The sequence below is a fragment of the Phenylobacterium deserti genome (assembly GCF_003254705.1).
In the GTDB taxonomy this organism is placed as follows: Bacteria; Pseudomonadota; Alphaproteobacteria; order Caulobacterales; family Caulobacteraceae; genus Phenylobacterium; species Phenylobacterium deserti.
This window is the reverse complement of the sequence record NZ_QFYR01000004.1, coordinates 113,658-229,000: the sequence shown is the minus strand read 5'-3', so window position 1 is coordinate 229,000 and position 115,343 is coordinate 113,658. Positions and strand designations below refer to the sequence as shown.

93 protein-coding genes and 1 tRNA gene (2 of these 94 cut by a window edge) are annotated in these 115,343 nt (G+C 68.7%); 59 read left to right on the top strand and 35 right to left on the bottom strand.

Features of this window, described 5'->3' with window-relative positions; all coding sequences use genetic code 11:
- On the top strand, positions 1-225 hold the end of the coding sequence (gene pseI / locus DJ018_RS15845; protein WP_111515944.1) for a pseudaminic acid synthase. Its footprint begins 828 nt before the window's first position; only the last 225 of its 1,053 coding nucleotides appear in the window; its start codon lies off the left edge, out of view; the stop codon is at positions 223-225.
- On the opposite strand, the gene DJ018_RS15840 is transcribed toward pseI, so the two are convergent.
- From DJ018_RS15840 to carB, 8 genes are all read right to left on the bottom strand, one after another.
- The gene (locus DJ018_RS15840; RefSeq protein WP_111515943.1) at positions 222-647 is read right to left on the bottom strand and encodes a GNAT family N-acetyltransferase; all 426 of its coding nucleotides are present in this window, start codon (positions 645-647) and stop codon (positions 222-224) included. The two genes, pseI and DJ018_RS15840, sit on opposite strands and share 4 nt — an antisense overlap.
- The gene (locus DJ018_RS15835) at positions 644-1,360 is read right to left on the bottom strand and encodes a cytidylyltransferase domain-containing protein (RefSeq protein ID WP_111515942.1); all 717 of its coding nucleotides are present in this window, start codon (positions 1,358-1,360) and stop codon (positions 644-646) included. The genes DJ018_RS15840 and DJ018_RS15835 overlap by 4 nt, the downstream gene beginning before the upstream one ends.
- A complete protein-coding gene (gene pseG, locus DJ018_RS15830) occupies positions 1,357-2,406 on the bottom strand; it encodes a UDP-2,4-diacetamido-2,4,6-trideoxy-beta-L-altropyranose hydrolase (RefSeq protein WP_111515941.1) in 1,050 nt (349 codons plus the stop codon). The genes DJ018_RS15835 and pseG overlap by 4 nt, the downstream gene beginning before the upstream one ends.
- A 73-nt stretch (positions 2,407-2,479) precedes the next feature.
- Positions 2,480-3,457: a mitochondrial fission ELM1 family protein gene (locus tag DJ018_RS15825; RefSeq protein WP_111515940.1), complete on the bottom strand. Its 978-nt coding sequence runs from the start codon at positions 3,455-3,457 to the stop codon at positions 2,480-2,482.
- A gap of 10 nt (positions 3,458-3,467) precedes the next feature.
- The gene (gene greA, locus DJ018_RS15820; RefSeq protein WP_111515939.1) at positions 3,468-3,941 is read right to left on the bottom strand and encodes a transcription elongation factor GreA; all 474 of its coding nucleotides are present in this window, start codon (positions 3,939-3,941) and stop codon (positions 3,468-3,470) included.
- 161 nt (positions 3,942-4,102) lie between these two features.
- Positions 4,103-4,606 (bottom strand): P-loop nucleotide/nucleoside kinase family protein, encoded by a 504-nt coding sequence (locus tag DJ018_RS15815; protein WP_111515938.1) that lies wholly within the window; start codon positions 4,604-4,606, stop codon positions 4,103-4,105.
- A 234-nt stretch (positions 4,607-4,840) separates the two neighbouring features.
- Positions 4,841-5,014 carry a hypothetical protein gene (locus DJ018_RS19250; RefSeq protein WP_165842947.1) on the bottom strand — a complete coding sequence of 58 codons (174 nt, stop codon included), beginning with the start codon at positions 5,012-5,014 and terminating at the stop codon, positions 4,841-4,843.
- 202 nt (positions 5,015-5,216) lie between these two features.
- Complete coding sequence (gene carB / locus DJ018_RS15810; protein WP_111515937.1) at positions 5,217-8,504, bottom strand: carbamoyl-phosphate synthase large subunit; 3,288 nt, start codon at positions 8,502-8,504, stop codon at positions 5,217-5,219.
- Positions 8,505-8,805: 301 nt separating this feature from the next.
- On the opposite strand from carB, the gene DJ018_RS15805 reads away from it, so the two are divergent.
- The 5 genes from DJ018_RS15805 to DJ018_RS15785 all read left to right on the top strand — a co-directional run bounded on the left by DJ018_RS15805 (position 8,806) and on the right by DJ018_RS15785 (position 13,584).
- The gene (locus tag DJ018_RS15805; protein ID WP_111515936.1) at positions 8,806-9,030 is read left to right on the top strand and encodes a hypothetical protein; all 225 of its coding nucleotides are present in this window, start codon (positions 8,806-8,808) and stop codon (positions 9,028-9,030) included.
- 279 nt (positions 9,031-9,309) lie between these two features.
- Complete coding sequence (locus DJ018_RS15800) at positions 9,310-11,952, top strand: TonB-dependent receptor domain-containing protein (RefSeq protein ID WP_165842946.1); 2,643 nt, start codon at positions 9,310-9,312, stop codon at positions 11,950-11,952.
- A gap of 66 nt (positions 11,953-12,018) precedes the next feature.
- A complete protein-coding gene (locus DJ018_RS19620; protein ID WP_165842945.1) occupies positions 12,019-12,216 on the top strand; it encodes a TonB-dependent receptor in 198 nt (65 codons plus the stop codon).
- 139 nt (positions 12,217-12,355) lie between these two features.
- On the top strand, positions 12,356-12,871 hold the full coding sequence (locus DJ018_RS15790; RefSeq protein WP_111515933.1) for a sigma-70 family RNA polymerase sigma factor: 516 nt from the start codon (positions 12,356-12,358) through the stop codon (positions 12,869-12,871).
- The gene (locus DJ018_RS15785; protein ID WP_111515932.1) at positions 12,868-13,584 is read left to right on the top strand and encodes an anti-sigma factor; all 717 of its coding nucleotides are present in this window, start codon (positions 12,868-12,870) and stop codon (positions 13,582-13,584) included. Before DJ018_RS15790 ends, DJ018_RS15785 begins: the two co-directional genes overlap by 4 nt.
- Positions 13,585-13,645: 61 nt before the next feature.
- Here DJ018_RS15785 and carA read toward each other — a convergent pair whose 3' ends face one another.
- Positions 13,646-14,812, bottom strand: a complete 1,167-nt coding sequence (gene carA / locus DJ018_RS15780) for a glutamine-hydrolyzing carbamoyl-phosphate synthase small subunit (RefSeq protein ID WP_111515931.1) — start codon at positions 14,810-14,812, stop codon at positions 13,646-13,648.
- A 202-nt stretch (positions 14,813-15,014) separates the two neighbouring features.
- Here carA and DJ018_RS15775 point away from each other — a divergent pair, with 202 nt between their 5' ends.
- Complete coding sequence (locus DJ018_RS15775) at positions 15,015-15,260, top strand: DUF1272 domain-containing protein (RefSeq protein WP_111515930.1); 246 nt, start codon at positions 15,015-15,017, stop codon at positions 15,258-15,260.
- Here the strand turns inward: DJ018_RS15775 and DJ018_RS15770 are convergent.
- Complete coding sequence (locus tag DJ018_RS15770; RefSeq protein WP_205853786.1) at positions 15,257-16,378, bottom strand: response regulator; 1,122 nt, start codon at positions 16,376-16,378, stop codon at positions 15,257-15,259. The genes DJ018_RS15775 and DJ018_RS15770 overlap by 4 nt on opposite strands.
- A 164-nt stretch (positions 16,379-16,542) precedes the next feature.
- On the opposite strand from DJ018_RS15770, the gene DJ018_RS15765 reads away from it, so the two are divergent.
- Positions 16,543-17,235: an HAD family hydrolase gene (locus DJ018_RS15765; protein ID WP_111515928.1), complete on the top strand. Its 693-nt coding sequence runs from the start codon at positions 16,543-16,545 to the stop codon at positions 17,233-17,235.
- 16 nt (positions 17,236-17,251) lie between these two features.
- On the opposite strand, the gene DJ018_RS15760 is transcribed toward DJ018_RS15765, so the two are convergent.
- On the bottom strand, positions 17,252-18,391 hold the full coding sequence (locus DJ018_RS15760; RefSeq protein WP_111515927.1) for a PQQ-dependent sugar dehydrogenase: 1,140 nt from the start codon (positions 18,389-18,391) through the stop codon (positions 17,252-17,254).
- 145 nt (positions 18,392-18,536) lie between these two features.
- On the opposite strand from DJ018_RS15760, the gene dnaG reads away from it, so the two are divergent.
- From dnaG to DJ018_RS15740, 4 genes are all read left to right on the top strand, one after another.
- Entirely contained in the window at positions 18,537-20,447 is a 1,911-nt protein-coding gene (dnaG, locus tag DJ018_RS15755; protein ID WP_111515926.1) for a DNA primase, read from the top strand.
- A gap of 80 nt (positions 20,448-20,527) precedes the next feature.
- Entirely contained in the window at positions 20,528-21,421 is an 894-nt protein-coding gene (locus tag DJ018_RS15750; protein WP_111515925.1) for a DMT family transporter, read from the top strand.
- 393 nt (positions 21,422-21,814) lie between these two features.
- On the top strand, positions 21,815-23,746 hold the full coding sequence (gene rpoD / locus DJ018_RS15745; protein WP_111515924.1) for an RNA polymerase sigma factor RpoD: 1,932 nt from the start codon (positions 21,815-21,817) through the stop codon (positions 23,744-23,746).
- A 68-nt stretch (positions 23,747-23,814) separates the two neighbouring features.
- Positions 23,815-25,452: a M28 family peptidase gene (locus DJ018_RS15740; RefSeq protein ID WP_111515923.1), complete on the top strand. Its 1,638-nt coding sequence runs from the start codon at positions 23,815-23,817 to the stop codon at positions 25,450-25,452.
- A gap of 61 nt (positions 25,453-25,513) precedes the next feature.
- Here DJ018_RS15740 and DJ018_RS15735 read toward each other — a convergent pair whose 3' ends face one another.
- The 4 genes from DJ018_RS15735 to DJ018_RS15720 are packed head-to-tail and all read right to left on the bottom strand — an operon-like array spanning position 25,514 to position 30,326.
- The gene (locus tag DJ018_RS15735) at positions 25,514-26,134 is read right to left on the bottom strand and encodes a TIGR02466 family protein (protein ID WP_111515922.1); all 621 of its coding nucleotides are present in this window, start codon (positions 26,132-26,134) and stop codon (positions 25,514-25,516) included.
- A gap of 38 nt (positions 26,135-26,172) precedes the next feature.
- The gene (locus tag DJ018_RS15730) at positions 26,173-27,732 is read right to left on the bottom strand and encodes a DHA2 family efflux MFS transporter permease subunit (protein ID WP_240609583.1); all 1,560 of its coding nucleotides are present in this window, start codon (positions 27,730-27,732) and stop codon (positions 26,173-26,175) included.
- Between the two features lie 22 nt (positions 27,733-27,754).
- Positions 27,755-28,840, bottom strand: coding sequence for an HlyD family secretion protein (locus DJ018_RS15725; RefSeq protein WP_111515921.1), 1,086 nt, complete (start codon positions 28,838-28,840; stop codon positions 27,755-27,757).
- Positions 28,841-28,895: 55 nt separating this feature from the next.
- A complete protein-coding gene (locus tag DJ018_RS15720; protein ID WP_111515920.1) occupies positions 28,896-30,326 on the bottom strand; it encodes an efflux transporter outer membrane subunit in 1,431 nt (476 codons plus the stop codon).
- A gap of 110 nt (positions 30,327-30,436) precedes the next feature.
- On the opposite strand from DJ018_RS15720, the gene DJ018_RS15715 reads away from it, so the two are divergent.
- Positions 30,437-31,066 carry a TetR/AcrR family transcriptional regulator gene (locus tag DJ018_RS15715; protein WP_111515919.1) on the top strand — a complete coding sequence of 210 codons (630 nt, stop codon included), beginning with the start codon at positions 30,437-30,439 and terminating at the stop codon, positions 31,064-31,066.
- On the opposite strand, the gene DJ018_RS15710 is transcribed toward DJ018_RS15715, so the two are convergent.
- The 5 genes from DJ018_RS15710 to DJ018_RS15690 form a co-directional block, all read right to left on the bottom strand.
- On the bottom strand, positions 31,063-33,294 hold the full coding sequence (locus DJ018_RS15710) for a xanthine dehydrogenase family protein molybdopterin-binding subunit (RefSeq protein ID WP_111515918.1): 2,232 nt from the start codon (positions 33,292-33,294) through the stop codon (positions 31,063-31,065). The two genes, DJ018_RS15715 and DJ018_RS15710, sit on opposite strands and share 4 nt — an antisense overlap.
- Complete coding sequence (locus DJ018_RS15705; protein WP_111515917.1) at positions 33,291-34,283, bottom strand: FAD binding domain-containing protein; 993 nt, start codon at positions 34,281-34,283, stop codon at positions 33,291-33,293. The genes DJ018_RS15710 and DJ018_RS15705 overlap by 4 nt, the downstream gene beginning before the upstream one ends.
- 3 nt (positions 34,284-34,286) lie before the next feature.
- Positions 34,287-34,769, bottom strand: a complete 483-nt coding sequence (locus DJ018_RS15700) for a (2Fe-2S)-binding protein (RefSeq protein ID WP_111515916.1) — start codon at positions 34,767-34,769, stop codon at positions 34,287-34,289.
- A 69-nt stretch (positions 34,770-34,838) separates the two neighbouring features.
- On the bottom strand, positions 34,839-35,066 hold the full coding sequence (locus DJ018_RS15695; protein WP_111515915.1) for a flagellar basal body rod C-terminal domain-containing protein: 228 nt from the start codon (positions 35,064-35,066) through the stop codon (positions 34,839-34,841).
- Positions 35,067-35,138: 72 nt separating this feature from the next.
- Positions 35,139-35,855 (bottom strand): YbhB/YbcL family Raf kinase inhibitor-like protein, encoded by a 717-nt coding sequence (locus DJ018_RS15690; protein ID WP_111515914.1) that lies wholly within the window; start codon positions 35,853-35,855, stop codon positions 35,139-35,141.
- A gap of 302 nt (positions 35,856-36,157) precedes the next feature.
- On the opposite strand from DJ018_RS15690, the gene panD reads away from it, so the two are divergent.
- The gene (panD, locus tag DJ018_RS15685) at positions 36,158-36,514 is read left to right on the top strand and encodes an aspartate 1-decarboxylase (RefSeq protein WP_111515913.1); all 357 of its coding nucleotides are present in this window, start codon (positions 36,158-36,160) and stop codon (positions 36,512-36,514) included.
- On the top strand, positions 36,514-36,975 hold the full coding sequence (locus DJ018_RS15680; protein WP_111515912.1) for a hypothetical protein: 462 nt from the start codon (positions 36,514-36,516) through the stop codon (positions 36,973-36,975). Before panD ends, DJ018_RS15680 begins: the two co-directional genes overlap by 1 nt.
- On the opposite strand, the gene DJ018_RS15675 is transcribed toward DJ018_RS15680, so the two are convergent.
- Positions 36,972-37,712: an SIMPL domain-containing protein gene (locus DJ018_RS15675; RefSeq protein WP_111515911.1), complete on the bottom strand. Its 741-nt coding sequence runs from the start codon at positions 37,710-37,712 to the stop codon at positions 36,972-36,974. The genes DJ018_RS15680 and DJ018_RS15675 overlap by 4 nt on opposite strands.
- Positions 37,713-37,821: 109 nt before the next feature.
- Between DJ018_RS15675 and DJ018_RS15670 the strand changes: the two genes are divergently transcribed.
- Positions 37,822-37,897, top strand: a tRNA-Ile gene (locus DJ018_RS15670).
- Positions 37,898-37,998: 101 nt separating this feature from the next.
- Here DJ018_RS15670 and DJ018_RS19590 read toward each other — a convergent pair.
- A complete protein-coding gene (locus tag DJ018_RS19590; protein WP_276309839.1) occupies positions 37,999-38,415 on the bottom strand; it encodes an SDR family oxidoreductase in 417 nt (138 codons plus the stop codon).
- Positions 38,412-39,002 (bottom strand): SDR family NAD(P)-dependent oxidoreductase, encoded by a 591-nt coding sequence (locus DJ018_RS19585; protein ID WP_276309835.1) that lies wholly within the window; start codon positions 39,000-39,002, stop codon positions 38,412-38,414. Before DJ018_RS19585 ends, DJ018_RS19590 begins: the two co-directional genes overlap by 4 nt.
- A gap of 185 nt (positions 39,003-39,187) precedes the next feature.
- On the opposite strand from DJ018_RS19585, the gene DJ018_RS15660 reads away from it, so the two are divergent.
- From DJ018_RS15660 to DJ018_RS15640, 5 genes are all read left to right on the top strand, one after another.
- The gene (locus DJ018_RS15660; protein WP_111515910.1) at positions 39,188-39,577 is read left to right on the top strand and encodes a four-helix bundle copper-binding protein; all 390 of its coding nucleotides are present in this window, start codon (positions 39,188-39,190) and stop codon (positions 39,575-39,577) included.
- A gap of 279 nt (positions 39,578-39,856) precedes the next feature.
- Positions 39,857-42,082 carry a TonB-dependent receptor gene (locus DJ018_RS15655; protein ID WP_165842944.1) on the top strand — a complete coding sequence of 742 codons (2,226 nt, stop codon included), beginning with the start codon at positions 39,857-39,859 and terminating at the stop codon, positions 42,080-42,082.
- A 42-nt stretch (positions 42,083-42,124) separates the two neighbouring features.
- Complete coding sequence (locus DJ018_RS15650) at positions 42,125-44,287, top strand: S9 family peptidase (protein WP_111515908.1); 2,163 nt, start codon at positions 42,125-42,127, stop codon at positions 44,285-44,287.
- Entirely contained in the window at positions 44,284-45,687 is a 1,404-nt protein-coding gene (locus tag DJ018_RS15645) for an amidase family protein (protein ID WP_165842943.1), read from the top strand. Before DJ018_RS15650 ends, DJ018_RS15645 begins: the two co-directional genes overlap by 4 nt.
- The gene (locus DJ018_RS15640; protein WP_111515906.1) at positions 45,668-46,294 is read left to right on the top strand and encodes an FMN-binding negative transcriptional regulator; all 627 of its coding nucleotides are present in this window, start codon (positions 45,668-45,670) and stop codon (positions 46,292-46,294) included. The genes DJ018_RS15645 and DJ018_RS15640 overlap by 20 nt, the downstream gene beginning before the upstream one ends.
- On the opposite strand, the gene DJ018_RS15635 is transcribed toward DJ018_RS15640, so the two are convergent.
- Positions 46,284-47,072, bottom strand: coding sequence for an AraC family transcriptional regulator (locus DJ018_RS15635; protein ID WP_111515905.1), 789 nt, complete (start codon positions 47,070-47,072; stop codon positions 46,284-46,286). The two genes, DJ018_RS15640 and DJ018_RS15635, sit on opposite strands and share 11 nt — an antisense overlap.
- A gap of 139 nt (positions 47,073-47,211) precedes the next feature.
- On the opposite strand from DJ018_RS15635, the gene DJ018_RS15630 reads away from it, so the two are divergent.
- The 4 genes from DJ018_RS15630 to DJ018_RS15615 all read left to right on the top strand — a co-directional run bounded on the left by DJ018_RS15630 (position 47,212) and on the right by DJ018_RS15615 (position 50,669).
- Positions 47,212-48,198, top strand: coding sequence for an alpha/beta hydrolase (locus tag DJ018_RS15630; protein ID WP_205853785.1), 987 nt, complete (start codon positions 47,212-47,214; stop codon positions 48,196-48,198).
- Positions 48,195-48,995, top strand: coding sequence for a pyrroline-5-carboxylate reductase family protein (locus tag DJ018_RS15625; protein WP_111515904.1), 801 nt, complete (start codon positions 48,195-48,197; stop codon positions 48,993-48,995). The genes DJ018_RS15630 and DJ018_RS15625 overlap by 4 nt, the downstream gene beginning before the upstream one ends.
- Complete coding sequence (locus tag DJ018_RS15620; protein WP_111515903.1) at positions 48,992-50,263, top strand: dicarboxylate/amino acid:cation symporter; 1,272 nt, start codon at positions 48,992-48,994, stop codon at positions 50,261-50,263. The genes DJ018_RS15625 and DJ018_RS15620 overlap by 4 nt, the downstream gene beginning before the upstream one ends.
- A gap of 184 nt (positions 50,264-50,447) precedes the next feature.
- Positions 50,448-50,669 (top strand): hypothetical protein, encoded by a 222-nt coding sequence (locus tag DJ018_RS15615; protein WP_111515902.1) that lies wholly within the window; start codon positions 50,448-50,450, stop codon positions 50,667-50,669.
- Between the two features lie 93 nt (positions 50,670-50,762).
- On the opposite strand, the gene katG is transcribed toward DJ018_RS15615, so the two are convergent.
- The gene (katG, locus tag DJ018_RS15610) at positions 50,763-52,997 is read right to left on the bottom strand and encodes a catalase/peroxidase HPI (RefSeq protein ID WP_111516114.1); all 2,235 of its coding nucleotides are present in this window, start codon (positions 52,995-52,997) and stop codon (positions 50,763-50,765) included.
- A gap of 536 nt (positions 52,998-53,533) precedes the next feature.
- Between katG and DJ018_RS15605 the strand changes: the two genes are divergently transcribed.
- Together DJ018_RS15605 and DJ018_RS19705 are read left to right on the top strand one after the other, a co-directional pair.
- A complete protein-coding gene (locus tag DJ018_RS15605; protein WP_111515901.1) occupies positions 53,534-55,555 on the top strand; it encodes an autotransporter assembly complex protein TamA in 2,022 nt (673 codons plus the stop codon).
- Complete coding sequence (locus tag DJ018_RS19705; RefSeq protein WP_111515900.1) at positions 55,555-59,793, top strand: translocation/assembly module TamB domain-containing protein; 4,239 nt, start codon at positions 55,555-55,557, stop codon at positions 59,791-59,793. Before DJ018_RS15605 ends, DJ018_RS19705 begins: the two co-directional genes overlap by 1 nt.
- Before the next feature lie 80 nt (positions 59,794-59,873).
- Here the strand turns inward: DJ018_RS19705 and DJ018_RS15595 are convergent, their stop codons facing one another.
- Positions 59,874-62,828, bottom strand: coding sequence for a TonB-dependent receptor plug domain-containing protein (locus tag DJ018_RS15595; RefSeq protein ID WP_240609582.1), 2,955 nt, complete (start codon positions 62,826-62,828; stop codon positions 59,874-59,876).
- 378 nt (positions 62,829-63,206) lie between these two features.
- Entirely contained in the window at positions 63,207-63,722 is a 516-nt protein-coding gene (locus tag DJ018_RS15590) for a metallophosphoesterase family protein (protein ID WP_111515899.1), read from the bottom strand.
- Between the two features lie 77 nt (positions 63,723-63,799).
- Between DJ018_RS15590 and upp the strand changes: the two genes are divergently transcribed.
- From upp to DJ018_RS15505, 17 genes are all read left to right on the top strand, one after another.
- Positions 63,800-64,429, top strand: a complete 630-nt coding sequence (gene upp, locus DJ018_RS15585) for a uracil phosphoribosyltransferase (RefSeq protein WP_111515898.1) — start codon at positions 63,800-63,802, stop codon at positions 64,427-64,429.
- A gap of 102 nt (positions 64,430-64,531) precedes the next feature.
- Positions 64,532-66,340 carry a transglycosylase domain-containing protein gene (locus tag DJ018_RS15580; protein ID WP_111515897.1) on the top strand — a complete coding sequence of 603 codons (1,809 nt, stop codon included), beginning with the start codon at positions 64,532-64,534 and terminating at the stop codon, positions 66,338-66,340.
- A 69-nt stretch (positions 66,341-66,409) separates the two neighbouring features.
- Positions 66,410-66,943: a lactoylglutathione lyase gene (gloA, locus tag DJ018_RS15575; RefSeq protein ID WP_111515896.1), complete on the top strand. Its 534-nt coding sequence runs from the start codon at positions 66,410-66,412 to the stop codon at positions 66,941-66,943.
- A gap of 3 nt (positions 66,944-66,946) precedes the next feature.
- The gene (gene mobA, locus DJ018_RS15570) at positions 66,947-67,480 is read left to right on the top strand and encodes a molybdenum cofactor guanylyltransferase (RefSeq protein WP_111515895.1); all 534 of its coding nucleotides are present in this window, start codon (positions 66,947-66,949) and stop codon (positions 67,478-67,480) included.
- Between the two features lie 105 nt (positions 67,481-67,585).
- Positions 67,586-68,164: an ANTAR domain-containing response regulator gene (locus tag DJ018_RS15565; protein ID WP_111515894.1), complete on the top strand. Its 579-nt coding sequence runs from the start codon at positions 67,586-67,588 to the stop codon at positions 68,162-68,164.
- Complete coding sequence (locus DJ018_RS15560) at positions 68,161-69,135, top strand: CmpA/NrtA family ABC transporter substrate-binding protein (RefSeq protein WP_111515893.1); 975 nt, start codon at positions 68,161-68,163, stop codon at positions 69,133-69,135. Before DJ018_RS15565 ends, DJ018_RS15560 begins: the two co-directional genes overlap by 4 nt.
- Before the next feature lie 223 nt (positions 69,136-69,358).
- Complete coding sequence (locus DJ018_RS15555) at positions 69,359-70,642, top strand: alginate export family protein (RefSeq protein ID WP_111515892.1); 1,284 nt, start codon at positions 69,359-69,361, stop codon at positions 70,640-70,642.
- Positions 70,643-70,880: 238 nt separating this feature from the next.
- Complete coding sequence (locus tag DJ018_RS15550; protein WP_111515891.1) at positions 70,881-72,104, top strand: nitrate/nitrite transporter; 1,224 nt, start codon at positions 70,881-70,883, stop codon at positions 72,102-72,104.
- Positions 72,105-72,135: 31 nt separating this feature from the next.
- On the top strand, positions 72,136-74,592 hold the full coding sequence (nirB, locus tag DJ018_RS15545) for a nitrite reductase large subunit NirB (protein WP_111515890.1): 2,457 nt from the start codon (positions 72,136-72,138) through the stop codon (positions 74,590-74,592).
- Complete coding sequence (gene nirD / locus DJ018_RS15540) at positions 74,589-74,927, top strand: nitrite reductase small subunit NirD (RefSeq protein ID WP_111515889.1); 339 nt, start codon at positions 74,589-74,591, stop codon at positions 74,925-74,927. The genes nirB and nirD overlap by 4 nt, the downstream gene beginning before the upstream one ends.
- Before the next feature lie 135 nt (positions 74,928-75,062).
- A complete protein-coding gene (locus DJ018_RS15535) occupies positions 75,063-77,708 on the top strand; it encodes a nitrate reductase (protein WP_111515888.1) in 2,646 nt (881 codons plus the stop codon).
- Positions 77,698-78,477, top strand: a complete 780-nt coding sequence (gene cobA, locus DJ018_RS15530) for a uroporphyrinogen-III C-methyltransferase (RefSeq protein ID WP_111515887.1) — start codon at positions 77,698-77,700, stop codon at positions 78,475-78,477. Before DJ018_RS15535 ends, cobA begins: the two co-directional genes overlap by 11 nt.
- 69 nt (positions 78,478-78,546) lie before the next feature.
- Entirely contained in the window at positions 78,547-79,470 is a 924-nt protein-coding gene (locus DJ018_RS15525; protein WP_111515886.1) for a response regulator, read from the top strand.
- 31 nt (positions 79,471-79,501) lie between these two features.
- Entirely contained in the window at positions 79,502-79,996 is a 495-nt protein-coding gene (locus DJ018_RS15520; protein WP_111515885.1) for a GAF domain-containing protein, read from the top strand.
- An 83-nt stretch (positions 79,997-80,079) separates the two neighbouring features.
- Positions 80,080-81,252, top strand: coding sequence for an acetyl-CoA C-acetyltransferase (locus DJ018_RS15515; protein WP_111515884.1), 1,173 nt, complete (start codon positions 80,080-80,082; stop codon positions 81,250-81,252).
- A 12-nt stretch (positions 81,253-81,264) separates the two neighbouring features.
- The gene (locus DJ018_RS15510; protein ID WP_111515883.1) at positions 81,265-81,957 is read left to right on the top strand and encodes an SDR family NAD(P)-dependent oxidoreductase; all 693 of its coding nucleotides are present in this window, start codon (positions 81,265-81,267) and stop codon (positions 81,955-81,957) included.
- A gap of 1 nt (position 81,958) precedes the next feature.
- Positions 81,959-82,348, top strand: coding sequence for a VOC family protein (locus tag DJ018_RS15505; RefSeq protein WP_111515882.1), 390 nt, complete (start codon positions 81,959-81,961; stop codon positions 82,346-82,348).
- On the opposite strand, the gene DJ018_RS15500 is transcribed toward DJ018_RS15505, so the two are convergent.
- From DJ018_RS15500 to DJ018_RS15490, 3 genes are all read right to left on the bottom strand, one after another.
- Positions 82,345-83,433 carry an HlyD family secretion protein gene (locus tag DJ018_RS15500; protein WP_111515881.1) on the bottom strand — a complete coding sequence of 363 codons (1,089 nt, stop codon included), beginning with the start codon at positions 83,431-83,433 and terminating at the stop codon, positions 82,345-82,347. The two genes, DJ018_RS15505 and DJ018_RS15500, sit on opposite strands and share 4 nt — an antisense overlap.
- Entirely contained in the window at positions 83,434-85,038 is a 1,605-nt protein-coding gene (locus DJ018_RS15495) for an MFS transporter (protein WP_240609581.1), read from the bottom strand.
- A gap of 117 nt (positions 85,039-85,155) precedes the next feature.
- Positions 85,156-85,341 carry a DUF3008 family protein gene (locus DJ018_RS15490; protein ID WP_111515880.1) on the bottom strand — a complete coding sequence of 62 codons (186 nt, stop codon included), beginning with the start codon at positions 85,339-85,341 and terminating at the stop codon, positions 85,156-85,158.
- Between the two features lie 143 nt (positions 85,342-85,484).
- Between DJ018_RS15490 and DJ018_RS15485 the strand changes: the two genes are divergently transcribed.
- The 5 genes from DJ018_RS15485 to DJ018_RS15465 all read left to right on the top strand — a co-directional run bounded on the left by DJ018_RS15485 (position 85,485) and on the right by DJ018_RS15465 (position 94,265).
- Positions 85,485-86,855 carry an FAD/NAD(P)-binding protein gene (locus DJ018_RS15485; protein ID WP_111515879.1) on the top strand — a complete coding sequence of 457 codons (1,371 nt, stop codon included), beginning with the start codon at positions 85,485-85,487 and terminating at the stop codon, positions 86,853-86,855.
- Between the two features lie 154 nt (positions 86,856-87,009).
- A complete protein-coding gene (locus DJ018_RS15480) occupies positions 87,010-88,143 on the top strand; it encodes an endo-1,4-beta-xylanase (protein ID WP_111515878.1) in 1,134 nt (377 codons plus the stop codon).
- An 11-nt stretch (positions 88,144-88,154) separates the two neighbouring features.
- Positions 88,155-89,885, top strand: coding sequence for a glycoside hydrolase family 43 protein (locus tag DJ018_RS15475; RefSeq protein WP_111515877.1), 1,731 nt, complete (start codon positions 88,155-88,157; stop codon positions 89,883-89,885).
- Complete coding sequence (locus tag DJ018_RS15470) at positions 89,882-92,284, top strand: glycoside hydrolase family 3 N-terminal domain-containing protein (RefSeq protein ID WP_111515876.1); 2,403 nt, start codon at positions 89,882-89,884, stop codon at positions 92,282-92,284. The genes DJ018_RS15475 and DJ018_RS15470 overlap by 4 nt, the downstream gene beginning before the upstream one ends.
- Before the next feature lie 25 nt (positions 92,285-92,309).
- Complete coding sequence (locus DJ018_RS15465; protein WP_165842942.1) at positions 92,310-94,265, top strand: sialate O-acetylesterase; 1,956 nt, start codon at positions 92,310-92,312, stop codon at positions 94,263-94,265.
- A gap of 43 nt (positions 94,266-94,308) precedes the next feature.
- Here the strand turns inward: DJ018_RS15465 and DJ018_RS15460 are convergent, their stop codons facing one another.
- From DJ018_RS15460 to manD, 4 genes are all read right to left on the bottom strand, one after another.
- Positions 94,309-95,052 (bottom strand): FadR/GntR family transcriptional regulator, encoded by a 744-nt coding sequence (locus DJ018_RS15460; protein WP_111515874.1) that lies wholly within the window; start codon positions 95,050-95,052, stop codon positions 94,309-94,311.
- A gap of 59 nt (positions 95,053-95,111) precedes the next feature.
- Positions 95,112-96,617 carry a mannitol dehydrogenase family protein gene (locus tag DJ018_RS15455; protein ID WP_111515873.1) on the bottom strand — a complete coding sequence of 502 codons (1,506 nt, stop codon included), beginning with the start codon at positions 96,615-96,617 and terminating at the stop codon, positions 95,112-95,114.
- Complete coding sequence (gene uxaC, locus DJ018_RS15450; RefSeq protein ID WP_111515872.1) at positions 96,614-98,023, bottom strand: glucuronate isomerase; 1,410 nt, start codon at positions 98,021-98,023, stop codon at positions 96,614-96,616. Before uxaC ends, DJ018_RS15455 begins: the two co-directional genes overlap by 4 nt.
- A gap of 189 nt (positions 98,024-98,212) precedes the next feature.
- Entirely contained in the window at positions 98,213-99,424 is a 1,212-nt protein-coding gene (gene manD / locus DJ018_RS15445) for a D-mannonate dehydratase ManD (RefSeq protein WP_111515871.1), read from the bottom strand.
- Positions 99,425-99,561: 137 nt separating this feature from the next.
- On the opposite strand from manD, the gene DJ018_RS15440 reads away from it, so the two are divergent.
- Complete coding sequence (locus tag DJ018_RS15440) at positions 99,562-101,715, top strand: alpha-glucuronidase family glycosyl hydrolase (RefSeq protein ID WP_111515870.1); 2,154 nt, start codon at positions 99,562-99,564, stop codon at positions 101,713-101,715.
- 24 nt (positions 101,716-101,739) lie between these two features.
- Here DJ018_RS15440 and DJ018_RS15435 read toward each other — a convergent pair whose 3' ends face one another.
- The gene (locus tag DJ018_RS15435) at positions 101,740-102,969 is read right to left on the bottom strand and encodes an SGNH/GDSL hydrolase family protein (protein WP_111515869.1); all 1,230 of its coding nucleotides are present in this window, start codon (positions 102,967-102,969) and stop codon (positions 101,740-101,742) included.
- Between the two features lie 258 nt (positions 102,970-103,227).
- Between DJ018_RS15435 and DJ018_RS15430 the strand changes: the two genes are divergently transcribed.
- The 9 genes from DJ018_RS15430 to DJ018_RS15390 form a co-directional block, all read left to right on the top strand.
- Complete coding sequence (locus DJ018_RS15430) at positions 103,228-106,335, top strand: TonB-dependent receptor (protein WP_111515868.1); 3,108 nt, start codon at positions 103,228-103,230, stop codon at positions 106,333-106,335.
- A 122-nt stretch (positions 106,336-106,457) separates the two neighbouring features.
- On the top strand, positions 106,458-107,516 hold the full coding sequence (locus tag DJ018_RS15425) for a LacI family DNA-binding transcriptional regulator (protein ID WP_111515867.1): 1,059 nt from the start codon (positions 106,458-106,460) through the stop codon (positions 107,514-107,516).
- A gap of 78 nt (positions 107,517-107,594) precedes the next feature.
- On the top strand, positions 107,595-108,737 hold the full coding sequence (locus DJ018_RS15420) for a fumarylacetoacetate hydrolase family protein (protein ID WP_111515866.1): 1,143 nt from the start codon (positions 107,595-107,597) through the stop codon (positions 108,735-108,737).
- Positions 108,734-110,182 (top strand): aldehyde dehydrogenase family protein, encoded by a 1,449-nt coding sequence (locus tag DJ018_RS15415; RefSeq protein WP_111515865.1) that lies wholly within the window; start codon positions 108,734-108,736, stop codon positions 110,180-110,182. The genes DJ018_RS15420 and DJ018_RS15415 overlap by 4 nt, the downstream gene beginning before the upstream one ends.
- On the top strand, positions 110,173-110,925 hold the full coding sequence (xylB, locus tag DJ018_RS15410; protein WP_111515864.1) for a D-xylose 1-dehydrogenase: 753 nt from the start codon (positions 110,173-110,175) through the stop codon (positions 110,923-110,925). Before DJ018_RS15415 ends, xylB begins: the two co-directional genes overlap by 10 nt.
- On the top strand, positions 110,922-111,800 hold the full coding sequence (locus DJ018_RS15405; RefSeq protein WP_111515863.1) for an SMP-30/gluconolactonase/LRE family protein: 879 nt from the start codon (positions 110,922-110,924) through the stop codon (positions 111,798-111,800). The genes xylB and DJ018_RS15405 overlap by 4 nt, the downstream gene beginning before the upstream one ends.
- Positions 111,793-113,574 carry an IlvD/Edd family dehydratase gene (locus DJ018_RS15400; protein ID WP_165842941.1) on the top strand — a complete coding sequence of 594 codons (1,782 nt, stop codon included), beginning with the start codon at positions 111,793-111,795 and terminating at the stop codon, positions 113,572-113,574. Before DJ018_RS15405 ends, DJ018_RS15400 begins: the two co-directional genes overlap by 8 nt.
- Before the next feature lie 128 nt (positions 113,575-113,702).
- Positions 113,703-115,145 carry a sugar porter family MFS transporter gene (locus DJ018_RS15395; RefSeq protein WP_111515861.1) on the top strand — a complete coding sequence of 481 codons (1,443 nt, stop codon included), beginning with the start codon at positions 113,703-113,705 and terminating at the stop codon, positions 115,143-115,145.
- 104 nt (positions 115,146-115,249) lie between these two features.
- Positions 115,250-115,343, top strand: partial view of a carboxylesterase/lipase family protein gene (locus tag DJ018_RS15390; protein ID WP_165842940.1) — the 5' portion only. The gene runs 1,460 nt beyond the window's last position; only the first 94 of its 1,554 coding nucleotides appear in the window; its start codon is at positions 115,250-115,252; its stop codon lies off the right edge, out of view.

Genomic DNA, 115,343 nt, shown 5'->3' with positions numbered 1-115,343 from the left:
CACTACGACCTGCTGGGCTCCGAGCGCGGCAATCTCGCCTTCCGCCGTTCGCTTTACGTCAGCGCCGACGTCAGGGCCGGCGAGATCCTCGGGCGCGGCAACATCCGCTCGATCCGCCCGGGCAACGGCCTGCCGGCCGCGGAGCTGGATGCGGTGATCGGCCGGCCCGCGGCGCGCGATCTCAAGCGCGGCGAGCCCCTGGCCTGGGACATGGTCGGCGGCTAGTCCCGCCGCAGCTGCACGAAGTCGCCGTCGCGGCCGGTCTCGACGAAGCCGCAGGCCTGAAAGATCCGCAACGACGCGGGATTGTCCGCTCGGATCTCCGCGCGCAGCGGGCCCGCGTGGGCGCACACCGCCTCCAGCACTCGCCGGCCCAGCCCCTTGCCCCGCTGCTCGGGCGCAAGGTTGAGGCTGACCGTGCAGCCCTCAGGGCCGTCGTCCAGCCGCGCCATCCCCACCGCCTCGCCGTCGATCTCCGCGATCAGCATGCGGGTGCGCGCCAGCGCCCCAGGAAACCAGGCGGCGTGGGCGTCCCAGTCGATCTCGCCGGTGTTGCGGGACGCCGCGCGAGCGGTCGCATCGTTGCGCCACAGCCAGACGCGGCGGGCGTCCTCCAGCTCGGCCGGCCGCAGGACCAGCCCGCTCACAGTCGCGGGTCCCCGCCGAAGTTCTGCAGGTCGGGCCGGCTGCGGACGAAAGCCCGCACGTCCGCTGAGCTGAACGCCGGATTGTCCGGGTAGAGCGCCTCGTACACCTCCCGCACGAAGGCAAAGTCCTCCGGCGTGTCCACGGTCCAGCGGACCTGTCCCTGGTCGGTTTCGGGCGCCAGGTGCGCCAGCCGGTAGCGGTCCGGCGCGTGGCGCGGGCCCCAGGTCACGTGCTCGCGCTCCTCAGGGCTCGTCGCCTCGGCGGCGGCGCGACGCAGGGCGGCGGCGGTGATCACCTCCACGTCCTGGCCCTTGGGATAGGCCCGCGCGTCGTCGCGGTTGTTGGTGTAGTCGGCCCCCGTCCGCAGATGATGGGCGATGGTGGCGTCGATCACCTCGGGATCGGCCAACGGACAGTCGGCGGTCAGCCGCACCACATGCTCCGCCGGATAGGCCTGCAGCGCTCCGATGAAGCGCGCGAGCACGTCGTCCAGCGGGCCGCGGAACACCTCCACGCCGGCGCCGGCCAGGGTCACCGCCAGCCGGTCGTCGCTGGCTTCCACGCTGGTGGCGACCAGCAACTGGTCGATCCGCCGCGCCCGGCGGATCCGCTCGATCTGCCGGAGCACCATGGGCGCGCCCGCCAGGGGCATCAGCACCTTACCCGGCAGCCGGGTGGAGCTGAGCCGCGCCTGGAGGACGGCGAGGATCACTCGGGGCTCTCCGCCCGTCCGGCCGCCATGCGCTCGAGGAAGGCTCCGGCGACGCGATCGGCGCCCCGGCCGTCGCAGATCTCCGCACCCCGCAGGGCCAGCTTCTTGCGCAGCGGATCGTCCACCAGCAGGCGGGTGACGGCGCGGTCGAGCTGGGCGTCGAAGTCGGCAGCCCCGACCTCCACCACCAGCGCCGCGTCCCGCTCGGCCAGGGCCGCCGCGGCCGGCTTCTGGTTGTCGGCCAGCACCAGCAGCACGGAGGGCAGCCCGAGCACGCAGCGCTCCCACACCGACGATCCGGCAGCCCCGATGGCGATGTCCGCCTCAGCCGTGAGCCGCGCCATGTGCGGGGTGTCCACGTGCAGCGCCAGGCGCGGGTCGCGTCGCGCGATCTTGGTCAGGCCGGGCAGGCTTGGCGCCTGGCCGCCCAGCACCACGTCCAGCCCCGTATCGCCCGGCAGGCGCAGGCGCAGCCGCTCCACCACCTTGGCGGTGATGCCGTTGAGATCGGTCAGGCCCAGGGAGATCAGCACCCGGTGCACCGGCTCGCCCCGCCAGGCCAGCGCCGTCTGGCGCAAGGCCGCGAACTCCGGCCGCACCGGCGCGAACTCGGGCCCGAGCAGCAGCCGGGCGTCCTCCGGAACCAGACCCGCGTAGTCCTCGGCCCTGCGCGCCGGGCCCGGATCGAGGACGAGGTCCGCCCCCAGCGCGCGATCGGTCAGGTCGTCGATCACCAGCACCGGCCGGCCCTGGCCCATGGCGCGGTGGTCGCGCTCGCTCAGGCCGTAGTGGTCGAACACCACGGCGTCGAACTGCTCGGTTCCGATGGCGGCCACCAGGTCCACCGGCTCGGTGGAGGCCGCCTCCAGCCGCGTCGCGCCCGGCGCGAAGGTGTCGAGGATCGCGCTCACCGCCGGCGGGCCCATGAAGGTGCAGGCCGCGCCTTCCGCGCCAAGCGCGCCGGCCAGGGTCAGCGAGCGCATGACATGGCCCCCGCCCACGCGTGGGCCGGCGTCCACCACGAAGAGGATGCGCGGGCCGCTCATCGAATCTGCCCGGCGGGGAAACGAGTCATCGCCCGGAGAAAAGGCCATCGGGCCGCAAAAGCAAAGGACGGCGTCAGCGCGCGGCGTCGAACCGGCGCAGCAATTCGGCCGCAGCCCGCTCGGTTTCGGCCAGGGGAGGGTAGGTCCACGTCTCGAACACGCCTCCGAACGGGCGGCTCACGCCCCGCGCCGCAAGGTCGGCATGAAATCGGGCGAGCTTGGGGCTGTGGCCGCTCATCGGCAGCACGTAGAGCGGCTTGCCGCTCGCCGCTGCGTCGGTGGCCAGGTTGGTGGAGTCCTCCGTGACCAGGATCTGGTCGGCGGCGGCCAGGAACGCGAAGTAGGGGTTGTCCCCCGTCCCGTCCCAAATCCAGCCGGGCAGGTTCTCGAACTCGGCGCGCATGGCCGCCTGCGCCGCGGCCGGCGTGCGGCGCGTGAAGCTGACCAGCAGGGCCCCGCCGGCCGCGCGCACCGCCTCGGCGATCTGCCGGGCCAGGTTTCGGGCGTGGGCCTCGCTCAGGTCATGCGCCTTGGACTTGCCGCCGACGATCAGGGCGATGCACGGGCGGGGCAGGGGCGCCAGTCGATCGGCGAAACGCGCCAGCTCCGACGAGAGCTTGTCGGGGGCCAGCCGGTTGGGCGAGCCCAGGATCGGAAAGACGTTGGGCCCCGTCAGCTCGTCATGGATCGGCGGGATCACCAGGTCGAAGGCGTCCAGCGCCATGCGCGGGTCCTGCACCTGGACCACGAAGCTGCGCCCGCCCGAGCGGCGCCGTTGCCTGCGCGACAGGGGCAGGGTGGCGCGGCCGGCGGCGATCCAGATGTCCGGCCACGGCGGCGCGATCTCGCCTTTGGCCAGCAAGGTCGGAGCGCCGGGATTGAGTGATGTCGGAAGCCGGCCGAGGCCGAAGCGCCAGGCGATGCGCTTCAGCACCACCTCGGCGGGTCGCTGACGGGCGACCGCGCGGGCGAGACCCTCCACCTGGGCTTCGATTCCGGCGCGGCCATCGCTGACCGCCCAGATCGTCAGGGGACGAGTGTCGCCCGCCATGGGGAGCGGATCAGATCCACTCCACCTTGAGGATTTCGTAGGCCTTCACGCCGCCCGGGGTGTTCACCTCGACGACATCGCCCGTTTCCTTGCCGATCATCGCGCGGGCGATGGGCGAGGTGATGGACACGCGGCCGCGCTTCACGTCGGCTTCGTGCTCGCCGACGATCTGGTACCGGGCCTCTTCCTCGGTGTCCTCGTCGACCACGGAGACCGTGGCGCCGAACTTCACCTGCTTGCCCGAGAGCTTGGAGACGTCGATCACCTGAGCGCGGGCCATCTTGTCCTCGATCTCGGCGATCTGGCCTTCGATCCAGCCCTGGCGCTCCTTGGCCGCGTGGTACTCGGCGTTTTCCGACAGGTCGCCGTGCGAGCGCGCTTCCGCGATCGCGGCGATAACCGCCGGACGTTCCACCGTCTTCAGACGCTTCAGCTCTTCGTCGAGAGCTTGATAGCCCTCGACGGTCATCGGGACTTTTTCCATAGAGGTGATGACTCGGGTTCGCCCTGTTAAGTTTCTTCCGGCCGCGGGCGCTGGCGTCCGGGGCAAAAAGGATAGAGTTGTGCGCTGCAAAACTCAAGTATGGCGCAGAGCGCCGATACGCAAGCCGCCGGCGAAGGTTCCGCCGGCTGTCAATTAACCGTCTAGCGCTCGAGCGGCGCGATGACCGCGCCTTCGAGCTCTTCGGGTGTCGGAGCTTCCCACACCCCTTCGACAAAGTCGAACATCTCCGGCGTCACGTCGATGGCGAAGGTCTCGCCGCGGATCACGTTCCGTTCGGACACCCGGGCCCGGCGCACCTCCTGCGGGGCGTCCACATAGTGGAACTGCAAGGGCAGCTCGACCGCCGCGGCGATCTGCCGGACGCGGTCGCGGTCCGCCTTGCGCAACAATCCGATGTCGAGAATCACCGAGGTGCCGGTGGCGATCACGCCCGCCGCCACGGACCAAATCTGCGCTTCGCAGCGGCCGACCCGGTCGACCATCCAGTCGTATTCGATCTTCTCCGGCATGTCGGGGCCGAACAGCCGCGCCATCCATTCATCCAGATTGAAGATCACCGCCCGTTCGCGCTTGGCGAGGGTCTGGGCGTAGGAGGTCTTGCCGGCGCCGGAAGGGCCGAAGGTCACGTGCAGGACAGCGGTCATGGCGCGCCCGTTAATGCACGGCGGGCCTCGTGGCTACCGAAAGCGGCATGCGGCGCGCGCATGACCGGGCGGCGCCGTCGGAGCCTCGGGGAAAGCGCCGTCGGACCGCCCGGTCCGCCCCTCCCCGACGCGCGAGGACGATGAACGCGGACGCGTGATTCGGAAGCGAAGCGGAGGGGCGGCCCGTCACTCGGACCGCCCGTGGGCTCGCGAGACTAAGGCGTCTTCAGGTCGTCAGGGCATCCAGCTCGGGGTCGAGCCGGTGTTCATCAGGCCATAGATCAGGCCGACGGCCAGGAGGACCACGGCGATCACCATCACCACGCTCAGCAGGTGCTCGAAGCGTTCCGCCAAGTGGCGATTCTTATGGTGATGATGGTGGTGGACGTCGTGCGGTTCGGTGGACATCGTTTCCTCGCAATACTTTTTCTTACAGGGGGCTCCCTGATGGGAGCCCTCCGCCAAGCTTGCGAGGCGCCGCTGGGACGCCGTTCCGGCCGTTCAGTTACGGGCGGCCGGAGCGCGCCCTATCGCCGCCCGCGTCAGCCGGGCGATGCAAGGACGATGCGCCTCCGGCGAACAGCGGTCAATGAGCTAAATACCTAAAAAATCAGGCGTAGCTCTGGAGCGGCCGCACCTCGAGAGGCGCCTCGGCCGTAGCCACGATGGCCTGGGCGGCGGCCAGAGCCCCCGCCGCGGTGGTGAAGTAGGGGATCTTCGTCATCAGCGCCGAGCGGCGGATTTCGAAGCTGTCCACCAGCGACTGCTTGCCTTCGGTGGTGTTGAAGACGAGCTGCACTTCGCCGTTCTTCATGGCGTCGACGATGTGGGGGCGACCCTCCAGCACCTTCTTCACCAACTCGACGGGCATGCCCTGTTCGGACAGGAACGCGGCCGTGCCGCTGGTCGCCAGGATGCGGAAGCCCTGGCCCACCAGCAGGCGGACCGGCTCCAGAATCCACGGCTTGTCGCTGTCCTTCACGGAAACGAAGACGCAGCCTTCCTTGGGCAACACCGTGCCGCCGCCGAGCTGGCTCTTGGCGAAGGCGCGCGCAAAGGCGGGGCCGCGGCCCTCACCGGGACGCACCCAATCCAGGCCCATGACCTCGCCCGTGGAGCGCATTTCCGGGCCCAGGATCGTGTCCACGCCGGCGAAGCGGGCGAACGGGAACACGGCTTCCTTGACCGCGATATGGTCGTAGGGACGCTCCACCAGCCCGAACGAGGCCAGCGGCTCGCCCGCCATCACCTTGGCGGCGATGGAGGCCAGCGGGCGGCCGATGGTCTTGGCGACGAACGGCACCGTGCGGCTGGCGCGCGGGTTTACTTCGAGCACGTAGATGCGCGGCGCGTCGGAGTGCGGCTCCTCGATCGCGAACTGGACGTTCATCAGGCCGCGCACGTTCAGCGCCCGGGCCATGGCCTCGGTCTGGCGCTTGAGCTCCTCGATGGTCTCGTCCTTCAGCGAGAAGGGCGGCAGCGAGCAGGCGCTGTCGCCCGAGTGCACGCCGGCTTCCTCGATGTGCTCCATGACGCCGCAGACGAAGACGTCCTTGCCATCGCAGATCGCGTCCACGTCCACTTCGGTGGCGCGCGACAGGTATTGGTCGATCAGCACCGGGCTGTCGCCCGAAACCTGTACGGCGGTGCGGATGTAGCGGTCCAGCTGCTCGTCGTCGCGGACGATCTCCATGGCCCGGCCCCCCAGCACGTAGGAGGGACGGATCACCACCGGGTAGCCGACCTTGTGCGCGCCGGCGAAAGCTTCTTCGGCCGAACGGGCGATGGCGTTCTCGGGCTGGGCGATGTTCAGCTGGTGCAGCAGCTGCTGGAAGCGCTCGCGGTCTTCCGCCAGGTCGATGGCGTCCGGCGAGGTGCCGAGGATCGGGATACCCGCATCCTCCAGCGGCTGGGCGAGCTTCAGCGGGGTCTGCCCCCCGAACTGGACGATCACGCCCAGCAGCTCGCCCCGCGAACGCTCGACCTCGATCAGCTCCAGCACGTCCTCGGCGGTCAGCGGCTCGAAGTACAGCCGGTCCGAGGTGTCGTAGTCGGTGGAGACCGTCTCGGGGTTGCAGTTGACCATGATGGACTCGACGCCGATGTCGTCGAGCGCAAAGGCCGCGTGGCAGCAGCAGTAGTCGAACTCGATGCCCTGGCCGATCCGGTTCGGACCCATGCCCAGGATGATCGCCTTCTTGCGGTCGGACGGCTCGCTCTCGTCGTCCGGAATCTGGCCCAGCGCGCCCACTTCATAGGTCGAGTACATATAGGGCGTCTCGGCCCGGAACTCGCCGGCGCAGGTGTCGATGCGCTTGAACACCGGTCGCACGCCCAGGGCGCGGCGCTGTTCACGCACTTCCTTCTCGGTGGTCTGGGTCAGCTTGGCCAGGCGCGCGTCCGAGAAGCCCAGCGCCTTCAGGCGGCGGAAGTCGGTGGCGGTGGTCGGCAGGCCTTCGGCGCGGATCCGCGCTTCTTCCCGCACCAGGGTCTCGATCTGGCTGAGGAACCACGGCTCGTAGGAGCAGGCGGCGTGGATCTCGTCGGCGGTCAGGCCGTGGCGGAAGGCCTGGGCGATGACGCGCAGGCGATCGGGCGTCGGCTGGCCGAGCGCGCGGACGATCGCCGCGTGCTTCATCTCCGGATCATCGGCGTTCTCGATGACCACCTCGTCCAGGCCGGTGAGGCCGGTCTCGAGGCCGCGCAGCGCCTTCTGCAGGCTCTCGGCGAAGGTGCGGCCGATGGCCATGACTTCACCCACGCTCTTCATGGACGTGGAGAGCAGGGGCTCCGAGCCCGGGTACTTCTCAAAGGCGAAGCGCGGGATCTTGGTGACGACGTAGTCGATGGATGGCTCGAACGAAGCGGGCGTCGCGCCCGTGATGTCGTTCATCAGCTCGTCGAGCGTGTAGCCCACGGCCAGGCGCGCGGCGACCTTGGCGATCGGGAAGCCGGTGGCCTTGGACGCCAGGGCTGAGGAGCGCGACACCCGCGGGTTCATCTCGATGACGACCATGCGGCCGTCCTTCGGGTTGACCGCGAACTGGACGTTTGAGCCGCCCGTTTCGACGCCGATCTCCCGCAGCACCGCGATCGAGGCGCGGCGCATGATCTGGTATTCCTTGTCGGTCAGCGTCAGGGCCGGCGCGACGGTGATGGAGTCGCCGGTGTGCACGCCCATCGGGTCGATGTTCTCGATGGAGCAGACGATGATGCAGTTGTCCGCCTTGTCGCGGACGACCTCCATCTCATACTCCTTCCAGCCGAGGACGCTCTCTTCGATGAGCACCTCGGTGGTCGGCGACAGGTCCAGGCCGCGCTCGACGATCTCTTTGAATTCCTCGACGTTGTAGGCGATGCCGCCGCCGGTGCCGGCCAGGGTGAAGGACGGCCGGATAATCGCCGGCAGGCCCACCATCTCCAGGCCCTTCATCGCCTCGTCCAGCGTATGCGCGACCTGGGACCGCGGGCTTTCGAGCCCGATCTTGTCCATGGCGTCGCGGAATTTCTGGCGGTCTTCGGCCTTGTCGATGACCTCGGCGCGCGCGCCGATCATCTCGACCCCGTACTTCTCGAGCACGCCGCGGCTTTCCAGCGCCAGCGCGGTGTTCAGCGCCGTCTGGCCGCCCATGGTGGGCAGCAGGGCGTCGGGGCGCTCCTTGGCGATGATCTTTTCGACCATCTCCGGCGTGATCGGCTCGATGTAGGTAGCGTCGGCCACCTCCGGATCGGTCATGATCGTGGCCGGGTTCGAGTTGACCAGCACGATGCGATAGCCCTCGGCGCGCAGCGCCTTGCAGGCCTGAACCCCCGAGTAATCGAACTCACAGGCCTGACCGATGACGATCGGGCCCGCGCCGATGATGAGGATCGAGGAAATATCAGTGCGTTTGGGCATTACGTCTCGCGCGCAAAGGCGGCCGCGCGTGGTGGCGCGCCCGACAAAGGTCAGAACTGCAGGTTAAGCGGCGGATTTAGAGACCATGTCCCTCGCGCGCAAGCACGCAGAACGGGGATCGCGCGGTTATTTCGCGCCGCGGCGCCGAAGCCTCACCGCGCCTCATCGACCTCGGCCGCTAGGCTGCGGATTCTACGGGGAAAGTCAAAAAAAGTCGGGTTCCACAGCAACCAACTCGCGCCTGAGCCATATTGAAACACAGGGGCTGTCCAAGACCGCATGTGAGACCTGGGAGGCGTATATGAGCCTGATCGAAAAAATCCCGACCATGAGCGACGAGCAGGTGATCAACCTCCTGACCAACGCCAAGCGCCTGCAGACCCAAGGCGATGAGAAGCAGCAAGCCGCCGCCGCTGAACTGATCCCGACCCTCGAGCAGGTCGCCGCTGAACGCCGCACCGCTCGCCTTCAGGCCGCCCAAGCCAAGCGCGCTGCGCGCCGTCCCGCCAAGAAGAAGGCAGCCTAACGCCGCTCGAAGAGCAGTAGTATCGCGCCCTATTGCCGCCGTGTTCTAACAGCGTTCGGGCGCATACCGGTTGGTGCTGTATCGAAAAACAGCAAAAGAGCGCCATGGTAGAACAGCGGTCGAATAACGCCGCGTCTATTTGCATGTCGCGCACTTGACGCATCTATGACAAAAATACGAAGGGGCGCGCCCATTTCGCGGCGCGGCCCTTCGTTACCTGCATGGCAGGAGCCTCACCTGCATGGCAGGAGCCTCGCCGCCGCAAGGACCGAGGCTTTGATGACATCCGCCAAGAGCCGGCTGTTGGCCGGCGCGCTGTTCTCCGGCCTGGTGGCGTTCGCCGCGCCGGCCCTCGCTCAGTCGACTGCGCCGGACGACGTGGCGGTCGACGAGGTGGTGGTCACCGGCTCGCGCATTCCGCGCCCGAACCTGGAGCAGCCGACCCCCGTCACCACCCTGAATTCAGTGGCGGTGCAGAACGCCGGGACCAGCAGCCTGGGCGACATCCTGGCCCAGTTGCCCGCCCTGTCGGCCACCGGCACGGCCCGCGCCAATTCCGACTCGGGCGCCAACCTGGGCGGCCTCAGCCTTCCTGACCTGCGGGGCCTCGGCGCCGGGCGCACCCTCACCCTGGTCAACGGCAAGCGCCATGTGGCGGGCGACGCCGGCGATATGGCGGTGGACCTCAACTCCGTCCCCACCGCCCTGGTGGACCGCGTCGAAGTGGTCACCGGCGGCGCCTCGGCCATCTACGGCTCGGACGCCGTCTCCGGCGTCATCAACATCATCCTGAAGGACCGCTTCGAGGGCGTGGAGATCGGCGGCAACGCCGGCGGCCCCCTGAACGGCAGCTACGGCCGCAACTACTCGCTTTACGGCACCGTCGGTAAGAACTTCGCCGGCGACCGCGGCAACGTCACCCTGACCCTCTTCGGCGACCGTCAGGAGCGCGTGAAGGGCTCCAGCATCCGCGGCCTCGACAACTGGGCCACCGTCGTCAACCCGGCTGACACCGGGCCTAACGACGGCATTCCGGACCGCCTCTACCGCCCGAACATCCAGAGTGAATTCTTCGGCCCGAACGGCGCCGTGGCGGCGGTCAATCCGCTCACCGGCGACATTGTCCCGGTCACCTTGTTCGACCGCGCCGGCATTCCGGTGGGCGTGCCGACCCGCGTGGGCTCAAACAGCTTCTACTTCGGTCAGTTCGCCGAGCCCTGCCAGTACTGTGACGACAGCGATGCGACGGCCGTCCTGGTGCCGCGCCTGAACCGCAAGGGCGCGGCCAGCACCGTCCGCTACGAGATCACGCCGAACCTGACCTTGCGGGGCGACGTGAAGTACGTGGAAACCCACGTCATGGACACCTTCAGCCCGTCCTTCACGGAGCTGGAATTCATGCTCCCGTCGGACAACGCCTTCATCACCCCGGCCATCGCGGCGGCGCTGGCGCCCTACGCCGGCCAGGAGCTCTACGTCAGCCGCTACAACTACGACATCGGCGGCCGCAACGACGACACCTGGCGCAAGACCTTCCGCGCGGTGGCCGAACTGGACGGCAAGGTGGATGCCGGCTTCGCCGACGTCAGCTGGCAGGCGAGCTACAACTTCGGCCGCACCCGCAACAGCTTCCACGGCGTGAACGGGGTGATCCCGGGCAACTTCTACGCGGCCGTCGACGCAGTGCGCGACCCGGCCAGCGGCCAGATCCGCTGCCGCATGGACGTGCCGGCGACCTGGAACGGCGACTACACCCCGCCCGACGCCAGCACCCTGCGCGCCGGCGCCTGCGTGCCGTTCAACCTGTTCGGCGCCCAGAACAACCAGGCCGCCTTCGACTACGTCACCTATGAAGGCGATCGGAAGCACGTGATCGGCCAGCAGGTCGGCACGCTCAGCTTCAACTTCGACACCGAGCGCTTCTTGCGCTTGCCGGGCGGCGCGCTGGCCTTCGCCGGCGGCCTGGAATGGCGGCGCGAGACCAGCCGCAACATCAACGACGAGCTGGTCCAGTCGGGCATCACCGAGACGGCGCCGCAGCCGAACGCTTCGGGCGGCTTCGAAGTGCGCGAAGCCTTCGTCGAGTTCGACGCGCCGATCCTGAAGGACGCGCCCTTCGCCTACCGCCTCTCCCTGAACGGCGCTGTGCGGGCGGCGGACTACAGCCACGCCGGCGACGCCACCTCCTACAAGGTGGGCGGCATCTGGGCCCCCGTGCCCGACGTCACCCTGCGCGGCAGCTACTCGAAGGCGGTGCGGGCCCCGAACATCACGGAGGCTTTCCTGCCGGCCACCGCCGGGTTCAACGTCATCATGGACCCGTGCGACATCCAAAACCGCAACGCCAAGCCGAACCGCGCGGCCAACTGCCAAGCCCTGGGCGTCGCTTTCGACAACGCGACGGACACCAGCCTGCCGGGCGTGACCAGCGGCAACGCCGACCTCAAGCCGGAAACCGCCAAGACCTGGACCGCGGGCCTTGTGTTCCAGCCGCGCTGGACGCCGGGCCTGTCGCTGACGGTCGACTACTATGACATCCAGATCGAGGACGCGATCAGCTTCCTGGATCCGCAGGATGCCGCCGAGAAGTGCGTGGACGGCCCGGAGCTGGCGCAGGAGTACTGCGACCTGATCACCCGCGATCCGTTGAGCCGGCAGATCACCGCCTACCGTTCGAGCTATCTGAACCAGGCGGCGCTGAAGACGGCGGGCTACGACATCCAGCTCGCCTACACCCGCGACGTGGGCCCGGGCCGGGTGACCGCCTCGCTGAACGCCAACTACATCGAGAAGCTGCGCCAGTACGCCTTCCAGGACTACCCGGAAACGGTGGACCGCCAGGAAGCCGAGCTGGGCAACCCGCGCTGGTCCTACATCAGCTCGCTGAGCTACGCCCAAGGCCCGGTGACCCTGACCTGGTAGACCCAGTTCACCGACGAGGTCCGGCGCAACAAGGAGCTCTCCCTGGAGCGCTACGACCGTCCGTACGTGGAAGCCGTCTGGTACCACGACCTGATCGCCCGCTACCGCTTCGACGACGTGGGGCAGGGCGCGGAGGTCTACCTCGGCGTCAACAACATCTTCGACGAGACCATCCCCAACGGCCTGGTGGGCAACACCTCGACCAGCGCGGGATACGACATCTTCGGCCGGTATTTGTTCGCCGGTTTCCGGACCCGCTTCTAAGGCAGGTCCCACGAAGGCGTAGGGAAGGGCCGGGGCGCAAGCTCCGGCCTTTTCTGTTGGGCGTGACGCGGCGCGCCGGCTTTGCCATGGTGCCGCGGTGACCAGCCCGGGCCGAGACGCCGCCGATCTTCCTGCCCTGATGAGGCGCATCGCCGGCGGCGAGCGCGAAGCCCTGCGTCAGTTGTACCAGGCCACCTCCGCGAAGCTTTTTGGCGTCTGCCTCCGTATCCTTGTGGACCGTGACGAAGCCGAGGACGTGTTGCAGGACGTCTACCTCACCATCTGGCGCAGAGCCGACCGCTACGACGCGGGCCGGGCGAGCGTCATCGCCTGGACGTCGGCCATCGCCCGCAATCGCGCCATCGACCGGCTCCGGGCCCGTGGGCCCCTGGCCATGGCCGAGCCGGTCGAGGATCTGGAGCTTGCCGACGACGCGCCCGGCGCCGAGGCCCTGCTGGAGCAAGCGGGCGAGCACGGGCGCCTGCTCGCCTGCCTCGACACTCTGGACGCCCGGACCCGGCAGGTGATCCGGACGGCCTTCTTCGAGGGCGTCACCTATGAAGCGCTGGCCCAGCGCACGGCGACCCCGCTCGGCACGGTGAAGAGCTGGATCCGCCGGGGCCTGGCCCGCCTGAAAGGGTGCCTGGAAGCATGAGCCAAGGTCACGAGCTTTCCCCGATCGAGGCCCTGGCCGCCGAACACGCCCTGGGCGTGCTGACCGGCCCTGAACGGGCGCAGGCCGAGGCCCGCATGGCTTCCGATCCGGCGTTCGCGGTCCTGGTGGAGGACTGGCGCGCGCGGCTGGCGCCCCTGGCCGCCGAGGTCGCGTCGGTCGAGCCGCCCGCCCGCCTGTGGCCGTCGATCGAGCGCAGCCTGCCCGCCAACGACAACGGGGCGGTCCTGCGCCGCCTCCGGTTCTGGCGAAGCGCCACGGTGGGCTCGCTGGGCGTCGCCGCCGCAAGCCTCGCCGCCGTCGTGTTCCTGGCCGCCCAGCCGCCCCGGATCGTCGAGCGCGCCGCCCCCGCCGCGCCCATGCTCAACGCCAGCCTGATGGGCGGCGCGGCCCAGCCGATGTTCGTCGCCGCGTACGATCCCATGCGCAAGATGCTGCTGGTCACCTCGCTGGTGCCGCCGGGCGCTGACCCGGGCCACGCCCACCAGCTCTGGGTGGTGACCGCCGACGGCAGATCCCATTCCCTGGGCATGGTGCAGCCGGGCGCCTCAAAGGTCATGCCCATGCCCGAACCCATGGCTCCGATGATGGCCGAGGGCTCCGCCCTCATGGTCTCGGTCGAGCCGCCCTCCGGCTCGCCCATGCCCCATCCGACAGGCCCCGTGGCCGCCAAGGGCATGCTGACCCGCATCTAGCGCAAAGCAAAAGGGCCGGCGTGAGCCGGCCCTTCGCTGTTCTCGAAAATCGCGTCGCCGCTTACTTCGCCGCGTCCATGTTCGCCGCGAAACGCTCGAACAGATAAAGGCTGTCCGTCGGGCCCGGGGAAGCTTCCGGGTGGTGCTGGACGGAGAACACCGGGCGGTCCTTCAGGGCGATGCCGGCGTTGGTGCCGTCGAACAGGGAGACGTGCGTCTCCACCACCGGTTCGGGAAGGCTTTCGCGGTCCACCGTGAAGCCATGGTTCATGGACACGATCTCCACCTTGCCGGTGGTCAGGTCCTTCACCGGATGGTTCGCGCCGTGGTGCCCCTGGTCCATCTTCACCGTCTTGGCGCCCAGCGCCAGCGACAGCATCTGGTGGCCCAGGCAGATGCCGAACACCGGCTTGCCGCTGTCGACGATCTTCTTGATCTCGGGCACCGCGTACTCGCCCGTCGCCGCCGGATCGCCTGGGCCGTTGGACAGCAGCACGCCATCCGGATTGCGCGCCAGGATGCTCTCGGCCGAGGTGTTGGCCGGCACCACCGTGACGCGCGCGCCCACCGAGTTCAGGGCGCGCAGGATGTTGCGCTTCACGCCGAAGTCCACGACCACCACGTCGTACTTGGGCGCGTCCAGCTTGGCGTAGCCGTTCGGCCAGGCCCACAGGCCCTCGTCATAGTCGAACGGCTGCAGGCACGAGGCGTCCTTGGCCAGGTCCAGGCCCACCAAGCCGTTCCACTCGCGGGCCTTCTGCACCAGGGCGTCGAGGTCGAACTCGCCGTCCGGATTGTGGGCGATCACCCCGTGCGGCATGCCCTGCTCACGGATGCGGCGGGTCAGGGCGCGGGTGTCGACGCCCGCCAGCCCCACGACGCCCCGGCGGCTCATCCAGGTCTCGAGGTCCGAGTCGGCGCGCCAGTTGGCGGGCTTGGTCGGCACGTCGCGGAAGATCGCGCCGCGGGCGGCGGTCTCGGCCGCGCCGCTCATCTGCTCGATGTCTTCGACGTTGGTGCCGACGTTGCCCACGTGCGGGAAGGTGAAGGCCACGATCTGGGCCATGTAGGAGGGGTCTGTCAGGATCTCCTGATAGCCAGTCATGGCGGTGTTGAAGCACACCTCGCCGACCGCATCGCCCACCGCGCCTACGCCGATCCCCTGGAGGATGGTTCCGTCGGCCAGAGCCAGCACGCCGGTGACGCCAGGCAGCAGATCACGGCTCATGAGACAGGCTCCTTCAAGGATGGGTATCGAGACAGGGGAGGTCAGGCGGCAAGGCGCCTGGGCAAACGGCCGCGTAGGTAGTGACTCGCGCCCTTCGGGTCAATGCGGCGGCGTTAACTTGCGGCCTTGGCTGGAAATAAGGCCTCTTTGTCCTGTCGCCGCCGACGCCGTCCGGGCACACCGGATCAGAGGAGGCGACGCCATGCTCGCTCTGCGCCCCAATTGCGAATGCTGTGACGCGGACCTGCCGCCAGGCAGCCGTGCGGCCATGATCTGCACCTTCGAATGCACCTACTGCGCCGACTGCGCCGAGAGCCGCTTCGACAGCCAGTGCCCCAACTGCGGCGGTGAGCTGGTGCGCCGGCCGGTGCGCCCGCCCGCCGCTCTCCTGCGGCATCCGGCTCAGGTGGAGCGCTATCTCGGCCACCACCCAGCCTGCGCCGCCTAGCCGGCCGCCGCCATGGCCGATCCGATCGCCGCCAGCAGCTCCTCCACCTGGATGGGCTTGCCGATGTGACCGTCGGCGCCCGCCCGGGCGCTGGCCTCGCGATCCTCGGCCGAGGTGTTGGCCGACAGCACCACCACGCCAGTTCGCGCGCGCCCCGCGGCCTGCTCTTCGGCCCGGATCGTGCGGATCGCGGACAGACCGTCCATCACCGGCATCCGCAGGTCCATCAGGACCAGGTCGAAGCGATCGCGCCGCCAGGCCTCCACCGCTTGGGCTCCGTCCTCGACGCTGGTCACCTGGGCTTCGGCGGCGCCCAGCATCAGCTCGATGACCTTGCGGTTTGTCGCATTGTCGTCGGCCAGCAGGATCCGCACCGGGTCGCCCGCCGACGCCGCGATGGTCGGTGGCGTCGGCTCCTCCTCCGGGCTGGCGTCGCCGTGGTCCAGCAGATGCCGCGCCACGCCCTCCAGCTCCCGGATGGAGCCGCGCAACTCGGCCACCAGTTCGCTCTGGTTGGCGTCGAGCTCCGTGGCCTCAAGGATGCGCGACAGCCCCGACACCCCGTTCAGCGGCGTGCGGATCTCGTGGCTCATGTCGGCCAGGAACTCGGCCTTGGCGCGGTTCGCCGCCTCCGCGTGGGCCAAGGCCTCCGCCAGAGCGGCCGCCTGCTGCTTGAAGTCGGTGATGTCGACCCGCAGGCCGATGACGCCGCCGTCGGTGGTGCGCCGCTCCTCCACCAGCAGCCAACGGCCGTCGGACAGGCGCTGCTCGCTGCGCTCGCCGGTGGCGGCCATCAGCTTGCCGATCCGCTCGGCGATCCAGGCGTCTTCCCGGCCGGCGGCGTCCGGATAGTCGCCGCGCGCCACGCCGACCCGCAGCGTTTCTTCCAAGGAGGCGCCCGGTCGGAAAAGGTCGGCCGAGCGGTGGTAGATGTCCGCATAGGCCTGGTTCCACAGGACGTAGCGGCCGCCCGCGTCCAGGATCACCACGCCTTCGGAAATGGAGTCCAGCAGATCGCGCAGGCGGGCGTTGGCGCGTCGGGTCTCGTCCCGTGCGGCCTGCAGCTCGCGGCCGCCCAGCCGTTCGTTCACCCACGCCCGCAGCCGCCGCAAAGCCATTCGCTGTCCTACTGATGTTCGCGAGATCGCTGCGCCCGCCAGGGCTTGCAACCAAAGGTGAAGCTCGCCTGCCTGCTGCATTCCGATCGCCGGTTTCGCAGGCGAAGGCGCCCGGATCTTGAGCAGGCTCGACGACGCAAGGGGCGGGCGCTTAAAGACGCGCCATGCGCATCACCACGGTCGGCCTCGATGCCGACGACACGCTTTGGCACAACGAGACCCTGTTCCGCCTGACGCAGGACCGCTTCCGCGCCTTGATGGCGGACCACGCGCCCAGCGAGGTGCTGGACGTCCGCCTGGCCGAAATCGAGAAGCGGAACCTGCGGCTCTACGGCTACGGCGTGAAGGGCTTCACCCTTTCCATGATCGAAACCGCCATGGAGCTCACCGGCAACGAGGCGCCGGGCCGGCTGATCGCCGACATTCTAGCCGCGGGCCGCGAGATGCTGAGCGAGCCGGTGGAGCCGCTGCCGGGAGTCGACAAGGCGCTGGACGAGTTGTCCCAGAAGTATCGCCTGGTGCTGATCACCAAGGGCGACCTCCTGCACCAGGAGCAGAAACTGGCCGCCTCGGGCCTTGGCGACCTCTTCGCGGCCGTGGAGATCGTCAGCGAAAAGGACGCGTCCACCTATGAGCGGGTGTTCGCCCGCCACGGCACGGGGGCGGGCGAGGCGGTGATGTGCGGCAACTCCGTCCGCTCCGACATCCTGCCGGCCTTGGAGGCCGGCGCCTACGCCGCCTACGTCCCGTACCCGCTGATCTGGGCCCACGAAGTCGCCGACGTGCCGACCGGCCATCCCCGCTTTGCGGAGCTGGCTTCGATCTCGGAACTCCCCGCTTGGGTGTCGGGCCTCTAGACGCCGACGCGCCCCGTCACGTGGAAGGCGTGAGCTTCAGCAGCTTACCCTCAGCGCCCCGCTGGCCGTCTTCTAGCAGCCAGATCGAGCCGTCAGGGCCTTCCTCCACTTCGCGGATGCGGGTCCCCATCGGCCACTGATCGCCCTTGCGCGCGCCTGTGCCGTCCACGTCCACGCGGACCAAAGCCTTGCTCGACAGGCCGCCGATGAAGATGTCGCCGCGCCACTGCGGCCAGCGCTTGCCGGAATAGATCATCAGCCCCGCGGGCGAGATCGCCGGGTTCCAGGACACCTTGGGCGCCTCGAACCCGTCGCCTGGCCGGTGGTCCGGGATGTCGCGGCCGTCATAGTGCGAACCGTTGGAAGCGGCCGGATAGCCGTAGTTGCGGCCGGCGACGATCAGGTTGACCTCGTCCCCGCCCTTGGGGCCCATCTCCTGCTCCCAAAGGTTGCCGCTGGCGTCGAAGGCGATGCCCAGCAGGTTGCGGTGGCCGTAAGACCAGACGGCCGGGTGGAAGCCCTGGGCGGCCAGGGGATTGCCGGCCGCCGGCGTGCCATCGTCGTTCAGGCGCAGAACCTTGCCCAGGGTGGCCTTGGGGTCCTGCGCGGGGGTGAACTTCTGGCGCTCGCCGTTGGTGAAGAACAGCTTGCCATCGGGTGCGAAGGCGATGCGGCCGGAGAAGTGGCCATCGCCGTCGACGTACGGCGTGGCGCGGAACAGGGTCTGCACGTCGCGCAGCGCCGGGGCGGCGCCGTCGCTCAGCACGCCGCGCGCCAGCACCACGCCTTTGCCGCCGCCGCGGGCCTCGGAATAGCTGAAGTAGACCCAGCGGTTCTGGGCGAAGCCGGGGTGCAGCACCACGTCCATCAGCCCGCCCTGGCCCTCGCTCATAACCGGCGGGATGCCGCCAAGCGGCTGGCGCTGGCGACCGTCGGCGGACACGAGCAGCATCTGCCCGGCCTTCTCCGTCACCAGCATGCGGCCGTCGGGAAGGAAGGTCATCGCCCAGGGCGAGACGAAGTCGGCCACCGTCTCCACTTGGAAGGGGCGGGCGCCTGCTGTGCTCTGGACGCTGGCGTCCGTGGCGTTCGACTGGGCCTCGCCACATCCGGCGAAGAGGGTGGTGCAGAACGCAAGCAGCAGCGCACGACGCATGGGGGTCTCCGGTTTGCCGACCAACAACTTCGGAAGAGGACGAAGGCTCCGCAAGGCTTGTCGGGCGCGCCTCGCTCCAGCGCTCGCGCCGCCGTGTGCTGAACCGCTCATGGCGCGCCACCCATAGCTCTGGCTATATGGCGCCGTGCGCTTCGACGAACGCTTCCTGGACGAGATCAAGACGCGGCTTCGCCCTTCCGACGTGATCGGCAAGAGCGTGAAGCTGCGCAAGCAGGGGCGCGAGTTCGTCGGCCTGTCGCCCTTCACCAAGGAAAAGACCCCCTCGTTCTACGTGAACGACGACAAGGGGCAGTTCTTCGACTTCTCGTCGGGCAAGAGCGGCGACATCATCACCTTCCTGCAGGAGACCGAGCGGCTCACCTTCTCGGAAGCCGTGGAGCGTCTGGCGGCCGAGGCGGGCATCGCCCTGCCGGCCGTGGATCCCCGCGCGGCCGAGACCGAGAAGAAGCGTCAGGGCCTGTCCGATTGGCTGGAGCTCGCCGCTCAATGGTTCGAGGCGGAGCTTCGCCGGCCGGTGGCCAGGGACGCCCGGGCCTACCTTGAGCGTCGCGGCCTGCCGGAAAGCGAGTGGTCGCGGTTCCGCCTGGGCTTCTCGCCGTCGGGCCGCACGGCGCTCAAGGACTACCTGATCGCCAAGGGCGCCCGGCCGGCCGAGCTGGTCGACGCCGGCCTGCTGATTGCGCCGGAGGATGGCGGCCAGCCCTACGACCGCTTCCGCGACCGGATCATCTTCCCGATCACCGACCCACGCGGCCGGATCGTCTCGTTCGGTGGACGGGCGATGGATCCGCAGGCCCGCGCCAAGTACCTGAATGGTCCCGAGACCTCCGTCTTCCACAAGGGGCACAACCTTTACGGCCTCGCCGAGGCGCGGAAGATCCTCGCGGCGGCGCCGGCCGGCGAGGAGGTCCCCCTGGTCGTGGTCGAAGGCTACATGGACGTCATCGCCTGCCAGCGCGCCGGGATCGCGGGTGTCGCGGCCATGGGCACCGCCCTGGGCGAGGATCAGATGGAGATGCTCTGGCGTCACCATCCGGAGCCTACCCTCTGCTTCGACGGGGACCGGGCAGGGCGTCAGGCGGCGGCCCGCGCCATGGATCGCGCGCTGCCGCTGCTGAAACCCGGCAAGAGCTTCAAGTTCGCCCTGGTGGAGGGCGGCAAGGATCCGGACGAGGTTCTGCGCGAGCAAGGGCCGGCGGCGCTGAAGCAGCAGCTGGCGCAGACCACGCCCTTCGTCGAGGCGCTGTTCATCCGCGAGCGGGACGCCGAGCCCACCGACACGCCCGAGCGGAAGGCTGGCCTGAAGGTGCGCCTGCGCAAGCTGGCCGCCTCCATCGCCGATCCGGATCTCGCCCAGGCCTACAAGGAAGACCTGCTCGGCCGCTTCGAGCAGCTCTCGCCCACCAGCCAGCCCGTCTACACCGTTGGGGCCGCCGCTCGTGAGATGTCGCGCCAGCGTTGGAAGGGGGGGCGCAGCGAGGTCCGCGCCGGAGCCACGCAGGAGGTCAAGGACGCCACCGAGCGGATGCGTCGTTCGCCCAAGTCCCTGGCCGCCGCGCTAGCCTTGACCGCGGTGCGCGACCCCCACGTCCTGGACGAGACTATCGAGCTGGTCGATCGCTTCGGCTTTGGCGACGAGAAGCTGAACCAGCTGGCCCAGGAGTTGGTGCAGCTGCGCTACGAGGCCGATCACCTGGAGGGGGAGGTCGCCATCCGCCGGCTGCAGGCCAAGGGCTTCGATCGGACCTTCCTCGCCGGGCTGGAGCGGGAGGCCAAGCGGGCGGGTGTCAGCGCGCCCTTCATGGCCGAGGCCGGAGACCGTGCCCGCCGCCTGTGGCGCGAGGCCTTCGACCTGCTTGTGCAGCTCGAGGCGCTTGAGCGCGCCGTGGACGAAGCTGTGCGCGACCTGCCGCGCGACAAGGACTCCACCACCCTGATCAACCTCAAGGTCGAGCGCGACCAGCTGCGCCGGCTCATCAACAGCGACTGGGCGAACGAGGGCAAGCCGGCCGCAAGGCCCGTTCTGCCGCACTAGCCGACCGAGCACCGGCGCAATCCGGACTTGGCCTGAAAGGCCTGCTTCGCCTGAACGGCGATTTCCGGCAAAGAGCCTTCATGCTGCGTCTGCCGTTCCTTGCTCTCGCCCTGTCCGGGATCTGCTGGGCCCTCGGTTTCCCGCTGGGCAAGATCGCCCTGGAAGAAATGGGCGCGGCGCACCTGATCCTCCTGCGCTTCGCCGTGGCGGCGGTGATCGCCGCGCCGTTCGCCCTGAACACGCCGCAGGCCCGCCGGCTCTTCCGCTCGCCGGCGGTGCTTGTGGCGGGCGTGCTCTATGGCCTGGCCTTCCTGGTTCAGTTCGAGGGCTTGGCGCGAACCAGCGTCGCCCTGTCGGCGCTGCTGGTTGGCCTGATGCCGGCCCTGATCGCCTTCTGCGCCTTTGTCATGCGCGAGCCGGTCAGCCGGATGTCCTGGGCGGGCGTAGCTGCGGCGACGCTTGGCGCGACGCTGATCGCGGGAAAGCCCGGCGCGGCGGGTACGCCGCTGGGCGTGGCGCTTTGCTTGGCCGCCCTGCTGATCTTCCTCGCCTGGCTCCTGGTGCTCCGACGCGCGCCCAAAGACGCCCCGCCGCTGGGCGTTACGGCGGTCAGCATCATCGTGGCGACGGTGGCGATCGCCCCTTTCGCCTGGATCATGCACGGCCCGCCTCGCCTGGACCTCAGCCCGACAGCCTGGGCGGGGATCGTCGGGCAGGGGGTGCTGGCGACCTGCGTGGCCACCGCCGCTTGGCAGTGGGGCTCGGCCCGGGTGAGCAGCGCCAGCGCCGGGGTGTTCATCAACATCGAGCCCTTGCTGGGCGCCGTGCTGGGTGTTGCGCTGTTCGGCGATCCGCTGACGATGGCCATCGGCCTTGGCGGCCTGTTGATCATCGGCGGCAGCCTGGTGGTGGTGCTGGGCGAAAAGAACACGGCCGCGCCCGATCTTGCCGAGCCTCCGCCGACGCCAGCCTGAGCCATTGCGGCGTTCTGCCGCAGCTTTTTGCGCAGGTGCGCTCTTGGGCGGAATGTCCGTGGACGCCGCTGTGTCTTGACTCGCGGGCCTGTCAACGCCATCTGGCCCCGTGCGGATTTAGCGCGCTGTTGACAGACATCGATCGGGCCGTTGCGAACACGGACGCGCCCACCTTTGAAACTGATGTCTCCCTCGATGTGCGGAAGTCCAGGACGGTCGCGTGACCGGCGTTCTTGTGGGCGCCTGTGGGATGCGGCGCGTTCGAACGCACGATCAGAACGGAACAATTGGACGCTGGCCGGGTCGTAACGTCGCGGCCCCTTAGCCTTCGTCCGCCAGTCACCACTTTCGGCCCGCTGCTTGCATGTGGCGCGGACGAACTCGGAGATTTCGATGAGCACCAATACGGCCGAAGCGGAAACGCCTGAGACCACCGGCGCCGATGGTCCGCTGCTCGACCTAACGGATGCGGCGGTCAAGAAGTTCATCAAGCAGGCCAAGGCCCGCGGCTACGTCACGATGGACGAGCTGAACAAGGTGCTCCCCTCGGAGGAAGTGACCTCCGAAGCGATCGAAGACACCCTGGCCATGCTCAGCGAGATGGGCGTCAACGTCGTGGAGTCCGAAGAGGACGCCGACGGCGGCGAAGTGGCCGTCCGCGAAGAAAGCGCGGTGGTCGAGACGACCAAGGAGCCGGCCTACGACCGCACGGACGACCCGGTGCGCATGTACCTGCGCGAAATGGGTTCGGTGGAGCTTCTGAGCCGCGAGGGCGAAATCGCCATCGCCAAGCGCATCGAAGCCGGCCGCGACACCATGATCCGCGGGCTGTGCGAAAGCGCGCTGACCTTCGAGGCCATCATGGTGTGGCGCGAGGAGCTGGGCTCCGGCCGCATCCTGCTGCGCGAAGTGATCGACCTCGAGCAGACCTACGGCGGCCAGAACGCTGGCGGCGAACTGCCGGCCGGCGACGGCGTGGCGGCGGAAGCCGAGGAGTCCGAGGAAGCCGAAGGTGAAGGCGGCGAGGGCGGCGGCGACGATGACTTCGACGATGGCGCCGGTCCCACCATCAGCGCCATGGAAGCCGAGCTGCGCGAAGGCGTGATGGCCACCCTGGACGCCATCGCCACCGAGTTCGAAAGCTTCCGCGGCCTGCAGGAAAAGCTGGTCAACGCCAAGCTCAAGGGCGAGGACCTCTCCGACGCCGACCGCAAGGCCTACGCCAACGCCACCAGCGCGATTGTACAGCACCTTAAGACGCTGAAACTTAACAACAATCGTATCGAAGCGCTGGTCGAACAACTGTATGCCATCAACAAGCGCCTGATGGGCCTCGAAGGCCGTCTGCTGCGCCTGGCCGACAGCTACGGCATCAGCCGCCCTGAGTTCCTGAAGGCCTACCTCGGCTCCGAAATGCGTCCGGACTGGCGCGACCAGGTCAAAACCCTGGGCGTCCGCTGGACCAAGTTCGCCGACAACGACGCCACCCAGATCGGCGACATCCGCTCCGAAATCGCCGCCCTGGCGATGGAGACCGGCGTGCCGATCGACGACTACCGCCGCATCGTCCAGACGGTGCAGAAGGGTGAGCGCGAGGCCCGGCAGGCGAAAAAGGAAATGGTCGAGGCCAACCTGCGCCTCGTGATCTCCATCGCCAAGAAGTACACCAACCGCGGCCTGCAGTTCCTGGACCTGATCCAGGAGGGCAACATCGGCCTGATGAAGGCGGTCGATAAGTTCGAGTACCGCCGCGGCTACAAGTTCTCGACCTACGCCACCTGGTGGATCCGGCAGGCCATCACCCGCTCGATCGCCGACCAGGCCCGGACCATCCGGATCCCGGTGCACATGATCGAGACGATCAACAAGATCGTCCGCACCAGCCGCCAGATGCTGCACGAGATCGGCCGCGAGCCGACCCCGGAAGAGTTGGCCGAAAAGCTGGCCATGCCGCTGGAGAAGGTCCGCAAGGTCCTGAAGATCGCCAAGGAGCCGATCTCGCTCGAAACCCCCATCGGGGACGAAGAGGACAGCCACCTCGGCGACTTCATCGAGGACAAGAACGCGGTCCTTCCTATCGATGCGGCCATCCAGTCGAACCTGCGCGAGACCACCACCCGCGTGCTGGCCTCGCTGACCCCGCGGGAAGAGCGCGTGCTGCGCATGCGCTTCGGCATCGGCATGAACACCGACCACACCCTTGAAGAGGTCGGCCAGCAGTTCAGTGTGACCCGCGAGCGGATCCGCCAGATCGAGGCCAAGGCTCTGCGCAAGCTGAAGCACCCGTCCCGCTCGCGTAAGCTCCGGAGCTTCCTCGACAGCTAAGGGCTTTCGCCGTCGCGAAACGGTCGTTAATGACTCCCCGGGCGTCACGTCCGGGGAGTTTTTGTTACATGCGCATTTCCAAGTGGATGGCGGGCGCAGCGCTCGCCGCCTTCGCCGCCACCACCGCGATCGGCCAGACCGCCTCGAGCCCGCTGGACCCCGTCCAGTCCGCCGCCAACGTCAAGGCGCACATGGGCTTCCTGGCCAGCGACCTGCTGCAGGGGCGTGACTCCGACTCCGACGGCTATCGCATCGCCGCCAACTACGTCGCCTCGCAATTCCAGCAACTGGGCGTGAAGCCGGGCGGCACCAACGGCTCGTTCTTCCAGCCGGTGCCTATGGTCTCTTACCGCGCCGTGGATCAGGGCAGCTACGTCCTGCGCGGCAAGAACGGCCAGACCGTCACCCTGACGCCCGGCGAAGACGTCAACGTCGGCCGCGTCCCCGGCCAGCCCGAGACCAAGCTCAGCGCGCCGCTGGTGTTCGTCGGCTACGGCCTCGTGGCGCCCGAACACGGCCGCGACGACTACAAGGGCGTGAACGTCAAAGGTAAGATCGTTGTCGTTCTGTCCGGCGCCCCTGAGGGCATCCAGACCGAAGAGCGCGCTTACTACCAGAACGTCCGCAACAAGCGCGCCGTCGCCGCCGCCCGCGGCGCCGTGGGCATGATCACCGTCGACAAGCCCTCCGACGAGAAGCGCCGGCCGTTCAAGAACACCGCCCGCAACTGGCAGAACTGGGCCATGACCTGGCGCCAGCCCGACGGCAAGGCCTTCGACGTGGCGCCGAGCGTGCCGCTGCTAGGCTCGATCAGCACCGTGGGCGCCGAGAAGCTGTTCGCCGGCGCGCCGACCACCTATGCGGCTCTGGCCGCGGCGGCTGAATCCAAGGCCGCGAACCCGCAGCGCTTCGCCCTGCCGTGGACGCTGGACGTCACCCTGCGCACCGAGAGCAAGAACTCGGAGAGCATGAACGTCGTCGGGCTGATCGAAGGCTCCGACCCGAAGCTGAAGAACGAATACGTCGTCCTGTCGGCTCACCTCGATCACATCGGCGTATCCACCAGCGGCGAGGGCGACCGGATCAACAATGGCGCGCTGGACAACGCTTCGGGCGTGGCCACGACGCTGGAAGTCGGCCGCGCGTTCCGCGAGAGCGGCAAGGCTCCGCGTCGCTCCATCCTGCTGCTGGCGGTCACCGCCGAGGAGAAGGGGCTGGTCGGCTCGGAATACTTCGCCCGCAATCCGACGGTGCCGCTGTCGTCCATCGCGGCGGACGTCAACCTCGACATGCCGATCCTGTTCTATGACTTCCAGGACGTGATCGCGTTCGGCGCAGACCGGTCGACCATCGGCTCGGCCGTGCGCCGGGCTGGCGAGCGCGTGGGCGTGGCGCTGAGCCCCGACCCGCTGCCCGAAGAGGGTCTGTTCACCCGCTCGGACCACTACCGCTTCGTGGAAGTGGGCGTGCCGTCGGTCTTCCTGATGACCGGCTTCCAGAACGGCGGCGAGAAGGCGTTCCGCGGCTTCCTCGCCGGCTGCTACCACCATCCGTGCGACGACCTGAACCAGCCGATCGACTATGCGGCCGGCGCCAAGTTCGCTCGCATGAACTACGAGATCGCCCGAGAACTGGCCGACGCCGACGCCCGGCCGCAGTGGACCAAGGGCGACTTCTTCGCCGGCAAGTTCGCGAACAAGAAGTAGGCTCTAGAGCCGCAGGAAGACGGATGAGGGGTCGCCTTGGCGGCCCCTTTTTCGTGGGCGCTTATCGCCAGCCGTAGTTGAAGCTGATGGAGATGCGCTCCGCCTTGGCCTTGTTGGCGGGCACCTCGTGGCGGAGCCAGCTTTCCCACATCAGAACCGTGCCGGGCTCCGGCTGCAGATAGACGAACGCCTTGGAAGCTTCGGCCGCCTCGGTGCGCCTGGGCGGAGCCGCCATCATCATCGGCAGCCGGGGATCCTCGAGCTTGAGAGCCGAGGCGCCGGGCGGAGTCACCACATAGATGGTGCCGGACAGTACGCTGTGGGGATGGATGTGGCTGGTGTGCGCTGAGCCCGGCTTGAGGACGTTCACCCAAAGGCTGTCGAGGCGCAGCTTGCCGCCGCCCAGATCAAATTCCAGCAGGTCGGCATAGGCCGCCGCATGCTTGTCGAGCTTGCGCTTGAGCTGGTCGAAGACGCTGAACCGCTGGGGCAAGTCGTTCAAGGAGGCATAGGAGGTGTAGCCGCCGTAGCCGTGCTCGCGGCACCAGGCCCGGCCCGCTCGGTCCTCTTCCGCTAGCATGCGGCAGGCGTCTTCCAGCTCCGCGTTGAACTGCGCGAAGTTGCGCTCGCTGGCGAGAGAGGCCTCGTAGACCTGGGTGACAAAGAGGGGGCGCGTGGGCATGGGCCCGCGGCTAATCCCGCGGGCCCCGCTTGGCAAGGTCAGTCCGCCGCCGCGTGCGACGGGCCGTTGCTGAGAGCCTTCTTGCAGAGCCACACCAGCGGGATCATCGCCACGACGACCCAGGCCGAAACCCGGAAGAAGTCGAGGGCGGCGGTGATGTAAGCCTGGTTCACCACCTGAGCCGTGACGGCCGACAGGGCCTGCTGGGCGGTGAGGCCGGCCGCCTGCATGCGTTCCATGGTCTGCACGAAGATCGGATTGCCCGACGACATGCCCTCGGCCAGGCGCGTCTGGTGGACGGCCGCGTCGTTGTCCCAGACCGTTGTGGCCAAGGACGCGGCGATGGAGCCCACCATCAGGCGGCTGAAGTTGGTCAGGCCGCTGGCGGACGGGATTTGCGGAGCCGGCACTCCGTTCAGCGACAGGGTGATCATCGAGACGAAGAAGGTGCTCATCGCCAAGCCCTGCACCAGCATGGGCATGACCAGCGCGCCGAAGCTGGCGTCCGGCGTGTACTCCGAGCGCATGAAGAAGCTGAGGCCGAAGGCGGCGAGGGCGACGGTGGCGGTGATCCGCGCGTCGATCCGACCCATGATCCTGGCCGCGAAGGGCGTCAGGAAGACGGCCACCACCCCGGACGGCGCGGCCACCAGGCCAGCCCAAGTGGCGATGTAGCCCATCCGCGTCTGCAGCAGCAGCGGCAGCAGCAGGTTGTTGGCGAAGAACACCCCGAACGCCAGGCACATGGCGATGGTCGCCAGGGTGAAGTCCCGACGCTTGAACAGGCTGAGGTCGACGATCGGGTGCTTCTCGTTCAGCTCCCAGATCAGCCAGGCCACGAACCCGATGGCGGCGATCAGGGCCTCGACGACGATTGCGGGCGAGGAGAACCAGTCCACCTCCTTGCCGGTGTCGAGCATCAGCTGCAGCGATCCGACCCACAGCACCAACAGTGCGAAGCCGACCTTGTCGACGGGGATCCGACGGGTCGGCGTCTCGCGGCTGGCCATGTTGCGCCAGCACAGGACCGTGCAGGCGATGCCGACCGGGACGTTGATCAGAAAGATCCAGGGCCAGGTGTAGTTGTCCGAGATGTAGCCGCCGAGGATCGGGCCGCAGATGGGCGCGACCAGGGTGGTCATCGACCAGATGGCCAGCGCCGTCCCGCGCTTGTTGGGCGGGAAGATCATGATCAGCAGAGCCTGCGAGCCTGGGATCATCGGCCCGGACACCGCGCCCTGCAGGATGCGGAAAAGGATCAGGGATTCCAGGTTCCAGGCGATGCCGCACAGGAACGAGGCGACGGTGAAGAGCGCGGTCGCGCCGACGAATGTCTTCACCACTCCGTAGCGGCCCATCAACCAGCCAGTGAGCGGGAGCGAGATCGCATTGGACACCGCAAACGACGTGATCACCCAGGTGCCCTGATTGGCGCTGACGCCCAGGTTGCCCGCGATGGTCGGGATCGAAACGTTGGCGATGGTGCTGTCCAGCACCTGCATGAAGGTGCCCAGCGCCAGGGCGATGGAGGTGATGGCCAGGGTGAGCCCGGTCATCGGGGCGGGCATGCCGCCCCCGGGCGGGGAAGCGTTGGCCATGGCTGGCTCCTTGTCCCTGGCCTCAGCGGGCGCCGGAAACGTCGATCTCGGCCTTCATGGAAAGCCCGACGCGCAAGGGGTGCTGGGCGAGCTCACGCGGGTCGAGGGCGATGCGGACGGGCACGCGTTGGACGATCTTGATCCAGTTGCCCGTGGCGTTCTGGGCCGGGATCAGGCTGAAGGCCGAGCCCGTGCCGCCGGAAAAGCCGACGACGCGGCCGTGGTAGACCACGCCCTTGCCGTAGAGGTCGGAGACCAGCTCCACCGGTTGGCCGGGACGCACCTTCTCGAGCTGCACTTCCTTGAAGTTGGCGTCCACATAGGCGGCCTGGACCGGCACCACCGCCATCAGCGGCGCGCCGGCCTGGACCTGCTGGCCGACCTGCACCTGCTTTCGGGAGATCACGCCGGCCATGGGCGCGCGGATCACGGTCCTCTGGAGTGCGAGCTGAGCCGATTCCAGAAGGGCGCGGGCGGCTGCGACCTCGGGGTTCTGAGCGAGAGGCGTTCCGTTGATCAGGACCGCGTTGGCTTCGCGAGACCCCTGGGCGGCCCTCAGGTTGGCCTGCGCCTGGGCCATCGCCGCTTGCGCCGAGGCGAAGGCGTTGCGAGCCGCCGTCAGCTCCTCACCCGAGACAGCCCCGGAGCCGGCGAGGTTCTGCCGGCGCGACAGGTCCGTGCGGGCGCGCTCCAGATCGGCGCGAGCGCGCGCCACATCGGCTTGCCGCGCGGCCACTTGACCGCCAAGCGCCTGGTCGTTGGCTTCATAGCCGCGCACGCGGCGTTCCGCCTGGCCAAGCGCCGCTTCCGCCTGAGCGACGGCGATGCGGGCGTCCGAGTTGTCGAGCACGACCAGCGGCTGGCCGGCCTGGACCGTCTGGGTTTCCTTGATCAGGACCTGGGCCACGGGCCCTGAGACCAGCGGGGTCACCTGCGCCACTTCGGCACCGACGTAGGCGTTGTCGGTCTCCACGATCTTGCCGGCGAACAGCAGGGTGTAGACGCCGTAGATGACGGCCGCGGCGACGACCACGACGCCGAGGATGAGGAGCAGGCGCTTGCGGCGGCGATCGGCGGCGGCAGGCGCGGTGGAGGCGGTTTCGGACATTTGGCAGAGCCTCGGGGAGGAGAGCTGATTTCGGTGCGAGAAAGCGGCGCAGGCGTCAGGCGGCGTGGAAGCCGCCGCCAAGGGCGCGAACAAGGGCGACGTCGAGGGCGAAGGCTCTCGCCTCCAGGTCGGCGACAGCGCGCCGTCGTCGGAGCACGGCCTGCTCGGACTGCAGCAGCACGGAGTAGGTGGACAGGCCGCCCTGGTAGCGAAGGCGCGCGATGCGGTAGGCGTCTTCGCTGGCCGCGAGGGCGGCGCGGCTGTCGGCGAGCTGCGCCTCCAGCGCCCTTTCGGACGCCACGACGTCAGCCACCTGGCGGAAAGCTTCGGCGACTGCTGCATCGTAGCCGGCCACAGCCGAGTCACGATCGGCTTCCGCCCCGCGCAGCCCGGCTCGCAGACGCCCGCCCTCGAAGATGGGCAGGCTGACCGCCGGGCCAACCGATCCGATGTCCGAACCGCTGTCGAACAGCTTGTCGAGGTGCAGCGCCTGGGCCCCGACGTAGGCGGCCAGGTTGATGTCGGGGTAGAAGGCCGCACGCGCCTCGCGCACCCGGCTCGACGCGGCTTCGGCCCGCCAGCGGGCGGCGATGACGTCGGGGCGGCGGCCCACCAGGTTGGCCGAAAGTTCAGGCGGCAGCCCGAACGGTTTTAGGGCGCTGATCTGCGGCCGTGCGATCGCCAGGCCGCGGTCAGGGCCGGCGCCGAGCAGGGCGGAGATGCGGTTGCGGGTGAGTGCGATCTGCTCGTCCAAGGCGGCGAGGTCGGCGCGGGACTGCAGGGGCTCGGCTTCCGCCAGGCGCTGCTCTCCACGGGTGTCGAGGCCGTTCGCCACGCGGTTGGCCACCAGACTGGTGGTCTCCTGCTGCAAGGCGACCGTACGCTCAGCGACATCGCGCTCGGCGAACAAGCGAGCGAGGTCGGCGTAAGCGGCGGCGACGTTGGTCGACAGCATCAGGCGCGCCTGGGCCGCCTCTGCCTGAGCGGCGCGCGCTTCAGAGGTGGCGGCGGCGACGGCCGCGCGGTTGCGACCCCAGAAGTCCAGCTCCCAGCCGAAGTCCAGGGTGACGCGGCCGTAGTCGTTGTAGCCCTGAGGGACGAAGGCGGCGGGGATGCCGTTGTTGTAGCTCTGCTTCGTCTCCTGGGCGGAGCCGTTGAGAGTGACCGAGGGCAGGTCGCGGGAGCGGGCCTGGGCCGCCACGGCCTCGGCGCGGCGCACTCGAGCCTCGGCTTGCGCCAGGCTGGGAGAGCCGGCGAGGGCTTCGTCCACAAGCGTCGCGAGCTGGGCGTCTCCGTAAGCCGCCCACCAACGATCCGTCGGCCAGTCCGCGGCAGGCGCGTTCAGCGTCTGGCTCGTGGCGTAGGTCTCGGCGGCCTTGGCTTGGCGGGACGGCGTCTCCGCCGGAAGCGTCGCGCAGGCGGCGAGAGCAGCGGCGCTGAGCGAGGCTAGAAGTGCGAGCTTAAGGGGTGCGTGGGCGGTGGGCATCGGAGAGCGCCTTGCAATACCGTACGGTACGGTCATATTGCGGACATATATACGGTGCGCTTAGCCGGTCAAGCTGACCGTACCGTACGGTTCTAAAAAGTTTTGCGGTGATGCAACAAACCACACGCCCCCGGCTGGACAGAGATGCTCGGCGCGAAGCCATCCTCGACGTCGCTCAAGACGTGTTCCTGGACGAAGGCTTCGCGGCGGCTTCCATGTCGACCATTGCGGCGCGTCTCGGCGGGTCGAAGGGCACGCTCTACAACTACTTCAAGAGCAAGGACGAGCTGTTCGAGGCGTTCGTGCAGCGCCGGTGCGTCTGGCACCAGGAGGCGATTTTCGGAGACGTGAGCGACGGCGCCTCGATGCGCGAAGCGCTGACCGTCTTCGCTCATCGCTACATCCTGACCACCCTCAGCGATGCGAGTCTGCGCAGCCTGCGCCTGATCATCGCGGAAGCGGAGCGGTCACCTGAGATCGGCCAGCTGTTCTACGAGAACGGCCCCCGGCGCGGGATCGCCCGTCTGGCCGGCTACATGACGCGCTGGGCCGAGCAGGGGCTGCTGAACATCGAAGATCCGGAAGCGGCGGCCCAGTTCTTCATGGGATTGACCAAGGGGCGCTTCCACATGGCCCGCCTCTGCAACGTGATCCCTGAACTGACAGAGGACCAAGCGGCGGAAGAGGGTGAACGGGCGGTCCGCACCTTCCTGCGCACCTATGGGACGGAGAAAGCCTAGAGCAGCAGGCGCTCGGGCAAGATCGGCAGGTCCCGCACTCTCTTGCCCGTGGCGTGGAAGACGGCGTTGGCGATGGCCGGAGCCACGCCGCTGATGGCGATCTCGGCGAGCCCCTTCACGCCCAGGGGGTTGAAGATCTTGTCGTCCGACGGGACGAACGAGGCCTCAAGTTGGACGATGTCGGCGCAAACGGGCACGAGGTACTCGGCCAGATTGGCGTTCATCACTCGTCCGTAACGGTCGTCCCACTCGACCATCTCGAGCAGCGCCATGCCGATACCGCCGACCATGCCGCCGATGCACTGGCTGTGCGCGATCTTGGGATTGATCACCCGCCCAACGTCATATGCGCCGACCAGGCGCGGGACCCGCACGGTTCCGAGATCCGGGTCGACACGCACCTCGGCGAACACAGCTCCGAACGCCGAGCTGGTGTGGGTTTCAGACTCCGCGCCGGGTTCTGACTTGCCTTCCGCGTCCAGCCACTCGAGTCCGTGCTGGGCCAGGAACTCGCCGTAGGGCGTGAAGCCCCCGCCGTTCTTGAGCGCCAACCCGCCGCCCTGGAAGAGGAGGGTGTCGGAAGCGGCGCCTTTGAATGGTCCGCCGGACGATGCGGCGGCGAGTTCGCCGACCTTCTTCTGGAGCGCCTGGCAAGCCGCCATCACGGCCGTGCCGACGCTCGCCATGGTGATCGAGCCGCCGTGCACCGGGGCCATGGCGAAGTCCGTGTCGCCCAGCTCGAACCGCACCTTCTCGACAGGGAGATCCAAGGTGTCGGCCGCCACCTGGGTCATGGAAGTGTAGGTGCCCGGGCCCATGTCGGAGGCGGCGGTGCGCAGCAGCACGTGCCCGTCCCGGTGGAGCCGCACGGTGGCTTGAGCCGGAGAGCGGTGGGAGGGGTAGATGGCCGTCGCCATGCCCCAGCCCACCAGCTGCCCATTGTCCTGCATGGAGCGGGGCTCGGGGCTGCGGCGCGACCAACCGAAGTCATCTGCGGCCTTGGCATAACAGGCGCGCAGCTCCTTCGACGACCAGGGCTTGGACTTGTATTCGTCCGTCTCAGCGTAGTTCTTCAGCCGCAGCTCGACCGGGTCCATGCCCAGCGCCACGGCGAGCTCGTCCATGGCGATCTCCTGGGCGAAGACCCCCGTCGCTACGCCCGGCGCCCGCATGGACGTGGGCGTGTTCACGTTCATGTGGACCAGACGGTAGCGGGTGGCGTTGTTGGCCACCGAATAGGTCTGACGCGGCGGGTCCAGCGTGGTCTCGGCATACTCCTCGTAGGTGGAGGTCTGGCCCCAAGCCTCCTGGATGAGGGCGGCGAGCCGTCCATCCTCCAGCGCGCCCAGCGCGACGTGCTGTTCGGTGTGTGGGCGAGAGCCGGTGTTGGTGAACTGTTCCCGACGCGTAAGCTCCAGGCGCACAGCCCGGCCGGTCATCTTGGCGGCCATGGCTGCGATGTGGACGTGGTGCCAGGTGCGAAGGGCCGAGCCGAAAGCGCCGCCTACGAAGGGCGAGATCACCCGTATCTTGTCCTGCGGGATGTCGAAGACGTGCGCGATCTCGGCCCGGTCGTTGTCCACCCACTGGGTCTTGTCCCAGAGCGTCAGGTGGTCGCCGTCCCATTTGGCGATGGTGGCGTGCAGCTCGATTGGGTTGTGCTGCTCGCGGGGCTGAAGGTACCAGCCCTCCACCTTGACGGGGCTGCTGTCGAAGGCGCTGGCGGCGTCGCCGCGCTGGGTCTCGCCCGGACGGCCGTCGGCCTCAGCTTCCGGCGCAGGCTTCAAGCCGAGCGCTCGATCGAACTTCGTCTGAGCCTGCGCGTCGGGGGAGTAGGTGACCCGGATCAGGTCGGCGGCGGTTTCAGCCTGTTCGATGCTGTCGGCGACGACGCAGGCGATCGGCTGGCCGCTCCAGAGCACCTTGTCGTCCTGGAAGACCCGCAGCTGGCCGCCCGCCTTCGGGTCGACCTGCGGCCGCTTTTTCATCTCCTTGTAGGGCAGGCGAGGGGCGTTCTCATGGGTGATCACGCTGACCACGCCCGGTACGGTCATGGCGAGGCTGACGTCGATCGACTTGATGCGCCCCGACGGGATCCGGCTCAGCACCAGGGCGGCGTAGGCCAAGCCCTCAGGCTTGAACTCGGCGGCGTAGGTGGCGCGGCCGTGGACCTTGTCCGGGCCGTCGACGCGCGAGACGGGGCTGCCGATCACGGCGTTCGAGCTCATGGCTGCACCGCCTCCATCTGCGCGAACTCCCGCAGCGCCTTGCGCACCGTGCCGACCAGCAGCGGAACCTTGAAGGCGTTGTGCTGGCGCGGCTCGGCGCCTTCGGCGGCCCGTTCGGCCGCGCTGGTGATGACTTGCTCCGTCAGCGCCTGACCGACGATCGCCGGCTCCACGTTCGGCAGCCGCCAGGGCTTGGTCCCAACCCCGCCGACCGCCACGCGAGCCTCGCTCACCGCGCCGCCCTCCATGCGGATGGACAAGGCGCAGGAGGTCACCGCCCACTCGAAGCTCGCCCGGTCTCGAACCTTCAGGTAGCGGGAGCGCCGCTGCGCCGCCCGGTCCGGCAGCTCGATGGCCGTGATCAACTCGCCTGGCTCCATGACCGTCTCGATTTCGGGGGCTTCGATGGGCAGGCGATGGAAGTCGGCCATAGGCACGCGCCGCTCGCCGCCTGGGCTGGCCAGCACGATCTCCGCGTCGCAGGCGAGCAGGGCGACCGCGAAGTCGGAGGGCTGGACGGCGATGCAGGTCGGGCTGCCGCCGAAGATGGCGTTCTGGCGGTTCTGCCCATCCCAGGCCGAGCAGCCGGAGCCCGGCTGGCGCTTGTTGCAAGGGGTGGCCACGTCTCGGAAGTAGAGACAGCGCGTTCTTTGCAGCAGGTTGCCGCCAGCGGTGGCCATGTTGCGCACCTGCGGGGAGGCGCTCCCCATTAGGGCTTCCGCGACAACCGGATAACGTTCCCGCACCAGCGGGTGGGCCGCCATGGCGTTCAGCTTGGCCCCGGCGCCGATCCGCACGCCACCTTCGGAGGTCTCGATCTCGGGCGGTGCAAGACGGTTGACGTCGATGACCTCGGCCGGCTGGGTGACCCGCTCCTGCACCAGTTGCAGCAGGTCGGTGCCGCCGGCGATGTACATGGCGCCCGGCGTGACCGCGCGAGCGTGGGCTTCGGACAGGTCGCCGGGCCGATGGTAGCGGAACAGCGCCATGGGTCAGGCCATCTTCGCGGCGGCGTCGCGCACGGCGGCGACGATGTTGGTGTAGGCTCCGCAGCGGCAGAGATTGCCGCTCATGTGTTCGCGGATCTCCTCGTCCGAAGTGGCGCGGCCTTCCTGGATCAGCGCCACCGCCGACATGATCTGGCCGGGCGTGCAGTAACCGCACTGGAAGGCGTCGTGCTCGATGAACGCCGCCTGGACCGGGTGAAGTTGGCCCTCGGGCGCAATGCCTTCGATGGTGATGACGTCCCGACCATCGGCCTGTGCGGCCAGGGTCAGACAGGAGACCACCCGCTGCCCGTCCAGCAGCACCGTGCAGGCGCCGCACTGGCCAAGGTCGCAGCCCTTTTTGGTTCCGGTCAGGTGGAGGCGGTCGCGCAGCGCGTCCAGCAAGGTGGTCGAGCCCTCCACGCCGAGGCGACGCGATTGCCCGTTTACCCGCAGCTCGATCTCGAGCGCGCGCCCATCCTCCGGCATAGTGGAAGTCTCCCTGGTCCCACGGCTCTAACTGGCCGGGGGCAGGGCGGTTCCTGGGCTCTGGCGGCCTCAGTCCTTCTGGAGCTGAAGCAAGCTGTCCCACATCTCGTCGGCGAACTTCACGACGCTGACGTTGGCTTTGAAGGCGGTCTTCGCCTCGATCATCCGGACCATTTCCTGGGTGACGTCAAAGCTGTCGCCCTTCTCCAGGCCCATCTGCGCGACGTTGTCGGCCGCTTGCTGCAGCTGGCGGGTGGCGAACATCATGCCCAGGCGGGCGGTGCTCAGCGGATCCATGGTCGGGCCTCCTTTCCCAAGGATCGCCCGACCACGGTTAAGTCATCGCGTGGAAGCGTGGTGAACGCGTTCCTACGTCTGGTCGGAGCTTGAGATCTCGCCCCGCTTGCGGTCGCCCGGAGAAGCCTTCTCGCCACGGATGACGGTGCTGCCCGCCGGATCCTCCTCCAGGGCGCCGCCAGCCTGGCTCTTGCCGCCGCCCTTGCCTTCGGAGCGGTAGTGGAAGTCAGACTCGGCGCTTTCCGGAGCCTCATAGGTCGCCATCAACTCGCCCTTGGCCAGCGTCAGGCCCTTCAAGGCGTTGACCAGGTCGGGCAGCGGGGTGTCGGGCCCCATGTCGATGGTGTCGGCCAGGGCGAAGACCTGGAAGTAGTAGCGGTGCACGCCGTGACCCGCCGGCGGGCGCGGGCCGAAATAGCCATAGCCGCCCATCCCGTTGCGGCCCTGGATCCCACCCTGCGGCGTCGCCAGGAACTCCTGGTTCGGCAGCCCTTCCGGCAGGCTCGTCACCTCGCCGTGAATGTTCCAGACCATCCAGTGGACGAAGGGGTGCGTCTGGGGAGCGTCCGGATCCTCGACGATGACGGCCCAGGCGCGCACGTCCGGCACGCTGTTCCAGTGGAGGGGCGGGGAGATGTTGTCGAAGTAACCGGTGTAGCGGTCGGGCAGCCGGCCGTCGGTCTCCTGAACCTCGGAGGTGACGATGACGCCCGTCTCGTACGCGGGCTGGATCTTCATGATGGTGATGGCCTCGCCCGAATGTTCGGGGTGATGCTCCTGGTCGCTCATGGCGCTCTCCGTTCCGCTTCGCCCCCACAACCGGCGCACGGGCCGATAGTTGCGCCCCCGACGTGCGGTCGTGCGCTGCGCCGCAGCGACGCCTGGCGAGGGTTTGCTGACGCAAGGGAAAGCTCGGCTGTTTGAACGGCTTACCGCGCAAAGGTTTGCTGGCTTGGCCGCGCTTCTCAGGCAAAGCTGCTGCGGCGTGGCATTGAACCTGCGCCCTTTCGTGCGTATATGCCGCTCGCTTGAGCGGTGGTGTTCCGCGCCCCGCCAGGTTCGCAAAGTGCGGTGGAGGACGCTCGTCGCCCATGCTCCTGACCATGATGAAGTCGAAGCTTCACCGCGCGACGGTGACCCAGGCCGACATGGACTATGAGGGCTCGATCGCCATTGATCGCGACCTGCTGGATGCGTCCGAGATCCTGCCGCACGAGCAGGTGGACGTGCTGAACATCACCACGGGCGCCCGCTTCACCACCTACGCCATCGAGGCGCCCCGCGGCTCCAAGGTAATCGGCGTGAACGGCGCGGCCGCACGCCTGGTGCAAAAGGGCGACAAGGTGATCATCGTCACCTACGGCCAACTGCCGGCTGAAGAGGCCCGCAACTACAATCCGACCGTCGTCCTGCTGGGCGACGGCAACGAGATCAAGAAGGCGGCCTGATGCGCCTGGCGCTCGCCGGCCTGGCCATTTGCGCTGCAGGCCTGGCGGCCTGCTCGCCCGGCCTGCCCGAGGGCGTCGACGAGGCCAAGGTCCACAACGAGATTTCCAGCGCTATCGGCGATCCCAACACCTGCGTGCTGATCGGCCAGCAGGGGACGGGCAAGGTCGTTTATCGCTACAACAGCCACACCACCTGTGGGCGGAGCCTGCCGGCTTGCCAGGGCGCGGCTGCTCAGACGGTCGACGACCTGCTGAAAGCCACCGCGCAGGATCGCCAGCCCCGCGCCACCAGCTGCAACAGCACCGCTGACGGATCGCGCGGCGTCGGCTGGGCGTCGGGCGTGCTCACTGGCAAAGGCCAGGGCCTCGTTTACGCGGCTGTCATGGAGGGCGAGCGGTCCTTCCCAGGCCGGATGATGTCCGACCGGCTGTCGCGCGCCCTCCAGGACGCCGGCCTCTAGCGCGCCAGCTCGTAGAGGCCGGTCACGTCGATCCGGACCTTCAGCTCACCCGCCGACACCGGCGTGTCCGCCATCTCGCGCTTGGCGAAGCTCGCCGCCATGGCCATCGGCATGGGCGGCGGAGCGGAATAGGTCGCCCCTTCCGAGATCGTCACCAGCCGCTGAACCCGGTGCCCCGTGGCGCGGGCGTAGAGATCGGCCTTGGCCTGCAGCGCCCGCACCGCCTGTTCGCGCGCCGCGTTCTCGGCGGCGGTCGGATCGTTCAGCCCGAAGCTTACGCCGTTCACCTGGTTGGCCCCGGCGTTGACCGTGGCGTCCACCGCGGCGCCCAGGCGGGCGAGGTCGTGCACGGTGACTGTCACCTGGTTGGACGCCTGATAGCCGGTCAGCTTGGGCGGCTGGTTCTGCTCGTAGGCGTACTGCGGGTTCAGATTCAGGTTGGAGGTCTGGATGTCCTTGGCCGCGATGCCCGCCTTGCGCAGGGCCGCGGTGACCTGGGTCATGCGCTGGGCGTTCAGGCGCATGGCGTCCTGGGCGGTGGCCGCCTCGGTCATCACACCCAGGGTGATGGTCGCCATGTCCGGCGCAACCTTCGTTTCGCCGTAGGCGGCGAGGTTCAAAGTGGTGGCCTGGAACATGGATTCGGCGGCCGGCGGAGCGGCCTGGGCCAAGGCGGCGGGCGCGGCGGCGGAGGCCAGGAGGGCGCTCAGGGCGGCCGCGCGGATCAGGGTCTTCATTTCGTTCTCCCGTCTGGGGACTTGTGTTGGGGGAGAACGTGACAAGGCCAAGCTGAACGCAAGCTTTAAGCGGCGTGCAGGCCATGGTAACCGCGGATCACCGCTGCTGGGGCCTGTAGCTCAATGGTTAGAGCCGGCCGCTCATAACGGCTTGGTTGCAGGTTCGAGTCCTGCCGGGCCCACCAGCGTGTTGTTTCCGTCGGTGGCACCGATGCCGAGCGGATCGCAGCCCCGTCTTTAGATTTTGGGTTCGTGTAGCTGACGGGACCGCGCCGCTGCGTGCGGTCTATGGGCCGCCGCGGCCGCCGGTCGCCCCGAATATCGCGCCAGTCGTGTAGCTGTCCTCATTCGAGGCCAGCAGGACGTAGAGCGAGGCGAGTTCCGCCGGCTGGCCCGGTCGCCCGAGCGGCGTGTCAGCCCCGAACTGCGGCAGCTTGCCCGGCAGCTGACCGCCGCTTGGCTGCAGCGGCGTCCAGATCGGCCCTGGCGCCACGCCGTTCACCCGGACGCCCTGAGGCGCCATCTGCTTGGCGAGAGACTTGGTGAAGTTCTCGATCGCAGCCTTGGTCATGGCGTAGTCGATGATGTTCTCAGGCGGACCATAGGCGACCACCGACGTCGTGTTGATGATCGCCGCGCCTGGCTTGAGGTGCGGCATGGCCGCCTTGGTGATCCAGAAAGTGGCGTAGAGGTTGGTCTTCAGCGTAGCGTCGAAGTCATCGGTGGAGATGTCCGTGAACTTCTCCCGTCCTGCTGGCGCGCCGCGTTGTTGACCAGGATGTCGAGCCCGCCGAGCTCGCGCACGGCCCGATCGACAAGCTGGCGGCAGAACGCCTCCTCGCGGATATCGCCGGGGATGGCCACCGCCTTGCGGCCCTCGGCGCGGATCAGCTGGACCACCTCGCGGGCGTCGGGCTCCTCGACCGGGAGGTAGTTGATGGCCACGTCAGCGCCCTCACGGGCGTAGGCGATCGCCGCGGCCCGGCCCATCCCGGAGTCGCCGCCCGTGATCAGAGCCTTGCGCCCGGCAAGCCGTCCGGAGCCTCGGTAGCTGCTCTCGCCGTGGTCGGGTCTTGGGTTCATCCGGCTGGCCAAGCCGGGCCAGGGCTGCTGCTGGGCCGGGAAGGGCGGCTTCGGGTGCTTGGTCGCCGGGTTCTGCAGCGAGGCGCCGCCGCTGCTCGGCTGCCCGGCGCCTTGGGCGAGCGCTGGGGCCGTAGCTGCAGCTGCGAGACCTGTGGTCATGCCGCCAAGCAGCAGCCGCCGGGCATTGTCGGGCTCGTCTTTGGCCATGAGGCGCCTCCTGAATGCCCGCCAAACCCCGGCCGTCGCGTGCTGTTCCGCGGCGCGTCAAAGGTCAGTCCGGTTGCTCCTCGGCGCTCCGGGAGCAGGCGTTGGCGGTCGCCCGCCGTGCTTGCCCGGGGCGGAACGACGACGAACGGCCAGCGGTTGTGGGCGGGCGCAAACAGGAGCCGCCGATGTCGCTGGTCAAAATGGTCTCCCTGCACCCGGATGTGCGGGGCGAGGTGAACGAGACCCTGGTCACCGCCGCCCGCCACGCCATGCTCTGTTCGCTGTTCTGCACCTCGTGCGCAGATGCCTGCATCGCCGAGGACATGGACATGTTGCAGTGCATCCGGACCTGTCTCGACTGCGCTGATATCTGCGCCGCCACGGCAAGGCTGGCAGTACGCCGAACCGCTCAGGACGTCGCCCTGCTGCGGGCCCAGCTGGAGCTCTGCATCAAGAGTTGCGAAGCGTGCGCCGCCGAATGCGACCGGCACGAACACGAGCACTGCAAGCTCTGCGCAACGATGTGCCGGGAGTGCGCGGAGGACTGTCGAAGCGCGTTGCCGACCGTGAATTAAGCGCTTTCAGGCATCGCTCCCCTGAGGCGAGTGAGCGACAACGAGCCGGCCACTCCAGCTCCACCGGTGGCGGCGGCCCCCGTCATATCGGGACAAGTTCGAGAAAACAGGCCGCGACGGGCTCTTCTGAGGCGGCGTCACCAGCCGGGAGAGTCAGGCGGCGCAAGCTGGCCCATTTGCGTTAGCGAATGACCCCGGGCGGCGGGACCGGGTCACATGCCTGTCATACGGTTCGCAGGCAGCGCAGGTCCGAGGACCGCCAAGCCGAAGGGGGATCACATGCTGAAGTCCGCATCGTTCAAGATGGCCATGCTGGGCGGCGGCGCGGCCGTGGCGCTTGCCGGGCCGGCGTTCGCCCAGGTCGCGGGGCCGGACCGCGGCGGGCTGCTGGACGAGGTCATCGTCACCGCCAGCAAGCGCGAGGAAAGCGTCCGCGAGGTGTCCGGCTCGGTGTCGGCGGTGTCCGGCGAGCAGCTCGAGGCGCTGGGCGCCCAGGGCCTTGCGGACTACGTCCAGCGCGTGCCGGGGGTGGTGTTCAACCAATTTCAGCCCGGCACCTCCCACGTGGTGATCCGCGGCGTCGCAACCAGCGCCGGCAACGTGCAGGGGCAGGGCACCACCGGCTACTACATCAACGAAGTCCCGCTCACGGAGCCCGGCTGGACCATCGTGATCCCGGACGTGGACGCCTTTGACGTCGACCGGGTGGAGGTGCTGCGGGGGCCGCAGGGCAGCTTGTTCGGCTCGGCCTCCATGGGCGGAGTGGTCAACTACATCGCCAACCAGGCGGATGCATCGGGCTTCGATGCGGCGGCCGAGGGCACCCTGAGCCAAACGCGCAACGCGGACCTGGGCGGCTCGGCCAAGGCGATGCTGAACGTGCCGATCATCGCCGACAAGCTGGCGGTGCGCGGGGTGTTCGCCCATCGGACCGAGCCCGGCTACCTCGACAACATCGGCGTCGGCCGCAATGGATCGAGCGACATCTCGGTCACCGGCGGGCGGGTCTCAGTGCTCTTCACCCCGGCTGAAGGCTCCCGGCTCTCCTGGCTGAGCCTCTACCAGAAGACCGAGGCCGACGACGCGCCGTACCGCAACCCGGAGCTCGGTCAGTTCAAGCGCAGCACCGCGCTGCTGGAGCCGAACGAGACCGACTTCCAGGTGCACAGCCTGCGGGTGGACCAGGACCTCGGCCCTGCCACCTTCACGGCCTTGGCCGCCTACCAGAAGAAGAGCCAGGACTTCCTGTTCGACTACACGCCCTGGCGCTCGGCCTACAACGCCGACCTCGGCCTCAACCTGACATCGCCGCTGTACATCGAGAGCGGCGGCGAGAGCGAAGGCAAGAGCCTGGAGATGCGCGTCGCGTCCAACGGCGAAGGGCCGTTCCGCTGGCTGTTCGGCGCCATGTACTTCGAGACCGACAAGTTCCTCTACGAGCAGCTCGGGGCGCAGGGCGCCGCGGCGCAGTTCGACGCCTCGCCGTTGTTCGGGCCGGGCTCTGGCGCGGTGATCGCGCCGGGCGGAGCGATCTTCAACGCCTTCTTCACCGACCTGAAGAGCAAGGAGACCGCGCTGTTCGGGGAGGCGACCTACGCCTTCGTTCCGCAATTGGAGCTCACTGTCGGCGGCCGGCTGTTCAAGACCAAGATCGACAGCGTCAGCCGCCAGCAGGGTTTCTCGACCTATCCGGGCGGGCCGACGGCGTCGCCCACGGAGGACGAGCAGGACGGCTTCTCGCCCAAGGTCTCGCTGACCTGGATTCCCAACGACGACCTGCGGGTCTACGGCCTCTATTCCGAAGGCTTCCGCTTCGGCACGCCCAACACGCAGGGGCTCAGCACCTATCCGGTGCCGGCGGGCTCGGGCAGCGACGAGCTGAAGAACTACGAGCTGGGCGTGCGCTCGGACTGGCTGGACGGGCGTCTGCGGGTGGACGCCACCGCCTTCTACATCGACTGGCAGGACATCCAGCTGCGCCTGCTGACGCCGGACAACTTCAACTACGCGGCCAACGGCGGGGCGGCCTCGATCAAGGGGCTGGAGCTGTCGACCTCCTGGCGGGTGACCGACCGCTTCGACTTGCAGTCGAACGTCACCTGGATGGAGGCGCGTCTGGACGAGCCGCTGTTCATCCTGTGGTACGGCACCGCGCCAAAGGGCGCGCAGCTGCCTGGCTCAGCCGACTGGTCGGTGAGCACCACGGCGGTCTACCGCTTCGACGCACCGTATGAGCCGACCCTGCTGCTGTCGCACCGCTACCTTTCGGAGGGGATCAGCGATCTCAACTCGGCGGTTCCCGGCGTGGCGGTTAACGAGCAGGGGGATTACAGCCTTCTCGATCTGCGGCTCAGCGCCCGGTTCGGCTCGACGACCCTGACCGTGTTCGGGGACAACCTGACAGACGATCGCGGAGTGACCCGCACCGTGCCGGAGGCCAACGGCCTGAGCCAGGGCCTCGTGCGGCCGCGCACCTTCGGGGTGACGGCGCACTGGGAACTGTGATCTGGCCTCTGCGCGGGACGGAGGTTGATGGGGGAGGGGCGGATGGACCGGCGTCGATTCCTGGCGGGCGCAAGCGCGCTCGCCGCCACGCCCGCGCTGGCCGGCGCAGAACCCGCTTGGGGGCCTGGGCCCGCGCCGCCGCGGCCGGAGCGCCGGCCGCTCCGCATCACCCAGCTGGGACGGGTGCGCGTGGATCCCTATGCCTGGCTCCGGGATCCCAACTGGGCTCAGGTGTCACGCAATCCGCAGCTGCTGCAGCCCGAAATCCGCGCGCACCTGGAGGCGGAGAACCGCTACGCGCAGGCGCTGATGGCGCCTGCCGAGGCGGCGGCTGAGGCCTACGCCAAGGCCATGGACGCGCTCACGGCGGACGCGGTCGCCGAGCCGCCGGCCGAGGACGGGCCTTGGGCCTACTACAGCTATGTCCGGCCCGGAGAGGACCACCGGGTGCACGCCCGGCGCCCGCGCGGCGGCGGAACCGAGGAGATCCTGCTGGACGAGGCGGCGCGCGCCCGTGGGCACGCCTACTACCGGGTGCTGGAGGCCCAGCACAGTCCGGACCACCGGCTGTTCGCCTGGGCCGAGGACCTGGAAGGCGGCGACCGGCACCTGATCTGCGTGCGCGAGCTGGACACGGGCAAGCTGCACGTCTCGAAGCGGGCGGACGGCTACGGCTGGCAGGGGCTGGTGATCTCGCCCTGTTCGCAGTGGGTGTTCTGGATCTGGCGCGACCCGCTGAGCCGGCCGGCGCGGGTCTACCGCCGTCCCGCGCGCGGCGGCGAGGACGTGCTGGTCTACGAGGAGAAGGATCCGGCGCTGTTCATGTCCCTGGGGCGGACCGCATCGGCGAGCCACGTGACCCTACGGGTGCAGGGGCCTGACCTGGACGAATGGCGCCTGATCCCGGCGGCCGACCCGACGGGCGCGCCCCTGCTGGTGGAGCCGCGCACGCCGGGCCTGCACTATCAGGTGGAGGAGTGGGGCGGCGAGCTGGTCATCCTGACCGACGCAGACGGGGCCCTCGACGGCAAGCTGATGCGCACCCCGCTCGACGCGCCCGGGCGCGGCAACTGGCGGGACTGGATGGGGCACGAGCCTGGCCGCCACCTGCTGGAGATGCGGCCCTTCCGCGACGCCTTCGTGCGCCTGCAGCGGCGGGATGGGCGGCTGGAGGTGGTGGTGACGCCGCGCAGCGGGCGCGAGCACACCCTGGCCTTCGACGAGGCCGCCTACGCCGTGCGGCTGGAGCCGCAGCAGGAGCACGCGGGCTCGGTCCTGCGGCTGGTCTACCAGTCGCCGCGCACGCCGCCGCAATGGCTGGCCTGCGACCTGGCCTCCGGCGCGCGCCGGGTGGTCAAGGCCGCCGGCGCAGGGCCGCGGTTCCGCCGCGAGGATTTCGAGGTGCGCCGCCTGTTCGCGCCGGCGCCGGACGGCCAGCAGGTGCCGGTGACGGTGCTCATGCGGGTTGGGACCGCTCTGGACGGCCGCGCGCCGCTGCTGCTCTACGGCTACGGAGCCTATGGCGTCTCCTCCGAGGCGGAGTTCTCGGTGCCCGCCCTGGCCCTGGTGCAGCAAGGCTGGATTTACGCCATCGCACATGTCCGAGGCGGGTCAGAGAAGGGGCGGGGCTGGTTCCTGGACGGACGACGGTTCCACAAGCGCAACAGCTTCACCGACTTCATCGCTTGCGGGGAGCATCTGGCCCGGCAGGGTTATACGGCGCCCCGTCGGATGGTGGGCTATGGCCTGTCGGCCGGCGGGCTGCTGATGGGCGGGGTGGCCAACCTGCGGCCGGACCTGTGGGCCGGTCTGATCGCCCAGGTGCCGTTCGTCGACATGCTGAACACCATGAGCGACGCAAACCATCCGCTGGTGCCGGCCTTCCGCCCCGACTGGGGCGATCCCCTGTCGGACCCGCAGGCCTATGACTACATCGCCTCGATCTCGCCCTACGAGAACGTGCGGCCCCAGGCCTATCCTCCGATCCTGGCCACCGCAGGCATCCGCGATGATCGGGTGAGTTACTGGGAACCGGCCAAGTGGGTGGCCGAGCTGCGGCACACCGGGACGGGGCGCGCCCCCGTGCTGTTCGAGACCAACATGGCCGCCGGCCACCAGGCGAGTTCGGGGCTGTCCGACCAGCACCGGCAGATGGGCCGGTTCTGGGCCTTCGCGGACCTGTGCGTTGGACGGAGCCTGGCGTGAAGCTTGATCAGGCTATCGAGATCGGCCGGCTGGACGCGCACGACCAGGCGGCTCTGGTGCGGCGGGGTGAGCTGAGCGGCGCCGAGCTGGTGGAGACGGCGATCCAGCGCATAGAGGCGCTGGACGGCGCCCTGGCCTCGGTCAGCTGGCGCGCGTTCGATCAGGCGCGGGCGCGGGCCGCGGCGCTGCCGAAGGACGCGCCCATGGCCGGCGTGCCGTGGCTGGTGAAGGACTCGCTCGACTACCCGGAGCAGCCCTCTCGGGCGGGGTCGCGCAGCCGGGACCTTAGGCCGGCGACCGGGGCTTACCCCTTCGCGCAAACCTGGGATGCGGCGGGCCTGGTGGCGGTGGGCAAGAGCGCCATGCCGGAGTTCGGCCTGCTGCCGACCACCGAGCCGTTGTCAGCCGCGGCCACGCGCAATCCGTGGTCTCTGGGCTATTCCCCGGGCGGCTCCAGTGGAGGCGCCGGCGCGGCCCTGGCGGCGGGCCTCGTCCCGCTGGCGCACGGCAGCGACGGCGCGGGCTCCATCCGCATTCCGGCCTCCTGCTGCGGCGTTGTGGGGCTGAAGCCCGGTCGCGGCGCCACGGTGCGGGCGCGGGCGCGCAGCTTGGTGGAAGACCTACTGGTGGGCGACAGTCTGATGTCACGCAGCGTGCGCGACGTGTCCTGGGCGTTCGCCGCGTCGCATGTGGACCCGGCGCACCTCGCGCCGCCGCCCGGCCGCCGGTTGCGCATCGCCCTCAGCGTGGAAGGCCTGCATCCGGGCCCCGTGCACCCGGAAGCGCGGGCCGCCGCCGAAGCCGCCGCCGAGCTCTGCGCGAGCCTCGGACACGAGGTGGAGGCGGCCGCGCCGGTGTTCGACCGGCCGGCGGCCCTGGAGGCCATGCACGTGCTTTGGGCGCTGGACGCGGCGGAAGCCGCGGCCGCCGTGCGCGCCAGCGGGCAGGATCCGTCCGCCGTGCTGGAGCCCTGGACCTGCGCGCTTGAGGCGCGGGCGGAGCATGTATCTCCACTGCAGCTGGAGGCGGCGCTTCGCGTCGCCGCTGAGCTGCCCCACCCCCTGGCCGCCTTCCATGCGCGCTATGACGTCATGCTGACGCCGACGCTGACGGCCCCGCCGCCGCGCCTGGGGGAGATCACCGGCGCGAAACCGGCGGACGAGTTGTTCGAGCGGATGTTCGGATGGCTTAGCTTCACCATCCTGCAGAACCTGGCTGGCACGCCGGCGATCTCGCTGCCGCTGGCCTGGAGCCCTCAGGGCCTGCCAGTGGGGGTGATGTTCGCGGCCGCACGGGGCGGGGAGCTTCTGCTGCTGGACCTGGCCCGCGAATTGGAAGCCGCCGCGCCCTGGGCCGGGCGCTGGCCGCAAGGAGCCTCCCATGCTGCCGCCGCCGGCTAAGTACGCGCCCCGCTCCGACGCCGACCTCCTGCGGCTGGTCACCGAGCATCCGCTGGCCTGGGTGGTGGCGACCGCGGACCTGTCCGCAACCGTCCTGCCGCTGCGGCCGGTGGTGTCGGCCGCAGGCGCCCTGGCGGGCTTCCTCGGACATTTCGCTCGCAGCAACCCGCAGCTTGAGGTGTTGCGCGCCGCACCGCGCGCCCGCCTGCTGTTCCTGGGCCCCCACGGCTATGTGTCGCCCAGCTGGCTGCAGGACCGCACTCAGGCGCCCTCCTGGAACTACGCCAGTGCCACCTTCGACGTGACCTTGAGCTTCATCGACTCCGACGCCGACCTGCAGGCGCTGATGGAGGATGTGGTGGGCGCAATGGAAGCCGGCCGGCCGGACGCCTGGTCGTTGGCGGAGATGGGCGAGCGCTATCGGCGGCTGTCGCGCGGCGTGGTCGGCTTCCGGGCGGACCTGGTCGCAGCGCGCGGGGTCTTCAAGTTGGGACAGGACGAGCGTGACGATGTGTTCGCCGAACTGCTCGCCGGCTTGCGCCGCGAGCGGCACGACCTGCTGGCTGCCTGGATGGAGGACTTCGCCGCCGACCGCCTCAGGCGCTGAAGTACTGGCTCGGCGGCACTCCGAAGGCGCGCTGGAACATGGCGGTGAAGGCGCTCGGGCTGTTGTAACCCACGTCGAACGCGACGCTGGTCACCGGCCGGCCCATGGCCAGCAGCGACAGCGCTTCTCCCAAACGGGCCTGCTGGCGCCAGACGCTGAACGACAGGCCGGTTTCCCGGCGAAAGGCGCGCGTGAGGGTGCGCCGGCCCATGCCGGCCACGGCCGCCCACCGGTCGAGGTCCTCTTCCTGGGAGGGGTCCTGCATCAGGGTGCGGCAGACCCGCACCAGCCGGGGGTCCTGGGGCATGGGCACGTGCAGGGCGGTGAGAGGGCAGGCGATCGAGCGGACGACCTCGTCCAGGATGAGCTGCATCAGACGCCCGTCGCGGCCGTCGAGCTCGTACTCGACCGGCAGTTCGGAGGCCTCCAGGATCAGTTCTCGCAGCAGGCTGGAGACCTTGAGCACCCGGCAGGTGGTGGGCAGCCGCGCATCGGCGCTCGGATCGACATAGAGGGTGCGGAGCGACACTGCGCCCCGGCAGTAGGCCTCGTGCCGCACGCCGGCCGGCATCCAGACCCCGCGCTGCGGCGGGATGGTGAAGCTGGCGCCGTCGGTGACCACCGACATAACCCCGGCGCTGGCGTAGACCAGCTGCGCCCGCTGGTGCGCGTGCGGCGGGTCATAGAAGGCGGGCGGGTATTCGTCGGAAAGCACCGCCAGCGGGCGGGCGACTTGCTGGTAGTCGGCGCTGCTCGTGCTGCGTTGCGCGTGGCCCATTCTAGATGATCCTCGATCCGTCAGCGCCAGCGTGCCACGAACCGTCGGCTAGTCTAGCGCCGAGTGCGGTGGGATCTCACGGAGCCCGAAGCTTAGGCGCCGCAGCCGCTTTCGCGGGCCGTGCCGCTGAAAAACCGGGATGCAGATGACGGCCGAGGACGCGCGCAGGGACGGGGCGGATCTGGATCCCGATATTCGCCGGTTCATGGACATAACCGCGGCTGCCTATGCCGAACACCCCGCGCTGGATGGTCTGCCTCTGCCTGAGGCCCGGCAGGTATTCGAGGCGGTGCGGACCCGCTGGCGCACAGGCGGGCCGGTGATGGCCGCCACCCTCGACGATAGGTGGCCGACCCGCCACGGCCAGGTGCGCGTGCGGGTCCATCGACCGACGGAAGCCGGTCCCGGTCCGGCGCCCGCGCTGGTCTACCTGCACGGCGGCGGCTGGACGATCTTCAGCATCGACACCCATGACCGCCTGATGCGCGAGTACGCCGCCCGCGCGGGGGTGGTGGTGGTCGGGGTGGACTACGCCCTTTCGCCGGAGGCGAGGTTCCCGGTGGCCCTCGAGCAGGTCCTCGACGTGGTCGACGCGTTGAGGCGCGACGGCGCGAGCGTCGGCGTCGATCCCGAACGGCTCGCCATCGGCGGGGACTCGGCTGGCGGCAATCTCTCGCTCGCCGCAGCGCTGGCTCTGCGCGACGGCGGAGCGGGCGAGGTCCTGTCAGGCCTGCTGCTCAACTATCCGGTGCTCGACCGGCATGTCGCCGCGGCGGACGGGGATCGATTTGGCGGGCCGGCCTACATGCTCAGCGTCGACGAGATGGAGACCTTCTGGGCCAACTACCTGTCCCGCCCGCAGGACGCCGACGATCCGCTGGCCAATCCGGCGCGGGCCGAGCTGGCGGGCCTGCCGCCCGTGTTCCTGACCATCGCCGAATGCGATGTGTTGGCGGGGCAGGGCCATGCCGCGGCCGCTCGGTTGGTGGCCGCCGGCGTTCCGGTGGAGGCCCGCGTTTATGCTGGGGCGAGCCACAGCTTCCTGGAAGCGGTCTCGATCGCTCCCCTGGCCGAACGGGCGCTGGCGGAGGGCGCCGCCTGGTTGCGGGCGCGGCTGGCGCCATGACCGCCCGGCTGCTGATCGGCGCGGGGGCGATGGGCGGCGCCATGCTGGACGGCTGGGCCGCCGAAGGCCGTAGCGACCTGCACCTGTGGGACCGGCGCGCGGCAGATCGCGCCGGCGTCGCCCGCCTGACCGCCATCGCCGACGCGGCCGCGCTCCCGCGGCCGCTGGCGGTGGTGCTCGCGGTCAAGCCGCAGGCCGCCCCGGAAGTGCTCGCCGCCCTTCGGTCGCAGCTCCGTCCCGGCGACCTCGTGGTGTCGGTCATGGCCGGCGTCGGGCTCGCCGCCCTGCGCCGAGGCCTCGGCGAAGGGCCGGACCTGGTGCGCGCCATGCCGAACCTCGCCGCCGCGCTGGGTCGGGCGGTGGTCGCCCTGAGCGCCAGCCCCGCGTTGCCGCTCGCCCGCCGGGCGGAAGCCATGGCGCTGCTCCGCGCGCTGGGCGCCCTGGTCTGGGTTGAGGAGTCCGAGATGGACGCCGCCACCGCCCTGTGCGGCAGCGGGCCGGCCTACTTTTTCCGCCTGGCGGAGCTGATGGCTCAGGCCGGCGAGGCGGCGGGCCTGCCTGCCACGGCGGCGCGCCAACTGGCGGCCGGGGCTCTGATCAGCGCGGGCGCCCTGGCTCAGACCGCGGATGTCGCGGATGCTCGCCGCGCCGTGACCAGTCCGGGCGGCGCCACGGCGGCGGCGCTGGCCCGCTTCGATCACGAGGGCCGCTTGGCGGCCCTCACGGCGGAGGCGGTTGCGGCCGCAGCCGAGCGCGCGGCGGAGCTCGCGCGGGAGCTGGAGACCCTGACCCCATGACCCTCACCCTGCGCATCCTCGCCGCCCTGGTGGCCGGTCTGCTCAGCGGCGCCGCGCTGGCGGCGGCGGATGTCGGCTGGCTGCCGGCCGCAGCGGGCTTCGCGCGTGCGGCCGGCGGGCTCTGGCTCGACGCCCTGCGCATGACCATCGTGCCGCTGGTGTTCGCTCTGCTGGTTTCGGGAGTGGCCTCGGCCGCGGGCGCGGCGCGGGCCGGGCGCATGGCGGCGCGGACCTTCGGCTTCTTCGCCGTCCTGCTGCTTGCGGCGAGCGCCTTCGCCGCGATCGTCGTGCCCATGGTGCTCTCGGTGGCGCCGATCCCCGTCCAGGCCGTAGCGCCGCTGAGGGAGGCTCTTGGCGCGCCGTCCGCCAACGTTCCTGGCCTGCCGCCCTTCGGCGAGTGGCTGCGCAGCTTCATACCCGTCAACCCGGTGGGCGCGGCGGCGGAAGGGGCCATGGTGCCACTGGTCATCTTTGGGCTGGTCTTCGGCTTGGCCGCCACCCGCATCGAGCCGGAGCTGCGCGATCGCATCGTCGGCCTGTTCGAGGCGGTGGTGCGCACCATGTTAGTGATCGTCGGCTGGGTGCTGTGGGCGGCGCCGGCCGGGGTTCTGGCTCTGTCCTTTGTCGTCGGCGCGAGCGCCGGCCTCGGCGCGGCCGGCGGGCTGCTGCACTATGTCCTGACGGTCTGCGGGGTCTGCTTGGCGGTGACGCTCGCTATGTATCCGTTCGCCCGAGTAGCGGGCGGCGTTCCGCTCATGCGCTTCGCCCGGGCGGTCGGCCCGGCGCAGCTGGTCGCCTTCAGCACCCAGTCGTCCATCGCTTCGCTCCCAGCCATGACTCTGGCCGTCCAGCAACTGGCGGTTCCAGTGGAGGCCGGCCGGCTGGTGCTGCCGCTGGCGGTGTCGCTGTTTCGGATCACCAGCGCAGTCGCCAACATGACGGTGGCGATCTATGCCGCCGCCCTGTTCGGCGCAGTTCCGGGGCCAGCGCAACTCGCCACCGGGGCGGTGGTGGCCGCGATCGTCAGCCTTGCGGCGGTGGGCCTGCCGAGCCAGGTCTCCTTTTTCACCGCCATCAGCCCGGTCTGCCTGGCCATGGGCGTACCGCTCCAGGCGCTGCCCTTGCTGCTGGCGGTGGAGAGCATCCCCGACATCTTTCGCACGGTCGGCAATGTGACGGCCGACGTGGCGGTGACCGCCGCGGTCGGACGCAAAGCCTCCGCGAGGGACGGCGAAGGCGGCGCCCGGACGGAAAGGCCGCTTTCGTGAACTTCTCCCGGATCGCGCGGGCGGCTTGAACACGGCCCGCTGGATTGGCCCACCTCCGATTGATGTTCTCTATGGAGGGTCATAGATCGATGTTCTTTGAAGCGGCGCCGCCCCGGTGCTAGTCTCCGAGACATAGGGAGGCGGGCTCGCCATCCCGGCGTCCGCCCGGTGAAGGAACACGCCGGTGAAACCGGTCCATATCGCGGAGGCCCTGCTGGTCTCCGAAGGCGCGTGCGTGCTGGTCGAGCTCTGCTGCTCTGGCCACAAGGGCGATGCGGCGCAGGTGCGCTGCGCGATGCTCAAGATGTTTCCAGGCGCCAGCCACGATGAGCTCGAGGCCGGTCTCCAGCTCGCCGTCAGCATCGCCCAGCTCGACCAAGCCGAAGCGGAGGCTGCCCGCCACTAGCGGCGCGACGGCCTGGAGCGATCGCGCCAGGCCTTCCGGAGCGACGAACGCCCCGCAGCCGGGAGGCTGCGAGGCGTCCGCCCGTCTCAGCGGTTACGCCGGCTCGGCGATGCCGATCGGCTCGACGCTGTCCGGGTTCTGCGGCACGTCAAAGCGGTCGGCGTTCATCACCTTGGTCCAGGCCTTGATGAAGTCGCGGACGAACTTCTCTTCGTTGCCGCGCTCGGCATAGACCTCCGCCGTGGCCCGCAGCTGGCTGTTGGAGCCGAAGATCAGGTCGGTGCGCGTCGCTCGCCACTTCTCGTGGTTGCCGCCGCGGTCGTAGCCGATGAACTCCTCGTCGGCGCTGGTGTCGATCACCTTCCAGAAGGTGTTGTTGTCCAGCAGGTTGACGAAGAAGTCGTTGGTCAGCTGGCCCTTGCGATCGGTGAAGACGCCCTCGGGCGCGTCCCTGTAGTTGGCGCCCAGGACCCGCAGGCCGCCCACGAGCACCGTCATCTCCGGGACCGACAGACCGAGCAGCGAGGCGCGGTCCAGCAGCAACTCCTCCGTGCGGACCGAGTGCTTGGTCTTCAGGTAATTGCGGAAGCCGTCGGCCACCGGCTCAAGCACGGCGAAGCTCTCGGCGTCGGTCCACTCCTGGGTAGCGTCGCCGCGACCGCCGACGAAAGGCACCTCGACGTTGAAGCCGGCGTCGCGCGCCGCCTTCTCGACGGCGGCCGTGCCGGCGAGCACGATGGCGTCCGCCATGGATAGCGAGCCGCGGAGCTCATCGATGCGGGCCAGGATGCGGTCCAGCTCCTCCGGCTCGTTCACCTTCCAGGTCTTCTGCGGCTCGAGCCGGATCCGGGCCCCATTGGCGCCGCCGCGATGGTCGGAGCGCCGGTAGGTCGATGCGGACGCCCAGGCGGTCTTCACCAGCTGGCCGACGCTGAAGCCTGCCGCGAGGATCTTCGACTTGAAGGCCGCGACATCGGCGTCGGTGGGCTTGGAGCCGGCGGGCACCGGGTCCTGCCAGATCAGGTCCTCGTCGGGAACCTCGGGGCCGAGGTAACGGACCTTGGGTCCCATGTCCCGGTGGGTGAGCTTGAACCAGGCCCGGGCGAAGGCGTCCTTGAAGGCCTCGTGGTCGTTGCGGAACTTCTCGGAAATCGCGCGGAATTCCGGATCCACCTTCAGCGCCATGTCGGCGGTGGTCATCATGGTGGGCACGCGCTGCGACGGGTCGTGGGCGGCCGGCGCCATATCTTCCGGCTTCTGGTTGATCGGCTGCCACTGCTTGGCGCCGGCCGGGCTGCGGACGAGCTCGTACTCGTAGTCGAGCAGCAGGCGGAAGTAGTTCTCCGACCATTCGGTCGGCGTGTTCACCCAGGCGCCTTCGATCCCGCTGGTGATGGTGTGGGCGCCGAACCCGCTCTCGTGCGCGCTGGCCCAGCCGAGCCCCTGCAGGGCGATGTCGGCGGCTTCAGGCGCAGCGTCGACCAGGCTGGGATCACCGGCGCCGTGCGCCTTGCCGAAGGTGTGGCCGCCGGCGGTGAGCGCGACCGTCTCCTCGGGGTTCATGGCCATGCGCTCGAAGGTGATCTTGATGTCCCGCGCCGACTGCATGGGGTCCGGCACGCCGCCCGGGCCCTCGGGATTGACGTAGATCAGCCCCATCTGGATGGCGGCGAGCGGGTGCTCGAGCTCCAGCTGCTCCTCGGGAAGGATGCGGGTCTTGTTGTCCGGGTGGCCGACGAACTGCTCCTCGGAGCCCCAATAGATGTCGCGCTCGGGCTCGAAGACGTCCTTGCGTCCCCCGCCGAAGCCGAAAACCGGGCCGCCCATGGACTCGATCGCGACGTTGCCGGCCAGGATGAAGAGGTCCGCCCAGCTGATGTTCTTCCCGTACTTGCGCTTGATCGGCCACAGCAGGCGCCGCGCTTTGTCGAGGTTGCCGTTGTCCGGCCAGCTGTTCAGAGGCGCAAACCGTTGTTGGCCGCTGTTGGCGCCGCCGCGGCCGTCTGCGGTGCGGTAGGTGCCGGCGGCATGCCAAGCCATGCGGATCATGAACGGGCCGTAGTGGCCGTAGTCCGCCGGCCACCATGGCTGGCTGTCGGTCATGAGCGCCTTCAGGTCGGCCTTCAGGGCCTGGTAGTCGAGGGCGTTGAAGGCTTCGGCGTAGTCGAAGTCATCGCCCATAGGGTCAGGGGAGAGGCCGCCCTGATTGAGGATGTCGAGGGGGAGCGACTCGGGCCACCAGTCCCGGTTGGTGCGCCCCAGAAGCGAACGCACGGTCGTGGGCTTGGCCGCGGGGCAGCCCTGCGGGTGTTCGACCTTCTGATCCATCTCTTCCTCCATCCATGTTCCCAGGCGAGCGCCGCCCCGCTTGGTTTGAAGCTGGAGGGTGCGCCCCGGCGATCATGGGGTAAAATCGATTTTTGAGATGCCTGCGATAGACGCCATCTATGGCCGGTCGGGGCGCGTGCGCCTTGTGTCACAACGCGAAGGACGCGGCCCATGACACTGGCGCTTCGCCCTCGTCGCCAACGGCGTGTCCTCCCGCCGTTCTGGGAGCGCGCGCAGTAAAACAGAGCAAAGCTTAGCTATAGGGTGGTGAACTAAGATTTCGGGCTGAGGTTCCGAGTGGTTTGACGCGCCGCCGAGCCTGTGCCGCCCGGTACGCGCCAAGTCTCGGAATTCATTAGGCGCACGCTGCGCCGCGGCAGGAGGCGATGCCCGATCCGCACATTCAATGGATACTTTTTGACATTTGTTTATACCGGACGATTGTGCCGCGTCCGTGTGGCCTTACTTGCTCGTCTGCTGTACCACGGCGGCAAGCGGCGGCGCGTTTGGCCCTCGCGCCATGACGCAGGAGCCTGATGACCCTAACGGCGGCCATGCCCAAGCTCGTCAGCCTCGCTGTGCTGATGCTTCTTTGCGGAGCGACCGGCGCCGCCGCGCAGCAGCCGCCGACAGACGACCTCGACGATCCAGCATTCGACGCCGCCTTGCCGCCTTTGGAGGAAACCGCGCCGCCGCCTAGCGCGCCTCAGGTCGAACCTGCCGAGCCGGCGCTGGATCCGGAGCTCGACGCTCCTCTACCGCCTTTGGGGACCTTCGAGACCACGCCGCCGGCGACGCTCGCCGACGTGGTGGACGCGCAGGCGCCTGCGCAGGTCCGCTACACCGTCTCCGCCACGGGTCTCGAGAGCGTCGGGCTGCAGGATGAATTCCGCGATCTGTCGGCGCTGATCGACGGCGAGCGCCGCCCTGCGCCCGCCGCACAGGTCCGCCTGCGGGCCGAGGCCGACCTTGAGCTGATGGAACGGCTGCTACGCTCGCAAGGCTACTACGATGGCCGCGCCACTCTGGTCTTCGATCCCGCCTCCGGAGCCACCGACCGACTGGCGGTGAGCCTCACGGCGACGCCGGGGCCACGCTATCTGCTCGGCCAGATCGCTGTCACCGGCGCGGAGCCGGAGCCGACAGCGCTGGCGCTCGAGGCGCTGGACCTGGAGAGCGGCGCGCCCATCGTCGCGGCCGTGATCCAGACGGCCGAAGCTCGCGTCACCCTGCGCCTGCCTCAGGAAGGCTACCCCTTCGCCGAGCTGGGCTCGCGCGACATCGTTCTGGACGAGAGCGACCACCGCGGAGACTACAACCTGCCGCTGACCGCCGGTCCGAAGGCTACGTTCCGCAATATCGCGGTGCGGGGCCGACCGGTGTTCGACGCCCGCCACGTGGGGGTGCTGGCGCGTTTCAACCCGGGCGAGCTCTACGACAGCCGCAAAGTCGACGACCTGCGCCAGGCGCTCGTCGCGACGGGACTGCTGTCCACCGCGGCTATCGAGCCGGTCCGCACAGGCGTGGTGGGACCAGGCGGCACGGAAGCGGTGGACGTCGCGGTGCGCCAGTCCCCCGCGCCGCCCCGCAGCCTGGCCGCGACCGCCGGTTATGGCACCGGTGAAGGTTTCCGCCTTTCGGGCTCCTGGCGCCATCGCAACCTGTTCCCGCCGGAAGGCGCGCTGGCGCTGGACGCAGTGGCAGGGACCGAGGAGCAGCGCCTCGGCGTCACATTCCGCAGGTCCAACGCCGGCCTGCGCGACAGAACCTTCCAGGCCATCGCCGAGATCTCTCGCGAGCGGCGCGAAGCCTATGAAGCGCAGTCCTTCAACCTTGGCGCCAGGGTGTCGCGCGACAGCACGCCGATTTGGCAGAAGCGGTGGACCTGGGGCTACGGCGCCGAGCTCATCGCCACCAACGAAGAGCGCTACGACTTCACCCTGGGCGACCGAACCCGCGACACCTTCTTCATTGCGGCGACGCCGGCGCACTTGGGCTTCGACGCCTCCGACGATCTGCTGAACCCGACGCGCGGCGTGCGCGTGACCGGACGCGTCAGTCCGGAGCTGTCGATCCAGGACGGCAACGCGCCGTACGTGCGCAGCTTGGTGGAAACCACCGGCTACTTCCCGGTGGGCTCCAGCACCGTACTGGCTGGCCGTTTGCGCCTGGGATCCATCGCCGGGGTGGAACGCGACCGCATCGCGCCGTCCCGCCGGCTTTACTCCGGCGGCGGCGGTTCCGTGCGCGGCTTCGGCTATCAGGACCTGGGACCCCGGGACCCGCAAAACGATCCGCTGGGCGGCCGCTCGCAAGTCGAAATGGCGCTCGAGGCGCGCTACCGGTTCGGCAACTTCGGGATCGTCCCGTTCGTCGACGCGGGGCAGGTCTACGAAGACTCTGTGCCGAACTTCAGCGACCTGCGTGTCGGGGTGGGCGTCGGCGCCCGCTACTACACGAACTTCGGTCCGATCCGCTTCGATGTCGCTACGCCTCTGGATCGCCGCCGCGGCGAGCCCAAGGTCGCCATCTACGTCTCCATCGGCCAGGCCTTCTGATGTCCGAAGACCTGCCCGTCGAGCCCCCTGCAGAAGCCCGTGAGACGGAGACGTCGCCGGCTCGCTCGCGACGAGCCCGGATCCGCCGCGTAGCAGCGTGGGGCGGAGCGGTGCTGGCCGGCTTGATCCTGGTGCTCACCGCCGCTCTGGTGTTCGTCAACACCGGGCCTGGCCGGAACTTCCTTGTGGACCGGGTGGCCGGCCTGCATCTCAAGAACGGCCTGAACATCAGGATCGGCCGGATCGACGGGTCGCTGTACGGCCGCATGGTCATCCATGACCTCGAGTTGCGTGACCCGAAGGGACCGTTTCTGACGGCGCCCACAGTGGTCGTAGATTGGCGGCCCCGCGCCTACCTGCGGCGCCATCTGGTGGTGCGCGAACTGACGGCGCCCAGCATCCGCCTGCTGCGAAAGCCAGCGCTGAAGAAGACGCCCGATCCGGACAAGAAACTGCTGCCCAACATCAATCTCGAGGTGGGGCGTCTGCAGGTCGACGCCTTGCTGATCGAGCCGGCCGTTACCGGTCAGCGACACCTGGTCAGCCTGCGCGGCTCGGGGACGTTGTCCGATGGACGTCTGCAGGTCACCGCCGATGCGGCGGCTGGCCAACAGCCCGGGATGGCCGGAGGGGACCGGCTGACAATTCGCCTCGACGCACGTCCAGACGCCAACCGCCTGCTGGTTGACGCCGGCCTGACCGCCCCGGCGGGCGGCCTTGTCGACAGCTACGCCAAGCTCGGCCGGCCGCTGGAGATGCGCATCAATGGGCGCGGCGACTGGAAGCGGTGGGATGGATCGCTCGTCGGGCGGCTCGGCGGTGCGCCTTTGGCGGACCTGCGGCTCGCTGCACGCGACGGCCGTTTCCAGCTGACGGGTCCGTTGCGGCCCGACCTGCTCATCAAGGGCGAGGGGGCGCGCGTCCTGCAGCCCGCAGTGGGTGTGGACGTCGCGGCCACGGTCGGAAAGAAGCGGCAGGTTCAGACCCGTTTCACGCTGCGCTCCGACGCGCTGGAGGTGAGCGGTGAGGGTGGCCTGGATCTGGCCGGCAGCCGTTACAAGAACCTGCGGCTTACGGGGCGGCTGCTGAAGCCGGGCGCGGTGGCGCCAAACCTCGGCGGCCGAGACGTGCAGGCGGCGTTGGTGCTGGAAGGCCGCTTCGGCCAGCCGCGGCTCGACTACGACCTGTCCGCTGCCGCGGTGAGCTTTGGCGAGACCACGGTGCAAGACATTCGGGCGGCCGGGCGCACAGTGGTGAACCCCACCCGCACGGTGATCCCGATCCACGCCACGGCCCGTCGCGTGACCGGCCTTAATGCTGCAGTGGGCGGGCTGCTGACCAACGTACGCATCGACGGCGACCTGGCCATCGCCGACCGGCGGATCCTGTCCGACAATCTGCGCCTGAGATCCGACAAGATCGACTCCACCGTGATCCTGGTCGCGGACCTGGCGGCAGGACGCTACACGGCGGCGCTCAAGGGGCGGGTGAACGACTATGAGGTGGCCAGCTTCGGCCGCCTGGACGTCGTCACCGACGCGCGTCTGGTGCGCGGGGCCGAAGGCGGCTTCGGCATGACGGGCCGCGTGGAGGTGCGCACCCGCCGGCTCTACAACAAGGCCGTCCAGGACTTCCTCGGCGGCAATGCCACCGTCACCGCCAATCTCGCACTCAACGAAGCGGGGGTGGTCTCGGTAAGCGCCTTGCGGCTGACCGCGCCGCAGTTCCGCATCACCGACGGCGGCGGCAGCCTTTCGCCTGGCGGGCGGATCGCCTTCCGCGCTGCGGCAACCTCCCAGAAGTACGGCCCCCTCACGCTCGCGGCGTCCGGCACAACAGCCCGTCCTGTGATCCGCCTGGTCGCCGCACGCCCGAACGTCGGGGTGCAACTGCGTGACGTCCAGGTGGACGTGGTCGGCGTCGGCGGCGCCTACAGGATCAACGCGCGCGGCGGCTCTCCCTACGGCGGCTTCGCCGGGGAGCTGACGGTCACACCCGGCCGGCCGCTGGCGATCGACATCGCCTCCTTCCGGTTGGCCGAAATCGGGGTGCGCGGTCGCCTTGTGCAATCGGCGGCGGGCCCGTTCACCGGCGTGCTGGACGTGTCCGGTTCGGGGCTGAGCGGCGCTGTGCGTCTAAGCGCGGCCGGAACCGTGCAGCGGGCCGATGCAGAGATCCGGGCCCAGAACGCGCGCTTGCCGCTGGAGCCCGCCACCACCGTCGGCAGCGGCCTCCTGCGGGCCACCGCCATCCTTTATCCGAACGCCCCTTCGGTTACGGCCGACGTGCGGCTGGCCAGGCTTCAGCAGGGCGTGCTGGAGATCGCCAATGCGCAGGGGCGTGTCCGCTACCAGAACGGCCGGGGCGAGGTGGGCCTCACGGCGCAGGGCGAGCGGGGCGCGCCCTTCAACATCGCAGCCCAGGCGTCGCTGACGCCGGACCTGATCCGCGCGAACTTGCGTGGAGCCGTGGGCTCGGTGCCGGTGCGGCTGGCGGCGCCGGCTCAGGTTCGCAAGACCCGCGACGGCTGGAGCCTCGCGCCGGTGACCGTGGTGCTCCCGCAGGGGCAGGTGCTGGTCTCCGGCGAGACCGGTTCGACCACCCGGCTGAACGCACGGCTGAGGAACCTCGACCTCAGCCTCGTGCAGGCCTTTGCCCCTGAGCTCGGCCTGACCGGGTCGGCGAGCGGCGTGGTCGACTTCAGCCTTCCTCGCGGCGCAGCCATGCCGACGGCGAACGCCCAGCTGCAGATCGCCCGCTTCTCGCGGGTGGGTCTGGCCACGGAGTCGCCGCCGGTGGACATCGCACTTCGCGCCGGCTTGTCGGCGAGCGGCGGCGACGTGCGCGCGGTGGTGCGCCGGGGCGGCGTCATCGGGCGCCTGCAGGCCCGCATGGCGCCTCTGCCGGGCGGCGGGGCCTGGACGGACAGGTTGATGCAGGCCCCGCTAAGCGGCGGCGTCCGCTACAGCGGCCCCGCGGACGTCCTTTGGGCCATGACGGGCATCTCCGGGCAGGAGATCTCCGGCCCGCTGGCCGTGGCGGCCGACTTCGGCGGGCGGCTTCGGGAGCCCTCGCTCAACGGGGTGATCCGCGCGGACGCCCTGCGCTACGAAAACCCGACCTATGGCACCGTGGTCCGCAACATCGCCGTCCGCGGGCGCTTCACCCAGACGCGCCTGGAGATCACCAGCCTGACTGGGCGCGCGGGCGATGGCTCGCTCAGTGCATCCGGGACGGTCGGCCTGGACGCCGCCAGCGGCTTCCCGATGGATCTGCGCGCGACGCTCAACCGCGCCGAGCTGGCGGGTAGCGATCAGGTGGCCGCCACCGTCTCTGGAACGCTGACGGTCACCAACAGCCGCGAGCGTGGCGCGGTAATCGCCGGCGACCTCGTCATCCCCGAGGCCCGCTACCAGATCGTGCGGCAAGGCGGCGCCGAGGTTCCCGAACTCACCGGCGTGCGCCGTCGCAACCAGCCGCCGCCGTCCGCCGCAAAGGCGCCGGCCTCTGGCGGGCTGCCCAGCAACTGGCGCCTCAACATCCGGGTGCGCGCGCCCAACCGTCTGTTCGTCAACGGCATGGGTCTGGACTCCGAGTGGCGCTCCGACCTGCGGGTGCGCGGCACGGCCAACGCGCCCGTGGTGCTGGGGGAACTGGAGGTGGTGCGAGGGACCTACACCTTCGCTGGCCGACGCCTGGAGATCACCGATGCGGACGTGCAGTTCGACGGCGCGACCCTCACCAACCCGGCGCTGAACATCACCGCCTCGACCACCGTTCAGGGCGTCACGGCGGCTGTGAACGTCACCGGGCGCGCGCAGGACCCTCAGATCAGCTTCTCCTCCACGCCCGCCCTGCCGCAGGACGAGATCCTGGCGCGGCTGCTGTTCGGCAATACGGTGGGCCAGCTGTCTCCGGTGCAGGCGATCCAGCTGGGCGCGGCGCTGAACTCGTTCCGAACGGGCGGGGGCGGGGCGAACCCGCTGGGCAAGCTGCGGTCCGCGACGGGCCTGAGCCGCCTGCGGGTGGTCTCCGCCGACCAGGCGGCGGGCGGCGGCGCGGCCCTGGCGGCCGGTCAGTACATCACCAGCAACATCTATCTGGAGGTGGTGACGGACGCCCGCGGCTTCACCGCCACCCAGCTGGAGATCGCCCTGTCGCGGACCCTCAGCATTCTGTCGCAGACGGGCTCGTTCGGCGGCTCCAACATCAGCCTGCGCTACTCGCGCGACTACTGACAGTTCGGCCTAGGCATACGGGCAAAAGAAAAGGGCCGGTTCCTTGCGGAACCGGCCCCAATCCTTAGCGGCGCTTCAGCTTAGAAGTTGAAGCGGGCGCCGAGCCGGAACGTCCGGCCGATCAGGCCGGCGTAGTGGAAGGTGGTCAGGAAGTTCGGCGCGCTGGAGTAGGCGGCCGGAGCCACCGGAGCCGGCGCGTTGAACATGTTGCCGACGTTGGCATAGACCTCGAGGCCTTCAGCCAGCTGAGCCGACGCGGTCAGGTCGGTCGTGACGAAGGCGTCGATGTAGCAGAAGCGTTCGCCGATCGTCGGGTTGCCCGGAGCGTAGATGTTGTTCTGAGCGCAGTCGGTGCCGTTACGCTGGTCGGCCGCGACCGACTTGATCTTGTCCACGAAGTAGGTGGTCGTGGAGATCTGGTAACGGTCCCACTCCAGCGTGTTCTGCCAGTTGCCGCGCAGGTCCGGCGTACCGTTGCCCGAGGACAGCTGGTACGGGCCGAGGGTGCCGGCGTACTTCTGGACCTGACCGTCGTCGGTGATCAGGTTCGCCTTGAGGGTCTTGGTGAACTCCAGGCGGCTGGTGAAGGTCCCGTCGATCCACGGCACCGGAGCGGTGACGGTGGCCGAGAAGTCGAAGCCTTCGGTCTCGTAGGAGCTGGCGTTCACGAACGGCGCGTTGATGATCAGCACGCGCGGCAGCGCGTCCGGATACAGCGGGTCGATCGCGTCGATCAGGTTACAGGAGTAGCCCGGACCCACGGCCGCGACGCGGGCGCAGGCGTCGGTGACGTTGGCGCCTTGGAAGTAGGCGGCGCGGGCGTCGGCGATCTTCGGACCGGCGACGATCAGGCCATCCTTCTTCACGTTGAAGTAGTCGACCGTGAAGCTCAGCCAGTTGAACGGCTGGGCGATCATGCCCGCCGTATAGCTCTTGGAGATTTCCGGCTCGAGTTCCGGGTTGCCGACGTAGCCGCCGCCCAGCGAGTAGGCGAGGCCGTAGCCGTTGCTGCTGCCGCCGTGCGCCGCCACGAACGACGCCGGGGGCGTGTAGGTGGAGAAGCCGGCGTACTGGCTGAGCGGGCCCGATTCCGCGAAGGTCGGGGCGCGGAAGCCTTCCGAAGCGGTGGCGCGGAACGCCAGCTCGCGGAACGGGGTCCACTTCACGCCGACCTTCGGAGAGAAGTGGCTGAAGCCTTCCGAGTAGTGGTCGTAGCGGCCCGACAGGTTGACTTCGAGCTGTTCCAGAACCGGAGCCAGCAGTTCGAAGTAGCCGGCCGACACCGTGTGCTGACCGAACGCCGAGGACGTCGTCAGGGTGTAGGTGTCCAGGCGCTGGTTCTGGTTGCGGTTGACCAGCTTCTCGCGGCGGATCTGGGCGCCGAGAGCCAGCTGCATGTCGCCGCCCGGCAGGGTCCACAGGGTCTTGGTGACCGAGGCGTCCAGCGAGAACAGCTGCGAGTAGGACGGCGTCACAACGCGCGGAGAGACGAAGTTCCGCACGGCGGAGCTGTTCGCTTCCGGGTTCACGAAGTTGTACGCGCCCGTGTTGATCGCGTTCAGCAGGTTCGCGATGTTCAGGAAGCCGTACTGCTCGATCTCCAGGTTGTCGCGCGCGGCGACCGCCTCGATGCGCCAGTTCCAGTCGCCGTCGACGCTGCCGAACAGACCGGCGGTGCCGCGGATGACGTCGTTGCTGCGGTCCGAACCGGCCGGGATGTCGCCGAACAGGTAGTAGATCCGGGCCGCGCCGTTGGCCGGGTCATTGGCGTAGGCGGCGGCGTACGGGTTGTTCGGGTTCAGGCGACGGTCGCTGGCCGTGGCGCAGTTCACGCCCGTCGAGCAGATGTAGACCGGCAGCACGATGCCCGGGTTGTTCGAGGCTTGCGAGGGCGAGCCGCCGAACGGCTGGGTCGCACGCAGGGCGCGCGGCGCGTTCTTGATGCTCACCAGGTCGTGGCTGAACATCCCGGTGATGTAGCCTTCGACGTAGTCGTTGAACTTGATGCTCAGGCGACCGCTGAAGGAGTAGCGCTCCTGCAGGGGTTGGATCTGGTTGTAGAGGTCTTCCAGATTGTACTGGCAGCCGGTGCCGCGCGAACCGCCCGTGGTGACGGTGTAGCTGCCATAGCGGCAGTTCGGGTTCAGCAGGTTGAACACCGCCGGGGTCGTGGCGGTGTTGATGCCGCCGGCCAGGGGGTTGTTCAGGTCGGTCTGCGAGACGCGCGTCACGATGGCCGACGGCGTGGCCGTGGTGAGCGTGTTGTCGGCCGAGTTGTTGTCCAGGCCGCCGATGATGCGCAGGTCGCGGTTGTTGTACGGGAAGCCGCGGCTGTTGTTCGTGACGCGGCCGTCGCGCTGGTACTCGGCGTTGACGTAGAAGTTCCAGCCGGTCTGCTCGTAGTCGCCCCAGCCGAAGGTCAGGTCCGCACGGCCGTGCTCGGCGTCGTTCTGCTCGGACAGGCCGCCCTGCAGGCTGCCGGCCAGGCCTTGGAACTGGCGCTTGGTGATCAGGTTGACCACGCCGCCGATCGCGTCGGCGCCGTAGGTGGACGAGGCGCCGTCCTTCAGGACTTCAACGCGCTCGATGATGCTGAACGGAATGGAGTTCAGGTCGACGTAGGAGTTGTGGCCGTCGTCGCTGATCGGGAAGTTGGCCGAGCGCAGGCCGTCGACCAGAACCAGGGTGGAGGACACGCCCAGGCCGCGCAGCGAGACGGCCGAGCCGCCGGCGCTGAAGCCGCTCTGGAAGCCGGTGCCGATGGAGCCGGCGCTGTCGGCGGAAACCGAGCGGATGGCGTCCGTGGCGGTCACGATGCCGGCCCGCTCCAGGGTCTCGGCGGTCATCACGGTGACCGGAGAAGGCGTTTCGGTGTCGGTCCGCCGGAACAGCGAACCGGTGACCACGACTTCTTCGACCTGGCTGGCGTCGTCAGCAGGCGCCGTCTGGGCCGCGGCCGTGTCCGCTGCAAAGAGAGCTGCGGCCATGCCGCAGATCATGGTGGAAGCGAGCAGGCGCTCCCGCTTGGTTTGCATCTTCAAAGTTCAGTTCCCCCGGCCGCCTTCGTCACCTGTGACGACGCGCGGCTCGATTAACGTCCTCCCGAGACTCCCGAAGAGTCCGGTTACGGCGGAGCTACGGACCGAACGGGGGCAGGGTCAATCTCGTTGTCGCCGGCGAAATATTACGGTTATGTCATGTCGTATTTCCGCCACATGCGGCAGCCGGTCGCAGAGAACCGGCCAAACCCGGGCAGGATTTGCCTCCAGTGAAGCTTGTCGCCTTCGGAGCGCGACGCGTTTGTTCCCCCAATGATGAGCGTGCAAACCTAAGTTGAAGGCCCGGCCGAGCACGCGCTGAGCCCGCCTGCGACACTTTGCATGGGGCATCTGGCCGGCTGCAAAGCCGCGGAATTAGGCAGTTGGCGCCTGATGTTTGTGCGCAGCCTGGCCGGCGAGCAGCTCGGCAAGGGTCACGGGGCGATAATCCCGCACATCGACGCCCACGTCGAACTGCCGGGGCAGGGGCTTCATGCGCCCGTGGCTGTGGCCATGGAGGTTCAGGGCGCCCTTGTGCTGGCGGTTCCAGCTCCGGAACGGGTAGTGGCACAGCACGAGCGACCGGCCGTCCCGCTCGATCTCCGCATAGGGCGCGACGCTCTCCCAGCCCCCTACAGCGTCGGGGTCGGGATCGTTGTTGCCCACCACCAGGTGTTTGCGGCCGTTCAACTGCGGCAGGACGGCGACGGCGATCTTTGTCGTGCGCGCGAAGTCGCCCAGGTGCCAGACCTCGTCTTGGGGACCCACAGCCGTGTTCCAGCGGGCGATCAGTTCCGCGTCCATCTGCGCCACCGTCTCGAACGGCCGCGGATAGAGGTTCAGCGTGCGGTGGTCGCCGAAGTGGGTGTCGCTGGTGAAGAAGGTGGCCACGGCTGCGCAACGGCTCGAAGAGTGGACGGTTCGCCCGCGGCCCCTAAACTGGCGGGCTCACTTGAGGCCTGAAGATCATGACCGGCGTCACCGTCGTCGACCACCCGCTCGTGCGCCACAAGCTCACCTTGATGCGGGACCGGGAGACCTCCACCCATCTCTTCCGACAGCTTCTGCGCGAGATCAGCAGCCTGCTCTGCTACGAGGTCACGCGCGACCTGCCGCTGGAAGCGATCGAGATCGAAACGCCGATCCAGCCGATGAAGGCCGAGCGTATCGCCGGCAAGAAGCTGGTGTTCGCGCCCATCCTGCGCTCGGGCATGGGCATGCTGGACGGGATGCTGGAGCTGGCGCCGGCCGCGCGGGTCGCGCACGTCGGCCTTTATCGGGATCCGGAGACGCTGGACGCCGTCGAGTACTACTTCAAGGCGCCGGGCGACTTGTCAGACCGCACGGTCATCGTCATCGATCCGATGCTGGCGACCGGCCACACCGCGGTGGCGGCGGTGACCCGGCTGAAGGCCGCCGGCGCCAAGGACATCCGCCTGGTGTGCCTCCTGGCGGCGCCGGAAGGGGTGGAGGCGATGCAAGCCGCCCATCCTGACACGCCCATCTGGACGGCAGCCGTGGACGAGCGCCTCAACGAGCACGGCTACATCATTCCTGGCCTGGGGGATGCCGGAGACCGGATGTACGGCACCCGCTAGCGCTCGCGGCTGCGACCGCATGCGCCGGCAGATTACCGAGATTTATCTTTGCAGTAGTCCTGTCGCGGGACAGAAGGACCCGTCCTTTCTGGAGTTTCGGACGTGTTCGCTTCCATCGCCGCCGCAGCCCTCCTGGCGGCTCCCGCCGAACTGCCTCGCCTGCCGCCGATCGTGCGTCCGCCGCAGATCACCTATGTGGATCGCTCTGGCGCAGTGCTGGGCGTACGCGGTGGACGCTATGCGCCTCCGGTGGACCTGGCCAAGTTGCCGCCGCACGTGCCGGCCGCCTTCGTGGCCATCGAGGATCGGCGCTTCTACGACCACACCGGCTTCGATCCGACCGGCATTGCGCGCGCGATCGTCACCGACATCCGCGAAGGACGGCTGGCGCAGGGCGCCTCGACCATCACCCAGCAGCTGGCGCGCAACCTCTTCCTGAGCTCCGACCGCACGGCCGAGCGCAAAGCCAAAGAGCTGCTTTACGCGGTCCAGCTCGAGCGCGCCTACACCAAGAAGCAGATCCTCGGGATGTACCTCAGCCGGGTCTACTTCGGGTCCGGAGCCTACGGCCTGGAAGCGGCCTCGCGGCGGTACTTCAACAAGGCGCCCGCCAAGCTGACGGTGCGCGAAGCGGCCATGCTCGCCGCGATCATGAAGTCGCCCACCGGCTACAATCCCGTGACGGAGCCGGAGGCCAACGCCCAGCGCGCCCGCCTCGTGCTCGACGCCATGGTCGAGACTGGCGCGATCACCTCCGCCGACCGGAGCAAGGCGCTCGCCCAGACGCCGCGAGTCTGGAAGACCTCGCCCACCGCCCCGGCGCAGTACTTCATCGACTGGCTCGACGCCGAGACCCGCAGACTGGCCGGCAAGCAGATCCAGGATCTCATCGTCGACACCACGCTCGACATCACCACCGAGCGAGCGGCCTCTGAAGCCGTGCGCGCGGCGGCCGCAAAGGCGCCAGGCGCTCAAGGCGCGGTGGTCAGCGTGGACGGCGCGGGCCGCGTGCGCGTGCTGGTCGGCGGCCTCGATTATGCGGCCAGCGGCTTCAACCGCGCCGTCGCCGCCAAGCGGCAGGCGGGCTCGGCCTGGAAGCCCTTTGTCTACCTGACGGCGCTGGAGGCCGGCCGCACGCCGGATATGCCGGTTGTGGACGAGCCGGTGACCATCGGGACCTGGTCGCCCCGCAACTACGAAGGCGGGTTCCTGGGGGCGGTGACCCTCGAGCAGGCGCTTGCCCAGTCCGTGAACACCGTCGCCGCCAAGCTGGCTGATGAAGTGGGACGGCCCAACGTCGCCGCGACGGCCCGCCGGGTCGGCATCGTGTCCGCCGTCAACACGGACCCTGCCATGGCGCTGGGCACCACTCAGGTGAGCCCGCTCGAGATGGCCCAGGCCTATGCGGTGTTTTCCAACGGGGGCAACCGGGTGCAGGCCTATGGGGTCGAGCGGATCCGGACCGCGGGCGGCAAGGTCATCTACCAGCGCAAGCCGCCCACCTGGAGCCAGGTGGTCCGCAATCCCGCCCTCGGAGACCTGAATCGGATGCTCCGGGCAGTGGTGAGCCGAGGCACGGGCGTGCGCGCCGCGCTGCCGGGCTACGACGTCGCCGGCAAAACGGGCACCACCTCGGACTACAAGGACGCCTGGTTCGCCGGCTACACCGGGGGTCTCGCCACGGTGGTCTGGATGGGACGGGACGACAACGCGTCCATGCCGCGGGTCACGGGCGGGGGGCTGCCGGCCGAGGCCTGGCGCGCCACCATGGCCAGCGCGGTCAAGCGGCTGCCGGTCATGGCGATCCCGGCCGGGCCGCCGCCGCCCGCGCCCGTGCAGGCCATTCCCGTCGGCGCGCCTCAGCCCGAACTCTCCGAGCCGGAAGACGAGCCCGAAGCCCAGCTGAACTGATCCTTGGAGGGCTTGGCGCGGGCAGGGCGGGTGAGGCAGAACCTCACCGCTTACCCAGGGAGACTGCGCATGCCGTTCACCACCGAGATCCAGCCCGGCGTCCACCAGGAGACGCCCAAGGCGACACGCGGCTTTGTGCTCAACCACTCCATGCTGCGTGTGAAAGACCCGCAGGTGGCCCTCGACTTCTACACCGGCGTCATGGGCATGCGCCTCCTGCGCAAGCTGGACTTCCCGGAGATGCGCTTCTCCCTCTACTTCCTGGCCAAGCTCGAGGGCGAGACCGCGCCTGAGGACGTCGGCGAGCGCACCGCCTGGACCTTCTCGCAGCGCTCGATCCTGGAGCTGACCCACAACTGGGGGACGGAGAGCGATCCGGACTTCCGCTATCACGACGGCAACGCCCAGCCGCAAGGCTTCGGCCACATCTGCTTCGCCGTGCCGGACCTGGACGCCGCCGTCGCCTGGTTCGACGAGAAGGGCGTCACCTTCGTGAAGCGGCCCGACCAGGGCAAGATGAAGGACGTGGCCTTCATCAAGGACCCCGACGGCTACTGGATCGAGATCGTTCAGCCCGACAAGCTGACGGCCCTGGGGCTCTAGGCCATGCGCCTTGGCGCGATGATCCTGACGGGCGGCGCTTCCAGCCGCATGGGTGCGGACAAGGCCGCTCTGATCTGGGACGGCCTCCGCGCCGTCGATCGCGTGGCGGAACTGGCCAGGGCCGCGGGCGCCGATAGCGTGATGACTGTCGGCGCTGTCGACTACGGCCTCCCGTTTGTCGCGGACGAACCGGCCTTCGGCGGTCCGGTTGGAGGCGTGCTCGCCGGCTGCCAAGCGTTGGCGGCTCAGGCCTGCCGACGCATCCTCGTGCTGGCGGTGGATGCTCCCACCATCCAGCCCCGCGATCTGACCCCGCTGCTCGCCGTCGAGGCGCCGGGCGCCGCCTATGAGGGGCTGCATTTCCCCCTCGTGCTGGATCTGACGGCCTTGCCGCGGGATGCCGCCGCCGATTGGCCTATGGCTCGGCTGGCCGAGCGGGCGGGCGTCCGGCGCTTGCCGTGCGACGACGCCGACCGCCTCCGTCTGCGGGGCGCCAACACGCCTGAAGAGCGCGAGGTCCTTCTCCGGGGCGCCTGAAGAAGCGGCGCCGGCGCCTCAGAAACAGGCGTGTTTCCCATGAGGCATGGCGAAGGCGCATCGGCCCTCTGCCGTTCGGGTGCGGCGCCGGCTTAGTCGCCAGGCATGCGCGTCCTTGTCGTCGATCCCGATCCGGCCCGCGCCGCCCTGGTGGCGGAAGGTCTGTCCGGCGTCGATCCTTTGGAGGTCCGGCACGCCGCGATCTTCGACGAGCATGAAGCGGCGCTCTTCGAGCCGGACGTCGTGGTGGTCGCCGCCGACAGCCCGGACCGCGATACTCTCGACAGCCTGCGCGAGGCGAGCCTCGCCAACCCCCGCCCCGTGGTGATGTTCGTGGATCGCTCGGAGCCGGGCCTGGCGGAGGAAGCCGTTCGCGCCGGCGTCGCGGCCTATGTGGTGGACGGCCTCGCGGCAGGGCGGGTGCGCACAGTGCTGGAAGTGGCCATGAGCCGCTTCGCGCTCATGAACCAGCTGCGACAGGACCTCGAGAAGGCCAAGGCCGACCTCGCGTCCCGCAAGACCGTCGAGCGAGCCAAGGCCCTGCTGATGAAGGAGCGCGGCCTTGAAGAAGAAGAGGCCTACAAGCTGCTCCGCAAGCTTTCCATGGATACGGGCCGGCCGCTGGCGGCCGTCGCTTCCGACCTCCTGGCCTTCGCCGGCGTGCTGAAGGGAGGCAAGGCGTGAGACTGAAGCTCGGGTTCGTGCCGCTGACGGATGCCGCCCCGCTCATCGTAGCTCAGGCCCTGGGGTTCTTTGCCGACGAGGGCCTGACGGTGGAACTGTCCCGGGAGGTCTCCTGGGCGACCGTGCGCGACAAGGTTGCGGTGGGTGCTTTGGACGGCGCCCACATGCTGGCTCCGATGGCGCTTGCCGCAAACCTTGGGCTCGGCAGCGAGCCGGCTCCTTTGATCGCGCCTATGGCGCTCAGCCACAATGGCGCGGCGGTGACTCTGGCCTCGCGCCTGCTGCCGGCCGAAGAGCCTGACGCGGCGGGCCTTGCGCGGCTTGTGCGCCGTCGCAAGGAGCAGGACGCCAGTCCGCTCACCTTCGCGGTGGTGTTCCCCTACTCGATCCACAACTACCTGCTGCGGGCCTGGATGGCGCAGGCCGGAATCGACCCGGACCTGGATGTGCGCCTCACGGTAGCGCCGCCGCCCCGAATGGCCGAACTGCTGGCCGGCGGCGTGATCGAAGGCTTCTGCGCCGGCGAGCCATGGAGCACAGCCGCCGCCACGCGCGGCGTCGGCCGCCTCGCCGTGCGAGCCGGCGAGCTGTGGGGTCACGCCCCCGACAAGGTGCTGGGCGTGACCGATGGCTGGGCCGGTGAAGATCCGGCTCGGCTGCAGGCGCTCGTTCGCGCCCTGCTGCGCGCCGCCGCCTGGGCGGATAGCCCCGCGCATCGCGCAGAGCTGGCGCACCTCCTGGCGGAGCCGCAGTACGTGGGTGTCGAGGCCGCCGTCATCGAAGAGGGGCTTCGGCACATCCGTTTCCACGCCGACGGCGCAAATGTCCCCAAGCTCCAGGACGCCGCCTGGCTGCTGGAACAGATGGTGCTTTGGGGGCAAGCAGGCGCCGGCCTGGACATCAAGGCCGCGGCGGCCCGGGTCTACCGTCCCGATCTCTTTGAGGCTGCGACGACAACGCCTATTCGATAGGCGCCCATCAAGCTTGCGCGTGCGCAAGCTGAGCATTATTCCGCCCGCCGTTCGCAGCCACGCCCTGTGCTTGCAACGACAGGCCCGCTTCGGCGAGGTGAGGGCGCTGCGGGACGACGATGTCCTGCCGCACGGCCGCGCGTCACGCGACGGCAGGACACCGACGTCCGACGGGCTCGCCGCCCGCCGGGCGTTTTTTGTTTTGGGGCTCGGGGTGCGAGACATGGGATCGAGACGCAAGTCGCTGGCCGCCGGTGCGGTCCTGCTGGGCCTTTGCGCCGCCGGCGTGGCCGAGGCGCAGGACAATCCGCTGGAGGCGCTCGCGGCGGGCAAGCCGATCCTGGAGATCCGCGGCCGCTATGAGTTCGTGGATCAGGATCGTCTTCCGGAAGACGCCGACGCCTACACCGTGCGTGTGCGCGCCGGGTGGCAGACGGGGAGCTGGCGTAACCTCAGCGGCCTGGCCGAGCTCGACGCCGTGCAGCACGTCGGCCCGGAACGGTTCGCCGTCAACGTGCCGGGCGCGAACACTCCGCCGCTGAACGGCGCCGACAAGGCGCGCTTCCCGGTGGTCAACGATCCCGACGTGCTGGAACTGAACCGCCTGCAACTCGCCTGGACTCCGTCCAAGGGCGACGCTCTAACCCTCGGTCGCCAGCGCATCCTGATCGGCGATCAACGCTTCGTCGGCGCCGTGCCTTGGCGGCAGGACGAGCAGACCTTTGACGCTGCGCGCGTCGATCTCTCCACCGGGCAGGTGAGGGTGCTCTACGCCTACGTCAGCCGGGTGAACCGGTTGATCGGCGATCTGCGCGACTGGGATTCCGACAGCCATCTGCTGAACGCCGTCTGGGCGCCGACGCCGGCCCTCAACCTCGAAGGCTTCGTCTATGCCCTCGATTTCGAGACTTCGCCGATCAACAGTTCCCTGACAGAGGGCGTGAAGGCTACCGGCGGCCGCAAGGCAGGCCCTTGGCGCTTCGGCTACGCCGCCACCTACGCCCGCCAGTCGGACTGGCGTGGACGCACGGCTGACTTCTCGCTCGACTATGTCGGCCTGGAGTTCAGCGCCGCGCATGGCCCGTTCGGCGGCGCCATCGCCTGGGACTCGCTGGAGGGCAATGGCGCGCGTGGCTTCAGCGCTCCGCTCGGCAGCGCCCACGCTTTCAACGGCTGGTCCGACGCCTTTGTGCAGCCGGGCGGCGCCAAGGGCTTCGTCGATGGCCTGGAGGACCTGAACCTCACCTTCACCGCCAAGCCGGCGCTCAAGTACGGGCCGCTCTCCAGCCCCGACTTCCTCCTGCGTCACCACTGGTTCAAGGACGAGCGCACGGGCGCAGACCTCGGCCAGGAGTGGGGCGCACAACTGCAGTTCAAGCTCGGCCGGAAATGGGCGGCCCTGCTCAAGTACGCCGACTTCCGGCGTGAGGGCGCCGTTCCGGCAGGCACAGCGACCCCGCCCGCCTCCCGCACCAAGGTATGGATGAGCCTCGAGTACAAGCTCTGACGCAGCGCCCGCCTATTCTCTGATCAGGGGCACCGGGCGGGCGCCGCTTTTTTGCGCCGCAGCATGTTTCCGCAGCGGCGCCTCTTCACCACGCGTGACGGAGCCGGAAGACCGCGGTTCCCTCGACATCAGGCCCAGGACAACGGCGTTCGCGGCCATCGGAACGGCTCGATGACGAGCCTCTCCCTCCGGCGACGCCGCCGCTCCACCGCAATCCTTTGCACGGGGCCTATCCGTCATGCTGAGCCGCTCGTTCCTCAAGGCCGGTCACACGCCGACCCTGCTGTCCGCCTTCCTCTACTTCGACCTGAGCTTCATGGTCTGGGTCCTGCTGGGACCGTTGGGCGTCGCCATCTCCAAGAGCTTCGGTCTCGACGCCGCCCAAAAAGGCCTGATGGTCGCCATCCCGGTGCTGTCCGGTGCGGTGCTGCGCCTCGTGGCCGGCGTCCTCGTCGACCACATCGGCCCCAAGAAGACCGGGATCATCGGCCAGCTGATCGTCATGGCGGGCCTCATCGCCGCTTGGCGCCTGGGCCTGCACAGCTACCATCAGGTGCTCGCGCTCGGCGTGATCCTGGGCGTGGCCGGCGCCTCCTTCGCCGTGGCCCTGCCGCTGGCCTCGCGCTGGTATCCGCCGGAACACCAGGGCCTCGCCCTCGGCATCGCCGGCGCCGGCAACTCGGGCACCGCGCTCGCCGCCCTTTTCGCGCCAGGTCTCGCCCAGTGGGTGGGCTGGAACAACGTCATCGGCCTCGCCGCTCTGCCGCTGGCCGTCGCCTTCGTGGTCTACGTCCTCTTCGCCAAGGACGCGCCGAACCCGCCCGCGCCAAAGCGTCTGGCCGAGTACATGAGCGTGCTGAAGACCCCCGACGCCTGGTGGCTGATGCTGCTCTACAGCGTGACCTTCGGCGGCTTCGTCGGCCTGTCGTCCTCGCTGACCATCTACTTCAACGCCGAATACGGCCTGCCCGCCGTGACCGCCGGCTTCTTCACCGCCGCCTGCGTCTTCGCTGGCTCCTTCGTCCGTCCGGTCGGCGGCGCTCTGGCTGACCGCTTCGGCGGCGTGCGCACCCTGACCGTCGTCTACGTGCTCGCCGCTCTCGGTCTGGCGCTTGCCAGCTTCAGAGCGCCCAGCGTCTGGATGGCCCTGGCCGTGATCATGTTCTCCATGTCCGCCCTGGGCGCCGGCAACGGCGCGGTGTTCCAGCTGGCCCCTCAGCGGTTCCGCAAGGAGATCGGCGTCGTCACCGGCCTCGTGGGCATGACGGGCGGCATCGGCGGCTTCTACCTGGCCTCCAGCCTCGGCTGGGCCAAGCAGATGACCGGCAGCTACCAGATCGGCCTGCTCGCCTTCGCCGGCATGGCCTTGCTGGCCCTGGGTTGCCTGACCACCGTGAAGACCCGCTGGCGCAAGACCTGGGGCGCCGAAGCCCAGGCCGCCGGCGTCACCCTGCGCCTCTGATCACCCTCAAGTTCCCTCGGAGTAGACCGTCATGACCAAGGAACGCCTGGTCGTCGTCGGCAACGGCATGGCCGGTTGCCGCGCGGTGTCCGACCTGCTGAAGCGCGATCCGGACCGCTACGACATCACCATCTTCGGCGCAGAGCCCCGGGTGAACTACGACCGGATCATGCTCTCGCCCGTGCTGGCCGGAGAGAAGACCTTCGACCAGATCGTCATCAACGACGAGGCCTGGTACCGCGACAACGGCATTACCCTGCACGCCGGCCGCAAGGTCGAGGCAATCGACGCCGAGGCCAAGATCCTGCGCGCCGAAGGCGGGCTGGAAGTCGGCTACGACAAGCTGATCCTGGCGACGGGTTCTGACCCCGTGCGCCTGCCGCTGCCGGGCGCTGACCTCAAGGGCGTCGTCACCTTCCGCGACCTGGACGACGTCGAAGCCATGATGGCCGCCGCGGCCAAGCCGGGCGCGCGGGCGGTGGTGATCGGCGGCGGGCTGCTGGGCATCGAGGCGGCCTACGGCCTCGCCCGGCGCGGCATGGCGGCCACCGTCGTCCACCTGATGGACGTGCTGATGGAGCGCCAGCTCGACGCCTCCGCCGGCTTCCTGCTGACCCAGGCGATGAGCGAGCGCGGCGTTGAGACGGTGCTGGGCGCTCAGTCCGAGGAGATCCTGGGCGAGAACGGCCAGGTCACCGGCCTGAAGCTGAAGGACGGCCGGATCCTGCCTTGCGACATCCTGGTGATGGCCGTCGGCATCCGACCAAACACCGCCCTCGCCAAGGCGGCCGGCCTGGAGGTGAACCGCGGCGTGGTGGTCGGCGATGACCTCCGCACCTCCGACCCTAGCATCTACGCGGTGGGCGAGTGCGTGGAGCACCGCGGCCAGTGCTACGGCCTGGTTGCGCCGATCTGGGAGATGTGCCGCACGGCGGCCGCCTCCCTCGCCGGCGGCGAGGCGGCCTACGAAGGCTCGGTGCTCTCGACGCGCCTTAAGGTGTCGGGCGTGGACGTCTTCTCGGCCGGCAAGTTCGCCGGCGGCGACGGCTGCGAGGACATCGTGTTCCGCGACGCCGGCCGCGGCGTCTACAAGCGCATCGTGCTGGAGGACGGCAAGGTCGCCGGCGCAGTGCTGTTCGGGGACGCCGCCGACGGCGGCTGGTACTTCGACCTGATGCGCCAGGGCGCGGAGGTCGGCGACATCCGCGAGACCCTGGTGTTCGGCCAGGCGATGACGGAGGGCCTTCGGGGGCTCGACCCTAGCGCGGCCGTTGCGGCCATGGCGGACGATGCTGAGGTCTGCGGCTGCAACGGCGTCTGCAAAGGGACCATCACCCAGGCGATCACCGATCAGGGCCTGAACACCCTCGACCTCGTGAAGGCGCACACCAAGGCTTCGGCCTCGTGCGGCTCCTGCACCCCTCTCGTCGAGAAGATCCTGAAGGCCACCCTGGGCGACGCCTTCCAGGTCCAGACCGGTCCCAAGCCCGTCTGCGGCTGCACGTCCAAGGGTCACGACGAGGTCCGCAAGCGCATCGTCGCCGAGGGCCTGAAGTCCATGCCCGCGGTCATGCAGGCGCTGGAGTGGGCGACGCCGGACGGCTGCCCGTCCTGCCGCCCCGCCCTGAACTACTACCTGCTGTGCGCCTGGCCGGGCGAGTACCGGGACGATGGCCAGAGCCGCTACATCAACGAGCGGGTGCACGCCAACATTCAGAAGGACGGCACCTATTCCGTGGTCCCCCGCATGTGGGGCGGCATGACCAGCGCCTCCGAGCTACGCGCCATCGCCGACGTGGTCGAGAAGTTCGACATCCCCTCGGTGAAGGTCACCGGCGGCCAGCGCATCGACCTGCTGGGCGTCAAGAAGGACGACCTGCCGGCGGTCTGGGCCGACCTCAACCGCGCCGGCATGGTCAGCGGCCACGCCTACGCCAAGGGCCTGCGCACCGTGAAGACCTGCGTCGGCTCGGATTGGTGCCGGTTCGGCACCCAGGACTCCACCGGCCTCGGCATCAAGCTCGAGAAGTTCATGTGGGGCTCCTGGACGCCGGCCAAGCTCAAGCTCGCCGTGTCCGGCTGTCCTCGGAACTGCGCTGAAGCCACCTGCAAGGACATCGGCGTGATCTGCGTGGACAGCGGCTACGAGATCCACATCGGCGGCGCCGCCGGCCTGCACATCCAGGGAACCCAGCTGCTGACCAAGGTCGCCTCCGAGCAGGAAGCGCTCTGGGCCATCTGCGCCATCACCCAGATGTACCGCGAGCAGGGCTGGTACCTGGAGCGGCTCTACAAGTGGATGGCCCGCGTCGGCCTCGAGACGATCAAGGCCGAGATCGAGGACCCTGAACGTCGCCGGGCCCTCTACGACCGGTTCGCCTTCTCGCAGCGCTTCTCGCGCATCGACCCCTGGGCTGAGCGGGTCGCCGGCCGCGACTCCGCCGAGTTCAACCCCCTGTCCCGTCGCATGGAGTTCGTCCCGGCATGAACGCCCTCGTCAAAGACCCCACTGTCTGGATCGACGTTGGCGCGGTGACCGACGTGCCTCGCAGAGGCGCCCGCCGGGTGCCGACGCCGGCCGGCGACATCGCCATCTTCCGCACGGGCGACGGCCAGGTCTACGCGCTCAAGGACAAGTGCCCGCACAAGGGCGGTCCGCTCAGCCAGGGCATCGTCCACGGCCGCTCCGTGGCCTGTCCCCTGCACAACTGGTCCATCGACCTGGCCACCGGCGAGCCGGTCGGCGCGGACGCCGGCAAGGGCTGCACCCCGGTGATCCCGCTCCGCGTCGAAGACGGCCGCCTCCTCCTGGCCCAGGTGTGATGGCGAGCCGGCGCGCCAGATGCTCCCCCTCAGGGGGAGCTCCCGCGAAGCGGGTGAGGGGGTCACACCAGCCGAGTTTGCGGCTGGAACCCCCTCCGGCCTTCGGCCACCTCCCCCTGAGGGGGAGGATCTGACGTGCGAACGACGTGCCCCTACTGCGGCGTTGGATGCGGCGTTAAGGCTAAGGCTGATGGCCGGAACGTCAGTGTAGCAGGCGACGCCGCCCACCCAGCCAACTTCGGCCGCCTGTGCTCCAAAGGCAGCGCCCTCGGCTCCACCGTCGGCCTCGAAGGCCGGCTGCTCCATCCGACCATCGGCGGCCGCCAAGCGTCTTGGAGCGAAGCGACAGCCCTGGTGGCCAAGCGCTTCAAGGAAACCATCGCCCGGCACGGCCCGGACTCGGTGGCCTTCTACGTCTCCGGGCAGTTGCTGACCGAGGACTACTACGCGGCCAATAAGCTGATGAAGGGCTTCATCGGCTCGGCGAACATCGACACCAATTCCCGTCTCTGCATGGCCAGCGCCGTCGTGGCCCACAAGCTGGCGTTCGGCGCCGACCTGGTCCCCGGCTGCTACGAAGACCTGGAGCTCGCCGACCTCGTCGTCTTCTCCGGTCACAACGCGGCCTGGACGCACCCTGTCCTGTTCCGCCGCATGGAGCAGGCGAGGGCGCGCGGCCAGCGCCACGTGGTCATCGACCCGCGCCGGACCGACACGGCCGAAGGCGCCGACCTGCACCTGCCCCTGGCGCCGCAAAGCGATGTGCGCCTCTGGAACGGGCTCCTCGCCGACCTCATCCGGCGCGGCGCCGTGGACCGCGCCTACGTCGCCGCTCACGTGAATGGCTTTGCTGACGTCGAGGCCGAGCTGGGAAAGGTCGATCAGTCCCTGACGGCGGTGGCGGCGGATTGCGGCGTGCCGGCCGCCGACCTGGAGCAGTTCTTCCGCTGGTTCGCCGAGACCCCGCGCACCGTCAGCCTGTTCTCCATGGGCGCCAACCAGTCCGCCCAAGGCGTCGCCAAGGGTTCGGCCATCATCAACGCCCACCTGGCGACCGGCCGCATCGGCAAGCCCGGGGCGGCTCCGTTCTCGATCACCGGCCAGCCCAACGCCATGGGCGGACGCGAGACCGGCGGCATGGCCACCACCCTTGCCGGCCACATGGACTTCGACCCGGAGAGCCGCGAGCGGGTGAAGCGCTTCTGGGGCGCTCCCACCATCTCCGAAAAGCCCGGCCTCAAGGCCGTGGAGATGTTCGAGGCGATCCGCGAAGGCCGCATCAAGGCCCTGTGGGTCATGGCCACCAACCCGGCCGTCAGCCTGCCGAACGCCGGCAAGGTGCGCGAGGCTCTCGCCGCCTGTCCGTTCGTGGTGGTCTCCGACGTCATGGCCGACACCGACACCGCACCCTTCGCCCACGTGAAGCTTCCGGCCCTGGCCTGGGGCGAGAAGGACGGCACGGTCACCAACTCCGAGCGGCGGATCTCCCGCCAACGCGCCCTGTTCGACGCGCCGGGCGAGGCGCGGCCCGACTGGCGCATCGTGGCCGACGTTGCGACCGCCATGGGGTTCGTCGACGCCTTCTCCTGGCGCAGCCAGGCTCAAGTCTTCCGGGAGTGGGCGCGGCTCAGCGCCTACGAGAACGGAGGCCGCGTGCTGAACCTCGGCCCCCTGGCGGCGATCACGCCCGAGGCTTACGACGCGCTGGAGCCGGTCCAGTGGCCCGTGACCTCGGCGGGCGGCACGGCGCGGCTGTTCACCGACGGCCGCTACCAGACGCCCGACGGTCGCGCCCGCATGCAGCCGGTCGCCGCGGAGGGCCCGGCCGAGGCGACCGATCCTGCGTTCCCGCTATCGCTGAACACGGGCCGGGTGCGCGACCACTGGCACACCCTGACCCGGACCGGCCTGGCGCCTGAACTGTGTCGCCACACGCCCGAGCCCTATATCGAAGTGCACCCGGCCGACGCCGAGAAGCTGGGGATCACCGAGGGCCGGCTCACCCGCGTCACCACCCGCCAGGGCGAGGCCGTGGCCGTAGCCAAGGTCAGCGAGCGCCAGCGGCCAGGCTCGATCTTCATGCCCATGCACTGGGGCGAAACCTTCGCGCCGGCCGGGCGAGCCAACCCCCTTGTCGCGCCGAAGGTCGATGCACGCTCGGGCCAGCCCGAGTTCAAGCACACGCCGGCCCGGGCGCGGCCCTATCGCGAGACCTGGCGGGGTTTCTTCATCGCGGCGGAGGGATGGTCTGCGCCAAAGTCGCTCGACCTCGTCTGGCGCCGCATCCCGCAGGCCGGCTGCCAGCTGCACGAGTTCGCCGGCCGCGGCGATGAAGCGGAGCGCGAGGCGCTGCGGGCTGTGCTGACCAAGGGCGCGCCCGTCGAGGTGCTGCGCTTCGAAGACGCCGGCGCCGGCTCGTTGCGGGAAGCCTATCTGGTCGGCGGCCGGCTGGAGCGGGTGCTGTTCACGGCCGGCGCAGGCGCCTTGCCGCCGCGCGAGTGGTTGGTGGAGTTGTTCGCCGCCTCCGAGCTCACCGCGCAGGATCGGACCGCGCTGCTGGTCGGCCGCGCACCCGGCAAACCGCTCGACGCCAGCCCGATCGTCTGCGCCTGCCGCGGCGTGCGGGCCAGCCGGATCACGGATGCGATCGCCGCCGGCTGCGGGAGCATCGACGCCGTGAGCGAGAGCACCGGCGCCGGCGCCGCCTGCGGGTCCTGCCGGCCCGAGATCGCCCGCCTCATCGCCCAGTCCCCCAAGACGGAGGTCCGCCATGCCGCATGAGACCAAGCTCGGACGTGTTCAGCTGGTGGGCGCAGGTCCCGGCGCCGCCGACCTGCTGACGGTTCGCGCCCTACGGGCGATCGAGAACGCCGAGGCGCTGCTCTACGACGCCCTGATCTCGGACGAGGTTCTGGCGCTGGCGCCCGCCACCTGCCTCAAGATCCAGACCGGCAAGCGCGCCGGCCGCACAAGCATGAAGCAGGAGACGATCAACCGGTTGATGCTGCGGGTGGCCCGTCGCGGCCTGAACGTGGTGCGTTTGAAAGGCGGCGATCCTTCCATCTTTGGGCGGGTCGGCGAGGAGAAGGCCTTTCTGGAAGCGCACGGCGTCGAAACCGAAGTCGTGCCGGGCGTCACAGCCGCCTGCGCCGCCGCGGCGCAATTCGGCTTTCCCCTGACCCACCGCAACGAGGCGCGGCGGGTGGTCTTCACCACCGCTCGCCTGGAAGCAGGCGCCTTGCAGACCGACTGGCAGGCGGCGGCGGACACCGAAGCCACCTTGGCGATCTACATGGGCGGCGGCGCCGCGGCGGAACTCAGCCGCCGGCTGATCGCCTGTGGTCGCTCCCCCTCGACCCCGGTCGCCGTGGTGGAGCGGGCGGGTAGCCCCGAGGCGCGCTTGATGCCCGGAACGCTCGACCGACTGGCCGAGGCCGCGGCTCAGGCCGGCGATGGGCCTGTGTTGATCGTCGTTGGGGAGGTCGCGGCCCGCGCCCAAGTCGTGGCCGAAATGGCTGTCTCCCCGGAGTGGGTAGCTCGCGCCGTCTGAAGCTGGGGCATAAACCCCTTCTCAACGCGGAATGGGCAGTCTGTCGGCGAACGAGCCGAGAGAGCCACGATGCCCCGCCGCAACCTCCCGAGCGCCAGCCTTCGCCCGCACGACCTGGCGATGCTGAAGGTGCTGGTTGTCGACGACAACTCTAACGTCCAGCGGCTGATCGGCGATGTCCTTTACGCCGGCGGCGTCGGGCAGGTGGAAACGGCCAGCGATGGCGTGCGCGCCCGGGCCATGCTGGCGCGCTGGGATCCGGACATCGTGTTCACCGACTGGATCATGCCGGTGATGGACGGCCTGGAGCTGACCCGCTCGATCCGCCAGGCGGCGGTTCGCAAGGACAGCCGCATCCCAAATCCTGAAGTGCCGGTGATCATCGTGACCGGCCACCGCAGCGAAGCCGACGTCGAGATGGCCCGCCGGGCGGGCGTCAATGAGTTCGTGATCAAGCCGTTCACGCCGGCGGCCCTGCTGTCGCGCATTCAGCTCGTGCTGACGAAGCCACGGCCGTTCATCGTCTCGGATGCCTACGTCGGGCCCGATCGCAGGCGGCGCGTCGAACTCAGCTACTCCGGTCCCCTGCGCCGGATGAGCGACCCCGACGAGGTGGTGGACACCGTTGAGCGCGTCGCGACGCGCGAGACCATCAGCGTCGAGCTCCAGGCTTTGCGCGCACTGATCACCGCCCGCGGCGGTGTGGATCGCGACACGCTGAAGATGACCTACCGCGTCATGCAGCACACCAGCTTCCGCGCGCGGCAGGTGCGCGACGCCATGGTGCACAAGGCTTCGACCCTGCTCATGGAATACGTCGACGCCATGGGCGGGCCCGAGCAGTGCCAGGGCGAGGTGCTCGACCTGCATTTCCAGGTCATCGGCAAGCTCATCGACCTGCCGGAAGGCGAGGCGAAGGAAGCCCAGATCCTGATCGCGAAGCTGGAGGCGGTGGTGAAGCAGAAGACCGCCAAGAAGCGCCAAGCTGCGTGACCCGCGCCGGCCGCCCGGCTAAAGGGGCGGCATGGCCGAAGCCTTCAACGAAAAGACCCTGTCCGGCTCCAAGGCGGAGCTCTACGCCGCCGTGAGCGCGGAGATCGCCTCCGTGCTGGAGGGCGAGCCCAACCTCACCGCGCGCATGGCGACCGTCGCCTCCATGCTGGCCGCCACCTTCGACGACTTCTTCTGGACCGGCTTCTACGTGGTCGATCCAACCAAGGAGCGGGAACTGGTGGTGGGGCCTTACCAGGGCACCCTCGGCTGCCTGCGCATCGCGTTCGGCCGGGGCGTTTGCGGCGCGGCCGCTGAGACGCGCGCCACTCAGCTCGTCCCTGACGTCCACGCCTTTCCGGGTCACATCGCCTGCGACAGCCGCTCGGCCAGCGAGATCGTTGTCCCGGTGTTCGACGCGGGCGGCGAACTCATCGCCGTGTTCGACGTGGACTCGGAGCGGCCGGCGGCGTTCGACGAAGTGGACCAGCACTGGCTGGAGACCATCCTGAAGGCGACCTTCTCCTGACGCTGACGTCCGCGTAAGCCTTCTTGGCTTCCGCAGCGGCGCCTTCCTACCTTCCGTCTGAGCAGTCTCGGAAGGAGCGACACATGCCCGAAGCCTTCATCGTGGCGGCCACCCGCACGGCCGGCGGACGCAAGGGCGGGCGGCTCAGGGACTGGCATCCCGCCGACCTGGGCGCCGTGGTCCTGAACGATCTGGTGGACCGCACTGGAGTGGACCCCGCCGCCATCGAGGACGTGATCTTCGGTTGCGTCATGCAGGTGGGCGAGCAGTCCACCAACATCGGCCGCAACGCCGTGCTGGCTTCCCGCCTGCCGGAGAGCGTGCCGGCCACCTCCATCGACCGGCAGTGCGGCTCCTCGCAGCAGAGCCTGCAATTCGCCGCCCAGGCCGTGATGAGCGGAACCATGGACGTGGTGATCGCCGGCGGCGTCGAGAGCATGACCCGCGTGCCCATGGGCCTGTCGGTCACCCTTCCGGCCAAGGAGGGCTTCGGCGTGCCCAAGAGCCCGCGGATGGAAGACCGTTATCCTGGGATCATGTTCAGCCAGTTCACGGGCGCCGAGATGGTCGCGGCCAAGTACGGCCTCACCCGCGAGCAGCTGGACGAGTACGGCTACCGCAGCCACCAGCGGGCGATCGCCGCTACTCAGGCCGGCGCGTTCCGGGACGAGATCGTCGCCGTCGACGGCAAGGACGCTGAAGGCCAGGTGCTCCGCCACGACAGCGACGAGGGCATCCGCTTCGACGTCACGCCCGAGGGGATGGCCGGCGTGAGACTGCTCGCTGACGGCGGCCGCATCACCGCCGCCACCGCCAGCCAGATCTGCGACGGCGCGTCCGCGGTGATGGTCGTGTCGGAAGCGGCTCTGAAGGCCCACGGGCTGACCCCGCTGGCGCGCATCCACCACATGTCCGTGCTCGGCCACGATCCGGTGATCATGCTGGAAGCGCCGATCCCGGCCACCGAGCGGGCCCTGAAGAAGGCCGGCATGTCCGTGGATGACATCGACCTGTTCGAAGTGAACGAGGCCTTCGCCTCCATTCCGATGGCCTGGCTGCAGGCCACTGGCGCCGACCCCGAGCGGGTCAACGTCAACGGCGGCGCCATCGCCCTTGGCCACCCGCTCGGGGCCACGGGCTCCAAGCTGATGACCACCCTGGTTCACGCTCTCAAGGCGCGCGGAAAGCGCTATGGTCTGCAGACCATGTGCGAAGGCGGCGGCATGGCCAATGTCACCATCGTCGAGGCGCTTTAGGGAGAGCAGGTCATGGCAGGTCGGATCGTAGCGGTCACCGGCGCCTCGGGCGCCTTGGGCTCGGTGGTCGCCCGCGCGGCGGTGGAGCGGGGCTGGCGCGTGGCGCTGATCGATCACGGCCGTGAGCCGCCGCCCGGCTTCACCGACAGCGAGGACGTCCTGGTCGTCCGCGGCGTCGACCTCACCGACGCCGAGCAGGCGATGATGGCCGTGCAGGCGGTGGTCTCGCGCTTCGGCGGCCTCGATGCGGTGCTCAACATCGCCGGCGGGTTTCGCTGGGAAGCGATCGACGGCGGCAGCTCCGACACCTGGGACCGCCTCTACCGCCTGAACGTGCTCACGGCCCTGCACGCCAGCCGCGCCGCCATCCCGCACCTCAAGGCCAGCGGCTCGGGCCGCATCGTCAACGTCGGGGCCAATGGCGCGGTGAAGGCGGCTCATGGCATGGGCGCCTACGCTGCCTCCAAGGCCGGCGTCCACCGCCTGACGGAAGCCTTGGCGGAAGAGCTCAAGGCCGATGGCGTGACCGTGAACGCCGTGCTGCCCTCGATCATCGACACGCCGGCCAACCGGGGCGACATGCCGGACGCCGACTTCGGCGCCTGGGTGCGGCCGGAAGACCTCGCCGCGGTCATCCTGTTCCTGGCCTCCGAGGAAGCTCGGGCGGTCACCGGGGCCTTGGTGCCCGTCACCGGAAGGGTCTGAGATGATCGGCTACGCCACCATCGGCACCAACGATTTCGAGCGGGCCCGCACCTTCTACGACCAGGTGTTCGCCCCGCTCGGCGGACGGCGGATCTTCATGCTGGGCGAGACCATGCAGTTCTACGCCAGCCGTGAGATCCCCGGCATGATCGCCATCACCACGCCCTACGACAAGCAGCCCGCCCAGCCCAGCAACGGCGGCATGTTCGGCCTGACCGCCACCAGCCGCGAGCAGGTGGACGCCGTCTACGCGGCCGCGCTCGCCGCCGGCGCCACCTGCGAGGGCAAGCCGGGCGATCGCACGGACACCTTCTACGGCGCCTACTTCCGCGACCCGGACGGCAACAAGCTCTGCGTCTTCCACCTCGTCCGCAAGCCGAAGGCGACCTAGCCCGGCGAGGCTCCCGCGTGGATGCGCACCACCACGCTCATCCCGGGGCTTAGCCGCTTGGCCAGCGGCTGGTCCGGGTCGATCCGGATGCGAACCGGGATCCGCTGGGCGACCTTGGTGAAGTTGCCTGTGGCGTTGTCCGGCCGCAGCACCGCGAACTCCGAGCCCGCCGCGGGCGAGATGCGTTCGACGCGGCCCCGCAGCTCCGCATCGTTCAGCGCATCGACCGTGAAGGTGACCCGCTGGCCGACGCGGACATCAGCCATCTGGTTCTCCTTCATGTTCGCCGTGACCCAGATCGCGCCCGGCACCAGGGCCATCAGCTGCGTGCCCGGCGTCACATACTGCCCGACCCGTACGCCCACTTCGCCCAGCCGCCCGGCCTGGGGGGCGATGATGCGGGTGTTCTGCAGGTCGATCTGCGCCAGCTGGACGGCCGCGCGCGCCGCCTCCACCTGCGCCTGCAGCCCTTGGCGCGCCACCACCACGCTGGCGACGCCCTGCCGCGCCACTTCCTGGCCGGCCTGGGTCTGCGCCACGGCGGCCGCGGCCTGACGTTGCGCGGCGAGGGCCTGGTCCCGCTGCTGCGGCGAGACCCAACCCCCTTCCACCAGGGTGTTGGTCCGGTTCAGCTCGGCCTGGGCGCGGGCGAGCGCCGCCTGGGCGCTGGCGATCTGGGCGGCGGTCTGCGCGACGTTGGCCTGGGCCGTCCGCTGCTGCTGCTGGGAGTTGGCCAGCTGCGCCTCCTGCGCCGCCAGCTGCGCCTGCGCCTGCGCCAGCCGCTCGCGCGGGATCCGGTCGTCCAGCAGCACAAGCACCTGCCCGGGATTGACCTGCTGGTAGTCCTGCACGGGCACCGCGGCGACATAGCCGTCCAGCTTGGGGCTGATCACCGTCACCTGCCCACGGACAAAGGCGTTGTCCGTGCGCTGCACGTCGCTGGTGAACGGCGGCAGGCGCCAGGCGAACAGCACCAGCAGCACCCCGCCCGCCGCCGCCAGCAGGATCGGGATCGTCGCGCGCGAGCGCAGCAGCCACGGGCGGCGCGATCCAGGAGCGGGGGCTGTGTCGACGGTTGCAGTCATTCAGGCGGCCTGGGCGGCGGTCCGGGCCTGTCGCCGCCGCCACACATAGATGCGCAGGCGCAGGACAAGGATCCACACGAGGGTGAGCGTCGCCAGGGCCGCAATCAGGAGAAACGCGTCGTTGTAGGCCAGCACATAGGCTTCCCGCGTCGCCTGCTGCTGCAGCAGCGCCAGCCCCTCCGCGTTGCGCAGCCGGGCGTCGGAAAGGGTGTGGGCGTAGGCCCCGGCCAGCTGGCGGACCCGCGCGGCGACCTGCGGATCGGCCAGGGTCAGCCCCTGCGTGAGCTGGTTCGAATGGAACTTCTCCCGCATCGTGACGAAGGTGCCGAGAAAGGCCGACCCGATCAGGCCGCCCAGGTTCTGGCCCGCGCTGAACAGCATCACGAAGCTGACGAAGTGCGCCTGGCTGCGCGCCATGGCCTGGCTGACGCCGTACAGCATGGCCGGCGGCAGGAAGAAGGCGCCCGCGAACGCCATCATTCCTTGAGTCACGTAAAGCTGGGCCGGGCGGGTGAGGTTGGTGGCGTGGGCGTCCGTCCAGGCCGCTGCGATGATCAGCAGCAGGGCGAACATCAGCGGCGTCAGCGGCCTGGCCGGCTTCAGGGTCAGCCCGATCCAGGTGAACCCCGCCAGCATGGCCGCAAGCTCGATCCAGTAGAGCGTCGCCAGCTGCTCGTTCTGAACGCCCAGGGTCTGCAGCATTCCCACCGCGCCCACCGTTTGCTCCGACAGGGCGATGCGGAACAGGATGATGGCGATGAACAGCCGGATCATCTCGCCGCTGGACAGCCAGCGCAGGTCCAGCAGCGGTCGCTGGCGGTGCAGCTCGACGATGATCGCCGCCCCGATCAGCGGCAGCGACAGCGCCAGACACACGCCGATCCACGGCGCCTCGGTCCACCAGACGTACCGGCCCATGCTCAGCGCCACCGCCAGCAGCCCCAGCCCCGGCGCGAACAGCGCAAAGCTCAGCGCATCGCCCCATTCGAACTTCATGATCCGCGGGGCGGGCGGAAGCCGGAACAGGTTCACGCCGGCCAGGCAGATGATCGCCAGCCCGAGCTCCAGCAGATAGAGCCCGTGCCAGTCGCCGATCTGCAGAAGGTCGGGCGAGATGACCCGGGCCAGCGGCACGCCGATCTGCGAGCAGGCCATGCCGAACGCCACGGCGGTCGGCCGCCGGCTCTCCGGCCAGGCGTTCATCATGTAGACGATGGCCAGCGAGGTCAGCGGCGCCGCCGCCACCCCTTGCGCCGCGCGCAGGGCGACGGCTGACCGCAGGTCGTCGGCGAACAGGTGCGCCGCCGTCACCACGATGAACAGCATCAGTCCCAGGTCCGCGAACAGATGCAGGCCGAACTGGAAGCGGAACTTCACCAGCAGGGCCGACAGGCTGATGCTGGTCGCGTAGTAGGCCGCCAGCAACCACGCGCCCTCCGTCGGCGTCGCGCCCAGGGAGCCCTGGATCGCCGGAAGGTTGGCGGTGACGATGTTGATGCCCAGCCCCTGCGTCGTGCCCACCAGCAACGCCATCGCCGCATAGATCAGTCGGCTTCCGAGGCTGAACGGCGGCGCGGGCAGCGGGGTTTGCGGGGTGTCGCTCACGGTTTCGCGCTCGAAGCGGGCAAGCTCGAACGGACGCCGGTGCGGCGGGGTTCAAGGCCCAGCAAAAAGACGGCGGGCGCCGCCCCGGACGGTCTGTCAGCGCCAGCAGGCGCGCCCCTACCTGGCGACGTGGTCCGGCTTGCCCTTGCGCTTGGTGTGGGCAAGCTCCTCGAGCTGCTTTTCGCTCATGGAGTCGGCCATCTGCTTGGATGCGCCCTTCAGCTTGGACTTGGGCGTGTGCCCGCGCTTGGCGGACAGGGCGGCGCCGGCCGCCTTCTGCTGGGCCTGAGACTTGGCGGGCATGGGTTTGCTCCTTCGTTTCAGGGCCAACGCCAACCCGCACGCCAGGGTTCATCCACCGGCTAAAGCGCTCGGTAGAGTTTCTGGCCTTGCCTGGATGCAAATTCCCACCAACTCTGTAGGCGTTGAACTTGGAAGGTCCGCTCATGTCGCAAACTCGCCAGGGCCCGCTCACCGTGGCCGTCATCGGCGGCGGCTTCAGCGGCCTGCTGACCGCGGTTCATCTGCTGCGCGGCGATCCCGAACTCGTGGTCCGGCTCGTGGAGCGGGCGCCTTTGTTTGGCCGGGGGCGGGCGTACCAGGCGGCTCACCCCGACCATGTGCTGAACGTGCGCGCGTCGAACATGAGCGCCTTCCCGGACGAGCCGGAGCACTTCATCCGCTGGCTTGAGGGGGAAGGGGAGAGCGGCGCACGCGACGCCTTCGTCAGCCGTAGCCGCTATGGCGACTATCTTCAAAGCCTCCTCCGCCAGCAGGTGCGCGAGCCGACCCATGCCGGCCGCCTGCTGCTGGAGGCGGACGAGGCCACCGCGATCGAGCCCCGGGAGGGACGCCAGCGCGTGACCCTGAAACTCGGGCGCTCCTTTGACGCCGACGCGGTTGTTCTGGCGCTCGGGCTTCTGCCGCCCGCGCCGCCGCCCGGCGCTGATCCCGACGTGCTGGCCGACGACCGCTATGTCGCCGACCCCTGGCGGTTCGACCCCGCCGCGGCGCCGGAGGGCGACATCCTGCTGATCGGTTCTGGGCTGACCATGGTCGACGTGGCCCTGGGGCTTGCCGGCGAAGGGCGGCGGCTGACCGCACTTTCCCGCCACGGCCTGATCGCCCGCGCCCACGCGCCCACCGCCTCCGCCGCCCCTCCGGACGGATCCCTCGCGACGCTACGGGCGGCCATGCGCACCTTGCGGGAGCAGGCGGAAAAGGTCGGCTGGCGGGAAGCCGTGGACAGCATCCGACCGCTCACCGCCGACATCTGGCGCAGCTGGAGCCTGGCCCAGCGTCGCCGGTTCTTGCGTCATGCCCGGCCCTGGTGGGACGTTCACCGCCATCGGATGGCGCCCATGATCGCCGCCCGCCTTTCAGGCCTTGTGATCTCCGCCCAGCTGGAGGTGCTGGCCGGCCGGCTGGAGCACGTCTCGCGGGACGGCGCAGGTTTCCAGGCCCGCATCCGTCCACGGGGGGAGCGCACGTCCGTCACGCGCCGCTTCTCGGCGGTGGTCAACTGCACCGGCCCGCGCGGCGACCCGGACTCCGCCGAGGTGGGACTGATCGCGCAGCTTCGCCGGGCAGGCGCGGTTCGCCGCGATCCGCTGGGGCTGGGCCTCGATGTCACCCGCGAATTGCGTGTGATCGGCGCCCGCGGCGCCCCGACGCCCGGTCTGTTCGCCGTCGGCCCCCTGACCCGGGCCGCGGTCTGGGAGTCGCTCGCCGTGCCCGATCTGCGCAGCCAGACCGCCGCCGTGGCGCAGGCCGTTCTGGAGCAGCTTCGAGCCCCGCAACCAGCCGTAGCGGTTTAGCCTGGTCGCCCGCTCCGGCATCTATCACACGGAAAAGTCATGATGGGAGCGGTACCAAAGTCCCCTTGCAGCACCTGACCGCGTCCGGCACAACAAAGGCAATGCTTTGCGGCCTGATGGCGCAGACGAAGCGTGCAGTTTGGGAGGTGTTGTTATGCGTATGTCCCGCCGGGAAACCCTGGTGATGGCCGCGGCTGCGGCGATGAGCGGGGCGGCGGCGCCGGCCGCGTCCAGCAGCTCCCTCGACAAGATCGCTCGGACTAAGGGCCTGCGCTTCGGCAACGCCGTCGGCGTGGGCGCGCCGGGGGCCAAGAGCGCCTTCAACGACAAGCCCTACATGGAGCTGGTCGCCCGCGAGTGCGGCATCCTCGTCCATGAGAACGAGCTGAAGATCTACGTCATCAAGGGCGCGAACGAGGCGCAGTGGAACTTCGGCCCGGCCGACAAGCTGGTGGATTTCGCCAAGCAGCGCGGTCTGCTGATGCGCGGCCACACCCTGCTCTGGAACCGTGACGAGTTCGCGCCCAACTGGCTGAAGTCTTACGACTTCGGCGGCAAGGCCAAGGCCGAGGCCTGGATCACCAACTACGTGGCCACCGTGGCCAAGCGCTATCCGCAGATGCAGTCGTTCGACGTGGTCAACGAGACCATCGACCCGGCCACCGGCGAGATCCGCGACACCGTCTACACCCGGGCCCTCGGGCCGGAGGTGATCGACCTGGCCTTCCACACCGCCAAGCAGGCGGCTCCCAACGCCAAGCTGCTCTACAACGACTACATGGGCCACGCGGCCAAGGACGCGAAGCATCGCGCCGGCGTGTTGAAGCTGCTGGAGGGACTCAAGAAGCGGAACGTGCCGATCGACGCCCTGGGCGTGCAGGGCCACATCGGCAACGGCGATTCCGACACCCGCCTGGCCTTCGCCGGCGAAGAGGCCCGCGAATGGCGCCGCTTCATGGACGAGGTGAAGGGCATGGGCCTGGACGTCCTGATCACCGAGTTCGACATCAACGACACCGACGGGCCGAAGGACCCGGCCGCCCGCGACCAGCTCGTGGCTTCGGTGACGCGCGACTACCTCGACATGATGGTCAGCTATCCTGAGCTGAAGCAGATCATCGCCTGGGGCCTGTCGGACAACCATTCCTGGCTGCAGACCTGGTGGCCGCGGGCGGACAAGCTGCCCAAGCGCCCGACCCCCTACGACTCCAACCTGAAGCCGAAACTGATGCGGGCGGCCATCGAAGCCAGCCTGCGTTCGGCTCCGACGCGCGCTTCTTGGGGCTGAGGATAGCTGGAATGACTGGACGGAACGTGCGCGGGCTGAAGCTCGCCCTGATCGCTGGCGCCGCTCTGGCGGCCGCCGGCTCCGCCGCTGCGCAGGACCTGACCGCGCGGTTCGACTGGTTCGACTACCGTGGCTCCAGCCCGGCGAACGCCCAGCCCCTGGGCGCCGATCAGTACCGCAACCCCATCATGTCGGGCTTCTATCCCGACCCCAGCATGATCCGGGCAGGCGACGACTACCTGCTGGTCACCTCGACCTTCTCGTACTTCCCGGGCCTGCCGGTGTTCCGCAGCTCGGACATGGTCAACTGGACCCAGGTGGGCAACGCCATCGACCGTCCCGGCCAGCTCGACTTCGGGCGTCTCGGCCTGTCGCGTGCGGTGTTCGCCCCGACCATCTCGTTCAAGGACGGGACCTACTACATCCTCAACACCTGCGTGGATTGCGGCGGCAACTACGTCATCAGCGCAAAGGACCCGGCAGGTCCCTGGTCCGATCCCATCTGGCTGAAGACCATCGGCGGCATCGATCCGTCCTTCTTCCATGACGCCGACGGCCGCACCTACATCGTCAACAACGAGGAGCCGCCGGAGCCTGCGCGCTACGAGGGCCATCGGGCGATCTGGGGTCAGGAAATCGACCTCAAGACCATGACCCCGTTCGGTCCGCGAAAGGTGCTGGTCAACGGCGGCGTGGACATCTCCACCAAGCCGATCTGGATCGAAGGTCCGCACATCTTCAAGCGCGGCGACTGGTACTATCTCAGCTGCGCCGAAGGCGGCACGGCCGAGGGCCACTCCCAGGTGATCCTGCGCTCCAAGAGCCCGCTGGGTCCCTTCGAGCCGTGGAGCGGCAACCCGATCCTGACGCAGCGCGACCTGCCGCGCGACCGCGCCCATCCGATCACCTCGGCGGGCCACGCCCAACTCGTGGAAGCGCAGGACGGCTCCTGGTGGGCTTCGTTCCTGGCGGTCCAGCCCTATGAGGGCGACTTCTACAACACCGGCCGCGAGACCTTCCTGCTGCCGGTGACCTGGACCGAAGACGGCTGGCCGGTGATCCTGAAGAACGGCGAGGCGATCCCGCGTGTCCATCCCCGGCCCAAGCTGCCGGCCGGACCTGCGCGCCCGGTGCCCACCAGCGGCGACTTCGCTGTGCGCGACGAGTTCGATGGATCTTCGCTGCCGCCCTACTGGATGATGATGCGCCAGCCCAAGGCGCAGTGGTGGAAGCTCGGCGGCGGGGCGCTCACCCTCACGGCGCGCCCGGACGCCCTCGGCTCCCAAGCAAACCCGTCCTACTTCGGCCGACGCCAGCAGCACCTGAACGCCGCCGCCTCGACCCGGGTGGTCTTCACCCCCCATCGTGACGGCGATCGCGCCGGCATGGCCGCTCTGCAGAGCGACGACTTCTTCTACTTCCTGGGCTTGGCTCAGGAGGGCGGCAAAACCGTCGTGAAGGTGGAGCGTCGGGCAGGGCCCAAGGACCCGATCCACGGGGTCACCGTCGCCTCGGCGCCCGTGCCGCGCGGCCAGCCCATTGAACTGAAGATCGAGGCCAAGGGCGACAAGTACGACTTCGCCTATGCCCTCAAGCCCGGCCAGTGGACATCCCTGGTTCAGGGAGCCGACGGCAAGATCCTCTCGACCAAGACCGCCGGCGGCTTCGTCGGCGCCACCTTCGGCCCCTACGCCTACTCGGGCCAGACCCCGACTCCTGCGCCCCAGACCCGGAGCCAATGATGACGACCATCACCCGCCGCCACGTTGGCGCGAGCTTGATCGCCATGTCCGCCGCCGCCGGCGCCTCGAGCGCCGTCGCGCAGGCGCGGCCGGTCTACAAGGACCCTCGCGCCTCGATCGACGCGCGGATCGAGGACCTGCTCGGCCGCATGACGCTGGAGGAGAAGGTCGCCCAGATGGTCGGCATCTGGGAACACAAGGGCAAGATCCAGGAAGACAACGGCGACTTCTCTCCGGCCAAAGCCAGCCAGGTCTTCCCGCATGGCCTGGGCCAGATCTCCCGCCCCTCCGACTTCCGGGGCGTGAAGCAGGAGAACATCCAGGGCGGCGCAGGCGCCGCCGGGGCTGCGGCTGGCGCTGTCAATCGCGATCCGCGCCAGACGGCTGACTACATCAATGCGGCCCAGCGCTGGGCCATGGAGAAGACCCGCCTCGGCATCCCGCTGCTGATGCACGAGGAAGCGCTGCACGGCTATGTGGCGCGCTACTCCACTATGTTCCCGCAGTCGATCGCCCTGGCGTCCACCTGGGATCCGGAGCTGGTCGAGAAGGTGTTCAGCTGCGCGGCCCGCGAAATGCGCGCCCGCGGGGCCAACATCGCGCTGGCGCCCGTCGTCGACGTGGCGCGCGACCCGCGGTGGGGCCGGATCGAGGAGACCTACGGCGAAGATCCCTACCTGGTCAGCCAGATCAGCGTCGCGGCCGTGACCGGCTTCCAGGGCAAGACCCTGCCGCTGGCCAAGGACAAGGTGTTCGTCACCCTCAAGCACCTGACCGGCCACGGTCAGCCGGAAAGCGGGACCAATGTCGGCCCCGCGCAGATCTCGGAGCGGGTGCTGCGCGAGAACTTCTTCCCGCCTTTCGAGGCCTGCATCAAGGCGATCCCGGTGCGGGCGGTCATGCCCTCCTACAACGAGATCGACGGCGTCCCGAGCCACGTGAACAAGTGGCTGCTGACGGACGTGCTGCGCGGCGAGTGGGGCTTCCAGGGCGCGGCCACTAGCGACTACTTCGCGATCCGCGAGACCATCACCCGCCACAAGATGTTCGAGACCCCGCAGGATGCAGCTGTGGCGGCGGTGACGGCCGGCGTCGACGTCGAGCTGCCGGACGGCGAGTACTACAACCACCTGCCGGCGCTGGTCCGCGCGGGCCGGGTCAGCGAAGAGCAGATCAACACGGCCGTGCGCCGGGTGCTCCGCATCAAGTTCGAAGGCGGCCTGTTCGAAAATCCCTATGTCGACGCCAAGCGCGCTGACCGCCTGACCGCCACGCCGGACGCCGTCGCCCTGGCGCGCGAAGCGGCGCGCAAGGCGATGATCCTGCTCAAGAACGACAAGGGCCTGCTGCCGCTCGACGCCGGCAAGATCAAGCGCCTGGCCGTTCTCGGCACCCACGCGCGCGACACCCCGATCGGCGGCTACAGCGAAGTGCCCCGCAAGGTCGTCAGCGTGCTGGAAGGCCTGCAGCAAGAGGCCAAGGGCCGCTTCACGGTCGATTACGCGGAGGCCGTGCGGATCACCGAGACCCGCATCTGGTCCAAGGACGACGTCAAGCTGGTCGACCCGGCGATCAACGCCCGCCTGATCGCCGAGGCGGTCGAGGTGGCGAAGAACGCCGACGTCATCGTCATGGTGTTGGGTGACAACGAGGAAACCAGCCGCGAGGCCTGGGCCGACCAGCACCTGGGCGACCGCTCGTCCCTCGACCTGCTGGGTCAGCAGAACGACCTCGCCAAGGCGATCTTCGACCTCCGCAAGCCGACTGTGGTGCTGCTGCTGAACGGCCGTCCGCTGACCGTGAACCTGCTGGCGGAACGCGCCGACGCCCTGATCGAGGGCTGGTACCTGGGGCAGGAGACCGGTCACGCCGTCGCCGACGTGCTGTTCGGCCGCTTCAATCCGGGCGGCAAGCTGCCGGTGACGATCGCCAAGGACGTCGGCCAGCTGCCGATCTACTACAACCACAAGCCCACGGCGCACCGCGGCTACCTGTTCGGGGACACCCGGCCGCTCTACCCATTCGGCTTCGGCCTCAGCTACACGACCTTCGAGATCTCGGCGCCGCGGATCGCCAGCGTGAGCGTGCGGGCGACCGAGACCGTGCGGATCGACGTGGACGTGGCCAACACCGGCCAGCGCGCCGGCGACGAGGTGGTGCAGCTCTATCTGCGCGACGAGGCCGCTTCGGTCACCCGTCCGGTGCTGGAGCTGAAGCGCTTCCGCCGCGTGACCCTGGCGCCCGGCGCGCGGACGACCGTGTCGTTCGAGCTGACGGCCCAGGACCTGGCGCTCTGGAACATCGACATGAAGCGGGTGGTGGAGCCGGGCAAGTTCACGGTCCTGGTCGGCCCCAACTCGGTCGACCTGAAGAGCGCGAGCTTCACGGTCACGGCGTAAGCGCAGGGGTACGAGCGAGATGGGCGTGGGCTGGCGTAGGATCCTCGGGCCGGCGGCGGCCGCCCTTCTCGTGGCCGCAGCGGGCGGGGCCAGCGCCCAGTCCCTGCTGCACACCATGTTCCAGGACCACGCGGTTCTGCAGCGTGAGCGGCCGGTTCCAGTCTGGGGTCAGGCGCAGCCCGGTGAGCAGGTCACCGTCGAGTTCGCCGGCAAGAGCGCCAGCGCCACCGCCGACGCCCAGGGCCGCTGGCGCGCGGAGCTGCCGGCCACGCCGGCCGGCGGGCCGTTCGTTCTCAGGGCGCGGGCAGGGGGGCGCACGCAGTCGGTCAGCGATGTGCTGGTCGGCGACGTCTGGCTCTGCTCGGGCCAGTCCAACATGCAGATGCGGGTGAAGTTCGTCTCCAACGCGGAGAACGAGCTGCGCGAGGCCAACCACCCGAACATCCGCCTTTTCCAGGTGGACCAGTACGCCAGCAGCAAGCCGCTGACCGACTTCGCGCCGGACAAGGCCCGGCCCAGTTGGAACGCCGTCACCCCGCAAACCATCGGCGAGTTCTCGGCCGCCTGCTACTTCTTCGCTCGCGAGCTGCAGAAGACGGTGAACGTCCCGCAAGGCCTGGTGCACGCCTCCTGGGGCGGCTCGACCATACAGACCTGGCTCACCGAGCCCACCCTGCGCCAGCTTGGCTATGGCGCGGCTGTCGACGCGCTCCAGCAGTATCGCACCGACCCCGCCGGCGCCGGCCGCACCTGGGGCAAGGCCTTCGAAGGCTGGTGGCGCAAGAACTATCCGACGGCCGGCACGCCGTGGCTGGCTTCCGACAACGCCGGCTGGAAGACCGCGCCCGAGGGCTTCGGCGCCTGGGAGACCTGGGGCGACCCCGACCTGGTCGGCTTCGACGGCCTGGCCTGGCTGCGGACCACCGTAGACCTGACCGCCGCCCAGGCCCGCCAGCGCGCCAGCCTTGAGCTCGGCGCCGTCGCCGACGCTGACATCACCTGGATCAACGGCGTCCCCATCGGCTCCGACCGCATGTGGGGCCCCGAACGCCGCTACCAAATCCCCAAGGGCGTCCTGAAGGCTGGCCGCAACACCATCACGATGGGTGTCTTCAACGCCTGGAACAACGGCGGACTACTGTCTTCTAGAGACAAGCAACTGCTCCGCGTCGCCAACCAGCCCGTGCCGCTGAACGGCGCCTGGAGCTACAAGATCGGCGCAAAGGGCAACAGCGCCGTCCCGTTCCCCCCGTGGGATGCTCTGTTCGGCATCGCCGTCGCCCGCAACGGCATGATCGAACCGATCGGTCCTTACGCCGCTCGCGGCCTGCTCTGGTACCAGGGGGAGTCCAACACCGCCCGGCCGCTCGAGTATGGGCCCATGCTCCAGGGCCTCATGCGCGATTTCCGCGCCACCCAGGGCCGCGACATCGACGTGCTGGTGGTGCAACTCGCGGCGTTCGGCAGCCGCGCCTCTCAGCCCATGAACAACGGGTGGACGATTGTGCGCGAGCAGCAGCGGCGCGTCGTCGCTGCCGATCCGCACGCCGGCCTGGTGATCACCACCGACATCGGCGACCCCACCGACGTGCACCCGACGCAAAAGCCGGAGCTTGGGCGCCGCCTCGCACGCGCCGCCCGGCACGTCTCCTACGGCGAGGCGATCTCGCCTTCAGGGCCGGTGGCAGCGCGCGCCGAGGGCGGCGGCGGTGTTGTGCAAGTGAAATTCTCTGACGTCACCGGCAAGCTCCTGACCTACAGCTCCAACATCGCTATCGGCTTCGAGCTCTGCGGCGGCGAAGCCGCAGGATCCTGCGCCTTCGTGGAAGGGCGCGTCATCAGCCCAAACATTGTGCGCCTGAACGTTCCGCACATGCCGCAGCCGAAGCTGGTCCGGTTCTGTTGGGCCGACAGCCCGATCTGCAATCTCTACGACGAGAGCGGCCTGCCGGCCGGTCCGTTTGAGATCCCAGTTCAGTAGGAACAGAAGGACGCCCGGCGAACATGCGCCGGGCTGTCCGAACTCAGATCGCGACCCGCCGGGCGATCTGGCTGCGGCGCGCCCGGCTCTCCTGCTCGGCGCGCTGCAGAGCCTCCGTTTCGGTCGCGTGCAGCAGGTGCTCGATGACCCGCTCGAGATGGTCGCGCATGGCCTGGCGTGCGGCGGCCGGATCGCGCGCCTTGAGCGCGTCGACGACCCGCCGATGCTCCAGGATCCGCGGCTCCAGACCCATGCCGCGAGCGCGGGTCAGGATGTTGCGAGCCAAGGGCCGGTTGCGCCACTCCCACAGGTTCTCGACCGTGGCGATGATCGCCCCGTTACCTGTGGCGCGCGCGATCACCAGGTGGAATTCCTTGTCGGCTTCTTCGCCGCGGACTTCCTCCTCGATGTGCATCCGCTGGAGCAGGTCCTCCAACTGGGCGATCTGTTCGTCGGTGATATTGGTCGCGGCGAGGGCCGCGGCCTCGCCTTCGAAGAGCCGACGCGCCTCGATCAGCTCGAACGCCCCGATCTCGAAGTCATAGGCTGACGCCGGCAGCGGCATCTGGGTGCGAGTGACATAGATGCCCAGGCCGTGGCGCGCCTCGATCATGCCCAGCATTTCCAGGGCGATCAGGGCTTCACGCAGCGTAGGGCGGCTGACGCCGTACTGCTCGGCCAGCTCACGTTCCGTAGGCAAACGATCGCCGACCTTGTACCGGCCGCTTTCGATTTCAGACGCGATCGCGTCGGCGAGGCGGCGATACAGCTTTCCAGTGGCGTCCATGGATCCGTCGACGTTGGCATCGGTGCGCCCATCCGCGCGCCGTTTCCCTGATACCACAGTTACGACCCGGAACCGTCAACGCCTACGTTGCCGGAGAGCAGCGCATCGATGGCTCCCAGCGCGCCCAACCGCGCCAGCCGCTCGGCCTGCGTAGTGACCGCAGCGCGGAAGTCGGGGCGACCCACCAGGTCCGCCGGGAACACGGCCGAGAGGCTCAGCAGCGCAAGCGCCTTGTCTGTCGGCGAGCTGCCCCGCTCGACCAAGCTGCGGGTCGTGTCGGCGAGGGGATCGTCGACCTTGAACGCGGCGCCGCCTTCGTCGCGGCCCTCCTGCCAGCGCATCCATGCCGCCACGCCAAGGGCGAGGGCGTCGATCGGCTGGCCCTTTTGGAGGCGCGCCGAGATGGTGGCCAACAGACGCTGCGGCAGCTTCTGAGAGCCGTCCATCGCGATCTGGCGTGTGCGATGCTGCAGGGACGAGTTCGCGAACCGCGCCATCAGCTCATTTCGATAGGCGGCGACCTCCAGCCCGGGCGGCGGCGAAAGCGTTGTTTCCGCCTCATCCCACACCCGGTTCACGAAGCGGCTTCCGGCCTCGCGGGCAACGAATTGATGGACGAAGTCGATGCCCGCCAGGCCGCCGAGATAGGCGATCGCCGAGTGCGCGCCGTTCAGCAACCGCAGTTTGGCTTCTTCCCACGGGGCCACCGACTGGGTCAGCTGCACGCCTGCAGACGCCAAATCGGGCCGCTCGCCGGCGAAACGGTCCTCCACCACCCACTGGGTGAAGGGCTCGGTCTTCACCATGGCGCGATCGACCACGCCCAGCCGTGCGGCGAGGGCGTCGATGTCCTCGGATGTGGTGGCCGGCACGATCCGGTCGACCATGGTCTGCGGGAAGGCCCCGTTGGCTTCGATCCAGTCGCGCAGCGCCGGGTCGTGACGTGCGGCCATGTCGAGCACCGCCGCACTCAGGGCCGCACCATTGTGGGGGAGGTTGTCGCACGAGATCGCAGTCAGGGCCGGAAGCCCGCGCTCGCGTCGCAGCTTCAGGGCGGCCACGAGGAACCCAGGCGCTGTTTTTGGCCGGTCCAGGCCGCCGAGGTCGGCTGCGACGTCGGCGTCTTCCGTCAGCAGGGTGCCGGTCGCGGGGTCGAGCTTGTAGCCCTTCTCCGTCACGGTCAGGGTCACGAGGTGCGTGTCGGCGGCGGCTAGCGCCTCCACCAGTGCGGCCGGATCCTGTGGCGCAACGAGCACGTCTTGCACCGCGCCGATGATGCGCACCTGCTCGGACGAGCCGTCACGCACCACCACGCTGTAGAGCCCGTCCTGCGGGTTCATCTGTTCGGCGACGTCCGGCGAGCGCAGCGAGGCGCCGCGGATCCCCCACCGCGGGTCGCCAGCGCGGATCAGCTGGTCGAAGACATCCGCCTGATGGGCGCGGTGGAATGCCCCGATGCCCAGGTGAACGACGCCCGCCTTAACCGTCGTGCGGTTGTAGCCGGGCTGCACCACGTCGGCGGGCAGGCCGCCGAGCGCACTCTCGCTGAGCCGCGGGCCGCTCACAGCCGATACGCCTGCTTGGGCAGGTTGTAGGCAAGGTCCACAGCGACTTCGCGGGCTTCGTCTTCCTCGATCCGATGTTCGGCCACGAGGCGACCCAGGAAGCCGCAGTCAATGCGCCGCGCCACGTCGTGACGGGCGGGGATGGAGAGGAAGGCGCGCGTGTCGTCGTTGAAGCCCACGGTGTTGTAGAAGCCGGCCGTCTCGGTGGTCATTTCGCGGAAGCGGCGCATGCCTTCCGGGCTGTCGTGGAACCACCACGCCGGGCCGAGTTTCAGCACAGGATAATGCCCGGCCAACGGCGCGAGCTCGCGGCTGTAGGTGGTCTCGTCCAGAGTGAAGACGATCACCGACAGGTTCTTCTCGTTGCCGAACCGGTCGAGCAGCGGCTTCAATGCCCGGACGTATTCGGTGCCCATAGGGATGTCCGCGCCCTTGTCGCGGCCGAAGGATTCGAAGACTCCGTGATTGTGGTTGCGGAACGACCCCGGGTGGATCTGCATCACCAGGCCGTCGTCGACGCTCATGCGCGCCATCTCGGTCAGCATCTGGGCGCGGAACAGTTCCGCCTGATCGGGTGTGGCCTTCCCGGACACGATCGTGCGGAACAAGACCTCGGCGTCCGCCGGCGGCAGGTCCGCGGTGCGGGCCGTGGGGTGGCCGTGATCCGTAGACGTGGCGCCCATCTCGGCGAAGAAGGCCCGGCGGTTGCGGTGCGCGGCCAGGTAGCCCTGCCAGCTGTAGACATCCTCGCCCGACAGTTCGGCGAACACCTTCAGGCTGTCCTGGAAGGACTCGTGCTCGGCGTCGATCACTGGGTCGGGACGATAGGCGGTGACCACCTTGCCCTTCCAGCCGCTCTCACGGATGGCCTTGTGGTGCCGCAGGTCGTCGGTGGGGCTTTCGGTGGTGGCCAGCGCCTCGATGTTGAAGCGCTCGAACAGGGCGCGCGGGCGGAAAGCGTCCGAGGCGAGCTTGTCGTTGATGGTGTCGAAGTAGTTGTCGGCGTTGGCTTCCGAGAGGCGCTCGGTGAATCCGAACACTTCGGAGAAGACGTGGCTGACCCACATGTATGACGGGGTGCCGCGGAAGAGCTTCCAGTTGCGGGCGAAGGTGCGCCACGCCTCACGCGGGTCGGCCGTTGAAGGGCCGGCTTTAGAGGGCACGCCGACGTCGTTGAGCGCGATGCCCTGCGAGTAGAGCATCCGATAGATGTAGTGGTCGGGCGCCAGCAGCAGTTCGGTCGCGCTGGGGAAGACCTCGTTGTAGGCGAACCAGGTCGGGTCAGTGTGACCGTGCGGGCTGATGATCGGCAGGTCCTTCACCTCGGCATAGAGCCGGCGGGCGATGGCGCGGGTCTCAGGTTCCGCGGGCAGCAGACGATCGGGATGCAGGCTCAGCTCGGCCATGGTGTTTCCTCGTCCTGGCAAGTCTTGTTGAGCGAGCCATAGCGCGCAGCGACGGCTCGTGCCACCGGTGTCAAAGCGCCGGTGCGCCGGCGGGCCCGAAGACTTGCGTCGGCCCCGGCCGTGGCGCGACCCGAACCGATCGTCGCCAGGGCAGAATGGGGCGCGACGCGCGCCTTCAGGCCGGCGGGATCACCAGTCGTGCATGGTGCCGTCTTCCAGACGGGCGACCGGCAGGTAGGCGGGCTTGTACGGGTACTTGGCGGCCAGCTCTTCGTCGATGTCGACGCCCAGGCCCGGCGCTTCGCCCGGGTGCAGCTCGCCGTCCGAGAAGGTGTAGGCATGCGGGAAGACCGCGTCGGTTTCCGGCGTGTGACGCATGTACTCTTGCACGCCGAAGTTCGGCACCGACAGGTCGAAGTGCAGGGCCGCGGCCATGCAGGCGGGCGACAGGTCGGTAGCGCCGTGGCAGCCGGTGCGCACACCATAGAGATCCGCGAACGAAGCAATGCGGCGCAGGTGGGTGATGCCGCCGGCATGCACCACCGTGGCGCGGATGTAGTCGATCAGCTGCTCCTCGATGAGCTGCTTGCAGTCCCAGATCGAGTTGAACACCTCGCCCACGGCCAGCGGCGTGGTCGTGTGCTGCCGGATCAGACGGAAGCGCGCCTGGTTCTCGGCGGGCGTGGCGTCCTCGATCCAGAACGGGCGATAGGGCTCTAGGTCTTTGCCGAGGCGGCCGGCTTCGATGGGCGTCAGGCGGTGGTGGACGTCGTGCAGCAGGTGCACGTCCCACCCGAGGCGCTCACGCGCCTGGGCGAACAGTTCCGGCACGGTGCGCATGTACTTGTGGGTCGACCAGATGGTCTCCTTCGGCAGATCGCTGTCCGCCGGCTCGTAGAACATCTTGTCCTTGGAAACGCCGTAGGTCGCCTTCAGGCCCGGAACCCCCGACTGCAGGCGGATCGCCTTGTAGCCCTGCTCCTTATAGTGCTGGGCGACGTCGAGGGTCTCCTCGATCGTCTCGCCATTGGCGTGGCCGTAGACCATCACGCCCGTACGCGAGGCGCCGCCAAGCAGCTGGTACACCGGCAGGCCAGCCACCTTGCCCTTGATGTCCCACAGCGCCATGTCGACGGCGGCGATGGCGGACATGGTCACAGGACCCCGGCGCCAGTACGCGCCCTTGTAGAGGTACTGCCAAATGTCCTCGATCTGGTGCGCGTCGCGGCCGATCAGGCACGGGATCACGTGGTCGTTCAGATAGCTGGCGACCGACAGCTCGCGCCCGTTCAACGTGGCGTCGCCAATGCCGGTGACCCCGTCGGCGGTCTCGATCTTCAGGGTGACGAAGTTGCGACCCGGGCAGGTGACGATGACTTTGGCGGCGGTGATCTTCGACATGAAAGCTTTCTTGGAAGGCGCGCGTACGTGAGGCAAGGCTTGGCGCACAAGCCGGTCGAACTTAGCCGCCGAGGGGTGGTTGTCAATTGTGGTCAGACCAATACAACTGGCGTGTGTAGACCATTCCCGGAGACCCCATGAAGCTGCTTGCCCGCCTGTTCGGCGCCTTCCTGATAGCCCTCTTAGGCGTAGGCTCCGCCGCCTACGCACAGGCGGACGACGGCTATGATCTTTGGCTGCGGTACCGCCCCATCGAGGCGCGCTATGCAGACGCATATCGAACCGCAGCTACCGAGGTCGTGGTGCAGGGCTCCTCGCCGACCCTGCTGGCGGCTCGCGCGGAACTGAACCGTGGCCTGTCGGGTCTCCTGGGCGCCGCGCCGTTGGTATCCGCCGCTCCGACCCGCGACGGCGCCGTCGTGGTGGGCACGCCCGCCTCTTCGCCGCTGATCGCCTCCCTGCGCCTGCCGCTCGACAAGGTCGGGCCGGAAGGCTTCATCATCCGCAGCGCCCAGACGGGCGGCCGGCGGGTGACCGTGGTCGCCGCCAACAGCGATGTGGGCGCGCTCTATGGCGCCTTCCGCTTCCTGCAGATGATCCAGACGCGCCAGCCGCTGGAGCGTGTGGACGTTGTCGACGCGCCGAAGGTGAAGATCCGGGTTCTGAACCACTGGGACAACCTCGACCGTCACGTCGAGCGGGGCTACTCCGGCCAGTCCATCTGGGATTGGTGGCGGCTGCCCGACTACAAGGATCCCCGCTACACCGACTACGCTCGCGCCAACGCCTCGCTGGGCATCAACGGCACGGTCCTGAACAACGTCAACGCCAAGGCTGACAGCCTCACCGAGCCGTACCTACGGAAGGCGGCAGCGGTGGCGGACGTCCTGCGGCCATACGGAATGAAGGTCTATCTGTCGGCTCGTTTCAGCGCCCCGATCGAGATCGGCGGGCTGAAGACCGCGGACCCGCAGGATCCGCAGGTCCGCGCGTTCTGGAAGGCCAAGGCGGACGAGATCTACCGCATCATTCCTGACTTCGGCGGCTTCCTGGTGAAAGCCAACTCCGAGGGTCAGCCCGGTCCCGGCGACTACAAGCGCAGCCACGCGGAGGGTGCGAACATGCTGGCCGAAGCGGTGGCTCCGCATGGCGGCATCGTGATGTGGCGGGCGTTCGTCTACTCCCACGAACTGCCTGAGGATCGGATCAAGCAGGCCTACAATGAATTCAAGCCGCTGGACGGCCAGTTCCGTGACAACGTCATCGTGCAGGTGAAGAACGGCCCGCTGGACTTCCAGCCCCGCGAGCCCTTCAGTCCGCTCTTCGGCGCCACACCCAAGACGCCGCTGATGATGGAATTCCAGGTCACCAAGGAATACCTCGGCTTCTCGACCCACCTCGTCTACCTGGGCGCCTACTTCGAGGAGGCCCTTAAGGCCGACACCTGGCAGAAGGGGAAGGGCTCGACGGTCGCCAAGGTGGTGGACGGCCGGATGTTCGGTCACAGGCTTACCGGCATGGCCGGCGTCGCCAATATCGGGACGGACCGCAACTGGGCCGGATCGATCTTCGACCAGGCCAACTGGTACGCCTACGGCCGCCTCGCCTGGAACCCGGAGGCCTCATCGCGGGCCATCGCCGAGGAGTGGGCTCGCCAGACCTTCAGCAACGATCCGGCCTTCGTAACCCCCGTCGTCGACATGATGATGAAGTCGCGCGAGACGGTGGTGAATTATATGACCCCGCTGGGCCTGACCCACATCATGGGGACCGGCCACCACTACGGTCCGGCGCCCTGGGTCTCGGAAGCCGGCCGCGCTGACTGGACGCCGGTCTACTATCACCGCGCCTCGCCGGAAGGCATCGGCTTCGACCGGATGAAGACGGGCAGCAACGCAATCGCCCAGTACGCGCCGCAAGCCGGCAAGGAGCTGGCGGCGGATGAGAAGAACCTGCTCTGGTTCCACCGGGTGAAGTGGGACGACAAGACCCAGTCCGGCCGCACCGTCTGGGACGAGCTGGTGGTTCGCTACACGCAGGGCGTCCAGGAAGTGGCTCAGATGCGCCGCACCTGGGAGGGCATGAAGCCCTACGTCGACGCCGACCGGTATGAGCAGGTGGCCGACTACCTGGCCATCCAGGAGAAGGAAGCTCAGTGGTGGCGTGACGCGTGCATCGCCTACTTCCAAAGCTTCTCGAAGCGGCCGCTGCCGGCCGGCTACGCCCCGCCGGCCCATGATCTCGAGTACTACAAGTCGCTCGAGTTCCCGTACGCCCCGGGCCGCGGCTAAGGCCCGGAGCGGGAAGGCGCCGCCTTAGCGGGCGGCGCCGAACAGCGACAGGGGGATCGCCTCCGCCATGGCCTTGTAGCCGGCCGGCGAAGGATGGAGGTGGTCCCCCGTGTCGAACTCCGGCCTCAGCCTCAGAGGCTGGGTCGGATCGCGGGTGACCTGGTCGAAGTCGACCACCGCGTCGAAGCGCCCGCTGGTGCGGATCCAGCGATTGACGGCCTGACGATCCTGTTCCCGCAGCGGGTCGGCCTTGTCGTAGTCCGAGCCCTGGAAGGGCAGCAACGTCGCGCCGACCACTTTCAGGCCATGGGCGTGAGCCCGCTCGATGATCTGCTCGTAAGCGCCGATCATCCGCTGGACGAGTTCGGCATGGGCCTGGGCGCTCTCACCGGCCTTGAGGGTGCCGATGTCGTTGATGCCCTCGAGCACGAACACCCAGCGCACTCCCGCCTGGCCCAGCACATCGCGGTCGAAGCGCGCGAGGGCGCTGGGGCCAAGCCCGTCGTTGAGCAGGCGATTGCCGCCGGTGCCCAGATTGACGACGGCGACGCCGCGCGTGCGCGCGTCCGCCCTCAATCGAGCCGCCAGAAGGTCGGGCCAACGGTCGTTGCCGTTGGTTGTCGAGCCGCGTCCGTCCGTGATGGAGTCGCCCAGCGTGACCAGCGCGGCCGCACTGCGGGGCGCGTCGATCTCGACACCCGACAATTGGTACCAGTGGTCGACGGCCTTGGCTCCCGGCAGGTCAGCGTCGGCCACGTGCTCACCTTTCAGGAGGTAAGATGTCGTGCGCGATCCCGGGTGGCTGGTTTGCCGCTCAGGGGCCTGACCAAGGTAGAGGCTGACAGCCAAGTCCGCACCGGCCGGAGCTGCGAGCGCAACCGGGTCAGACAGGTACTCCGCCCCCGCCGGTATGATCACCTGGCGCTTGCCGGAGAAGGTGAGGGGGGCGCCCTGCGTCCGGAGCCCGGGTGATCCTGGGCCGCTCGACAGGGCCACGGAGGCCGCGCCGATCGTCAAGGGCGCCGTTCCGAAGGCGTTTGAAACCCGCACGCGCAGTCGCGGTCCGCCGAGGCTCAGGTGGATGATCTGGCGGAGGGTGACGTCCTGCAGGTCCTCATTCGGCAGCGCATTGTGCGGCTCGGGGATCTGCTGGGCCGAGGCCCAGGAGCCGACCCACTTCTGGGCCTGTGCGCTTGGCGCGGCGGCGACGAGCGCCAGAACCAGGGGGAGTGCGGTAAGTGTCTTCCGGAGCATGCGCCTTCCTACACGGGTTTCGAGGTCACGTAGATCGCCAGTAGGTCAGTTGGGCTTGGTCTGACCAGCTTCTCGCAAAACGGTCAGAGCTGTTGACACCATTGGCCTGACCACCTACAAGCCGCCAAAGAGGGAGCGGTAACATTCGGCTCCCGGACTAAGGTCGCGAACAAAGACGGCCGTTCATACGCAGCCGCGCCTTGCGCGACGAAGCAACAAGATCGCGTGCGCAAGCGCATGCATGGGGAAGGATACTAGATGATCTCTGCAAAACAGGGCGGAATCCTGCGCGCCAAGGCGCTTCTGCTTGCCGCGACCTGCCTCACCAGCGTGCTTGCTTCCCAGGCCATTGCGCAAACCGCGCCCGCGGAAGAGCCGCAGTCCACTGGCGAAGTGGAAGAACTGGTCGTCACCGGTTTCCGCGGCAGCCTTGCGCAGTCCACCAACGCCAAGCGCGATGCGGTCGGCTTCAGCGACTCCATCTTCGCTGAAGACATCGGCAAGTTCCCGGACACCAACATCGCCGAGTCCTTCAACCGCGTGCCGGGCATCACCATCGCCCGCGAAGTCACCGGTGAAGGCTTGAACGTCGCGATCCGCGGCCTCGGCACCAACTTCACCCGCGTGACGCTCAACGGCGCGCCGGTGGCCATCGCCTCGACCGGCCGGACCGACGCCCAGAGCACCAACCGTGAAGTCGACCTCGACCTCTTCCCCACCGAGCTCTTCTCGCAGTTGACGGTCAACAAGACGCCGCTCGCGTCGATGATCGAAGGCGGCGCCGCCGGCACCGTGAACATGCGCAGCGCGCGTCCGTTCGATCAGGTCGGTCCGCGTCTGGCCTATTCGCTGCAAGGCACCAAGAGCAGCAACGTCGACAAGTGGGGCTACCGCGGCTCGCTGCTCGCCAGCCAAACCTGGGGCAACTTCGGCGCTCTGGTCGGCGTCGCGCGCGTCCGTAACGAGGTCAGCACGCCCGGCTTCGAGACCATCGGCTGGACCAATCCGAACATCACCGCCGCTCAGTGCGGCACGGGTCTGACCTGCAACACCACCGGCGGCGGCAACTGGACCATCCCCGGCACGGTTCCGGTGAACGCAGGCGCCAACCTGGTCGCCGGCACGCCGATCGACCGCGCGTTCCTGCTGGCCAACAATCCGGGCCGCACGATCCAGCAGATCGACAACGCTATCGTCCCGCGCCTGGGCCGTCCGGCTCAGAACTTCGGCACGCGTGAGCGCACAAACGCCATCCTCGCCCTCGAGTGGCGTCCGAGCGATAACCTGCACTTCTACGTCGACAGCATGTACGGCGAGAAGAACAACAAGCTCGAGCGGATCGACATGGACTGGTCGGTGCGCAACGGCGCCGCCATCCCTCTGAACCTGCAGGTCGATCGTGAGGACTGCGCCCAAGGCTGCGTGGTCACCAACGGCACCTTCGCCAACTCGCAGTTCTTCGTCACGTACCGCCCGTTCCTCGAAGACACGAAGTTCTATGGCGTGAACCCCGGCGCCGAGTGGCAGATCACCGAGAACCTGAAGCTCGACGTCCAGGCCAACTGGACCAAGAGCGAATTCCACCGCGAGTCGCCCAGCGTGCTGCTGATCACCCGTCCGAACGCGGGCGTTGTCGTGAACTACAGCAACGAAGGCGGCGGCGTCCCGTCCATCCAGAGCAACATCGACCTGAACGATCCGGCCAACTTCCAGTGGGTCGGCGGCCGCGTGAACCTGCAGGACGAAGAGCGGGAGACCGAGACCAAGGGCGCCCGCGCCAATCTGACGTGGGGCGACGACGCGTTCAACGTGCGCTTCGGCGGCGCTTATGACGACGTTTCTCGCCGCATCACCGCCTTCGATAACAGCCAGGCTTGGCAAAACGCGGTCTGCGGCAACAACCCGAACGTCTTCCTGCCCTCGCCGAACAGCCAGCCGCCTTGCGAAGGCCTGAATGCGCCAGGCGTGATCCCGACCGGCTACCCAACCTACCCGGGCTACGGCACGGGCTTCAGCGCCGGCGCCAGCGGCCCGATCAGCTACGCGGGCTCGCTGATCCCGAACAGCGTGGTCTCAAGCTATCTGCAGCCCAGCGACTTCGGCTTCGTGACCCTGGACTGGAACCGCTTCCGCGCTGACTCGCGCTACCAGCAGTTCCACGACAACGCTCCGGAAGCTGGTTCCTCGAACACCGGCGCGTCCGGCGGCTACATCCGGGAAAAGACCCTCGGCAGCTACGTCGAAATCAACGGCGCCACCGAGATCGCCGGCAACGCACTGCGCTACAACGCCGGTGTCCGCTGGGTGCGCACGAAGCAGACGGTTGGCGGCCGCGTGTCGCTGCCCGATCCGCGGAACACCCCGGCCAACCTGCCGGCCGGCCAGACGCAGCTGCCGGATGGCGCCCGCTACCCGAACCTCGTGAACTTCGTCTACGTCGACAACGAGTACGACAACTGGCTGCCAGCCGCTTCGGCCGCCTACAACGTGTCGGAAAACGCGGTCGTCCGGGCCTCGGTGTCGCGCACCATGACCCGTCCGGACCCGAACGCGCAGCTGCCGGGCGTGAACTTCAGCAACCCGTCGGCGGACATCGGCTCGATCGGCAACTCGGCCCTCGAGCCGTACATCTCCGACAACATCGACCTTGGCTTCGAGTACTACACGGGTCGTGAGGGCTACATCGGCTTCGCCACTTTCCGGAAGTCGATCACCGGCTTCACGATCAACGGCTCGAACACCCTGCCGTTCAGCTCGCTGGCGGCCTACGGGATCACCTATGACGCCCTGACGCCTACGCAGCAGGCGGCGATCGACTCCCGGGGCGGCCCGAACAACGCCAACGTGGTGCTGACGCAGCAGGTCAACGCCGAGGGCAAGCTCACGGTCCACGGCCTTGAGCTGAACTGGGTGCAGCCGCTCGACTTCGTGCTCGAACAGTACGGCCTGCCGGGCTTCGGTTTCTTGGCGAATGCCACGATCATCGACCAGCGCGGCACGGGCGCGGCTCCGGCCGTCGCCACCGGCGTCGCCGAGTACACGTACAACGTGACCGGCTACTACGAGCGCGGCGGCGTCAGCGCCCGTCTGTCGACCACCTTCACGAAGGGGTCGCAGTCTTCGGGCCTGAACCAGAACGGCATCCCGCTCGCGGCGCTGTTCTCGGAGAACTACCGCCAGGTCGACTTCTCCTCCAGCTTCGACCTCGAAGAGATCCTCGGCCGGCCGAACCTGCCGCAGCTGACCTTCGACGTGATCAACCTCACGAAGGCCAAGCAACGCAGCTACTTCCAGTTCCCGAATGCGACCTTCACCGAATACGAGCCTGGCCGTATGGTGATGGTGGGCCTGCGCGGCCGGTTCTAAACCGCGCTCTGCAAGCAAAATGGACGGCCGGCGCATGCGCCGGCCGTTTCCGTAAGCGGCATAGGGGGCTTGTCGTACTTTCATTCGTGCGACAGACCTACACGGTGGTCTGGAGGACCTGAGTGGAAACCAAGCCTGCCCGTCGCCAGAAAAGCGCGCTGACCATCCACGACGTGGCGCGCTACGCAGGCGTCTCGCCCATGACCGTGTCCCGGGTCATCAATGGCGAGAAGAACGTTCGCGAATCGACCCGTGAGGCTGTGAACGCCGCCATCCGGGATCTGAACTATGCGCCCAATCCGGCGGCCCGCAGCCTGGCCGGGGGCGACCTTGTCCGCATTGGTCTGCTCTATTCAAACCCGAGCGCCGCCTATCTCAGCGAGTTCCTGGTCGGCGGCCTCGATCAGTGCAGCCGCAGCAACATCCAGCTGATCGTCGAAAAGTGCGATGTCGAAGGCGCGGAGGAAGAGGCTGCGCTGCGCCTGGTTAACACCGGCGTCGACGGCGTGATCCTTCCGCCGCCGCTGTGCGACTCCGAGGCCGTTCTCAAGGTCTTGGCGGAAGCCAACACGCCCGCCGTCGTTGTGGCCACCGGCCGCGCCCCGCCGGAGGTGTCGTCCGTTCGGATCGACGACTACGAGGCCGCCCGCGCCATGACCGAGCACCTGCTCGATCTTGGGCACCGGCGTATCGGCTTCATCAAGGGCCATCCCAATCAGACGGCCAGCGCCCAACGCTTGGAAGGCTACCTGCAGGCCCTTTCCGATGCGGGCGTGGAGCCGGACGCGGATCTCGTCCTGCAGGGCTACTTCACCTACCTGTCGGGTCTTGAGGCCGCCGAGCGGCTGCTGTCGCTGAGCCAGGCGCCTACGGCCGTGTTCGCCTCGAACGACGACATGGCTGCGGCCACTGTGGCCGCCGCTCACAGGCGCGGCCTCGACGTGCCGGTGGACCTCACCGTCGTAGGCTTCGACGACAGCGCCCTGGCCACCACTGTCTGGCCGGAGCTCACCACCATCCGCCAACCGATCGCCGAGATGTCGCGAGAGGCGGTGACGCTGCTGAGCGACGAGATCCGCAGCCGTCGCGCGGGCGAAAGCGCCAAGCATCCGCATGCGCTTCTGCAATTCGCGTTGATCCGACGGCAATCGGATGCGCAGCCAAATTCATCTGCTAAATAGCGGGCCTTCTTGACAGCCCGCGTGGGCCGGCTGATAGCGCTACCACCCAACTAGAACATTCCAAGGGAGGTCTGACCAATGAGCGTGCAAGCCGTTGTGGCGTGCCTGCCGCAAGACTGGCGTGAGGCCACCCTCGTGGGCCGTATCCAGACTGCGGAAGGCCCTGCTGTCATCGTCGTCCGCAAGGGCCGTGTACAGGACGTCACCAGCGCTGCGTCCACGGTGGCCGACCTGATGCGCGACTGGAACGGGGAGGGGCCGCAGGGCCGCGACCTGGGCGATCTCGAAGAGTTCGACTTCGCCGCCAACAAGTTGCTGACCCCTGTCGACCTGCAGGTGATCAAGGCCGCCGGCGTGACCTTCGCCGTCTCCGCCGTCGAGCGCGTGATCGAAGAGCGCGCACGGGGGGACGCCAGCCGCGCCGAACAGATCCGCCAAGACCTTCGCGAGCGCGTCGGCTCGGACATCCGCTCTGTGCAGCCCGGCTCGGACGCCGCGGCCCGCCTGAAGGAAGCCCTGATCGCCGACGGCCTGTGGTCCCAGTACCTGGAAGTGGCTATCGGTCCCGACGCCGAGATCTTCACCAAGGCTCCGATCCTGTCGGCAGTCGGCCATGGCGGTCAGATCGGCGTGCGCTCCGACTCGAGCTGGAACAATCCTGAGCCGGAAGTCGTGCTTGTCGTCGACCGGAAAGGTCGCACCCTCGGCGCCACCCTCGGAAACGACGTGAACCTGCGTGACTTCGAGGGGCGCAGCGCCCTGTTGCTCAGCAAGGCCAAGGACAACAACGCGTCCTGCTCCATCGGCCCGTTCATCCGCATCTTCGATGATGGCTTCACCGTCGACGACGTCCGGAGCGCCCGTGTGGACCTCGAGATCCAGGGCAAGGACAACTACCGGCTGGAAGGCCACAGCTCCATGGACCAGATCAGCCGCGATCCGCTGGATCTGGTGACCCAGGCCCAGAGCGAACACCACTTCCCCGACGGCTTCGTGCTGTTCCTCGGCACCCTGTTCGCCCCGACCCAAGACCGCGACGCGCCGGGCAAGGGCTTCACCCACAAGGTCGGCGACGTGGTGCGGATCTCCAGCCCCCGTCTCGGACTTCTCGAAAACGAGGTGACGACCTCCAAGGACGCGCCGCCCTGGCAATTCGGGGTGAGCGACCTGATGCGCAACCTGGCCGGCCGCGGCCTCCTCAAGGCGGAGAGCGCCCAATGACCCAGACCCTTCCGCAATTCATCGGCGGCGAGCGGGTAAGCGCCGACGCGCCTGAGAAGAGCACCAATCCGTCCAACACCAACGAGGTCGTCGCCCTCGTGCCGAAGGGCGGCGAGGCCGAGGTCAATGCGGCGGTGGAAGCCGCCCGGGGCGCCTTCCCGGCCTGGTCGGAAGCCTCGCCCGAGCTGCGCTCGGACCTGCTGGACAAGGTGGGCGACGCCATCATGGCTCGCCGCCAGGAGATCGGCCGCCTGCTCTCCCAAGAAGAGGGCAAGACCCTTCCGGAGGGCATCGGCGAGACTGTCCGCGCCGGCCGCATCTTCAAGTACTTCGCCGGCGAGGCCCTGCGTCGCCACGGCCAGAACCTCGACTCGGTCCGTCCGGGCGTGGAGATCCAGACCTACCGCCAGGCGGTGGGCGTGTTCGGCCTGATCACTCCGTGGAACTTCCCGATCGCCATCCCGGCGTGGAAGGCGGCTCCGGCTCTAGCGTTCGGCAACACCGTCGTCATGAAGCCGGCGGGCCCGACCCCCGCCACGGCCGCGGCTCTCGCCGAGATCATCTATGAAGCGGCCGACGCGCTGGGCGCGCCCAAGGGCATCTTCAACATGATCTTCGGCCCCGGCGCGATGGGCCAGAAGCTCGTCGAGCACAAGGACGTCGACGGCATCTCCTTCACGGGCTCTCAAACGGTGGGTGCGGGCGTGGCCAACGCCGCCGTCGCCCGTCAGGCGCGCGTGCAGCTGGAGATGGGCGGCAAGAACCCGCTGGTGATCCTCGACGACGCTGACCTCGACCGCGCGGTGATGGTGGCCCTCGACGGCTCCTTCTTCGCCACCGGCCAGCGCTGCACGGCTTCCAGCCGGATCATCGTCCAGGATGGCATCCACGATCGTTTCGTGGCCGCCCTCGCCGAGAAGGTGGCGGCTCTGCGGGTCGGCGACGCGCTCGACCCCAACAGCCAGATGGGCCCGGCGGTGAACGAGTCCCAGATGGAAACCAGCTACAAGTACATCCAGATCGCCAAGGACGAAGGCGGCCGGGTGGTCACGGGCGGCGACCGTCTGAAGCTCGCCAACCCGGGCTGGTACGTGCAGCCGACACTGATCGCCGACACTGACAAGGGCATGCGCATCAACTGCGAAGAGGTCTTCGGTCCCGTCGCCAGCACGGTGCGGGTGAAGGACTACGAAGAAGCCCTGGCCCTGGCCAACGACGGCGACTTCGGTCTGTCGGCCGGCATCGTCACCAGCTCGCTCAAGCACGCGCGCAACTTCCAGCAGCGCGTGAAGGCGGGCATGGTGATGGTCAACCTGCCCACGGCCGGCGTTGACTACCATGTGCCATTCGGCGGCATCAAAAAGTCGAGCTACGGCGCGCGCGAGCAAGGTTTCGCGGCCGTCGAATTCTACACTCAAACCAAGACGGCATACTCGTGGGCGTAAATTCAGCGATCTATCCGAGCCTCAAGGGCAAGCGCGTCGTCGTCACCGGCGGCGGTTCCGGGATCGGGGCGGGGCTCGTCGAAGCCTTCGTCCGCCAGGGCGCCGAGGTTCACTTCCTCGACATCCTCGACAGCGAGTCCGAGAAGCTGGCCGAGACCCTGGGCGATGAGCACACTCACCCGGTGTTCCATCACTGCGATCTGAAGGACGCGGCGGCCATCGCCGCCACGTTCGAGAAGATCGGTCCCGTCCACGTGCTGGTGAACAACGCCGGCAACGACGACCGCCACACCCTCGAGCAGGTCACGCCCGAGTACTTCGAAGACCGCATGTCCGTGAACCTGCGGCACATGATCTTCTGCACCAAGGCCGTGGTGCCCGCCATGAAGGCGGCCGGCGGCGGCGCGATCATCAACTTCGGCTCGATCTCCTGGCACCTGGGTCTGCCTGATCTGGTGCTCTACGAGACCGCCAAGGCCGGCATCGAAGGCATGACCCGCGCCCTGGCGCGCGAGCTCGGCCCGGATGGCATCCGCGTGACCTGCGTCACCCCGGGCAACGTGAAGACCCCGCGGCAGATGAAGTGGTACACGCCGGAAGGCGAGCAGGAGATCGTCGACGCCCAGTGCCTCAAGGGGCGGATCGAGCCGGCGGACGTCGCCTCCCTCGTGCTCTTCCTGGCTTCGGACGACGCGCGGTTCTGCACCGGCCACGAATACTGGATCGACGCGGGCTGGCGATGAGCCAAACGTCCGCGCCGGAGTGCGTCCATCCCGTTGCGGCCGAACTGGGCGAGGGCCCGGTTTGGCGCGCTGGCGAGGGCGCGCTCTGGTTCGTCGACATCAAGGGCCGGAAGATCCACCGCTTCTTGCCCGACACGGGCGAGGCGCAAAGCTGGGACGCTCCGGCGTCGCCCGGCTTCATCGCGCCGCTCGCGAGCGGCCAGTGGATTGCCGGGCTGAAGACCGGCCTGCATTGGTTCGACCCTGCCGCGGGCGTCTTCGAGCTTCTGCAGGTCGTGGAAGACCCTAGACTCGATAACCGTCTGAACGACGGCTTCGTGGACGCCCGAGGGCGGCTGTGGTTCGGCTCCATGCACGATCCGGAAGAGACGCTAACTGGTGCGCTCTACCGCTTCGACCGTGACGGCCTCGCCCGCATGGACGACGGCTACTGCATCACCAACGGCCCGGCGACGAGCCCCGACGGACGGACGCTCTATCACACCGACACCTTGGGCAAGGTGATCTACGCCTTCGACGTCTCCGAGGACGGCGCGGTCTCGAACAAGCGCGAGTTCGCCCGGATCGAAGAGGGCGCCGGCTATCCGGACGGTCCGGCGGTGGACGCCGAAGGCTGCGTCTGGACCGGTCTGTTCGCGGGGTGGGGCGCGCGCCGCTATTCGCCCGCTGGCGAGTTGCTCGATTTCGTTCGCTTCCCGGTCGCCAACGTCACCAAGCTTGCGTTCGGCGGGCCGGACCTGACCACAGTCTACGCCACCACCGCCTGGAAAGGCCTGTCGGACGAGGCGCGCGTTGCGCAGCCGCTCGCCGGCGGCTTGTTCCGCTTCAACGTTTCCACTCCCGGCTTACCCCAGAATGAGGTGCGCGATGTCTGATCGCACCCCCGTCCGTCGTTTCCGTTCCCGCGACTGGTTCGACGCGCCCCACCGCAGCGACATGACCGCGCTCTACCTCGAGCGCTTCATGAACTACGGCATCACCGCCGATGAGTTGCGGTGCGGCAAGCCGATCATCGGCATTGCTCAGTCGGGCAGCGACATCGCGCCCTGCAACCGGGTGCACCTGCGCCTCGCCGACCGTATCAAGGCTGGCATTCGCGACGCAGGCGGGATCCCGATGGAGTTCCCGGTCCACCCGATCTTCGAGAACTGCCGTCGGCCAACGGCGGCGCTCGACCGCAACCTGGCTTACATGGGCCTTGTCGAGCTGCTCTACGGCTACCCCATCGACGCCGTGGTGCTGACCACTGGCTGCGACAAGACCACCCCGTCGCAGATCATGGCCGCCTCCACCGTCGACATCCCGGCCATCGTCCAGTCCGGCGGGCCGATGCTGGACGGCTGGCACGAAGGTGAGCTGGTCGGCTCGGGCACGGTGATCTGGCGCTCGCGCCGCAAGCTCGCCGCCGGTGAGATCACGGAGGAGGAATTCCTCCAGCGCGCGGCCGACAGCGCGCCCTCCGACGGCCACTGCAACACCATGGGCACGGCTTCCACCATGAACTCGGTGGCCGAAGCGCTGGGCATGAGCATTCCGGGCAACGCCATGGTGCCCGCGCCTTACCGCGAGCGCGGCCAGATGGCGTACGAGACCGGCCGCCGCATCGTCGACATGGCCTACGAGGACCTGCGCCCGTCGAAGATCCTGACGCGCGAGAGCTTCATCAACGCCATCAAGGTGGTCAGCGCCCTGGGCGGCTCTTCCAACGCCCAGCCGCACATCGTCGCCATGGCTCGCCATGCCGGCGTTGAGATCCGTCCCGAGGACTGGATGGACCACGGCTACGACGTGCCTCTGCTGGTCAACATGCAGCCGGCCGGCAAGTACCTGTCCGAGCGCTTCCACCGCGCCGGCGGCGTGCCCGCCGTGATGTGGGAGCTGATGCAGGCCAACCAGCTCACCACTGACGTGCTGACGGTCACGGGCAAGACCCTGGGCGAGAACCTGCAGGGCCGCGAGGCTTCCGACCGCGAGGTGATCCGCCGCTACGACCAGCCGCTCATGGAGCGCGCCGGCTTCCTCGTGCTGAAAGGCAACCTGTTCGACTTCGCCATCATGAAGACGAGCGTGATCTCTCCCGATTTCCGCCAGCGCTACCTTTCGGAGCCGGGCAACGAGGGCGTCTTCGAAGCGCGTGCAATCGTGTTCGACGGCTCGGACGACTACCACCACCGGATCAACGACCCATCGCTGAACATTGACGAGCGCTGCATCCTGGTCATCCGTGGCTCAGGCCCGATCGGCTGGCCCGGCTCGGCCGAGGTGGTCAACATGCAGCCGCCGGATCACCTGATCCAGAAGGGCATCATGAGCCTGCCGACGCTTGGCGATGGCCGTCAGTCCGGCACCTCCGACAGCCCGTCGATCCTGAACGCCTCGCCGGAAAGCGCGGCGGGCGGCGGTCTGGCCTGGCTGCGCACCGGCGACATGGTTCGGATCGACCTCAACAAGGGCGAGTGCAACGCCCTGGTGGACGAGGCCGAGATCGCCCGCCGCAAGGCCGAAGGCGCGCCTGCCTTCCCCGAAAGCCACTCCCCGTGGGAGGAGCTCTATCGCGAAAAGACCGGCCAGCTGCGCGATGGCGGGGTCATGGATTTCGCTCTCAAATACAAACAGATCGCAGCCAAGACGCCGCGGCACAATCACTAGGGGACGTGGTCAGCCGGCTGGCTTGACCATGTTAGCGTTCTCAATAGACATTGTTCGCCCAGACGGCGGCGGAAGAACCGCCGGATGGGTGCGAGGAAAGCGGGCGAGGGCCCGACCAGGAGGTCACATTGGCTACTGTAACTAACGCTGGCCCTTCGGCTGGCATGAGCGCCGAGGGCGGGAAGGTCAACATGGCCTTCGTCGCCGCGATCGTCGCAGTCGCGACGATCGGCGGCTTCATGTTCGGCTACGACAGCGGCGTCATCAACGGCACTCAGGAAGGCCTGGAAAGCGCCTTCAACTTGAGCGCCCTGGGCACCGGCCTGAACGTCGGCGCCATTCTGCTCGGCTGCGCCTTCGGCGCCTTCATCGCCGGCCGCCTGGCCGATGTCATGGGCCGCCGCACCGTCATGATGATCGCCGCCGTGCTGTTCATCATCAGCGCCATCGGCACTGGCGCGGCTGACAACTCGATCGTCTTCATCATCTTCCGCATCATCGGCGGCCTGGGGGTCGGCGCCGCCAGCGTGCTTTCCCCGGTCTACATCTCGGAAGTCACGCCCGCGAACATCCGCGGCCGGCTGTCCTCCGTGCAGCAGATCATGATCATCACCGGTCTGACCGGCGCGTTCGTGGCCAACTACGTGCTGGCCCACACCGCTGGCAGCTCCACCGCCCCGCTGTGGCTCGATCTGCCGGCGTGGCGCTGGATGTTCTGGATGCAGGTGATCCCGGCCGGCATCTTCCTCCTGACCCTGCTGATCATCCCGGAAAGCCCGCGCTTCCTGGTGGTGAAGGGCCGTGACGCCGAAGCCGCCGCCGTGCTGGACCGCCTGTTCGGCGCCGGCCAAGGCAAGCGCAAGGTGGACGAGATCCGCTCCTCGCTGGCCAGCGACCACCACAAGCCGAAGCTCTCGGACCTGCTCGACCCGACGACCCGCAAGATCCGCGCGATTGTCTGGACCGGCATCATGATCGCCGTGTTCCAGCAATTGGTCGGCATCAACATCGTCTTCTACTACGGCTCGGTGCTCTGGCAGTCGGTCGGCTTCTCGGAAGACGACGCCCTGAAGATCAACATCCTTTCGGGCTCGCTCTCGATCCTCGCCTGCCTGGCCACCATCGGCCTAGTGGACAAGGTCGGCCGCAAGCCGCTGCTGCTGATCGGCTCGATCGGCATGGCCATCACCCTGGGCATCCTGACCTACTGCTTCTCCACCGCCACCATGGCGGGCGGTCAGCTGCAGCTGTCGGATCAGGTCGGCCTGCTCGCCCTGATCGCGGCCAACGCCTACGTGATCTTCTTCAACATGAGCTGGGGCCCCATCATGTGGGTGCTGCTGGGCGAGATGTTCCCGAACCAGTTCCGTGGTTCGGCGCTCGCGGTGGCCGGCTTCGCCCAGTGGATCGCGAACTTCGCGATCAGCGTCAGCTTCCCCGCCATGGCGGCCGGCCTCGGCCTTGCGGTCACCTACGGCTTCTACGCGGTGAGCGCGCTGATTTCCTTCTTCCTCGTGCGCTTCATGGTCCGCGAGACCGCCGGCCGCGAGCTGGAGGACATGGAGGGCTAAACGCCTTCCGATCTACCCGAATGTGGAAGGCCCGCCGGGTCCGGCGGGCCTTTTGCTTTTTGGACGTACGCCTGAAACAGTCTGCGCAGGACCAGGAGAACGACATGCTGAGGACGCTCGCCGCAGCCGCCTGCGCGCTGCTCATGGCCGGCCAGGCGCAGGCCGCCGGGCTGGCCCAGGCGCGCGTGGCCCAGGGCC

Coding starts and splice junctions, on each gene's coding strand:
- pseG (WP_111515941.1), bottom strand. CDS start 2,406: ATGAGCGGCCCGCGCATCCTCTTCGTGGTGGACGCCGGCCCACGCGTG.
- DJ018_RS15825 (WP_111515940.1), bottom strand. CDS start 3,457: ATGGCGGGCGACACTCGTCCCCTGACGATCTGGGCGGTCAGCGATGGC.
- greA (WP_111515939.1), bottom strand. CDS start 3,941: ATGGAAAAAGTCCCGATGACCGTCGAGGGCTATCAAGCTCTCGACGAA.
- DJ018_RS15815 (WP_111515938.1), bottom strand. CDS start 4,606: ATGACCGCTGTCCTGCACGTGACCTTCGGCCCTTCCGGCGCCGGCAAG.
- DJ018_RS19250 (WP_165842947.1), bottom strand. CDS start 5,014: ATGTCCACCGAACCGCACGACGTCCACCACCATCATCACCATAAGAAT.
- carB (WP_111515937.1), bottom strand. CDS start 8,504: ATGCCCAAACGCACTGATATTTCCTCGATCCTCATCATCGGCGCGGGC.
- DJ018_RS15805 (WP_111515936.1), top strand. CDS start 8,806: ATGAGCCTGATCGAAAAAATCCCGACCATGAGCGACGAGCAGGTGATC.
- DJ018_RS15800 (WP_165842946.1), top strand. CDS start 9,310: ATGACATCCGCCAAGAGCCGGCTGTTGGCCGGCGCGCTGTTCTCCGGC.
- DJ018_RS15790 (WP_111515933.1), top strand. CDS start 12,356: ATGAGGCGCATCGCCGGCGGCGAGCGCGAAGCCCTGCGTCAGTTGTAC.
- DJ018_RS15785 (WP_111515932.1), top strand. CDS start 12,868: ATGAGCCAAGGTCACGAGCTTTCCCCGATCGAGGCCCTGGCCGCCGAA.
- carA (WP_111515931.1), bottom strand. CDS start 14,812: ATGAGCCGTGATCTGCTGCCTGGCGTCACCGGCGTGCTGGCTCTGGCC.
- DJ018_RS15775 (WP_111515930.1), top strand. CDS start 15,015: ATGCTCGCTCTGCGCCCCAATTGCGAATGCTGTGACGCGGACCTGCCG.
- DJ018_RS15770 (WP_205853786.1), bottom strand. CDS start 16,378: ATGGCTTTGCGGCGGCTGCGGGCGTGGGTGAACGAACGGCTGGGCGGC.
- DJ018_RS15765 (WP_111515928.1), top strand. CDS start 16,543: ATGCGCATCACCACGGTCGGCCTCGATGCCGACGACACGCTTTGGCAC.
- DJ018_RS15760 (WP_111515927.1), bottom strand. CDS start 18,391: ATGCGTCGTGCGCTGCTGCTTGCGTTCTGCACCACCCTCTTCGCCGGA.
- DJ018_RS15750 (WP_111515925.1), top strand. CDS start 20,528: ATGCTGCGTCTGCCGTTCCTTGCTCTCGCCCTGTCCGGGATCTGCTGG.
- rpoD (WP_111515924.1), top strand. CDS start 21,815: ATGAGCACCAATACGGCCGAAGCGGAAACGCCTGAGACCACCGGCGCC.
- DJ018_RS15740 (WP_111515923.1), top strand. CDS start 23,815: ATGCGCATTTCCAAGTGGATGGCGGGCGCAGCGCTCGCCGCCTTCGCC.
- DJ018_RS15735 (WP_111515922.1), bottom strand. CDS start 26,134: ATGCCCACGCGCCCCCTCTTTGTCACCCAGGTCTACGAGGCCTCTCTC.
- DJ018_RS15730 (WP_240609583.1), bottom strand. CDS start 27,732: ATGGCCAACGCTTCCCCGCCCGGGGGCGGCATGCCCGCCCCGATGACC.
- DJ018_RS15725 (WP_111515921.1), bottom strand. CDS start 28,840: ATGTCCGAAACCGCCTCCACCGCGCCTGCCGCCGCCGATCGCCGCCGC.
- DJ018_RS15720 (WP_111515920.1), bottom strand. CDS start 30,326: ATGCCCACCGCCCACGCACCCCTTAAGCTCGCACTTCTAGCCTCGCTC.
- DJ018_RS15715 (WP_111515919.1), top strand. CDS start 30,437: ATGCAACAAACCACACGCCCCCGGCTGGACAGAGATGCTCGGCGCGAA.
- DJ018_RS15710 (WP_111515918.1), bottom strand. CDS start 33,294: ATGAGCTCGAACGCCGTGATCGGCAGCCCCGTCTCGCGCGTCGACGGC.
- DJ018_RS15705 (WP_111515917.1), bottom strand. CDS start 34,283: ATGGCGCTGTTCCGCTACCATCGGCCCGGCGACCTGTCCGAAGCCCAC.
- DJ018_RS15700 (WP_111515916.1), bottom strand. CDS start 34,769: ATGCCGGAGGATGGGCGCGCGCTCGAGATCGAGCTGCGGGTAAACGGG.
- DJ018_RS15695 (WP_111515915.1), bottom strand. CDS start 35,066: ATGGATCCGCTGAGCACCGCCCGCCTGGGCATGATGTTCGCCACCCGC.
- DJ018_RS15690 (WP_111515914.1), bottom strand. CDS start 35,855: ATGAGCGACCAGGAGCATCACCCCGAACATTCGGGCGAGGCCATCACC.
- panD (WP_111515913.1), top strand. CDS start 36,158: ATGCTCCTGACCATGATGAAGTCGAAGCTTCACCGCGCGACGGTGACC.
- DJ018_RS15680 (WP_111515912.1), top strand. CDS start 36,514: ATGCGCCTGGCGCTCGCCGGCCTGGCCATTTGCGCTGCAGGCCTGGCG.
- DJ018_RS15675 (WP_111515911.1), bottom strand. CDS start 37,712: ATGAAGACCCTGATCCGCGCGGCCGCCCTGAGCGCCCTCCTGGCCTCC.
- DJ018_RS19585 (WP_276309835.1), bottom strand. CDS start 39,002: ATGGCCAAAGACGAGCCCGACAATGCCCGGCGGCTGCTGCTTGGCGGC.
- DJ018_RS15660 (WP_111515910.1), top strand. CDS start 39,188: ATGTCGCTGGTCAAAATGGTCTCCCTGCACCCGGATGTGCGGGGCGAG.
- DJ018_RS15655 (WP_165842944.1), top strand. CDS start 39,857: ATGCTGAAGTCCGCATCGTTCAAGATGGCCATGCTGGGCGGCGGCGCG.
- DJ018_RS15650 (WP_111515908.1), top strand. CDS start 42,125: ATGGACCGGCGTCGATTCCTGGCGGGCGCAAGCGCGCTCGCCGCCACG.
- DJ018_RS15640 (WP_111515906.1), top strand. CDS start 45,668: ATGCTGCCGCCGCCGGCTAAGTACGCGCCCCGCTCCGACGCCGACCTC.
- DJ018_RS15635 (WP_111515905.1), bottom strand. CDS start 47,072: ATGGGCCACGCGCAACGCAGCACGAGCAGCGCCGACTACCAGCAAGTC.
- DJ018_RS15630 (WP_205853785.1), top strand. CDS start 47,212: ATGCAGATGACGGCCGAGGACGCGCGCAGGGACGGGGCGGATCTGGAT.
- DJ018_RS15625 (WP_111515904.1), top strand. CDS start 48,195: ATGACCGCCCGGCTGCTGATCGGCGCGGGGGCGATGGGCGGCGCCATG.
- DJ018_RS15620 (WP_111515903.1), top strand. CDS start 48,992: ATGACCCTCACCCTGCGCATCCTCGCCGCCCTGGTGGCCGGTCTGCTC.
- katG (WP_111516114.1), bottom strand. CDS start 52,997: ATGGATCAGAAGGTCGAACACCCGCAGGGCTGCCCCGCGGCCAAGCCC.
- DJ018_RS15605 (WP_111515901.1), top strand. CDS start 53,534: ATGACCCTAACGGCGGCCATGCCCAAGCTCGTCAGCCTCGCTGTGCTG.
- DJ018_RS19705 (WP_111515900.1), top strand. CDS start 55,555: ATGTCCGAAGACCTGCCCGTCGAGCCCCCTGCAGAAGCCCGTGAGACG.
- DJ018_RS15595 (WP_240609582.1), bottom strand. CDS start 62,828: ATGCAAACCAAGCGGGAGCGCCTGCTCGCTTCCACCATGATCTGCGGC.
- upp (WP_111515898.1), top strand. CDS start 63,800: ATGACCGGCGTCACCGTCGTCGACCACCCGCTCGTGCGCCACAAGCTC.
- gloA (WP_111515896.1), top strand. CDS start 66,410: ATGCCGTTCACCACCGAGATCCAGCCCGGCGTCCACCAGGAGACGCCC.
- mobA (WP_111515895.1), top strand. CDS start 66,947: ATGCGCCTTGGCGCGATGATCCTGACGGGCGGCGCTTCCAGCCGCATG.
- DJ018_RS15565 (WP_111515894.1), top strand. CDS start 67,586: ATGCGCGTCCTTGTCGTCGATCCCGATCCGGCCCGCGCCGCCCTGGTG.
- DJ018_RS15555 (WP_111515892.1), top strand. CDS start 69,359: ATGGGATCGAGACGCAAGTCGCTGGCCGCCGGTGCGGTCCTGCTGGGC.
- DJ018_RS15550 (WP_111515891.1), top strand. CDS start 70,881: ATGCTGAGCCGCTCGTTCCTCAAGGCCGGTCACACGCCGACCCTGCTG.
- nirB (WP_111515890.1), top strand. CDS start 72,136: ATGACCAAGGAACGCCTGGTCGTCGTCGGCAACGGCATGGCCGGTTGC.
- nirD (WP_111515889.1), top strand. CDS start 74,589: ATGAACGCCCTCGTCAAAGACCCCACTGTCTGGATCGACGTTGGCGCG.
- cobA (WP_111515887.1), top strand. CDS start 77,698: ATGCCGCATGAGACCAAGCTCGGACGTGTTCAGCTGGTGGGCGCAGGT.
- DJ018_RS15525 (WP_111515886.1), top strand. CDS start 78,547: ATGCCCCGCCGCAACCTCCCGAGCGCCAGCCTTCGCCCGCACGACCTG.
- DJ018_RS15520 (WP_111515885.1), top strand. CDS start 79,502: ATGGCCGAAGCCTTCAACGAAAAGACCCTGTCCGGCTCCAAGGCGGAG.
- DJ018_RS15515 (WP_111515884.1), top strand. CDS start 80,080: ATGCCCGAAGCCTTCATCGTGGCGGCCACCCGCACGGCCGGCGGACGC.
- DJ018_RS15510 (WP_111515883.1), top strand. CDS start 81,265: ATGGCAGGTCGGATCGTAGCGGTCACCGGCGCCTCGGGCGCCTTGGGC.
- DJ018_RS15505 (WP_111515882.1), top strand. CDS start 81,959: ATGATCGGCTACGCCACCATCGGCACCAACGATTTCGAGCGGGCCCGC.
- DJ018_RS15500 (WP_111515881.1), bottom strand. CDS start 83,433: ATGACTGCAACCGTCGACACAGCCCCCGCTCCTGGATCGCGCCGCCCG.
- DJ018_RS15490 (WP_111515880.1), bottom strand. CDS start 85,341: ATGCCCGCCAAGTCTCAGGCCCAGCAGAAGGCGGCCGGCGCCGCCCTG.
- DJ018_RS15485 (WP_111515879.1), top strand. CDS start 85,485: ATGTCGCAAACTCGCCAGGGCCCGCTCACCGTGGCCGTCATCGGCGGC.
- DJ018_RS15480 (WP_111515878.1), top strand. CDS start 87,010: ATGCGTATGTCCCGCCGGGAAACCCTGGTGATGGCCGCGGCTGCGGCG.
- DJ018_RS15475 (WP_111515877.1), top strand. CDS start 88,155: ATGACTGGACGGAACGTGCGCGGGCTGAAGCTCGCCCTGATCGCTGGC.
- DJ018_RS15470 (WP_111515876.1), top strand. CDS start 89,882: ATGATGACGACCATCACCCGCCGCCACGTTGGCGCGAGCTTGATCGCC.
- DJ018_RS15460 (WP_111515874.1), bottom strand. CDS start 95,052: ATGGACGCCACTGGAAAGCTGTATCGCCGCCTCGCCGACGCGATCGCG.
- uxaC (WP_111515872.1), bottom strand. CDS start 98,023: ATGGCCGAGCTGAGCCTGCATCCCGATCGTCTGCTGCCCGCGGAACCT.
- manD (WP_111515871.1), bottom strand. CDS start 99,424: ATGTCGAAGATCACCGCCGCCAAAGTCATCGTCACCTGCCCGGGTCGC.
- DJ018_RS15440 (WP_111515870.1), top strand. CDS start 99,562: ATGAAGCTGCTTGCCCGCCTGTTCGGCGCCTTCCTGATAGCCCTCTTA.
- DJ018_RS15435 (WP_111515869.1), bottom strand. CDS start 102,969: ATGCTCCGGAAGACACTTACCGCACTCCCCCTGGTTCTGGCGCTCGTC.
- DJ018_RS15430 (WP_111515868.1), top strand. CDS start 103,228: ATGATCTCTGCAAAACAGGGCGGAATCCTGCGCGCCAAGGCGCTTCTG.
- DJ018_RS15420 (WP_111515866.1), top strand. CDS start 107,595: ATGAGCGTGCAAGCCGTTGTGGCGTGCCTGCCGCAAGACTGGCGTGAG.
- DJ018_RS15415 (WP_111515865.1), top strand. CDS start 108,734: ATGACCCAGACCCTTCCGCAATTCATCGGCGGCGAGCGGGTAAGCGCC.
- DJ018_RS15405 (WP_111515863.1), top strand. CDS start 110,922: ATGAGCCAAACGTCCGCGCCGGAGTGCGTCCATCCCGTTGCGGCCGAA.
- DJ018_RS15400 (WP_165842941.1), top strand. CDS start 111,793: ATGTCTGATCGCACCCCCGTCCGTCGTTTCCGTTCCCGCGACTGGTTC.